The organism is Gelidibacter gilvus (assembly GCF_004115975.1).
GTDB classification, from domain to species: domain Bacteria; phylum Bacteroidota; class Bacteroidia; order Flavobacteriales; family Flavobacteriaceae; genus Gelidibacter; species Gelidibacter gilvus.
In genome coordinates, this window is the sequence record NZ_SDDZ01000009.1 from 1 (window position 1) to 115,343 (window position 115,343).

101 protein-coding genes and 2 pseudogenes (1 of these 103 running past the window's edge) are annotated in these 115,343 nt (G+C 36.6%); 51 read left to right on the plus strand and 52 right to left on the minus strand.

Features of this window, described 5'->3' with window-relative positions; all coding sequences use genetic code 11:
• Positions 1-927 precede the first annotated feature (927 nt).
• A complete protein-coding gene (locus ESZ48_RS13685; RefSeq protein WP_129018071.1) occupies positions 928-1,605 on the plus strand; it encodes a metal-dependent hydrolase in 678 nt (225 codons plus the stop codon).
• 3 nt (positions 1,606-1,608) lie between these two features.
• On the opposite strand, the gene ESZ48_RS13690 is transcribed toward ESZ48_RS13685, so the two are convergent.
• Both ESZ48_RS13690 and ESZ48_RS13695 read right to left on the minus strand, forming a co-directional pair.
• Entirely contained in the window at positions 1,609-2,400 is a 792-nt protein-coding gene (locus ESZ48_RS13690) for an SDR family oxidoreductase (RefSeq protein ID WP_129018072.1), read from the minus strand.
• 96 nt (positions 2,401-2,496) lie between these two features.
• On the minus strand, positions 2,497-3,474 hold the full coding sequence (locus ESZ48_RS13695; RefSeq protein ID WP_223266457.1) for a sterol desaturase family protein: 978 nt from the start codon (positions 3,472-3,474) through the stop codon (positions 2,497-2,499).
• Positions 3,475-3,614: 140 nt separating this feature from the next.
• Between ESZ48_RS13695 and ESZ48_RS13700 the strand changes: the two genes are divergently transcribed.
• From ESZ48_RS13700 to ESZ48_RS13715, 4 genes are all read left to right on the plus strand, one after another.
• Positions 3,615-4,649: an o-succinylbenzoate synthase gene (locus ESZ48_RS13700; protein WP_190246266.1), complete on the plus strand. Its 1,035-nt coding sequence runs from the start codon at positions 3,615-3,617 to the stop codon at positions 4,647-4,649.
• A gap of 6 nt (positions 4,650-4,655) precedes the next feature.
• Complete coding sequence (locus ESZ48_RS13705) at positions 4,656-5,642, plus strand: CPBP family intramembrane glutamic endopeptidase (protein ID WP_129018073.1); 987 nt, start codon at positions 4,656-4,658, stop codon at positions 5,640-5,642.
• Positions 5,643-5,734: 92 nt separating this feature from the next.
• On the plus strand, positions 5,735-6,805 hold the full coding sequence (locus ESZ48_RS13710) for an AMP-binding protein (RefSeq protein WP_129018074.1): 1,071 nt from the start codon (positions 5,735-5,737) through the stop codon (positions 6,803-6,805).
• An 81-nt stretch (positions 6,806-6,886) separates the two neighbouring features.
• Positions 6,887-8,971, plus strand: coding sequence for a vWA domain-containing protein (locus ESZ48_RS13715; RefSeq protein WP_129018075.1), 2,085 nt, complete (start codon positions 6,887-6,889; stop codon positions 8,969-8,971).
• A gap of 24 nt (positions 8,972-8,995) precedes the next feature.
• Here the strand turns inward: ESZ48_RS13715 and ESZ48_RS13720 are convergent, their stop codons facing one another.
• The gene (locus tag ESZ48_RS13720; protein WP_129018076.1) at positions 8,996-10,291 is read right to left on the minus strand and encodes an MFS transporter; all 1,296 of its coding nucleotides are present in this window, start codon (positions 10,289-10,291) and stop codon (positions 8,996-8,998) included.
• A complete protein-coding gene (locus tag ESZ48_RS13725; RefSeq protein WP_129018077.1) occupies positions 10,291-11,919 on the minus strand; it encodes an acyl-CoA carboxylase subunit beta in 1,629 nt (542 codons plus the stop codon). The genes ESZ48_RS13720 and ESZ48_RS13725 overlap by 1 nt, the downstream gene beginning before the upstream one ends.
• Positions 11,920-12,173: 254 nt before the next feature.
• Here ESZ48_RS13725 and ESZ48_RS13730 point away from each other — a divergent pair, with 254 nt between their 5' ends.
• Both ESZ48_RS13730 and ESZ48_RS13735 read left to right on the plus strand, forming a co-directional pair.
• Positions 12,174-12,704 (plus strand): NADPH-dependent FMN reductase, encoded by a 531-nt coding sequence (locus ESZ48_RS13730; RefSeq protein ID WP_129018078.1) that lies wholly within the window; start codon positions 12,174-12,176, stop codon positions 12,702-12,704.
• A gap of 2 nt (positions 12,705-12,706) precedes the next feature.
• Complete coding sequence (locus ESZ48_RS13735) at positions 12,707-12,991, plus strand: GNAT family N-acetyltransferase (RefSeq protein WP_129018079.1); 285 nt, start codon at positions 12,707-12,709, stop codon at positions 12,989-12,991.
• A gap of 113 nt (positions 12,992-13,104) precedes the next feature.
• Here the strand turns inward: ESZ48_RS13735 and ESZ48_RS13740 are convergent, their stop codons facing one another.
• Positions 13,105-14,283 (minus strand): MFS transporter, encoded by a 1,179-nt coding sequence (locus ESZ48_RS13740; RefSeq protein ID WP_129018080.1) that lies wholly within the window; start codon positions 14,281-14,283, stop codon positions 13,105-13,107.
• 307 nt (positions 14,284-14,590) lie between these two features.
• Here ESZ48_RS13740 and ESZ48_RS19335 point away from each other — a divergent pair, with 307 nt between their 5' ends.
• The 3 genes from ESZ48_RS19335 to ettA are packed head-to-tail and all read left to right on the plus strand — an operon-like array spanning position 14,591 to position 16,930.
• Positions 14,591-14,767 (plus strand): CAL67264 family membrane protein, encoded by a 177-nt coding sequence (locus ESZ48_RS19335; RefSeq protein WP_190246267.1) that lies wholly within the window; start codon positions 14,591-14,593, stop codon positions 14,765-14,767.
• Positions 14,768-14,792: 25 nt separating this feature from the next.
• On the plus strand, positions 14,793-15,188 hold the full coding sequence (locus ESZ48_RS13745) for a four helix bundle protein (protein ID WP_129018081.1): 396 nt from the start codon (positions 14,793-14,795) through the stop codon (positions 15,186-15,188).
• A gap of 50 nt (positions 15,189-15,238) precedes the next feature.
• Positions 15,239-16,930, plus strand: a complete 1,692-nt coding sequence (gene ettA, locus ESZ48_RS13750) for an energy-dependent translational throttle protein EttA (protein ID WP_129018082.1) — start codon at positions 15,239-15,241, stop codon at positions 16,928-16,930.
• Between the two features lie 235 nt (positions 16,931-17,165).
• Here the strand turns inward: ettA and ESZ48_RS13755 are convergent, their stop codons facing one another.
• A complete protein-coding gene (locus tag ESZ48_RS13755; protein ID WP_129018083.1) occupies positions 17,166-17,399 on the minus strand; it encodes a hypothetical protein in 234 nt (77 codons plus the stop codon).
• A gap of 124 nt (positions 17,400-17,523) precedes the next feature.
• The gene (locus tag ESZ48_RS13760) at positions 17,524-18,309 is read right to left on the minus strand and encodes an MBL fold metallo-hydrolase (RefSeq protein ID WP_129018084.1); all 786 of its coding nucleotides are present in this window, start codon (positions 18,307-18,309) and stop codon (positions 17,524-17,526) included.
• Positions 18,310-18,483: 174 nt separating this feature from the next.
• On the opposite strand from ESZ48_RS13760, the gene ESZ48_RS13765 reads away from it, so the two are divergent.
• The 8 genes from ESZ48_RS13765 (at position 18,484) to ESZ48_RS13800 (ending at position 29,105) form a co-directional block, all read left to right on the plus strand.
• The gene (locus tag ESZ48_RS13765; RefSeq protein ID WP_129018085.1) at positions 18,484-19,833 is read left to right on the plus strand and encodes a coiled-coil domain-containing protein; all 1,350 of its coding nucleotides are present in this window, start codon (positions 18,484-18,486) and stop codon (positions 19,831-19,833) included.
• Positions 19,834-20,066: 233 nt separating this feature from the next.
• Positions 20,067-21,128, plus strand: a complete 1,062-nt coding sequence (locus ESZ48_RS13770; protein ID WP_129018086.1) for a hypothetical protein — start codon at positions 20,067-20,069, stop codon at positions 21,126-21,128.
• Between the two features lie 517 nt (positions 21,129-21,645).
• Complete coding sequence (locus ESZ48_RS13775; protein ID WP_129018087.1) at positions 21,646-23,604, plus strand: AAA family ATPase; 1,959 nt, start codon at positions 21,646-21,648, stop codon at positions 23,602-23,604.
• Between the two features lie 161 nt (positions 23,605-23,765).
• The gene (locus ESZ48_RS13780) at positions 23,766-24,350 is read left to right on the plus strand and encodes an NUDIX domain-containing protein (protein WP_129018088.1); all 585 of its coding nucleotides are present in this window, start codon (positions 23,766-23,768) and stop codon (positions 24,348-24,350) included.
• A 5-nt stretch (positions 24,351-24,355) separates the two neighbouring features.
• Complete coding sequence (locus ESZ48_RS13785) at positions 24,356-24,988, plus strand: hypothetical protein (RefSeq protein ID WP_129018089.1); 633 nt, start codon at positions 24,356-24,358, stop codon at positions 24,986-24,988.
• Between the two features lie 126 nt (positions 24,989-25,114).
• Positions 25,115-26,350: a DUF6638 family protein gene (locus ESZ48_RS13790; RefSeq protein WP_129018090.1), complete on the plus strand. Its 1,236-nt coding sequence runs from the start codon at positions 25,115-25,117 to the stop codon at positions 26,348-26,350.
• 416 nt (positions 26,351-26,766) lie between these two features.
• A complete protein-coding gene (locus ESZ48_RS13795; protein WP_129018091.1) occupies positions 26,767-27,291 on the plus strand; it encodes a hypothetical protein in 525 nt (174 codons plus the stop codon).
• Between the two features lie 119 nt (positions 27,292-27,410).
• Positions 27,411-29,105 (plus strand): hypothetical protein, encoded by a 1,695-nt coding sequence (locus tag ESZ48_RS13800; RefSeq protein WP_129018092.1) that lies wholly within the window; start codon positions 27,411-27,413, stop codon positions 29,103-29,105.
• Positions 29,106-29,208: 103 nt separating this feature from the next.
• Here ESZ48_RS13800 and ESZ48_RS13805 read toward each other — a convergent pair whose 3' ends face one another.
• A complete protein-coding gene (locus ESZ48_RS13805; RefSeq protein WP_129018093.1) occupies positions 29,209-29,499 on the minus strand; it encodes a hypothetical protein in 291 nt (96 codons plus the stop codon).
• On the minus strand, positions 29,486-30,520 hold the full coding sequence (locus ESZ48_RS13810) for a formimidoylglutamase (RefSeq protein WP_129018094.1): 1,035 nt from the start codon (positions 30,518-30,520) through the stop codon (positions 29,486-29,488). The genes ESZ48_RS13805 and ESZ48_RS13810 overlap by 14 nt, the downstream gene beginning before the upstream one ends.
• A 116-nt stretch (positions 30,521-30,636) precedes the next feature.
• On the opposite strand from ESZ48_RS13810, the gene ESZ48_RS13815 reads away from it, so the two are divergent.
• Positions 30,637-31,521, plus strand: coding sequence for a chromosome partitioning protein ParA (locus ESZ48_RS13815; protein ID WP_129018095.1), 885 nt, complete (start codon positions 30,637-30,639; stop codon positions 31,519-31,521).
• A 107-nt stretch (positions 31,522-31,628) separates the two neighbouring features.
• Here ESZ48_RS13815 and hutI read toward each other — a convergent pair whose 3' ends face one another.
• Positions 31,629-32,867, minus strand: coding sequence for an imidazolonepropionase (gene hutI, locus ESZ48_RS13820; protein WP_129018096.1), 1,239 nt, complete (start codon positions 32,865-32,867; stop codon positions 31,629-31,631).
• A gap of 127 nt (positions 32,868-32,994) precedes the next feature.
• On the minus strand, positions 32,995-34,392 hold the full coding sequence (gene fumC / locus ESZ48_RS13825; protein ID WP_129018097.1) for a class II fumarate hydratase: 1,398 nt from the start codon (positions 34,390-34,392) through the stop codon (positions 32,995-32,997).
• Between the two features lie 267 nt (positions 34,393-34,659).
• Between fumC and ESZ48_RS13830 the strand changes: the two genes are divergently transcribed.
• A complete protein-coding gene (locus ESZ48_RS13830; protein WP_129018098.1) occupies positions 34,660-34,854 on the plus strand; it encodes a hypothetical protein in 195 nt (64 codons plus the stop codon).
• A 375-nt stretch (positions 34,855-35,229) separates the two neighbouring features.
• On the opposite strand, the gene ESZ48_RS13835 is transcribed toward ESZ48_RS13830, so the two are convergent.
• The 5 genes from ESZ48_RS13835 to prfB all read right to left on the minus strand — a co-directional run bounded on the left by ESZ48_RS13835 (position 35,230) and on the right by prfB (position 40,588).
• A complete protein-coding gene (locus ESZ48_RS13835) occupies positions 35,230-37,749 on the minus strand; it encodes a TonB-dependent receptor domain-containing protein (RefSeq protein ID WP_129018099.1) in 2,520 nt (839 codons plus the stop codon).
• A 4-nt stretch (positions 37,750-37,753) separates the two neighbouring features.
• On the minus strand, positions 37,754-38,173 hold the full coding sequence (locus ESZ48_RS13840) for a hypothetical protein (protein ID WP_129018100.1): 420 nt from the start codon (positions 38,171-38,173) through the stop codon (positions 37,754-37,756).
• Between the two features lie 81 nt (positions 38,174-38,254).
• Entirely contained in the window at positions 38,255-38,596 is a 342-nt protein-coding gene (gene arsC, locus ESZ48_RS13845; protein WP_129018101.1) for an arsenate reductase (glutaredoxin), read from the minus strand.
• Positions 38,597-38,676: 80 nt separating this feature from the next.
• Entirely contained in the window at positions 38,677-39,294 is a 618-nt protein-coding gene (locus ESZ48_RS13850) for an HAD family hydrolase (RefSeq protein ID WP_129018102.1), read from the minus strand.
• Between the two features lie 183 nt (positions 39,295-39,477).
• Positions 39,478-40,588, minus strand: a protein-coding gene (prfB, locus tag ESZ48_RS13855) for a peptide chain release factor 2 (RefSeq protein WP_129018103.1) whose coding sequence is annotated in 2 segments (ribosomal slippage) — positions 39,478-40,524 and positions 40,526-40,588 — 1,110 coding nt in all. Because the reading frame shifts where the segments join, the coding sequence is not laid out codon by codon here.
• A 111-nt stretch (positions 40,589-40,699) separates the two neighbouring features.
• Between prfB and ESZ48_RS13860 the strand changes: the two genes are divergently transcribed.
• Together ESZ48_RS13860 and ESZ48_RS13865 are read left to right on the plus strand one after the other, a co-directional pair.
• Positions 40,700-43,114 (plus strand): zinc-dependent metalloprotease, encoded by a 2,415-nt coding sequence (locus ESZ48_RS13860; RefSeq protein WP_129018104.1) that lies wholly within the window; start codon positions 40,700-40,702, stop codon positions 43,112-43,114.
• Between the two features lie 5 nt (positions 43,115-43,119).
• On the plus strand, positions 43,120-44,148 hold the full coding sequence (locus ESZ48_RS13865) for a threonine aldolase family protein (RefSeq protein ID WP_129018105.1): 1,029 nt from the start codon (positions 43,120-43,122) through the stop codon (positions 44,146-44,148).
• A 100-nt stretch (positions 44,149-44,248) separates the two neighbouring features.
• Here ESZ48_RS13865 and ESZ48_RS13870 read toward each other — a convergent pair whose 3' ends face one another.
• Positions 44,249-44,572: a YbaB/EbfC family nucleoid-associated protein gene (locus ESZ48_RS13870; protein ID WP_129018106.1), complete on the minus strand. Its 324-nt coding sequence runs from the start codon at positions 44,570-44,572 to the stop codon at positions 44,249-44,251.
• Positions 44,573-44,759: 187 nt separating this feature from the next.
• Here ESZ48_RS13870 and ESZ48_RS13875 point away from each other — a divergent pair, with 187 nt between their 5' ends.
• The 3 genes from ESZ48_RS13875 (at position 44,760) to ESZ48_RS13885 (ending at position 49,418) form a co-directional block, all read left to right on the plus strand.
• Complete coding sequence (locus ESZ48_RS13875) at positions 44,760-46,820, plus strand: S9 family peptidase (protein ID WP_129018107.1); 2,061 nt, start codon at positions 44,760-44,762, stop codon at positions 46,818-46,820.
• A gap of 72 nt (positions 46,821-46,892) precedes the next feature.
• Positions 46,893-47,933 carry a PLP-dependent cysteine synthase family protein gene (locus tag ESZ48_RS13880; protein ID WP_129018108.1) on the plus strand — a complete coding sequence of 347 codons (1,041 nt, stop codon included), beginning with the start codon at positions 46,893-46,895 and terminating at the stop codon, positions 47,931-47,933.
• Between the two features lie 225 nt (positions 47,934-48,158).
• A complete protein-coding gene (locus ESZ48_RS13885; RefSeq protein ID WP_129018109.1) occupies positions 48,159-49,418 on the plus strand; it encodes an aminotransferase class I/II-fold pyridoxal phosphate-dependent enzyme in 1,260 nt (419 codons plus the stop codon).
• Positions 49,419-49,842: 424 nt separating this feature from the next.
• Here ESZ48_RS13885 and ESZ48_RS13890 read toward each other — a convergent pair whose 3' ends face one another.
• Positions 49,843-50,964, minus strand: coding sequence for a GTP cyclohydrolase (locus tag ESZ48_RS13890; protein WP_129018110.1), 1,122 nt, complete (start codon positions 50,962-50,964; stop codon positions 49,843-49,845).
• Between the two features lie 9 nt (positions 50,965-50,973).
• Positions 50,974-51,954: a transporter gene (locus ESZ48_RS13895; protein ID WP_129018111.1), complete on the minus strand. Its 981-nt coding sequence runs from the start codon at positions 51,952-51,954 to the stop codon at positions 50,974-50,976.
• Positions 51,955-52,166: 212 nt separating this feature from the next.
• On the opposite strand from ESZ48_RS13895, the gene ESZ48_RS13900 reads away from it, so the two are divergent.
• The 4 genes from ESZ48_RS13900 to ESZ48_RS13915 all read left to right on the plus strand — a co-directional run bounded on the left by ESZ48_RS13900 (position 52,167) and on the right by ESZ48_RS13915 (position 57,863).
• Positions 52,167-52,436: a DUF4834 family protein gene (locus ESZ48_RS13900; RefSeq protein WP_317127993.1), complete on the plus strand. Its 270-nt coding sequence runs from the start codon at positions 52,167-52,169 to the stop codon at positions 52,434-52,436.
• Between the two features lie 30 nt (positions 52,437-52,466).
• Complete coding sequence (locus tag ESZ48_RS13905; protein WP_129018113.1) at positions 52,467-54,911, plus strand: YfhO family protein; 2,445 nt, start codon at positions 52,467-52,469, stop codon at positions 54,909-54,911.
• A gap of 169 nt (positions 54,912-55,080) precedes the next feature.
• Positions 55,081-56,358, plus strand: a complete 1,278-nt coding sequence (locus ESZ48_RS13910; protein ID WP_129018114.1) for a glycosyltransferase family protein — start codon at positions 55,081-55,083, stop codon at positions 56,356-56,358.
• A 47-nt stretch (positions 56,359-56,405) separates the two neighbouring features.
• Positions 56,406-57,863 (plus strand): polysaccharide biosynthesis C-terminal domain-containing protein, encoded by a 1,458-nt coding sequence (locus ESZ48_RS13915; protein WP_129018115.1) that lies wholly within the window; start codon positions 56,406-56,408, stop codon positions 57,861-57,863.
• Between the two features lie 198 nt (positions 57,864-58,061).
• Here the strand turns inward: ESZ48_RS13915 and ESZ48_RS13920 are convergent, their stop codons facing one another.
• Positions 58,062-59,342, minus strand: a complete 1,281-nt coding sequence (locus ESZ48_RS13920) for a hypothetical protein (RefSeq protein WP_129018116.1) — start codon at positions 59,340-59,342, stop codon at positions 58,062-58,064.
• Positions 59,343-59,651: 309 nt separating this feature from the next.
• On the opposite strand from ESZ48_RS13920, the gene ESZ48_RS13925 reads away from it, so the two are divergent.
• Complete coding sequence (locus tag ESZ48_RS13925) at positions 59,652-60,653, plus strand: sterol desaturase family protein (RefSeq protein ID WP_129018117.1); 1,002 nt, start codon at positions 59,652-59,654, stop codon at positions 60,651-60,653.
• 26 nt (positions 60,654-60,679) lie between these two features.
• Here the strand turns inward: ESZ48_RS13925 and ESZ48_RS13930 are convergent, their stop codons facing one another.
• Positions 60,680-61,366: a hypothetical protein gene (locus ESZ48_RS13930; RefSeq protein ID WP_129018118.1), complete on the minus strand. Its 687-nt coding sequence runs from the start codon at positions 61,364-61,366 to the stop codon at positions 60,680-60,682.
• Positions 61,367-61,616: 250 nt separating this feature from the next.
• On the opposite strand from ESZ48_RS13930, the gene ESZ48_RS13935 reads away from it, so the two are divergent.
• Complete coding sequence (locus ESZ48_RS13935; RefSeq protein WP_129018119.1) at positions 61,617-62,678, plus strand: DUF3667 domain-containing protein; 1,062 nt, start codon at positions 61,617-61,619, stop codon at positions 62,676-62,678.
• A gap of 387 nt (positions 62,679-63,065) precedes the next feature.
• On the opposite strand, the gene uvrA is transcribed toward ESZ48_RS13935, so the two are convergent.
• Positions 63,066-65,849, minus strand: a complete 2,784-nt coding sequence (gene uvrA, locus ESZ48_RS13940) for an excinuclease ABC subunit UvrA (RefSeq protein ID WP_129018120.1) — start codon at positions 65,847-65,849, stop codon at positions 63,066-63,068.
• 227 nt (positions 65,850-66,076) lie between these two features.
• Between uvrA and ESZ48_RS13945 the strand changes: the two genes are divergently transcribed.
• Both ESZ48_RS13945 and ESZ48_RS19340 read left to right on the plus strand, forming a co-directional pair.
• The gene (locus ESZ48_RS13945) at positions 66,077-66,661 is read left to right on the plus strand and encodes an RNA polymerase sigma factor (protein WP_129018121.1); all 585 of its coding nucleotides are present in this window, start codon (positions 66,077-66,079) and stop codon (positions 66,659-66,661) included.
• Between the two features lie 72 nt (positions 66,662-66,733).
• Positions 66,734-66,877, plus strand: coding sequence for a hypothetical protein (locus ESZ48_RS19340; RefSeq protein ID WP_190246268.1), 144 nt, complete (start codon positions 66,734-66,736; stop codon positions 66,875-66,877).
• A gap of 202 nt (positions 66,878-67,079) precedes the next feature.
• On the opposite strand, the gene ESZ48_RS13950 is transcribed toward ESZ48_RS19340, so the two are convergent.
• The gene (locus tag ESZ48_RS13950; protein WP_129018122.1) at positions 67,080-67,736 is read right to left on the minus strand and encodes an endonuclease III domain-containing protein; all 657 of its coding nucleotides are present in this window, start codon (positions 67,734-67,736) and stop codon (positions 67,080-67,082) included.
• A gap of 37 nt (positions 67,737-67,773) precedes the next feature.
• On the opposite strand from ESZ48_RS13950, the gene bcp reads away from it, so the two are divergent.
• Positions 67,774-68,226, plus strand: coding sequence for a thioredoxin-dependent thiol peroxidase (gene bcp / locus ESZ48_RS13955; protein ID WP_129018123.1), 453 nt, complete (start codon positions 67,774-67,776; stop codon positions 68,224-68,226).
• Between the two features lie 57 nt (positions 68,227-68,283).
• Here bcp and ESZ48_RS13960 read toward each other — a convergent pair whose 3' ends face one another.
• Positions 68,284-69,738, minus strand: coding sequence for a TonB-dependent receptor (locus ESZ48_RS13960; RefSeq protein WP_129018124.1), 1,455 nt, complete (start codon positions 69,736-69,738; stop codon positions 68,284-68,286).
• A 90-nt stretch (positions 69,739-69,828) separates the two neighbouring features.
• On the opposite strand from ESZ48_RS13960, the gene ESZ48_RS13965 reads away from it, so the two are divergent.
• Positions 69,829-70,590: an MBL fold metallo-hydrolase gene (locus ESZ48_RS13965; RefSeq protein ID WP_129018125.1), complete on the plus strand. Its 762-nt coding sequence runs from the start codon at positions 69,829-69,831 to the stop codon at positions 70,588-70,590.
• A 5-nt stretch (positions 70,591-70,595) separates the two neighbouring features.
• Entirely contained in the window at positions 70,596-70,796 is a 201-nt protein-coding gene (locus ESZ48_RS19345) for a hypothetical protein (RefSeq protein WP_190246269.1), read from the plus strand.
• Positions 70,797-71,253: 457 nt separating this feature from the next.
• Here the strand turns inward: ESZ48_RS19345 and ESZ48_RS13975 are convergent, their stop codons facing one another.
• The 12 genes and pseudogenes from ESZ48_RS13975 to ESZ48_RS14030 all read right to left on the minus strand — a co-directional run.
• Positions 71,254-71,910, minus strand: coding sequence for an alpha/beta hydrolase (locus ESZ48_RS13975; protein WP_129018126.1), 657 nt, complete (start codon positions 71,908-71,910; stop codon positions 71,254-71,256).
• A 2-nt stretch (positions 71,911-71,912) separates the two neighbouring features.
• Positions 71,913-72,239 (minus strand): DUF4870 domain-containing protein, encoded by a 327-nt coding sequence (locus ESZ48_RS13980; RefSeq protein ID WP_129018127.1) that lies wholly within the window; start codon positions 72,237-72,239, stop codon positions 71,913-71,915.
• Between the two features lies 1 nt (position 72,240).
• Positions 72,241-73,494 carry a dihydroorotase gene (locus ESZ48_RS13985; RefSeq protein ID WP_129018128.1) on the minus strand — a complete coding sequence of 418 codons (1,254 nt, stop codon included), beginning with the start codon at positions 73,492-73,494 and terminating at the stop codon, positions 72,241-72,243.
• Positions 73,491-75,419 (minus strand): BatA domain-containing protein, encoded by a 1,929-nt coding sequence (locus tag ESZ48_RS13990; RefSeq protein WP_129018129.1) that lies wholly within the window; start codon positions 75,417-75,419, stop codon positions 73,491-73,493. Before ESZ48_RS13990 ends, ESZ48_RS13985 begins: the two co-directional genes overlap by 4 nt.
• A 105-nt stretch (positions 75,420-75,524) precedes the next feature.
• On the minus strand, positions 75,525-76,532 hold the full coding sequence (locus ESZ48_RS13995; RefSeq protein ID WP_129018130.1) for a glycosyltransferase family 2 protein: 1,008 nt from the start codon (positions 76,530-76,532) through the stop codon (positions 75,525-75,527).
• Positions 76,533-76,747: 215 nt separating this feature from the next.
• Complete coding sequence (locus ESZ48_RS14000; protein ID WP_129018131.1) at positions 76,748-78,232, minus strand: S10 family peptidase; 1,485 nt, start codon at positions 78,230-78,232, stop codon at positions 76,748-76,750.
• A gap of 211 nt (positions 78,233-78,443) precedes the next feature.
• A complete protein-coding gene (locus tag ESZ48_RS14005) occupies positions 78,444-79,634 on the minus strand; it encodes a sensor histidine kinase (protein ID WP_129018132.1) in 1,191 nt (396 codons plus the stop codon).
• Positions 79,635-79,676: 42 nt separating this feature from the next.
• Positions 79,677-79,946: pseudogene (locus ESZ48_RS14010) on the minus strand (DUF2400 family protein); the annotation flags it as partial.
• A gap of 74 nt (positions 79,947-80,020) precedes the next feature.
• Positions 80,021-80,968, minus strand: a complete 948-nt coding sequence (locus ESZ48_RS14015; RefSeq protein ID WP_129018133.1) for a hypothetical protein — start codon at positions 80,966-80,968, stop codon at positions 80,021-80,023.
• A 289-nt stretch (positions 80,969-81,257) separates the two neighbouring features.
• Complete coding sequence (locus ESZ48_RS14020) at positions 81,258-82,778, minus strand: hypothetical protein (RefSeq protein ID WP_129018134.1); 1,521 nt, start codon at positions 82,776-82,778, stop codon at positions 81,258-81,260.
• A 143-nt stretch (positions 82,779-82,921) separates the two neighbouring features.
• Complete coding sequence (locus tag ESZ48_RS14025) at positions 82,922-83,701, minus strand: TIGR02757 family protein (protein WP_223266458.1); 780 nt, start codon at positions 83,699-83,701, stop codon at positions 82,922-82,924.
• A 332-nt stretch (positions 83,702-84,033) separates the two neighbouring features.
• Positions 84,034-84,546 (minus strand): annotated as a pseudogene (locus ESZ48_RS14030) (DUF2400 family protein); the annotation flags it as partial.
• Between the two features lie 198 nt (positions 84,547-84,744).
• Here ESZ48_RS14030 and ESZ48_RS19350 point away from each other — a divergent pair.
• Positions 84,745-84,888, plus strand: a complete 144-nt coding sequence (locus ESZ48_RS19350; RefSeq protein WP_190246270.1) for a hypothetical protein — start codon at positions 84,745-84,747, stop codon at positions 84,886-84,888.
• Complete coding sequence (locus ESZ48_RS19355; protein ID WP_190246271.1) at positions 84,875-85,048, plus strand: hypothetical protein; 174 nt, start codon at positions 84,875-84,877, stop codon at positions 85,046-85,048. Before ESZ48_RS19350 ends, ESZ48_RS19355 begins: the two co-directional genes overlap by 14 nt.
• Before the next feature lie 5 nt (positions 85,049-85,053).
• On the opposite strand, the gene ESZ48_RS14035 is transcribed toward ESZ48_RS19355, so the two are convergent.
• Complete coding sequence (locus ESZ48_RS14035) at positions 85,054-85,713, minus strand: ABC transporter ATP-binding protein (protein ID WP_129018136.1); 660 nt, start codon at positions 85,711-85,713, stop codon at positions 85,054-85,056.
• A gap of 214 nt (positions 85,714-85,927) precedes the next feature.
• On the opposite strand from ESZ48_RS14035, the gene folE reads away from it, so the two are divergent.
• On the plus strand, positions 85,928-86,524 hold the full coding sequence (gene folE, locus ESZ48_RS14040; RefSeq protein WP_129018137.1) for a GTP cyclohydrolase I FolE: 597 nt from the start codon (positions 85,928-85,930) through the stop codon (positions 86,522-86,524).
• 51 nt (positions 86,525-86,575) lie between these two features.
• Positions 86,576-86,848: a hypothetical protein gene (locus ESZ48_RS14045; RefSeq protein WP_129018138.1), complete on the plus strand. Its 273-nt coding sequence runs from the start codon at positions 86,576-86,578 to the stop codon at positions 86,846-86,848.
• Positions 86,849-86,888: 40 nt separating this feature from the next.
• Here ESZ48_RS14045 and ESZ48_RS14050 read toward each other — a convergent pair whose 3' ends face one another.
• The 8 genes from ESZ48_RS14050 to ESZ48_RS14085 all read right to left on the minus strand — a co-directional run bounded on the left by ESZ48_RS14050 (position 86,889) and on the right by ESZ48_RS14085 (position 94,568).
• Complete coding sequence (locus ESZ48_RS14050) at positions 86,889-89,099, minus strand: TonB-dependent receptor (protein WP_129018139.1); 2,211 nt, start codon at positions 89,097-89,099, stop codon at positions 86,889-86,891.
• A 56-nt stretch (positions 89,100-89,155) separates the two neighbouring features.
• Entirely contained in the window at positions 89,156-89,494 is a 339-nt protein-coding gene (locus tag ESZ48_RS14055; RefSeq protein ID WP_129018140.1) for a hypothetical protein, read from the minus strand.
• A complete protein-coding gene (locus ESZ48_RS14060) occupies positions 89,491-89,988 on the minus strand; it encodes a DUF6787 family protein (RefSeq protein ID WP_129018141.1) in 498 nt (165 codons plus the stop codon). Before ESZ48_RS14060 ends, ESZ48_RS14055 begins: the two co-directional genes overlap by 4 nt.
• A gap of 37 nt (positions 89,989-90,025) precedes the next feature.
• Positions 90,026-90,457, minus strand: coding sequence for a DUF6146 family protein (locus tag ESZ48_RS14065; protein WP_129018142.1), 432 nt, complete (start codon positions 90,455-90,457; stop codon positions 90,026-90,028).
• Positions 90,458-90,582: 125 nt separating this feature from the next.
• Positions 90,583-91,224: a DUF937 domain-containing protein gene (locus tag ESZ48_RS14070; RefSeq protein ID WP_129018143.1), complete on the minus strand. Its 642-nt coding sequence runs from the start codon at positions 91,222-91,224 to the stop codon at positions 90,583-90,585.
• 92 nt (positions 91,225-91,316) lie between these two features.
• The gene (locus ESZ48_RS14075) at positions 91,317-92,279 is read right to left on the minus strand and encodes a D-2-hydroxyacid dehydrogenase (RefSeq protein WP_129018144.1); all 963 of its coding nucleotides are present in this window, start codon (positions 92,277-92,279) and stop codon (positions 91,317-91,319) included.
• A gap of 90 nt (positions 92,280-92,369) precedes the next feature.
• A complete protein-coding gene (serC, locus tag ESZ48_RS14080; protein WP_129018145.1) occupies positions 92,370-93,434 on the minus strand; it encodes a 3-phosphoserine/phosphohydroxythreonine transaminase in 1,065 nt (354 codons plus the stop codon).
• A 75-nt stretch (positions 93,435-93,509) separates the two neighbouring features.
• Positions 93,510-94,568, minus strand: coding sequence for an acyl-CoA reductase (locus tag ESZ48_RS14085; protein ID WP_129018146.1), 1,059 nt, complete (start codon positions 94,566-94,568; stop codon positions 93,510-93,512).
• Between the two features lie 184 nt (positions 94,569-94,752).
• Between ESZ48_RS14085 and ESZ48_RS14090 the strand changes: the two genes are divergently transcribed.
• The 6 genes from ESZ48_RS14090 (at position 94,753) to ESZ48_RS14110 (ending at position 101,891) form a co-directional block, all read left to right on the plus strand.
• On the plus strand, positions 94,753-95,106 hold the full coding sequence (locus ESZ48_RS14090) for a 4Fe-4S dicluster domain-containing protein (protein ID WP_129018147.1): 354 nt from the start codon (positions 94,753-94,755) through the stop codon (positions 95,104-95,106).
• Positions 95,107-95,261: 155 nt separating this feature from the next.
• Positions 95,262-96,356: a redox-regulated ATPase YchF gene (ychF, locus tag ESZ48_RS14095; RefSeq protein ID WP_129018148.1), complete on the plus strand. Its 1,095-nt coding sequence runs from the start codon at positions 95,262-95,264 to the stop codon at positions 96,354-96,356.
• A gap of 224 nt (positions 96,357-96,580) precedes the next feature.
• Entirely contained in the window at positions 96,581-96,730 is a 150-nt protein-coding gene (locus ESZ48_RS19360; RefSeq protein ID WP_190246272.1) for a hypothetical protein, read from the plus strand.
• Positions 96,731-96,879: 149 nt separating this feature from the next.
• On the plus strand, positions 96,880-98,745 hold the full coding sequence (locus ESZ48_RS14100; RefSeq protein WP_129018149.1) for a DNA topoisomerase IV subunit B: 1,866 nt from the start codon (positions 96,880-96,882) through the stop codon (positions 98,743-98,745).
• Positions 98,735-99,217, plus strand: a complete 483-nt coding sequence (locus ESZ48_RS14105) for a hypothetical protein (RefSeq protein WP_129018150.1) — start codon at positions 98,735-98,737, stop codon at positions 99,215-99,217. The genes ESZ48_RS14100 and ESZ48_RS14105 overlap by 11 nt, the downstream gene beginning before the upstream one ends.
• A gap of 10 nt (positions 99,218-99,227) precedes the next feature.
• The gene (locus ESZ48_RS14110) at positions 99,228-101,891 is read left to right on the plus strand and encodes a DNA gyrase/topoisomerase IV subunit A (protein ID WP_129018151.1); all 2,664 of its coding nucleotides are present in this window, start codon (positions 99,228-99,230) and stop codon (positions 101,889-101,891) included.
• Positions 101,892-102,747: 856 nt separating this feature from the next.
• On the opposite strand, the gene ESZ48_RS14115 is transcribed toward ESZ48_RS14110, so the two are convergent.
• Together ESZ48_RS14115 and ESZ48_RS14120 are read right to left on the minus strand one after the other, a co-directional pair.
• A complete protein-coding gene (locus ESZ48_RS14115; protein ID WP_129018152.1) occupies positions 102,748-103,134 on the minus strand; it encodes a hypothetical protein in 387 nt (128 codons plus the stop codon).
• A 95-nt stretch (positions 103,135-103,229) separates the two neighbouring features.
• Positions 103,230-103,604 carry a helix-turn-helix domain-containing protein gene (locus ESZ48_RS14120; RefSeq protein WP_129018153.1) on the minus strand — a complete coding sequence of 125 codons (375 nt, stop codon included), beginning with the start codon at positions 103,602-103,604 and terminating at the stop codon, positions 103,230-103,232.
• 248 nt (positions 103,605-103,852) lie between these two features.
• On the opposite strand from ESZ48_RS14120, the gene ESZ48_RS14125 reads away from it, so the two are divergent.
• The 3 genes from ESZ48_RS14125 to ESZ48_RS14135 all read left to right on the plus strand — a co-directional run bounded on the left by ESZ48_RS14125 (position 103,853) and on the right by ESZ48_RS14135 (position 106,227).
• Positions 103,853-105,064: a M14 family zinc carboxypeptidase gene (locus tag ESZ48_RS14125; RefSeq protein WP_223266459.1), complete on the plus strand. Its 1,212-nt coding sequence runs from the start codon at positions 103,853-103,855 to the stop codon at positions 105,062-105,064.
• A 73-nt stretch (positions 105,065-105,137) separates the two neighbouring features.
• On the plus strand, positions 105,138-105,617 hold the full coding sequence (locus ESZ48_RS14130) for an Lrp/AsnC family transcriptional regulator (RefSeq protein ID WP_129018194.1): 480 nt from the start codon (positions 105,138-105,140) through the stop codon (positions 105,615-105,617).
• Positions 105,618-105,711: 94 nt separating this feature from the next.
• Positions 105,712-106,227 carry a DinB family protein gene (locus ESZ48_RS14135; protein ID WP_129018154.1) on the plus strand — a complete coding sequence of 172 codons (516 nt, stop codon included), beginning with the start codon at positions 105,712-105,714 and terminating at the stop codon, positions 106,225-106,227.
• Here the strand turns inward: ESZ48_RS14135 and aroB are convergent.
• Positions 106,222-107,289: a 3-dehydroquinate synthase gene (aroB, locus tag ESZ48_RS14140; protein WP_129018155.1), complete on the minus strand. Its 1,068-nt coding sequence runs from the start codon at positions 107,287-107,289 to the stop codon at positions 106,222-106,224. The genes ESZ48_RS14135 and aroB overlap by 6 nt on opposite strands.
• 97 nt (positions 107,290-107,386) lie before the next feature.
• On the opposite strand from aroB, the gene ESZ48_RS14145 reads away from it, so the two are divergent.
• On the plus strand, positions 107,387-108,556 hold the full coding sequence (locus ESZ48_RS14145; RefSeq protein WP_129018195.1) for a proline dehydrogenase family protein: 1,170 nt from the start codon (positions 107,387-107,389) through the stop codon (positions 108,554-108,556).
• Between the two features lie 52 nt (positions 108,557-108,608).
• Here ESZ48_RS14145 and ESZ48_RS14150 read toward each other — a convergent pair whose 3' ends face one another.
• Genes ESZ48_RS14150 through ESZ48_RS14165 form a run of 4 tightly spaced genes read right to left on the minus strand, consistent with a single transcriptional unit; the run spans position 108,609 to position 114,809 of the window.
• Positions 108,609-110,972, minus strand: a complete 2,364-nt coding sequence (locus ESZ48_RS14150) for a GumC family protein (RefSeq protein WP_129018156.1) — start codon at positions 110,970-110,972, stop codon at positions 108,609-108,611.
• 22 nt (positions 110,973-110,994) lie between these two features.
• A complete protein-coding gene (locus ESZ48_RS14155) occupies positions 110,995-111,768 on the minus strand; it encodes a polysaccharide biosynthesis/export family protein (RefSeq protein ID WP_129018157.1) in 774 nt (257 codons plus the stop codon).
• Positions 111,769-111,801: 33 nt separating this feature from the next.
• Complete coding sequence (locus ESZ48_RS14160) at positions 111,802-113,688, minus strand: polysaccharide biosynthesis protein (protein ID WP_129018158.1); 1,887 nt, start codon at positions 113,686-113,688, stop codon at positions 111,802-111,804.
• Positions 113,685-114,809: a DegT/DnrJ/EryC1/StrS family aminotransferase gene (locus ESZ48_RS14165; RefSeq protein ID WP_129018159.1), complete on the minus strand. Its 1,125-nt coding sequence runs from the start codon at positions 114,807-114,809 to the stop codon at positions 113,685-113,687. The genes ESZ48_RS14160 and ESZ48_RS14165 overlap by 4 nt, the downstream gene beginning before the upstream one ends.
• Positions 114,810-115,134: 325 nt before the next feature.
• Between ESZ48_RS14165 and ESZ48_RS14170 the strand changes: the two genes are divergently transcribed.
• Positions 115,135-115,343 carry the start of an ATP-grasp domain-containing protein gene (locus ESZ48_RS14170; RefSeq protein ID WP_129018160.1) on the plus strand. The gene runs 763 nt beyond the window's last position, so 209 of the gene's 972 nt are visible here — the first part of the coding sequence; the start codon lies at positions 115,135-115,137; its stop codon lies beyond the right edge, outside the window.

Here is a 115,343-nt window from a genome sequence, read left to right on the forward strand (position 1 = left end):
TCTGCACCCTATTTTGAAAAGCATGAAATGCGCATTCAAAATAGCTGGTTGAACTAACCCCGCTTTTTAGCGGGGTCTCAAGCTTATAGATGCAATATCTCTGCACCCTATTTTGAAAAGCATGAAATGCGCATTCAAAATAGCTGGTTGAACTAACCCCGCTTTTTAGCGGGATCTCAAGCTTATAGATGCAATATCTCTGCACCCTATTTTGAAAAGCATGAAATGCGCATTCAAAATAGCTGGTTGAACTAACCCCGCTTTTTAGCGGGGTCTCAAGCTTATAGATGCAATATTTCTGCACCCTATTTTGTAAAGCATGAAATGCGCATTCAAAATAGCTGGTCGAACTAACCCCGCTTTTTGGCGGGGTCTCAAACTTATAGATGCAATTTCTCTGCACCCTATTTTGTAAAGCATGAAATGCGCATTCAAAATAGCTGGTTGAACTAACCCCGCTTTTTAGCGGGGTCTCAAGCTTATAGACGCCATATTTTTGCACCCTATTTTGAAAACCATGAAATGCGCATTCAAAATAGCTGGTTGAACTAACCCCGCTTTTTGGCGGGGTCTCAAACTTATAGATGCCATATCTCTGCACCCTATTTTGATAAGCATGAAATGCGCATTCAAAATAGTTGGTTGAATTAACCCCGCCGAAAGACACGGTCTCAGGGTGGAATGTCGAGTTTAGTTCGAATACATCCGATATTTTAATTCCATGTTATAACCCTGAAACTACGCAATCAAAGCTTGCTGTTCCCCTATATTTTTAAAAGTCAACTTTCAAATCTCATCCAAGGTACATCGTCCCCATCCAATCCTCGTAAAAATCCTACTTTTTTATCACCCTCAAAGGCAGTCGTTCATAAATATTTTGAATATATTTAAGTCGTTAAAAAATTAATTCAACAAATTTCAAAAATCATGAAAATCACATATTACGGTCACTCGAGTTTAGGAATTGAAGTCAATGATGTCAATATTTTAGTGGATCCTTTTATTTCAGCCAATGAAAAGGCGTCCCACATTGATATCAATACTTTAAAGGCCGATTATATTCTTTTAACCCACGCACATCAAGATCACGTTTTAGATGTTGAAGTTATAGCCAAGCGCACTAATGCCATGATTGTGTCCAACTTTGAAATTGCCAGTCATTTTGAGGCAATGGGTTTAGAAGTGCATCCAATGAACCATGGCGGCTCGTGGGATTTTGAATTTGGCACGGTCAAATATGTTGTTGCTATTCATACCTCGTCATTTGCAGATGGCACTTATGGTGGGCAACCAGGAGGTTTTGTCATTGAAGGCGAACGAAAAAATATTTACATTGCTGGAGATACGGCACTGACCATGGATATGAAACTTATTCCGATGCGCCTTAAGCTAGATCTGGCGATTCTTCCAATAGGCGATAACTTTACCATGGGTGTTGATGACGCTATCATTGCCAGCGACTTTATCCAATGTGATAAAATTATGGGCTACCATTATGATACGTTTGGCTATATCGAAATTGATCATGAAGAAGCCAAGCGCAAATTTTTTGATAAGAACAAGGATTTGATGTTGTTGGAGATTGGGGAGGGGATTGAGTTGTGATTATCACCTCACCTCACTCCTCAACAAATACCAATGCAAAAACTTTGGTACAAAGCGTTTCAAATAAACTCCTAAAACTTCTGTTTTGCCAATATAAACCTCAAACTTTTCTTTTTCAATCGCTTTGAGCATCCGTTTTGCAAAGGCATCAACGTTCAGTCCATTTTGAGTGGATTCATCTTGGTGTTTTTGTTGGCTGCCATCTCCGGTCAGGGCGTTTTTGGCGACATCGGTATTGACAAAGCCTGGACAAATCATGGTCACTTTGATGTGGTCTTTGTCATGTTCCAATCTTAAAGTATCGAAAAAACCGTGCAGGGCATGCTTAGCACCACAATATCCGGATCGAAGCGGACTGCTGAATTTGCCCATGACACTTGATACGGTTACAAATTGCCCAGATTTGCGTTCCACAAAATGCGGCAATAGGGCTTTTGTAAGCGCCACCGTACCCAAATAATCAATGTCCATGAGTTTTTTGTACACCTCAATATTGGTGTCAATCACCAAAGATCGCTGACTGATACCACCATTATTGATAAGAATATCAATGGTACCAAAACATTGAATAGCTTCTAGGGCAATGGGTCCCATCTGATTATAATCCACTAAGTCAAATGCCAACACTGCAACACGCTCTGGGTTTTTACATTGCGCTTTGACTGCTTCAAGCGCATCCTTTCGTCTTGATGATAGAATCAATTGGCAATTGTATTGTGATAGTTCTAAGGCTAACGCTTTTCCGATGCCACTTGAGGCGCCAGTAATCCAGATTGTTTTGTTGTTGAAATTCATTTATGATGAAATTGAAGTTGACACATCTACTGTGTTCAGTGTGACAAGTTGATAAAAGCTAGTGAATTTAAATTACTACCAACTACTGACTAACGGCTACCGACTGTCTACTGCCGACCCGCTCGAACGTGCTTTTTCTAGCTCCACTTCATTGAGGCGAGTTGTATGGGCAGGCTGAGTACTGCCAACTGATTCCTCCCATTCCTTACGTAAATCATCACTCAATTTTCCTGTGCCATCATGTTTCCATCCGGGAGGTTTGACAATATATTTTGCGCGATCAAAGACCGATTTTTTCCCAGAGAACACGTCCTTGCCCATAGCTATCCATTCATGAAAGGCGACTTTTAAAGGATTGTGGGTGTTGATATTGCTGACCAAACCATAAATCACTTTTTCATCTTTGAGCTCTGGCTGGAACGTGCCAAATAACTTATCCCAAATAATAAAAATTCCTGCATGGTTTCTATCCAAATATAATGGATTACTCCCATGGTGCACACGGTGATGTGACGGGGTGTTCATCACGCTCTCAAACCATTTGGGCATTTTGTCGATAGCTTCCGTATGGATCCAGAATTGATACAGCAAACTTACAGACATCTGCAATAAAATCATTCCGGGATGAAATCCAACCAAGGGCAACCATAACCAGAAAATAAAGGTGTAGAATCCACCAGACCAAGTTTGTCGTAAAGCAGTGCTCAAATTATAATGTTCTGAAGAATGGTGAACCACGTGAGACGCCCAAAACAATCGGTTTTCATGAGAAATGCGATGGAACCAATAATACGAAAAATCATCGGCAAATAGCAAGAGCACAAAACTCCACCACGCAAAGGGTATGGTGAAAATTCTGAAGTTTTCATAGATCACCATAAAAACCAATAAGACTGCAGCTTTGCTGAAGAATCCCAAAAAGACATTGCCAAATCCCATGGCAATAGAGGTAAAGGCATCTTTGGTTTCGTAAGATTTTTTGTTTTCCTTGATGCTGACATATAGTTCTAATAACATCGAAATGACGAAAAACGGTATGGCGTAAAGAATAATATTTGGAAACTCAGGCATCATTATTAAGGTGTTATACGATTTTAGATTTTTTATGGATTGTTATGTCCAGCACATAGCGTTCGAAACATATACTATCGAGAAGTAAGTCCTTTTTTCATTTCTTAAAAATACAAAATTATTTGACTATTTTTGAACCTATTATGATAGCAACCTACCAAAAACATACACTCAATTTTAAACAGGCCAGCGGAACTTCGCGAGGCGTCCTAAAAACGAAGGATACTTGGTTCATTATCATTGCATCTGAAGGTAAAAAAGGTGTTGGCGAATGCGGCATGTTTAGGGGCTTGTCTGTTGATGACCGGCCGGATTTTGAGCAAAAACTGCAATGGGCTTGTCAAAACATTCATCTTGGTTTGGATATCCTGCTCAGTGAGCTTGTCGAACTGCCCAGCATCCAATTTGGACTGGAAATGGCATTTCTTGATTTAGAAAACAAGACCGCTTTTGAATTGTTTCCTTCTAGATTCACAAAAGGGGAGGATACGATTCCAATCAACGGATTGATCTGGATGGGATCGGAAGCTTTTATGAGAGAGCAGATCACATCGAAAATTGAAGAGGGTTTCACCTGTATCAAGCTTAAAATCGGTGCCATCGATTTTCAAACTGAACTGGATTTGCTTAAATCCATAAGATCCCATTTTTCTGCAGCAGATATTGAATTGCGTGTGGATGCCAACGGGGCATTTTCGCCTGACGAAGCTTTGGAGAAACTAAAGCGCCTATCTGACTACCAGTTGCATTCTATAGAACAACCCATCAAACAAGGGCAAGTGGAGGAGATGGCGAGACTTTGCGAAACCACACCGCTTGATATTGCTTTGGATGAAGAATTAATTGGCGTTTTTGATGTTGCAGATAAGTATGATTTACTACAAACAATAAAACCACAGTACATCATTTTAAAACCTACGTTGGTAGGCGGATTTCAGGGCGGTAATTCGTGGATTAAAGCAGCTAATGACGGTAAAATAGACTATTGGATTACGAGTGCCTTAGAGAGTAATGTTGGGTTGAATGCGATTGCGCAATGGACCTACACTTTACAAAACGATCGCCCTCAAGGTCTTGGAACTGGAGGGTTGTTTACCAATAATATTGACAGTCCGTTAGAAGTGAAAAATGGTAATTTGCAGTATAATAATAAAACAAATTGGAATTTTAATTTATAAGTTGATATGTATATAGCTCAAGCGTTTAAAGGTTTACATGAGTGGTGGCGTTATGTGGTAGGTTTGATTATTGCCATAATAGGGGTGTTTGTTTTTTCTATTCCGCATGGTATTGGTATCATGTTTAAAACGATGCAAGGTGGCACTATTGATCCATCAAAAATGAATGATGCCGCTTATCTTATGCAGCTTTTTGAGCCCAATGTCAATTTGGTGTTTATTCTATTGCCGTTTGTTGGTGGTTTTTTGTTTTTGCTAGGTGCTGTGAAGTGGTTGCATAAACAGTCCTTTCTCTCATTGACTACCGCACGTCCAAAAATTGATTGGAAACGGTTTTGGATCATCTTCTTCTTCTGGGGTATTTTATCTTCCAGCATGATTTTAGGAGGTTATTATATGTCGCCAGAAGACTATGTGTTCAATTTCAACTTACAGCCTTTTTTGATCCTTTGTGTCATTGCCATTCTTTTGGTACCCTTACAAACCAGTTTTGAAGAGTATTTATTTAGAGGTTACTTGATGCAAGGTATTGGGGTTGTTACAGGATACAAATGGATTCCTTTGGTAATTACATCAGTAGTCTTTGGGTTGATGCATATCGCCAATCCAGAGGTGGACAAATTAGGGCCAATTATCATGGTGTATTATATTGGTACCGGATTGTTTTTAGGAATCATGACCTTGATGGATGAAGGTTTGGAGCTGTCCTTGGGCTTTCACGCAGCCAATAATTTGTTTACAGCCTTATTGGTCACTGCCGATTGGACCGCCTTTCAGACCCATTCTATTTTAAAGGATATGTCAGATCCGCAAGCGGCAGAGTTTATGGATGTTTTCATGCCCGTTTTTGTGATATTTCCAATTATTCTGTTTATACTTTCAAAACTCTACAACTGGACGGATTGGAAAGGAAAACTGTTCGGAAAAGTCATTGCACCGCCAAAAGAAGATGACGGAATATTGCAAGAGATCAATGAGATTGGGACTGAATAATTTTTTATATTTTTTCCAGGTTAGCCGATCTGATTTCACCTGAAATCAATACCTTCGTTAACGTAAATAATTAGTATTAAAAAGCTTATAAAATGACGCCTACATTTGATAAAATCCATTTAAAATTTAAATTAAATGCTAATAAATATACTTCTGAAGAACTTAAGGAAGTGGCTTACAGCTTAGTTAAGGAAGGTGCGCCATATGAAAAAGTTATGGGCGATTTCCTAATGGATTGGTTGGATTCCAAAGATTATATCAATGTGCGGACATCGGGTTCTACAGGAAAGCCGAAATTGATGAAAGTGAGCAAGCAGGCCATGGTCAATTCGTCCATTGCAACAGGTAACTATTTTAAAATGGTACCAGGGCAAACCGCATTATTGTGCTTGCCTACTCATTATATTGCCGGGAAAATGATGTTGGTACGAGCGATGATTCTCGGATTGGAACTCGACTTTGTAGATCCTACTACCCAACCTGTTTTTGACTATGGTAAGACCTACGATTTCTGCGCCATGATTCCTATACAATTGAAAAATACGGTAAAATACATTTATAATATTAAGACCTTGATTATTGGAGGCGCTGCCATTTCAAAACCTTTGGAGGCATCCATTCAAGGCTTGAAAACTAAAATCTATGCTACTTACGGAATGACTGAAACGGTGAGTCACGTTGCGGTAAGACGGATGAATGGGAAGCAGAAAATGACCTATTTCAAGGTGTTTCCAAAAGTAACAATTTCTCAGGATGACAGAGGTTGTTTAATTATTAACGCTCCTAAAGTAGCGTCAGAGCCGTTAATTACAAATGATGTGGTGAAATTGCACTCAGCTACAGAGTTTGAGTTGATCGGTCGTATTGATAATATGGTCAATTCAGGGGGAGTTAAATTGTTTCCTGAACAAATTGAAGCCAAACTTGCGGAGCAGATTAAAGAGCGCTTTTTTATAGCTTCTGAACCGGATGCAGATTTGGGCGAAAAACTGATTCTTATTTTAGAAAGTGAAACAAACACTTTAAAAGCTTCAACATTTAAAGGGTTAGATAAATTAGAAATTCCGAAAGAAATCTATTCGGTTCCTAAGTTTAAAGAAACCGCAACGGGTAAAATTCAACGTAAGGAAACGCTTAAATTGCTAAAAAAGGACGTTCACTAAACAAAACGTCCACTTCACTCATTTCTGATTTTATAAGATGGTTTTAGAGTATAGTTTTACTGTAAACTAAAATCAATTATTATGAAATCAGTCTTACAGTTCGTTTTTGTATTATTTATCTCAATACAATTACAAGCACAGCAAAAAACGATTACCGGACTAGTGAGTTCATCTTCTGATGGACTGCCATTGCCAGGAGCCAGTGTCATTATCAAAGGCACCACAACAGGAACTCAAACCGATTTTGATGGTAAATATACCATTATGGCGAGCGTGGGTGACATCCTTCAATTCAGTTATGTTGGTTTCAAGACCCAAGAATTAAAGCTTAGAAAAGAAACGATTCTTAATGTTACTTTAGAAGTAGACAGCTCTTCCTTGGAGGAAGTAGTGGTTGTGGGTTATGGCACTACAGGTTCAATTAGACGTGAACAGTCGTCATCTCTCACTAAAAGAAAGAATGGACAGGTAGCTCAAACTTTTTCAGGAAGGGTTGCTGGGGTCAATGTAGGAGAGCGTCCCAATGGTGTTTATCGTATTCGGGGCAATGCATCGGTCATCGAGAATAGCAGTCCTATATATGTTGTTGATGGCATCGCTATTACTTCACAAGAAAATATTGATGCCATAAATCCCAAAGACATCAAAACTACAACTATTCTAAAAGATCATGAATCAACGGCCATTTATGGCGCAAGGGCTGCAAACGGTGTCATTCTAATCAATACGAAGAAGGGTAACTATAAACCACATCACCCTGAAATTGTAAACGAAGATTCTTATGCCGAAATCGTTGAAAACCAATTTGAACGTGTGTCACTTTCGCCCTTGTCGACGTTTTCAATTGATGTGGACAAAGCGTCCTATAGCAATATTAGAAGGATGATCAATAACGGACAGAAAATTCCTTCGGATGCCGTAAGGATTGAGGAAATGATCAATTATTTCAACTATAACTACCCACAGCCCACAGATCAACATCCTTTTTCGATCTATACAGAGGTTGCCAAAACCCCTTGGAATGTAGCTACTAAAATTGTAAAAATAGGTCTCCAGGGTAAAACCTATAAAAACGAAGAATTACCAGCATCCAATTTGACTTTTTTGATTGATGTGTCTGGATCTATGAATAGTGCGAATAAGCTTCCGTTACTGAAATCGGCATTTAAACTGTTGGTCAATCAGTTAAGAGAAAAAGATAAAATAGCGATTGTGGTTTATGCCGGAGCGGCTGGGATGGTGTTGCCTCCAACTTCTGGTGCACATAAAGAGAAAATCATCAATGCTTTGGACAACTTAAGTGCAGGCGGATCAACAGCTGGAGGTGCGGGAATTGAATTGGCTTACAAGATTGCTCAGGAGAATTTTATTAAAAATGGAAACAATCGTGTGATTCTTGCTACTGACGGCGACTTTAATGTTGGGGCATCCAGTGATAAGGACATGGAGAAACTGATAGAGGAGAAGCGTGAAAGCGGTGTGTTTTTATCGGTGTTAGGATTTGGTTTTGGAAACTATAAAGATTCAAAATTAGAAACATTAGCCAATAAGGGGAACGGAAACCATGCTTATATTGATACGATGCAAGAGGCACAAAAGACTTTTGGTAAAGAATTTGGTGGCACGTTATACACCATCGCCAAAGATGTGAAAATCCAAATTGAGTTTAATCCTAACAAAGTCCAAGCCTACCGTTTGATAGGTTATGAAAACAGATTGTTGGCGGATGAAGATTTTATTGATGACACTAAAGATGCAGGCGAATTGGGAAGTGGGCATACGGTTACCGCGCTTTATGAAGTTATTCCTACGGCTGTGGAAAGTGATTATTTAAAAGACGTGGATGAATTGAAATATACGAAGCCAACAGTAACGACTACTTATTCTGATGAATTGTTTACGGTAAAATTTAGATATAAAAAACCCGATGGCAATAAGAGTATCGAAATGGTACACGTTCAAAAGGATGAAATATCTGAACCTTCAGAAGATCTCAAATTCGCCTCTTCAGTGGCGATGCTGGGGATGCAACTCAGGGAGTCGAAATTTGATAATAAATCAACTCTAAAGGATGTTGTAGAAATGGCAAAACAAGGCAGAGGAAATGATGCTAACGGCTACAGATCAGAATTTATCAGATTGGTGGAATCTTATCAAAGTTTATAAGAAATGTGAAGGAAAAGGAGCGGCTTATAGTCGCTCTTTTTTATTAATTATTATGTTTTTTTTTGTTATTATCGAGAACGCCAACGCCGCGCAGAAACCTACCAACGAAAAAATAGCCATCACTGCAAAAACGTGCTGATGCCCTAATTCTCCAGGAGAGTTATCTAAGAGCACACCTATCATCGGTCCTGCAAAAATATCTGGGGTATATCCAACTACTGAGATGAATCCAACTGCAGTTCCCGTAATTGCCAAAGGTAATTTGGCTTCCTCCATGATTGCAAAATAGAGCACTCGTGTGGCATATACACCTATGGCCATAAAAATCACCGATATGATAAATAAGTAAATAGTGTTGTCGGAAATCATTCCTGAAGCAAAAAACAAACTGCTGAGCATCATGATAAGAAAACCAATTATTATCCACAAGGAAGCGCGGGTTCTATCGGCTAGAAGTCCGATGGCAATTCCCGTTACAGGCCGAATATAAAGTAAGTACGTGCCAATCTTTGCTGATCCAATATCGTCATAACCTAAAACGTCTTTGGCGTACAAACTAAAAATATCAGTGGTTTTATAACCCACGTAAGCACACATAATGATGAGCATCATCAGCCAAACTGTTGGGTATTTTAAAACCGATTTAAAATTTTCAAGCGTATATATTTTTTTCTGATTTTCAAACGTTTCAATGTTAGCAGATAAGGGCTTAAGAAAGTAATACACCAGAATTCCAATCAACATGATCATTGTGGACGATGCCCATATAACATATTTAAAGGCTTCTTGATGGTCCAATAGTGATGCTTTGGAAACATCCATTGTGATCATATATGAAAACACCATTACGCCAAGAGATCCAAAACTTGCGGCAACAAGCCCTCTCCCGCCGTCTAAGAATCCGAAGGCAAGACCCTGCCTATCTTGTCCGCCCCAAACCCTGGTAGCTTTGATCATGGGTGCCCAAAACAAAAAAATAGTGGTAAATCCGTAATATCCAAAAAGCAGTCTCATGGCAAAATAGGAGGGAAAGGTGGCCATATAAAAACCACCGATGGCGGTCATAAAAAGTGCAACTGCCATTAATGTTCTGGGCGCGTATTTATCTGCTAATGAGCCACCAAAAAAATACGATATAAATGCGACTACTCCATAAACCGAGAAGCAACTGCCCAATTCCAAATTGTTGATGTTAAAAACCTCTAAAAAAGTAGGTCTAAAGATGCGTGCCAACACAAATGGAAGCACAAAAACGGCTTCACCAGCAAAAATTAATAAGAGAATGATAAAAAGGGGTCGTTTGGATTTTGAGATATCCATTACACCTGCAAAATGCCCATATTAAATTTCTTTTCAATAGGTGAATGATTGGCCGCCTCAATACCCATACTGATCCAAGTTCGTGTATCCAACGGATCAATAATGGCGTCAGTCCAGATTCTTGCCGCAGCATAGTAAGGTGATACTTGCGCATCATAGCGGTCTTTGATCTTTTTGAAAAGTTCGTCTTCCTGTTCTTTTGTAATGGTTTTACCTTTCTTTTTCAGCGAAGCCGTTTCAATTTGTAGCAATACTTTTGCGGCACTATTACCACTCATGACTGCCAATTCTGCACTTGGCCATGCAACAATCAATCGAGGATCATAGGCTTTTCCACACATGGCATAATTTCCAGCGCCGTAACTGTTCCCAATAACAATGGTGAATTTTGGGACTACAGAATTGCTTACTGCATTGACCATTTTTGCACCATCTTTAATAATGCCGCTATGTTCACTTTTACTGCCTACCATAAATCCGGTGACATCCTGTAAAAATACCAACGGAATTTTCTTCTGATTGCAATTGGCAATAAAACGGGTGGCTTTATCGGCTGAATCGTTATAAATTACACCGCCAAACTGCATTTCTCCAGATTTAGTTTTCACTAATTGACGCTGATTTGCCACAATCCCAACTGCCCAACCATCGATTCGCGCATAAGCTGTAATGATGGTTTTTCCGTAACCTGCCTTGTATTCGTCAAATTCAGAATCATCTACCAAACGTTTGATAATCTCATACATATCATATTGATCGGTACGACTTCTAGGAATAATACCGTAGATATCTTCAGGGTTTTCCTTAGGTTTTATAGGTTTTGCGCGATTGAATCCGGCCTTGTCATAATCGCCAATTTTATCAATAATATTTTTAATGGTGTCCAAAGCATCTTTGTCATCTTTGGCTTTATAATCGGTGACGCCAGAAATCTCGCAATGGGTTGTGGCACCTCCTAAAGTTTCGTTATCAATAGTTTCGCCAATGGCCGCTTTTACCAAATAACTGCCAGCAAGAAAAATACTTCCTGTTTTATCCACAATTAAGGCTTCATCGCTCATGATTGGTAAATAAGCACCACCTGCCACGCAACTTCCCATTACTGCCGAAATTTGGGTAATGCCCATGCTGCTCATAATGGCGTTATTTCTAAAGATGCGACCAAAGTGTTCCTTATCTGGAAAAATTTCGTCTTGCATGGGTAGATATACGCCAGCAGAATCCACTAAGTAAATTATTGGCAATCGGTTTTCAATGGCGATTTCTTGGGCTCTTAAATTCTTTTTTGCAGTGATTGGAAACCAGGCTCCAGCTTTTACTGTGGCATCATTGGCAACCACCAAGCATTGTTTTCCTTTGACATAACCTATTTTTATCACCACACCTCCTGAAGGACATCCGCCATGTTCTTCATACATGTCTTCCCCAGCAAACGCTGCAATTTCAATGGATTTAGCTTTCGGATCCAACAGATAATTGATGCGCTCACGAGCGGTCATTTTACCTTTCTCATGTTGTTTGTCGATGCTTTTTTGACCGCCGCCCAATTTTACCTTGGCAAGACGTTGGCGTAAAGAAGAGAGTAGAAGTTTATTGTGATCTTCGTTTTTGTTAAAGTTAAGGTCCATTGCAGTTTTTTAATTTGATGTAAAAATACAAACTTTAAAACTCTTACAAAAGCGGGAAATTATTCAAAATCAAAAAACCAAAGAAATGAGTTTTTAGAAAAAAGTTTCGGTAAAATGGCATTTTTTATTTCGTAGATTTGGAATCTATCATTTGAAAGCAGATAGACATGACCCGAAGTTTATGTCTGAAAATATCAGAATTACAAGGGACAAAAGGAATAAACAATAAGAATAATTAATAATCACAACACTATATGACGAAAATTTTAGCATTTGCGGGTAGTAATAGTAAAGACTCGATTAACAAACAACTCGCCATTTATGCTTCAGGACTAATTGAAGATGCGCAAGTGACCGTTTTAGATTTGAATGATTTTGAATTGCCTATTTTCAGTAAACATTACGAAAAAGACCATGGTGTTCCTGAAAACGCCTTGTCATTTTTGAATTATATAAAAAAATCCGATGGCATAGTGTTGTCATTAGCTGAAAATAATGCCGCCTACTCTGCAGTGTTTAAAAATTTATTTGACTGGATGTCCAGAGCAGAAGCTAAATTGTTTTTTGGTAAACCCATGTTGCTTATGGCAACCTCTGATGGGAAAAGGGGAGCAATTTCTGTTTTGACTATGGCTAAAGAACGTTTTCCACGTCATGATGCCCAAATAGTAGCAGATTTTTCATTGCCATCATTTGAAGCCAATTTTGCAAACGGTAAAATAACAAACCCTGATTTAGATAACGAGCTTAAACGCAAAGTAGAACTCTTAAAAAAACATCTTTAATTTTGGAAATTCAACACTCAGATAACGGAAAAGAAGGTTCATTTTTTATCAAAATAGATGGACAAAAAGAAGCAGAAATGACTTATTATTATAAGGATGAAAGCACTATTGATATTGACCATACTGAAATATCGAAAACTTTACAAGGAAAAGGCATTGGCTATGAGTTGATTGAGGAGGCGGTCAGGTTTATGAGAAACAAAAACTTAAAAGCGGTGACTTCCTGTTCCTTTGCGAAAGCAATTTTCGAGAAGAAGCAAGCAGAATATCAGGACGTTATTAAATAACAAACTCCATAATAGTTGATTATGTTCTCAAGTATCACCTTTATTTTAGCAAACTGGCATGTTTAAAAGTCTTATAACTTGAGTCAAGATGTCACATTTAATCACCTAAATTTTTACAAAACAACGTTGTTGTGCTCTTTTTTTGACTGACGATTCTTTAAAATAAATATTGAAAACGCAATAAGAATTCCCGTTGCGGCCATCGCTGCACCTACCCAATCGGCAGAAGTGTAGCCATAGCCCATGGCAATAGGTAAGCCTGCAAAGTAAGCGCCTGACGCATTTCCAATATTAAATGCACTTTGATTAAGCGAGGATCCTAAGGTTTCTGATCCTTTTGATGAACGGATGATGAGCAATTGAATAGGCGTAGAAATTGCAAAGGATACCAATCCGATAATGAAAGTCATTACCAAAATCATCGTTTTATCTGAAGATAATAACGCGTTTAGTGAAAGACAAATGACCATCAAGGTGAGAACAATAGTAACGGTGTTTAAGGGTGCGAATTTCTCAGTCAGTTTTGCGCCTACAAAATTCCCTATGAACATGCCTAAACCAGCGAGTACCATAGCAAATGCAACCACGTTTTCTGAATGTCCGGCAACTTCAGTAATTGACGGGGAAATATAGCTGTACCAAGCAAAAAATCCGCCAGTACCAATAGTCGTCAATAAGATGATAAGCCACAATTCAACACGTTTGAAGATTCGAAATTCCTTTAAAATATTACTTTCTGAAGATTTTTCAAGAGCGGGCATCCAAAACTTAACGCTTAAAACAGCAATTACGCCAACAACACCAACCATTAAAAAAGAAAGGCTCCAATCAAAACTTTTGCCCAAATAAGTTCCCAACGGAACTCCTAACAGATTGGCGACGGTCAATCCGCTAAACATAATGGCAATCCCTTGGGCCTCTTTTCCTTTTTTAGACAATTTGCTGGCTACTACAGCGCCGATTCCAAAAAAGGCACCGTGTGGTAAACCTGATAGAAAACGTAAAACCATAAAGGAATTGTAGTCCGTAGCAAATGCTGATAGCGTATTAAACGCAGTAAACCATAACATGAGCACAAACAACACTTTGTTTGCGGGCCATTTGCTACCAAAACCTGTCAATATTGGTGCGCCAACCACTACGCCAAGGGCATAAGCCGAAATAAAATGTCCTGCCTCGGGAATAGTGATGTCAAATGCATGGGCAACATCTGGTAAAATACCCATGATTACAAATTCGGTCAATCCAATGCCGAAACCACCAATGGCTAATGACAACAAGGCTTTATTCATTAATATAACTCTTTTAGTAAAAAATAATTTGCGAAATTAAGAGTTAGGCTCCAACTAGACGTAGAAATTATGATAATAAAAAGTTAATTGATAACTTGTGAACGGAATATTAAGGTCTTGAATAACTTAAAATTCAAAGAATTTTCCAAAGGAACATCAATCAAGGCATTGCAAAAAAGGAGGCAAATTACAGGTGGTATCAGCCCATCCTGTTTTTTAGAATCCTTTTAAAAATCCACTTTGACAGCGGTTTTTATGTTAAAATAATCGATATTTGCAATTCCCTTAAAAACGAAAATTTATGGCAATGAATAAAAACACTGTGTTGGCTTGGGCCACAACAATTATGATTATCGTTGGATTGGCATTGATTGCCCTTGGTGCATTCCGATATGATGATGTAGCTGGCTACGGATTTGCAGCTGTAGGTATTGGCTTCTTCGCCATCGCCTGGGTTTTCAACGCGCTTAAAGGACGCGTATAGAATTTATGGTTTGTTGTTCATGGTTATGGCGAGAATAGATAGATTTGAAGATTTAGAAGTATGGCAACGCGCCAGAGAAATTTGCCAATATGTTGAACAACTTTTCCAAACAACTCCAATTTCCAAGAATTTCAGGCTACGGGACCAAATGGAGGGCAGCTCAGGCTCAATTATGGACAATATTGCTGAAGGATTCGATAGGGATGGATCAAGAGAATTTCATAATTTTTTAAGTTATTCGAAAGGATCCGCAAGCGAACTTAAATCGCAGGCGTATCGTGCACCTGATAAAGGATACATTAATCAGGAACAGTTTAACCAACTTTCTGAAATGTGCGACATTGAAAAAAATAAGCTTGGAGCTTTTATGCATTATCTGCGAAATTCCGAATTTAAAGGACAAAAATTCAAAAAAGATTGATTTTTTTAAACCACAAACCACAAACCACAAACCACAAACTATAAATTAAAATGAGCGACGATAAAAAAGTAATCTTTTCGATGCGAGGTCTTACCAAGACTTTTAAAGGTGCAGATACACCAGTGTTGAAAAACATTCATTTGAGCTTCTTTTATGGAGCCAAAATTGGGATTTTAGGACTTAACGGTTCAGGGAAATCCACACTATTAAAAATTATTGCCGGATTGGATAAAAACTATCAAGGCGATGTCACTTTTCTTCAGGACTATTCCGTAGGATTTCTGGAGCAAGAGCCGCAATTGGATGACAGTAAAACCGTCATGGAAGTGGTTCGCGAAGGTGCTGCGGAAACGGTTGCCATCCTTGATGAATATAATAAGATCAACGACATGTTTGGTTTGGAAGAAGTCTATTCTGATCCAGACAAAATGGAAAAATTGATGAACCGTCAAGCGGAACTTCAAGATAAAATAGACGCGTCCAATGCTTGGGAGCTCGACACAAAATTGGAAATTGCCATGGATGCTTTAAGAACTCCTGATGGCGATAAGAAAATTGGCGTGCTTTCCGGTGGAGAGCGTCGTCGTGTGGCTTTATGCCGTCTTTTGTTACAAGAGCCTGATGTGTTGTTATTAGATGAGCCTACCAACCACTTGGATGCGGAATCTGTACATTGGTTAGAGCATCATCTGTCTCAATATAAAGGAACCATTATAGCAGTGACCCACGATAGGTATTTCTTGGATAACGTTGCCGGTTGGATTTTAGAGCTCGATAGAGGTGAAGGTATTCCTTGGAAAGGAAACTATTCGTCTTGGTTGGAACAGAAGTCGACACGCATGGCACAAGAGAGTAAAACGGCATCCAAACGTCAAAAGACTTTGGAGCGCGAGTTGGAATGGGTCCGTCAAGGTGCAAAGGGACGTCAAACCAAACAAAAAGCACGTTTGAACAATTACGACAAACTGATGAGTCAAGATCAAAAGCAGCTTGACGAGAAATTGGAGATCTACATTCCAAACGGACCACGCTTAGGAACAAATGTGATTGAAGCGATTGGTGTCAGTAAAGGTTATGAAGATAAATTACTTTATGAAGATCTGAATTTTAATTTGCCTCAAGCAGGAATTGTTGGGGTCATTGGTCCGAATGGTGCAGGAAAAACCACCATTTTCAGGATGATTATGGGTGAAGAAACTCCTGATAAAGGCGAATTTATAGTTGGGGAAACTGCTAAATTGGCTTATGTTGATCAAAAACACGCAAATATAGATCCTGAGAAATCCATTTGGCAAAATTTCAGCGATGAGCAGGAATTGGTCATGATGGGCGGAAGACAAGTCAACTCAAGAGCCTACCTAAGCCGATTTAACTTCTCGGGTAGTGAACAGAATAAAAAAGTGAAACTCCTTTCTGGTGGTGAACGTAACCGTTTGCACTTGGCGATGACGCTAAGAGAAGAAGGTAACGTTTTACTTTTAGATGAGCCAACCAACGACTTAGATGTCAATACATTGAGGGCATTGGAAGAAGGTCTTGAAAATTTCGCAGGCTGTGCGGTAGTGATTAGTCACGACAGATGGTTTTTGGACAGAATATGTACCCATATCCTGGCGTTTGAAGGGAACTCTCAAGTGTATTTCTTTGAAGGCAGCTTTAGTGAATATGAAGAAAATAAGAAGAAACGTCTTGGTGGCGACTTGACGCCAAAACGACTTAAGTATAAAAAATTAGTTCGTTAATAATCCCCAATAAAAAATGCCGCTCAAGGAGCGGCATTTTTTAATTCAGTGAAAAAAGATTATTTGTTTTTATCAATTGATTTTAATTTTGCATTAAGCTTATATACCTTATAAATATTCAAACCTAGTAAAATTAACAACGTAACAACCGCTATTGATAAAATGCTGACCATTCTATTCAGATCTTGAGTGCTTGTTAATAAACTAATGAAATACACCATAATTTCTGAATTATTTAGTTATTATCATATAAATGCCCGTCCGTAAAATCCTTATAACTCTCATCAACTTCTGCTTTAAAAGCATCGCTGTCGATTAATCGCTTATTCTCAGCCTTTAGTTTATACATTTTGACAACCGCAATCGCAATAAAAAACAAGAATACTCCCGCAGTTATAAGTAAAACTATGGTGAGTTGCTCTGTGCTTACTACAGCTAAGTGGGAAATTTTAAATAAGATAGGTGGCATAATTTCAAATTATTAGATTTGGTTGGTTGCTCAAATATACACTTTTATTTAATCCGTAACTATGTCATACTAAAAAAGTTATGAAAATATTGATTTTTAATAAAAATATTTATCCGATAAAGTGTTATTTATACCAGTTTAATTGCATGACTTCGATGTTTGGATGATCCTTATTTATAATGGATTTAAACTTAGCAATATCACTCATCCCATCAGTTCCCCTATAGTGATACGGATATACTTTTTTTGGCTGAAACTCCAATACCGCACTTGCGGCACTTTCCACCGTCATTGTATAAGGCAAGTTCATACAAACAAAAGCGATATCAATATTTTTTAGATTTCGCATTTCAGGAATGTCTTCCGTATCTCCGGAAATATAAATTCTTTGGTCATTCCACGTTAATACATATCCGTTACCTCTACCTTTTTCATGATATTTCAAGGCTTCAGGTCTTAAATTGTACATTGGGATGGCTTCAATGGAAAAGATGCCAAAATCCTTTATATCACCATTGTTCATCACGATAATTTCTTTTGCTTTCAATTCTGGTAACTTTTCTTTCACAGCTTTTGGCACAATGAGCGTCGTAGAATCCAGAACCATACGTTCTAAAGTAGATAGGTCTAAGTGATCGCCATGAATATCTGTGATCAAAATATAATCTGGTTTTTCCTGACCAGAAAATGCTTCAAGACCTCCAACTGGATCCACATAAACAACCTGGTCTTTATGTGCCAAGATCATTGTAGCATGCTCTATCGGAATAATTTTAATTTCTTCAGGCTTTGTAGTCTCATACAGCTCGTTTGCCGATTCTGATGCCATTTCTACAACTTTTTCCGTGCTGTTTTTACAGTTAAACAATAGCACTATAAATAGTGATGTTATAAGACTTGCGTGTTTCATCTTTTTAATTTTAGTCTCTTAAAGATAGAGATTTTAAAACTTATTTGTAAGGTCTGTAACAATTATGTAATAATTAGTACATATAATTTAAAGAGTAATAATTTTGATACTGATATTTTTTAACGAAATTGCTACTCACAAATTATTTTTTGAACACACTTAATACAAAACTATATGTCTGATGATTTTGATTTATTAGAAACCAATTCTAACGAGAAAACAGGTAAAGTGGATGTCAATTGGGGTAAAGCCATTGATACCATGAAATCTAAGTTAGCCCAGGAAGACGATCCGCAGTCTCGTCAAAAAATTCTGAACGCCACGCTTGACGATGTCGTTCACATGGCAGAAAAAGATCGGACAACACTCTTGGACGCCATTAAGGACCTTACCGATTATCAGGACGAAGTAGGAATTATCTTTGAAAAATTCTCCTCTCTCAATCCTGACGAGCAACGTGTCATAGACGATGCCCAAAAAGCATTGGAACGCGCTCGTATTGAATTGGAAGATGCACGTAATAAACCTGATACCTGGTGGAACAATCTCTGGGGACGCAAAAGCAAGATCAAACAAGAGGAGCAGGAGTTTAAGGAAGCAGAAAAAGTTAGGGCAGGTGCTGACAATAAAGCAAAAGCCCTGTTCCAAGAGCGTATTGAAAGCGCCGATGTTCAAACTCTATTGGGTGAATTATCCTATAAAAGTCAGGCTGCAGTATCCCGTTTAAAAAACAGGGAAGTTGAAATTAAAGAGGTGGAAGACAAACTTCAAATTGCTATTGTTGAAGCTACTAAAAATCACACCCGCGCTTTAGAGAAGAAAAAAGAAGTAGAGGGAAAGCTCGATGATAATTACGCATTATTAAGACAGGCACGTCAGGAATTGGACGAAATTGTGGACAAGCAATCTGCTGATTATGCGCAAACTGTAGGTAAAGTAACCACTCTGGAGCAAAAAATTGAAGAGCTGGAAGGTCTCAAAAATGCTTACACTACGTTGGCGGCAAGTAAAGATAGTTTTGTGCATAAACACAATCTCACCATTAAAGTATTGACGTCCTTAAGAAGTAATTTACAAACGCATCGTGCTAAATTAAAGAGCGATACAGAAGAGCGTCTAAAATATTATGACGGGTATGTCGTGGCACTTAAAGCGCGAACAGATCAGGAGTTTGCAGCTATTTTAGAACATTTGGGTGTCAAAACCGACGAGCATATTGGAGAAACTTTAGCCTCAATGCATACTGCAAGTGCTAAAGCACGTCAAGAGATGATGGAAAACATTCCAGTACATGAGAAGGTAATGCAAGGTGTTTACAGCAGTTATGCAGAAGCTTTACAGGAAATCCGTACCAAAGATGCCGATATTCAAAAGAATTTTGCCGAGCGTTATGGCATTGACATGAAGGAAATCTTTGAAGATTACTATAAAGCAGATGCTACTGCGCCTTCAGGAAATGACGATGCAGAAAAACCTGCCGCAACACCAAAACGAGAAACCAATAGCGACGATTTATTGTCTTAATAAATTCCCACGAAAGTGGGAACCTTTAAGTTCAGCGTAGCTAATCTCATGAAACAAAAGATTGGTTTTTTGTTCATGGCGTTCCCACGCGAAAAAGCGTGGTCAGGTTTTCCGCTGTATCTTTTTTCTGAAAAAGAAAAAAGGATGCCGCTGCAACCCTTAACGCGTGTTTAGGCAATAGCTACATTTGGAATCATTCATAATTTTTCATTATTAATTTTTAATTATAATAAGTGTCCATTAATCACATCGTAACACCATTAGATTCTGCATATCTCGACTCCAAGGATCAGTATGTATTTTATCATAAAATGGTCGATTTTGCGCTAAAAGAATTAATTGTGAGTGCACAACGTGACAACTTGTGTACCCATCAGGAACTCATTTTTTTTAAACAATATGCTGATTTGCTATTGTATTCTATTGAAGCCATGCGTGTCAAGTATATGTATGATGAAGAGGAAAATATGAAAGTCGATTTGACCGAATCTGGTTTTCCAAACTATTTGGAATTCCGTTATTTGTTCAATGATTTGTCATTAAAGGAAAACTATGTCAACAAGCTCAAAGATGTGAGTGAGTTGCAGGAAGAATTTTTAGATACTTTGCTCCGAAAGAAAGAAGCCATTAAAAAAAGCAGATTGTTTCAAGCAGCTTCCATTGTCTATTATACTTCCGTTGAGCAAAAATTTATTTTCAACCGGTTTGTACAAGGAAAAATCATCAAAGCCCCCGAAAACTCAGCCGCCGAATTTATGACCAGTTGGAGCTTTTTTGACGTGGGTTGCAACCGACCTTTTGTTTGCTATATGTATTTTGATTTTGAAGGTACCAATATAGAAACCATAAAAACTCAAATTTACGAAGTGTTAAAAAACACCGCCGATAGAGAAATGAACTTGGATGTTATGGCTTATGGTATTGATAGGAAATTAAAGGATATCAAACCAAAACACATTAAACGCATTGATTTAGGTCCTTTTCACAATGTATTTGCGAAAGATGAAAACCAAATCACTCATGCTATTTTAAAAAATATTGCAGATAAAGTGGTGCCCTTAGAAAGCTACGCACTGTCCTTAAGCATTGACGAAGTGTTTTCAGGCAGCGAATTTAGTGAAGGTGGCTATTTCTCAAAACAAATTTTACAGAAATGGAAGGAACCCATTCATCAAAGTTTTGTATTGGCGCCACATCGCATCATTCAGTTATTATACAGCAAAACACCGGAAATAATGAATAGCTTGGCAAAACCTCCGATTCAGATTGCGGATTTGAAAATAAGTAAAGTGTGAAATAGAACCAAGACCGCTGCGCTGATAGAATCAAGAATCAAGACTTTAAATAGTGAAGAATTAGAAGTTTTTTAAATAAACGAAAAAATATTCCTTCCCTTTTTAAGGGAAGGTGGATTAAATTCCCGAAAAGGAATTTAAGACGGAAGGGTTTAAATATTAACCTGTTTAATTTCGAATGTGAAGACAAGTAAAGTTTAAGGAAAGAACCAAGACCGCTGCGCTCAAAAGAATCAAGAATCAGGACTTTTAATTGTTAAGCATTAAAAGTTTTTTAAATAAAGGATAAAAATTCCTTCCCTATTTAAGGGAAGGTGGATTAAATTCCCGTAGAGGAATTTAAGACGGAAGGGTTCTAATCAACCAACTCGTCTTCATCCCTTATCTCGGGATGAATCCACTCCACCTTTGAAAGGAGGAGAATTTATGGAGATTATAAAATTTAAATAGTCGTGCACCCGCCTGAACGGACGGGCAGTTTCGTGGCTAATTCAATACATAAATCATAAATCAACCAATGCAACAAAACTCAACTTTCCCAATAAAGCAAAACGACCTCGATATGCTTCGCGATGAAGCAGCGTCGTATCTTAAAAGCATCCAATGGGAGCAAGGGCAACGTGCCAAAAACAAAGATAAGGACGCCAAGGACGATTCCATTCTCCTCTATCTTTCCAGAGCCAATAATGGTTCTAATATTGCAGAAACCACATCGGTTTCCAAAACGATTTTAGATCTTAAAAAACGCCTGTTACCAGATTCCATCGCCATCCCTATATTGCTTAACCAAACTTTATATGCCGTTCAGGAAGGTTTGACATTAGGCATCTGGATCAAGGATAGTTATTATAATGCTTCAGGATTATCCAGTTTAAATGAGCGCAAATCTTCATTGGATGGCATGGGGAAACGAGAGTATGAAAGCAAAATGCATACTGCAACAGCATTTATGTTGTTTTCTGCCGCCTATAATATTTTACACAATCTAAAACCCTATGCTTCTGATGATTTAAGCGTCATGAAACAAAAATTTGCTGGCATTCCTGAAGTTTCTTTTTTATCGCCGTTAAAAGGTGTTGCCTGTACTTTATTCTATTATGACAAATATTTAGGACATCCTGATATAATCAAAAGTGATAAGGATGTAGCCGATTTTACTGTGGTTTTCTTTGAAGCCCTTATTGATGAAATCCAAATGCGAAAAGCCACCTTGGAGCATCAGGAAACCATTTTGGACAGGACTTATAAACTTGAGCATTCCGAATTTGCAATCTCGGGATGGAACAATGTTTTCGCTGGTGCTGCCCAAAGTGTCGAATTCAACAAAATTAGGTTCGAGCAGATTGTCGGAAACAAAGACGCCAAACATTTTGCACGACGATTAACCGAACGCATGTTGAGTTACGATTTTACCGCAAAAAAGAATCCGTTTCAGGAATTGGGCGGATTTATGCCAGTATTTATGGGCTACGGCATTCCTGGAACAGGAAAAAGTATGCTCATTGCAGCTATCGCCACAAAATTAAAGGAACATTGCGACCATTTGGAGATTCCGTTTCTATTCCATCCAATGCCTGATACTTTGATTTCAACATTTCAAGGTGGTTCTGCCGAAAAAATGGTGGAATGGATGAAACCCATGCAAGACCCCTCAAAATTGATTTTCGCACCAATTGATGATGCTGAAAACAACTTGCAAGAACGAACTGCCCAAGGCGTTTCCGCTGGTGTTAAAGAGGTTATTGGGGTGTTTTTAAGATATACGGAAGGTGCTTATGCCGTAAATTATGGTAATAGTTCCATAGGATTGTTCACTAATTTACCAGAGATGCTGGATAAAGCAGTGATTTCTCGTGTACAAGGTCGATTTAAAATTGATGGTGCAAGAACAGAACATGACTTTTTGGATCAAGATCATTTATGGTGGCGCAAGTTGGAGAAAACGATGCCGGATTTCATAAATATGAAAGATCCAAACCATTATAACTATCTTCAAGATCAAGGCTTAGCGAAAAACATGGGGGAGATTTTGAGCGCAGTTGATAAGCCATCAGAAGAACGCGTACATGCCGTTTATGATCGGGTGGAAAATCAGTTTCAAACCAATGAACATCAATTTTACGCCAATTTATATAAGGAAATTCAAAAGGTTTTCCTGTTCTTTTCGTCAAGAGATGTCAGGAATATCCAATCGGCGATATCCTTGCGTTTAACCGACTTTGATTTAGAAACCTCATGGTTTGATAATCCCGAAATTTATTTTAAACAGACTTATGAGACCAAATTTAACATGCTTCAGGAATTGATGCGCGCCAATATGAAAGGACTTAATTTTTCTGAAATAAGACGTCAGGAAGTGGTGCGTTATTTGGATAATGTCGCCACCATCGCTGACACCGATTTTAAACGGCAAGTCGATGCAAGAGTCAACCAACTTAACATAGAGTTGCAAGCACGAAAAATGTTTGAAAAGTAGAGAATAGAGAATAGAGTAGAGAAAATAGACTAAAGAATAATTTTAACTTAGAAATGAGCCTGCCCGTCCGCTTGCCCGAAACTTTTGTAGAGGCGGACAGCATTTGCAGAGGCGGGAAACAAGAAACAAGAAACAAGAAACCAGAAACAAGAAAAATAACAATGCCAAAAAACATAAAAAATATCGCCATTAAAACACTTTCCAAAGCCTGGGCTATTTTATTGGAGATCAATTATGATTATCAGTTTAAGGATGGCACGTGGAAACGCGTTTCGAGAGAAAGTTATGATCGCGGACATGGCACGGGAATTTTATTATATAATGTTGAAAAGAGCACTATTATTTTGACCAAACAATTCAGGATGCCAATTTATCATACTAATAAAGATGAAGCAATGTCCATTGAAGTCTGCGCTGGAGCCATAGATTATAACGATTTGCCAGAATCTACCATAATTAGAGAAGTGGAAGAGGAAGTTGGATATAAGGTTAAAGACGTTAAAAAGGTAATGGAAACATATATGTCACCTGGCGCCTTAACCGAAAAAATGTATTTGTTTGTTGCGCGTTATTCAGAGGATATGAAAGTAAGTGAAGGCGGAGGATTGGCAACTGAACACGAAGAGATTGAAGTGATGGAAATACCTTTTTCAAAAGCCTTGAAAATGATGTCATCGGGAGAAATTCAGGACGCCAAAACCATTATTTTATTGCAGTATGCGCAAATTCATAACATTTTTAAATAATTGTCATGATGACAGAAGGAGAAATAATAACTGAAAGTAACACCAATAAAGTTCTTGCACTGCAGGATTACCTTTCAATTGGGTACATCTTTTTATTGATACTTGGTATTTTCCATGAAACGATTTATTATAAGTTTTTAGGAGTTAATATTTTGGATTACTCCTCTATTTTGGATGTTTTGATTAGCCCAATCTCAGTGATTTTCGGAAACTTAGTTTTAGGATTTACAGTGGTAGTGGCAGTATTTCTTGCTTATGGGTACTTAAAAGTAATGCCCAGATATTACGGTTGGTTAGGAACTAAAAAGCGTTATCAACAAGGCAAAAACAAACAGAGATTAGAAAAAGCAATCGCAAGGCTTAAAAGTCAAAACGGTGCCCTTATGTTCATATGTTTCTTTGTGTTTTCTTTGTTTATTGGGTTAGCAATCGGAAGTGGAAACAAAACAAATGATAGAATTCAGAATGACGATTTTAAACTGACACATCTTATACTTTTTAAAGATGGTGAACAACAAGAAATAAAAATGCTGGGCAAAAATAGCCTGTACGTATTTTATGTGATAAAAGGAAAAGATGAAGTTTCGATTGCACCTATTGATGGAAATATAAAGTTGATAAAAAAGTTGAAAGAATAAACCAGCTGTCCGAATGGCAGTGAATAAAAATAATTCTTTTTAAGAAACAAGAAACAAGAAACAAGAAACAAGAAACAAGAAACAAGAAACAAGAAATAGAGATTCTCACTTTCGTGGGAAGTAAACATGGAAAAACTAAAAGCAGCTCAATTATTTAGAAACGATCTCATCCCAATCAGTGGGAAATTGGTAGAGCGGTATAATCAGTGCCTTAAAATTTTAGGGTTAACGGAAACTGCGCTCACAAGTTTTTCAATCGATGGTTTGGGTTGGAGCCCTGAAATTGCTGAAGAGAAAAAGGAAATTCATTATCTGAATAATGGTGAATCCAATCCAAATGCCATTATCATTACACCGTTGCAAAAAGGAAAACCTGTCTATATGCCATTTCACACCTTTGACAGAGAGATGATGCAACTGATTTTCAAGACGCATGGTGATATCATTGCTGACATTACCAGAGATTGTGCGATTTGTGTAGATTTTGACCAATATATTGATGCCTTTTATGAGCCCTTGGACGTTTTGAAATACAAGGATATTTCCATTAGCTTTAAACTGATCAACAATCTTGATAAAGTGCAAAAACAGCAGTTTCAGTTGATCGACACGTTTAAACAAGGACATAATTTTATCGATGAAAATCTGCACCAACGATTATTGGATTCAGCAAAAACTTATGGCGATTTAAGACACAGAAATTTAGAGCTTCAAGAACTTTATTTTTCAACGGATTCCTTTTACACAAAAGCCTTTGGAGGTGTGTATGTCTTGCGCGATTTTATTACTCCAATTGTGGTGTTTGAAGATGAAAAATGGCATAAGGAAGCCATTAAAGACACTTCTCATGATGTGTTGATTTACCACATTTCACAACCTGAGTTATTGGATAAATTGCGAGACCATTTGATTATTGAATATGATTTGGATGAAGTAGTTAAGACCGCGCGTTATGATCGGATCAAAAAATTCATGTTTTCCCAGTTTCTAAAGAACACACAGCATTCTATAAAAGATATTTTGGATGATAAAGTATTGTTCAAAGGATATTTGAACAAATTGCCCATTGAAGAACGTAAAAAGGTGATGAGTGTTGAATTGTACCTTGAAAAAATGGAAGTCAGCAATCAATACAAATTGGCAGATATAGTCGATGTGAAACTTTTTGAAGCTTTGCAACAGCCACATTCATCTCTAAATGCAAAACATCAAGATTTGATATGGAAATTGCTGGTAAATATTTCGTCTTTAGATGTGTTATTTTTGTATTGGTACGACAAAGAACAGTTTTATAACAATTATAAAGAGTGGGATGATTCGTTGAAAGATTGGGTGATTGCGACGATTCGTAACAATATATAAGTTTTTTAGACTAATTTTAAGGGAGGTGAATAGTTCCAAGTTTTCTTTACATGTTAATTGCGTTTGTCGAACTGAATTTGGATTAAATCAGAGAGAAAGCCTTTTAGAAGAAGAATAGGTCAACCACCTCGTCTTCATCCCGTTTTCTCGGAATGAATCCACTCCTCCTTTCAAGGAGGAGAAGTTTTGATTTTTCTTAAGTCATGAGTTTTGAGAAATTTTGAGATAAAGATTATTAAAAAAATTCCTTCCCTTGAAAGGGAAGGTGGATTTAGGCTCAGTAAAGAGCCTAAAGACGGAAGGGTTTATTCGTAATTATATCAGAACAATCGAAATAGATATCAACGAACTCTTCTTCGCTTTGAAAGAATAATACTTCTCCTTTGGAAGGAGTTTAATTTATAAAAACCAAAAAAATGACTTTAGAGATCATCGTTTTCATCGGCTCAATTTTATTCGGAATTCTTCTTTATTGGAGAGAATCTACAGGTAACGGAATGTATCGTTTTTTTAATAAAATGATGTATTCCAAAAAACTTCAAATGTCGCCAAACGACCCTACAGGATTTCTGTATCAGCAAAAATTTATTTTGCGTTTGGTATTTATTGCCATGATTTTTCTGGTTGGGATTTTAATCGCCCGCTTCTTGATTCCGATTGATATTGCAACAATCTCCGTGTTTGCCTCAAGTATTGTCGGGACACTTTTGGGAACTTATATCGGAGGATTTATTTTAAAATCCGAAAAAGTCATTGATGAGCATAGTGACTCTTTAGAAGAAAAGTTTGATCATGCCATTGAGCAAAGCAAAGATTTTGTCAAGGATATTACGTCTAGAGAACCAAAAGTGGTTGAAGAAGCCAAAAAAGAAATTGAAGAAGAAACACAACCACCTAAAAAGAGTGCAAGAGAGCGGTTGAAGGATAAAGGGTTGATGTAAATTAGATTTACGATTTTTGATTAACGATTTTAGATTGATGATATGATTACACTTCATTTACTCTTAACAACACAAAACAAAACATACAACACACAACAGACAACAAACAACATACAACCATGATAAAGAACTATTGGAATAGAGGACGTAGACAAAAAACCATCACCATTATCAGTGTCTTGGTTTTAATAATCTTATTGTTTTTCCTTCGGGATGATTACCAACCTTTTCTATTATTCATTAGAAAATACATTTTTGTAATTCTTTTGATAGGTTTAGTGTTGTTTTTTGGACTGCGAACTTTTAGAAACGCTGTAGGTGTCGGGCGCCGTTTAGGAATTTTGTTACTCTTGACTCTGTTTTTTGGATTGCTTTATTTTGTTGGATGGCACTTTAAAATGTATGATTATATGAAAACGTATAATGTTTTCAATCATTTGAATAGAGTTGAAATCAACGAATTGCCATTGACACAAAACGAACGCATTCAACCTTTACGCAATATTTTCTCTATGGCAAATGAGTCGGTTGGTGAAACAAAAGATGTGTCTTTGCCTCATTTGGTTAGGGTAGATGGTGAAAATAAATGGACTATGGCTATCCAACCTTCGGAGAAATATACCATGCAGCAAATTAGCGAGAATACTGAAGAGATTTTCTCTGTTTCCAGCACGTCACCATTTCCGAGGTTTTCTAATGAAAATCGTATTCCTGTGACTTTTTCAATAGGTGAATCCTTAAAATTTAGTCGAAATACCTACAATGCCGTAGTACAGCGATTCAATATTTTTCAGTTGTTTACCATGGAGCCTGGAGATACGTTTTATATGAAAAACGATTCTGGGAATTGGGTAGAAGTGGTCAGTTTAATCAAATGGAAAGGTTTCTTTTTCCCCTATCCAACTTTTGGAGGTGTGATGGTCATTGACAGTGGGAAACACAATTTCAATGATTATTTGGAGCGCGTCTTGATTGGAAAGGGCACGTACATCAGTCCAGAAGAAATGAAAAACCATCCATTTTTGACCAAACAAAATACTTTATCAGAAAATGTATCGCGCTTGCAAGCAGAATCCTTAAAGTTTTTGGGAGGTTTTACAGATCCTCTACCATGGAAAATGGAGACTGCCGTTAAAATTCCGGATATGCCGGATGATCAAAATGAACAGCCTTTTGTAACGGATTTTAATTTTGATGACGTGGATGCCAAAGCTTATAGTGGTTTGTACCATTGGTTTGGGTTGGAACCTATTGGAGAGGAACGCACAAGTTTGACCTACAGTGTTTTTGTTCCGGCAGATGGCACAGATAAACTTTATTATTATGATCATGCCGCCAAAAAACAAGGTTATGCGGGCGTATCTGCCATGCCATTGAAGATTATTGAATCGCGCAAGGAATATGACTGGTCGGTTAATAAACCAGTTGAATTTAGACCTTATATTAAAGATATAGCAGGACGCAGGCGGATGTTTTTCTTGGGAACAGTATCCGCTGTAAAAGCCGATTCACAAAAGTTTGACGGTTCAGCAACTCCAGATTTGGCTTTGATAGATAGTGAATATCGCAATGTAATTTGGATTGATGTCAAACATCCAAGTCAATGGGACAAAACAGTGTACGATGAATTAAACGAAGCTTGGAGAGCGAGTGAGGGTATTGGCTACTTTTATGACGAAATCACAGATCCATCAGACGTAGATATAAAAAGAGTGATAGATTCCATCCAGTCAATTCCTAAAGTCAATGCCAATGCTGATGAAATTGAAAAACTGCAACGGGCGATAGATTCTTTAAAGTCGGTGGGGAATTAATGTATTCCGAATTCTATACGAATTAGGTATTTGCTTAAAAAAAATTAAACTAGAGAGGATATAAATTCTCAGTAATACCTGTCAAAACGAATAGATTTAAGCTCTAAACCAGTGTGGTATATCCGATCATCACTGCGGTCAATAATGAAAAGAGCAAAGTTAACATGGCTAAAGATCTGCTCGCATTTCTTTTCATTATAAACCTAAAAATAACAATCAAAGGAATAAAGGCGCCCATGATAAATATTGGGATCGTAATCCATTCCATAACAGCTTTGAAAGAGTTTTTGCCCGATTCGTCAAACATTAGGTTCATGAACAATAGGAACAGTAATACTGCGATGCTGCCTATAAATAACCATAAGTCGATTCGATATTGTTTATTTTGTTTCATAGATTGATTGATTTGCCCTCATAAAATCGGTGATTAAATAGGTAATGAGCTTGCCAACAATAGTTTCTGTTTCCGCTGTTGGTGCGGCTTCACAAATATGCAAATAAGCAGCATTGGGTTGTTTTCCGAAATAGGTCACAAATGCCCTAGCTTTTTTGATACTGAATCCGCTTGGTGTCATGGCGCTGCTTGGAATATATTTAATGGCATCACAATCGACTTCTACCCCAAAAGGTTTACCAGCAACATGTTTGGCTGCCCGTGCTAATTCGGCCTTAAACTTTTTATCCTTTCTAATAGTTAAAGCTTCAAAGGTGTTGAATTGTAGTGCTTTAAATCGGTCTAAGGTTTTAAAAATATGGTCTGAAGTATAGTTTTCATGCAATCCAAAAATGAAATAATTTTTCAAAAATCCTTCTACATAGGCATAGCTAAAGCCATTGCCACTATGGCGGCCTTCCTCTCGTCTAAAATCAGAATGAGCATCAAAATTAACAGCATTGATGGGCTTTTTGAAAGCTAATGAGGTGCCCTTTAAATTACCATAGGCATTGTTATGGCCGCCACCAATAATAATGGGTTTTTTTCCGGAGCGCACAATTTGATATACTAGATCAGTGACATGTTTATCGATTTTTTCAGTAAGTTTTCTGGCTTTTTCAATGTGTTTTTTATCGGCAGCATCATATTGGTCAATCTTTCCCATCTCTTTAGAGAAGTCTAAATACCCAAGGATGAGTACTTTATTTGCATTTGTAAAGCCATTGCTCTGAATGTTTAACAAAACCTTTAGAGTGGCATCCCATGCCTTGGCGGCGCCTCGATGTCCGTAGTTTGCAAATACACCAACATCTTCAGGGATTCCGAATATAACGTAGTCAACATCCAAAGGTGTTAAGGATTCGTATATATGGGAAGCATTGGAAAGTAATTGAATGTGTTCTCCAAATTTGGATTCATTAGCTCTTATTTTAAGAAGAGTTTCTAAATCGTTTTTATTAAATAGAACAAGTTTTTCCATTTTTGGGATTTTAATTTTACATTTGATGTATTAAAATTACATTTTTTATTTTTTCCAATAATCAAAAATAACAAAACCAGTGTTAATTTAAGTATCAATAACTAAAAACAAAACTTATGGAAAGTACAAACAGTAACAAAAATACCGGATTAAAGATTGCCTTAGGTATCTTATTAGCCTTGTTTATCGGCACAGGCTTTTATACCTCAAAATTGTACAATGATAAAAAGATAAATGAAGCTCAATTAACCAAAGAAAAGCAATTGGTTATGAGTGATTTAAGTAATATGGCAAAGCAGTATGATATTGCCATTGGAGAAAACAAAATAGCGAATGAAGACTTAACGGAAGCTAGAAATAGAATTCAAGGATTAATGGATTCTTTGAAAATATCTCAAAACAGTGTCAATAGTTTAATGAGCTTCAGAAAGAAATATTTGTCATTACAAGAGGAAATGAATGTTCTTTTAACTGAAAACGATAAACTTAAGATTCAAAACGCTTTATTGGCTACCTCTTTAGATAGTACGAATGTAAGATTGGCAGAGCGTACCATGTTTACAGACTCATTATTGGTTCAAAATACAGAATTGGCAACAGTGGTTGAAAATGCTGCGGTATTGCAAACTGTAGGTTTAAAAGCTTTTGGTGTGATAGAGAGAAGTTCAGGAAAACTGATCCCAACCGAAAGAGCGCGTCGTAGTGATAAAATTAGACTGTGTTATACGGTTGCAAAAAACACTTTAGTTGGTGCAGGTGATAAAGAGTTGTATGTGCAGGTCTTGGATCCAAGTGATAATGTATTGGGTGCCAATGAGCAAATTCAATTTGGTGAAACGGTATTGAACTATAGTTTAGTGAGTAAATTCAACTATGAAAACAGAAACCTGAATATCTGTGAGTTTGTTGCTCCAAAAGGTGAGTTTTCAAAAGGCCGTTATATAGTAAATATTTTCAACAAGAAAGAGTTGGTGTCAACTACAGAATTCACTTTAGAATAGTCAGAAGCTATTTATATAAACAGAAACCCGAAAGTCATGTGATTTTCGGGTTTTTTTATGTTTTCATATGATGGGATATGCGGATATTAGCGTGTTATTCGCGACAGTTAATCCAAGACTTTTCCACTAATGATAACCGTGTCTATAAGATTGTCGCCAAAAGCGTACGGCAGGTTATTATAACTTTCTATTTCTTTGGTGATGATTAAATTTGCTTTTTTCCCTCTACAGATGCTTCCGTACTGGTTTGAAATGCCCATGGCATAAGCGCCATTTATAGTGGCGGCATTAATGGCTTCTTCTGGCGTCATTCTTAATTTGATGCAGGCTGTACTCACCACAAAGTTCATGTTACCACTTGGTGTGGATCCTGGATTATAATCTGTAGCTAATGCCAATGGCAATCCGGCATCCATAATTTGACGTGCGGGTGAATATGGGATACTTAGAAAATAGGAACAGGAGGGAAGGGCTACAGGCATTGTAATGCTGTTTTTTAGGGCTTCTATGTCTTCTGTTCTCATTTCTTCAAGATGGTCTACAGATAGGGCTTTATGCCTCACAGCGAGGGCTACACCGCCAAAGGCATTGAATTGGTTGACATGAATCTTGGGAATTAGACCAAATGCTTTCCCAGAGGTCAAAATACGATCTGTATCTTCCAAATCGAAATATCCTTTTTCACAAAACACATCGATATAGTCCGCAAGTTTAGATTTGGCGACTTCCGGGATCATTTCAGAAACCACAAGATCTACAAAACCTTTTTTATTGTCCTTAAATTCTTTCGGGACTGCGTGTGCGGCAAGTAAGGTCGTTTTAATCGTGGCCAAGGACTCCTTTTTCAATCGTTTAATAACCCGGAGCATTTTCAATTCGGCTTCCACCGTCAAGCCATAGCCCGATTTTATTTCTACCGCTCCAGTGCCCAATTGCATCACGCGGTTCAATCGTTTTAAAGATTGTTGATAAAGATCCTCTTCTGAAGTGTTCTGAAGTACTTCAGCAGAATTTAAGATTCCACCGCCACGTTCGGCAATTTCTTCATAAATTAAACCATTGATTCGATCTACAAATTCTTGAGATCGGTCTCCAGCATAAACAATATGGGTATGGGAATCACACCAGGCAGGAAGCACCATTTTTCCTTTGGCATCAATGACTTCTTCTGCATGATAATCAATATAATCTGACATAGGACCATATTCAACAATCGTGTCATGTTCTATAATGAGATAAGCATTCTTGATGGTAGGAAGAATTTTCATATCGGCGCCCTTGACTATGGTCACGTTGTGTTCTCTAACTTGAATCAGTTCCTTGATGTTGATAATGAGTATGGACATAATGGTGTATTAATAAAAATTAGCTGCGGAATACGCATAAAAAAAAGCAAGTTATTAAAAATAAACTTGCTTTTTTATAAAATTATGAAGGCTTTAAATCTTTAAATAAAACCTTGATCAAAACCGATTATTTAAGCCCTCCGACCATTTCTTCTGGTTTCACCCAATCGTCGTACTCTTCGGCAGTGACATATCCTAAATTGATAGCTTCTTCTTTCAGGGTCGTACCATTTTTATGTGCTGTGTTAGCAATTTCAGCCGCTTTATAATAACCTATTTTTGTATTTAAAGCAGTGACCAACATCAAAGAGTTATTCAATAAGTGCTTAATTACATCCAAGTTGGGTTCAATACCCTGTGCACAATGCTCATCAAAACTCTTACAAGCATCACCTAATAATTGAGCGGACTGCAATAGGTTTGCCGCCATCATAGGTTTAAAAACGTTCAATTCGTAGTGGCCTTGGGTTCCGCCAACAGTGACGGCAACATCATTTCCAATAACTTGGGCACAAACCATAGTTAAGGCTTCGCATTGAGTTGGATTCACTTTTCCAGGCATGATTGAGCTTCCTGGCTCATTGGCCGGAATGATGATTTCTCCAATCCCACTTCTTGGACCAGACGCCATCATACGGATGTCATTGGCTATTTTATTTAAACTCACGGCCAATTGTTTTAAGGCACCATGCGTTTCTACCAAAGCATCATGTGCAGCGAGGGCCTCAAATTTGTTGGGAGCGGTAATGAAAGGTAAGTCTGTAAACTTGGCGATGAACTCTGCAACCCGTTTACTATAACCTTTAGGTGTGTTCAAACCCGTACCCACTGCGGTTCCACCAAGAGCCAATTCACTTAAATGTGGTAAAGTATTCTCTAAAGCTTTTAGGCCATAATCCAATTGTGCTACATAGCCCGAAATTTCTTGTCCGAGCGTGATTGGCGTTGCATCCATTAGATGGGTCCTCCCAATTTTCACCACATTTTTATAATCATTAGCTTTTTTATGTAGTGTGTTACGAAGCTGTATGACACCACGAATAGTATTTTCAACTACTTTTTTGTAAATAGCAATATGCATTCCGGTAGGGAACGTGTCGTTTGAAGACTGTGATTTGTTGACATCATCATTCGCACTAATAACCGGATCACCTTCACCAATTTTTTTGCCAGCTAATTGCTGTGCTCTATTGGCAATCACTTCATTGACGTTCATATTACTTTGTGTGCCAGAACCGGTTTGCCAAATGACCAAAGGAAATTGGTCATCGTGCTTGCCTTCCAGGATTTCGTCACAGACTTGAGCAATCATATCACGTTTTTCAATGGGTAAAACGCCCAATTCGCAATTTGTAAAAGCCGCTGCTTTTTTAAGATAGGCAAAACCATAAATAATTTCCAGAGGCATCGATGCGGCTGCTCCAATTTTAAAATTATTTCGGGAACGCTCTGTTTGTGCGCCCCAAAGTTTATCGGCAGGTACTTTAACCTCGCCCATAGTGTCTTTTTCAATTCTGTATTCCATAATATCTGATGATTGGTTACTCCACAAAGTTAGCCTTTTTGAAGAGAATTTGTTAATGGTTTTATATTTTAATTCCTAAAGACAAAGGTAACAGCGAAGTGGAAAATACCACCTTACTTTTAGACAGAAAAAGAAGGACAGAAAAATAGAACTATCATCTTGAACGTCATGAAGTCTTTAAAACTCTGTTAATAAATCATAAAATAGGTATTGTATAAACTAAACGTTTCTCCTATATTTGCTATAATTATTAAAACAACTTGCAACATGTTTACATTTGACCAGTATTTAGGATTTTTGGCGTTTATGACGATATTGACCATGGGTTTTTGGTTAATGATTTTTTTAATGACTTTTGTGATTCCATATTGGGTCTTTGGAGCTTCAATGGAGCGCTTTAAAGAGATGCAGGCTGAACGTAAAGCGAAAAAAGAAGGTACTACATTAGATGACCTAAAATAGTTGATATTAAATATAGTCCAATTCTAAATAGTCCATAGAGATTATTAAAGGATCAAATTTATACCTAAAGCTGAGCAATGATATAGTTGCTCAGCTTTTTTGATTGGTACTGTTTCCGATTGATGTAGTATGGGCATTTGTATTGTGGCAACATCGGGTTGGATAAGAGTGGACGTATTCGTGTATAGGATCTTCGATGCGTTTTTTTATTTGCATTGCTATTTACTACATGCCAAGAACTTTTGATGTTTAAATTACACTAAGGTTTTAGTGTATCGTTATTTCATGACGGGACATTAAAACAAAAAAAGCGGTTTCAAATTTGAAACCGCTTTTTTTGTTACCTGATTCAAGCTTCACGCTTGGAACCGGAGTCTATCCTTCAAAATCGAAGTCGCCGCCATCGCCACCATTGCCGCGCTCCATGTTTCTTTGTTGTTTCTTTTGTTGGTTGAAACGGTATGTGAAAGATACATTATAGCTACGTGGTCTCCATTGGTACTCTGAAGCACTGTTATAATCAGGAGTGAAGGATTCCATAGCTCTTTTTCGGGTATTGAATAAATCACTTACGTTAAATGCAATTGAGGCACGATCATCAAATACATCCTTACTAAAAGCCATGTCCGTAGAGAACATACCTTCACGTTTGTTTTGGGCGTCTTCACTTGGCCCCATATAAAATATTCGTGTTTGCCAATCAACATTTCCAGGTAAGGTGTATTTGTTGTTCAAACGGAAAAACCAACTTAAGTTTTCTGCACCGTAATCTACCTCTTTATAAATACCTTCTGTTTTAGATTGATATAAGTTGAAATTACCATTCACGTTCCAGTCTTTGGAAGCTCGGTAGGATAAAGTAAACTCAAAACCAAATCTGTCATTTGTCGCTAAATTAATAGGCGTTCTTCTTATGACAGGAATCACGCTTTCATATTGCGATGTGACATCATTAAAATTTGGATCATTTTCATTAATAGTAAAGTTGATATCTCTAATATAGAAATCACCTGTAGCTTCACTGATGAAATTAAAAACGTCCGTTGCTCTCTCATAATAAATGGAAGAGTTTAATGTAAACTTATTAATTTTCTTAATAAATCCTAAGTCCACTTTATTTGAGTAGCTCGGATCGATATCTGGATTTCCTTGAAACACACTTGTTGGGCTGCTTCGTGATGGAAACGGATTGATAAATCGAGAATAAGGTCTTCTAATACGACGGTTATACCCAAGTTGTAAACTTTGGTTTTCATCTAACTCATAGCCTAAGTTGACTGTAGGAAACAAATCAGCATAATCCTTTTTTTGCAAATCGCTGGTAGTCTGTTGATCGATGGTGATGCGGGCACTTTCCATACGTAAGCCTAGTAAATATGAAAACTTGTTGTTGATCTTACTTCCAAATTGGGTGTAAACGGCATTGATATAATCTCTGTAAATCAAATTGTTGCTAACATTTGTGTCCAATTCAAAATTATCATCTTCGTAATACTCCAAGCTATAATCGGTATCCATTTCATTGAAATTACCACGGTAACCCAATTCAAACTGACTGTTATTTCCTAAAGGATGTACGTAATCGGCTTGCAATAGAATTTTGTCTTGGTTTTGAAGAGTTTGAACACGCTCTATGGTCGCCCCATCTTGAGAAATTAAAGACTTGTTGTCTTCATCACTTGTTTCATATTGAAAATCAAAAGTCAATTTATGTTGGCTATCGTCATTAAATTGCTTGTTGAAATTCACGGAGTATTGTACGGTTTTATCATCTCTAACTTGTGGATCGAAGCGTTCAGAAACTGAAGTCAGATTCTTATTAAAGTCGTACTCTCTACTAAAATTCGTTGAATTGTTGTCACTGTTGCTATTTCTATAAACCAAAGCTGTTGTTAAAGAAGCTGTATTATTAATATACCACTCCACACCAAGGTTGGTGGAAATGCTATTGCTTTCTCTATTGGATTCACTTACTTCGTTTAAAAATGTATCGGGTCTATCTTCAATGACATTTCCATTTTCATCACGCTTAATGTTGAAGAATTGGGTATCTGTAAATGAATTTCCAGGAGATTCTCTATAGGTATATCCCGTAGTGTTGAAAAAATTGAAATCACCAGTTCTGTAGTTGATGTTTCCAGAAAGACCAGCAGTTGCAGGATAACCGGCATTTGCGGTAACAGCTCCATTTAGGCCTTGAAGTTTACTTCTTCGTAAAATAATATTCAAAATCCCCGCAGTACCCTCGGCATCATATCTTGCAGATGGAGAAGTGATGACTTCAACACGTTCAATAGACTCGGCTGGTAACTGACGCAAAGCATCTGTTGAGTTCAATCCGACCAATCCAGAAGGTTTACCGTTGATTAAGATGGTAACGTTCTCATTTCCTCTTAAAGCGACATTACCTTCAACATCCACAGAAACGGAAGGAATATTGTCCAAAACATCACTTACGGTCCCACCTCTAACAGTCAGGTCTTGACCAACAGTATATATTTTTTTGTCTAATTTTATTTCGACGCTGGTTCGCTCCGCAATAATGGAAACTTCCCCTAACGCTTGTGCGTCAATGGCGATGCCTAAAACACCTAAATCAGTATTTTGGACCAAGGTTCTATTGGGAATTGTTTTAGTTCCGTAAGAAATGTATTCTACAGAAATATCATAGGTGCCTCTTGGCACTTTAATATCAAACTTTCCATCTTCACCAGTGATACCACCTGTAACAATTCTGTTTTCTTTTTTGCTGAAAAAAGCGATCGTTGCATACTCAAGAGGCTGATTAACATCTTTGTCCATAACAATACCTGTTATGGAAACTTCTTCTTGAGCGGAAATAAGGTTTGAAGTTAATAAAAAAAGTAGGGTAAATACGTAGGGAATTAGTTTCATTAGTTTAATTGTTTTTTTTAGTTTTTGTCTTTTGTAATTTTTTTATTTCTGCTTTGTTATCGTCTAGAAATCTTTGAATGGACGCGATGGTATCTTCCGTATAGAGTTCTTTAACGTCTGAGAAATGTGAAATTTTTAATTGATCAACCATCGATTTTTTTTCGTATTCTTGATATATTTCAGAATAAATGATCTGATTTCGTTTTTTATAGAAATCATCAACTTTCTGCTTAATGATTTCTCCTTCAAAATCGTCCACATTTAGCAACTTTACAAAAGTATCCACACGATCTCTATAGTCATCCATTTGTTTTTGCATGTACTTTTCTCTTTCCTTCTCCATGGCATCTTTAGTTTGCGCATAGGAAGTTGTGATGCTTAAAAAAAGCATTACAAGAGATAGTCTAATTGTTTTTGCAACCATAATAAGGGTGGTTTAATTATTAAGAGTGCAAAAATAGAACTTGGTTTAATGAGGTTTGGTTAAAGTTGTGTTAAAGAAACCCTATAGAATTTTGAGGATTTTTTGTGGTGGACGCCCAATAACAGCTTTGTTCCCGTTAATAACAATTGGACGCTCAATTAGCTTTGGGTGTTTTGCCATGGCAGCAATAAGCTCATCATCAGTTAAGTCAGAATTTTTAAAATTTTCCTTCCAGATGGCCTCATTAGTTCTTACAAGTTCAATAGGTTGGATTTTTAAGAGTGTAATGAGTTCTTTAAGTTTTTCGATACTCAGCAATTGGTCCATATACTTAATAACTTCGTAATCGGCTTTGCTAGTTTCAAGAATATCCAATGCCTCCCTAGATTTGCTGCATCGTGGATTGTGATAGATTAAAATCATATGTACTAGTGGTTTTTAAAAGAATTTGCAAAGGTACATCTATCCTCAGCATCAACCAACAAGCTCGTATGAGGTAATTCTCAGAGATTAATGCCAAAAGCAATTAATTCCTCTTCTAGTTGTTTTGGATTTTTAAAATGAATGGTGTTGATATCCATCTCTTTGGCCGCCATGATGTTTCGAAGATTATCATCTATGAAAAGAGAACGTTCTGCTTCAATATTAAAACGGTCCAAAGTCAATTGGTAAATGTCTTTAAAAGGTTTTCGAGTTTTCTCTTCCCCGGAGACAAGAATGCCTTCAAACCAATGTAAAAAATCAAAGGTTTGAAGCGCAATAGGAAAGGTCTCATGGCTCCAATTGGTAAGAGCCACCACTTGAAATTGTTTGCTGTCCATCAATTTTTTTAAGATTTGAACGGTACCATCAATAGCGCCACCTAGCATTTCTTCCCATCTTCCATAAAACATTCGGATCAATTCTTCATGCTCAGGGAAAAGTGCAATACGTTCTTCGGTTGCTTTTTCAAGTGGATAGCCGGCATCTTGGTTTTCATTCCAGTCGTGCGTACAGACATGGTCAAAGAACCATTGCATTTTTTCTCTATCGCCATCAAAAGCATCGAGATATACGTATTCTGGGTTCCAGTCGATAAGAACGCCTCCAAGGTCGAAGATTATGGTGTCTATTTTTTTCATATCATTTCCCACAAAAGTGGCAATCTCTTGTTTAATTTTGTCTAACGCTTTGGTAAATGCAACCCGTCATCACTTTGCTACGAGCGGGCAAGCGGACGGGCAGTCAGTGCCCAATTTTTAGTTTTCAGTACTCAGTTTTCAGCTTCAATTTCAATTTCAACTTCAACTTCAATCTCTCTACATCTAAAGTTCATTAGGATTCTCATCCTTTTGGCCCATCAACATCAAATATGCTTTTAGAAATTCTTCAATTTCACCATCCATGACATCGTCAACATTTCCAGTCTCGTGTCCTGTTCTAACATCTTTCACCAACTTATAAGGATGCATGACATAATTTCGAATTTGGCTTCCCCATTCGATTTTCATTTTACCAGCTTCAATATCTTCTCGTTGCGCCAATTGTTTTTGAAGTTCAATTTCATACAACTGCGATTTAAGCATTTGCATGGCTCTTGATCTATTGTCGTGTTGCGATCGGGTTTCTGAACATGAAATTTGAATACCTGTTGGCTTATGGACCAACTGCACCTTAGTTTCCACCTTGTTAACGTTTTGACCTCCAGCACCACCGGAGCGTGCTGTGGTAATTTCTATATCTGCCGGATTAATATCAATCTCTATGGTGTCATCCACAAGTGGATACACGTAAACCGAGGCGAAACTAGTATGACGTTTGGCATTACTGTCAAAAGGAGAGATGCGCACCAATCGGTGGACGCCATTTTCACCCTTCAACCAACCAAAGGCAAAATTGCCATCAATTTCTAAAGTCACTGTTTTTATACCAGCTACATCACCTTCTTGAAAGTTGAGTTCTTTTACTTTAAATCCGTTGTTTTCAGCATACATCAGGTACATGCGCATGAGCATACTTGCCCAGTCACAGGATTCGGTACCACCGGCACCGGAAGTGATTTGAAGAACTGCGCTCAAACTGTCACCTTCTTCCGAAAGCATGTTTTTGAACTCTAATTTTTCAATATGATCGATGGTTTTCTTAAGATGCGCTTCCAATTCTGCAGCCGAAATTTCTTCCGCTTTATAGAATTCATAAAACACTTCCAATTCTTCAACTAGTGTTTTGGCAATTTTATAATCGGCAACCCAATGTTTTTTTTCGCGTAATGATTGCATTACAAGCTCGGCGGCTTTGGAATCATTCCAGAAATTCGGGTCGAAGGTCTGTACTTCTTCGTTTGTTATCTCAATAGTTTTGGCATCTATGTCAAAGATACCTCCTCAACGCACCAAGGCGTTCTACAAGACCTTTAACTTGATCGGATGGAGTCATTTTTAGTGTTAATTTTGCGCAAAGATATCATTAAAACTAAGCAGAATTAAAGAAATAATGCGATAATTTTTTTAAGTTAATTTGTGTAGTTTTATGGGCTAATTAGCCATTATGAAAAAACATCTTCTTTATCTCATTTTAGTTTTAAGTGCAAGTCCTTCATTTTCACAGGTTTTGAAGGATAAGAAAGTAGAAGCTTATAAAGGTCTTTTTAATTTTTATTACGAAGAAAAACAGGATAAGATCTATTTGGAAGTCGATAAAATAGATCGCGAATTTCTTTATGTAAATAGCCTGGCAAGTGGAGTTGGTTCCAATGACATCGGATTAGATAGAGGTCAATTGGGTGATACTCGCATTGTGAAGTTTGTTAAGGCGGGTAATAAATTATTACTGGTGCAGCCTAATCAGAATTTCCGTGCCATTACGGATAATGCGCCTGAAAAGAAGAGCATTGAGCAAGCATTTGCACAATCCGTGTTGTTCGGATTTAAAATAGAAGAAGCTGTCGAGGGAAAATATATCATCGATTTGACGCCATTTTTGATGGAAGATGCCCATGGCGTTGCCAAAAGATTGAAAGCTCAGGACGAAGGGACTTACAAGGTTGATCTCTCTAAAAGTGCACTTTCTTTAGAGCGCACGAAAGCGTTCCCAAAAAATGTAGAATTTGAAGTCTTATTGACTTTTGAAGGTGATGCAAAAGGTCGAAACATTAGAAGTGTCACTCCAACATCATCTTTGTTAACTGTGATCCAACACCATTCGTTTATAGAGTTGCCAGATGATAATTATAAACCGCGCCAATTTGATCCGCGTAGCGGTGCGATTTCGATTTCCTTTATGGATTACGCCACTCCAATTGAAGAAAACATCGTCAAACGATTTGCCATTAGACACCGATTGGAAAAGAAAAATCCCGAATTGGCGATGAGTGAAGCCAAAAGACCAATCATTTATTATCTTGATCCCGGAACACCAGAACCTGTGCGATCTGCATTGTTGGAAGGTGCCCGTTGGTGGAACGATGCCTATGAAGCCATTGGATATAAAGATGCTTTTCAGGTAAAAATGTTACCTGAAGATGCTGATCCCATGGATTGCCGCTATAATGTGATCCAATGGGTGCATCGATCTACACGAGGTTGGAGTTATGGCGCTTCTGTAGTCGATCCAAGAACAGGAGAAATTATTAAAGGTCATGTGAGTTTAGGGAGTTTGCGCATCCGTCAGGATTTTTTGATTGCCCAAGCTTTATTGAATCGGCCTTTTGCAGAGTCTGACAACAATAATGAGCCTATGTTAAAAATGGCGCTGGCCAGAATGCGTCAGTTGGGTGCCCATGAAGTTGGCCATACACTTGGATTTGCGCACAACTTTGCCGCAAGTAGCAACAACGATGCCTCAGTTATGGATTATCCCCATCCTAAAATCACCTTGGATAATGGAATTATAAGTTTGGAAAACGCTTATACCGACGGCATTGGTGTATGGGATAAAGTAACCGTTGCGTATAGTTATTCTCAATATGATAAAAACAGCGATGAAAAAGCAGCGCTAAATGATATTTTAAAGAACGCTCAAGATGAAGGTCTTCGATTTATTTCAGATTCAGACGCCCGTGCCCCAGGAGGCGCGCATGCTTATGCCCATCTATGGGACAATGGTAAAAGTGCATCCCAAGAACTTGAACGCGTTTTGAAAGTTCGAGAACAGGCTATTTCAAATTTTTCCAAAGATAATATCAGAAACCATGAGCCTTATTCTCTTTTGGAAGATGTATTTGTTCCACTTTATTTTTTCCACAGATATCAGACTGAAGCCACTTCCAAACTAGTTGGCGGATTAAACTATAGCTATGCACTTAAAAACGATGGTCAATTAATAACCGAAGTGTTGGAGGCAAAGATTCAAAAGGAGGCATTAAAAGCCTTGATGTCTTCCATTTCGGCAGAAACCTTAGCCATCCCAAAGGAAAAATTAACATTGTTTCCGCCGCGAGCATTTGGTTATAGTAAGACGCGCGAGTCGTTCTCAGGGAAAACAGGAGTCGCGTTTGACGCTCTGAGTGCTGCCTCGACCGCCAGTGATATGGCTTTGGAATTTTTACTAAACCCGCAACGCGCCAACAGGTTGGTACAGCAAAAAAGTTTGGATGATAATCAATTGGGATTTGAGGAAGTGCTTAATGACCTCATCGCAAATTCTTTTGGTAAAAGTCATAAGGATCCATATCTCTTCGAAATTCAGCAATCTATTAATGTCAGTGTCTTAAAGTATATTATGAACCTTGCCGTCTCTGACGCTGCTTATTTTCAGGTTCAAGCCAAGGCAAATGAAGCCCTTGCAGAAATATATTTAAGCTTATATGATAAAAAGAAAAGTTTGAAACCTTATGCGTCACAATTTGGACGCATGATTTCAGAATTTCGGGAGCATCCTGAGAAATTCAAATTGGAGCCAGCACCGCGTATTCCTGACGGTTCACCGATAGGAACAGACGACTGCAATTACATTTTAAATTAACAAACATGATTATAGATTTAAGAAGCGATACCGTTACCAAGCCAACCCAAGGCATGTTGGAAGCGATGATGAGTGCAAAAGTGGGTGATGATGTCTATAAAGAAGATCCAACCGTCAATAAGCTGGAAGAGCGACTTGCAGATATGTTCGGTAAATCGAAAGCCCTATTTTTTCCCACGGGAACTATGGCCAACCAAACCGCCTTAAAATTACATACCAATCCTGGGGATCAGGTTATTTGCGATTCTAACGCCCATATTTATCATTACGAAGGGGGCGGTGCCTCTTTTAATAGTGGGATTTCTTGCAAATTATTGGAAGGAACTCGAGGCATGTTCACTGCAGCCCAAGTGATAGAAGCAATCAATCCACCTGACTTTTACCATAGTCCACTAACCGCTTTGGTAGAAGTTGAAAATACCGCTAATAGGGGTGGAGGTTCTTGTTGGGATTTTGAAGAGCTTAAGAAGATAAGAACGGTCTGTAATGACCACGAATTAGGATACCATTTAGATGGCGCGCGAATCTGGAATGCCTTGGTAGCAAAACCAGAAACGGCACGAGATTACGGTCAGATTTTTGATACTATTTCGGTGTGTTTGAGTAAGGGTCTGGGGTGTCCTGTGGGATCTGTGTTGATAGGTGACGAAGGTATTATGCAAAACGCATTGCGCATCCGAAAGATTCTGGGAGGTGGGATGCGACAGGTAGGGTATATGGCTGCTGCTGGACTTTATGCTTTGGATCACCATATGGAGCGACTCCCTGAAGATCATAGAAAAGCTAAAGAAATCGGACAGTTATTGTCGGGATTGGAGTTTATCAACAAAGTAGAACCTGTTGAAACCAATATCATCATCTTTGAATTGGTGGATAAAAAAAATGACACGAAATTTCTAAAACTACTGTCAGATAAAAATATACGGTTGAGCAGCATGGGGAGTGGCAAACTTCGTATTGTGACGCATTTGGATTATACGGATGATATGCATGATCTGTTTTTGAATGAACTGCAAGCTTTGAAACTTAAATGAGGTTAAATCTGGACAAAATTTCAATCAGTTAGAGGGCAGTCGAGAATATAGGAAGATTATATGACCATACGACTGCTCTCTATCTGATGAGATCATAAAGTTATTTGAACATATCCAATCCTGGAATATTCGGCATGCCATCTTTTGCTACTGCAGCCAATTCAGCTTCGTTTACGCGAGTGGCTTTTTCAATAGCCTTATTCATCGTCAGGATTAAATAATCTTCAAGCATTTCTTTGTCTTGTAACAATTCATCATCGATAGCTATAGATTTTATCGTCCTGTTGGCGGTTAAGGTCACTTTTAATTTGCCATCACTACTTTGTTCATCCACTAAAACATGGTTTAAACGGTCTTTGGTTTCTTCAACTTTTTTCTGGGTTTCTTTGAGTTTATTCATCATGCCCATCATATCTCCAAACATATTCTTCAGTTTTTAAATTGTGGTACAAAGTTAAAAAAAGATTTAGACAGCCCCGAAGTCTCGGGGTCAATAATTTTCACAAATACTTTTTAATCTGTTTTTAAATATTTGCCATCCTTCTTTTTAGTTTCTCTTTGTCCTCTCTTCTTTAAAATAGTACTTTTGCAATCCGTTTAAAAAGAAATTTATGACACAAAATATTCAGCCTCCAAAAGCAAAACAAATATCCAAAACCTTAATAGCCCATGATGACGAGCGTCAAGATGATTATTTTTGGCTAAATGAACGAGAAAATGAAGAAGTTATCGATTATCTCAACGCTGAGAACGAATACTATGATGCCGTCACCGCCAAATATAAGGATTTTGAAAAGTCACTGTTTGAAGAAATGAAGGCCAGAATTAAGGAAGACGATGAGTCGGTTCCATATAAATATAATGGCTATTGGTATATTGTGAAATATGAAACAGGAAAAGATTATCCCATTTATATCCGGAAGAAAGATACTTTAGAGCATCCTGAGGAATTGCTGTTTGATTGTAATGTGATGGCTGAAGGTCATGCTTATTTTAAGTTGGTAGGCTTAAGTGTGAGTCCTGATAATACCATGATTGCATATGGAACGGATACCGTTGGAAGACGTAATTATACCCTGCAAATCAAGAGCTTGGTCACTGACGAAGTCTTTTTTGATGCCATTGAAAACACTACAGGCTCTGCAACCTGGGCAAACGATAATAAAACGTTGTTTTACACGGTTAAAGACGAAAAAACACTGCGTTCAGATAAAGTTTTCAAGCATAAATTAGGGAGTTCCGCTGTGGAGGATACGCTTGTTTTTCATGAAGAAGACGATACATTTGGTGTGGCTATTTATAAATCGAAGTCAAAAAAATATTTGATAATTGCTTGCTACAGTACCTTGACCAATGAATATTATACCTTAAATGCCAATACACCAGATGCCGAGTTTAAGGTTTTTCAAGAGCGCATTAGAGGTTTGGAATACAGTGTATCTCATTATGGCGATCAGTTCTATATCGTGACCAATGTCGATGATGCCGTCAATTTTAAACTAATGAAAACGCCGGAGAATGAAACCGGATTAAATCATTGGACAGAAGTTATTCCGCATAGAGTAGAGGTGTTGCTTGAAGGAATAGATATTTTTAAGGATTTTCTGGTGATTAGTGAACGTTCAAATGGTCTGAATCATATTCGCATCAAAAGTTGGGATGGCACTGAAGATTACTATCTCCCCTTTGATGATGAAACTTACACAGCATACACCTCCACCAACGTCGAATTTGACACTGTTATTCTAAGATATGGCTATAATTCCATGACTACGCCTTCATCAAGCATCGACTTTAATATGGTCACCAAGGAAAAAACCATTTTAAAGGAACAGGAGGTTTTGGATCCTAATTTTGATAAGAACAATTATGCTTCCAAGCGTGTTTGGGCGACTGCAGTAGATGGTACGAAAGTGCCTATTTCCATGGTTTATAAAAAAGGCATCAAAAAAGACGGCAAGAATCCAGTGTTGTTATATGCCTATGGTTCTTACGGACTTACTATAGATCCCTATTTTTCGAGCATTCGCTTAAGCTTATTGGACCGAGGTTTTGTTTACGCCATTGCTCATGTAAGAGGAGGAGAGTATTTAGGACGTATGTGGTATGAAGACGGAAAATTACTTCAGAAGAAAAACACCTTCACAGATTTTATTGCCTGTTCCAAATTCTTAATTTCTGAAAATTACACATCTTCTGAACATTTGTATGCTTTGGGAGGAAGTGCAGGAGGATTATTGATTGGTGCCGTTATAAACGAAGCGCCAGAACTTTATAAAGGGGTTATTGCTGCCGTTCCGTTTGTGGATGTAGTGACCACAATGTTGGATGATTCAATCCCGTTGACCACAGGAGAATATGATGAATGGGGAAATCCTAATGATAAAGCCTATTATGATTATATAAAATCTTATTCGCCTTATGACAATGTGAAAAAGCAGGATTATCCACATATTTTAGTAACCACTGGCTTGCATGATTCCCAAGTTCAATACTGGGAGCCTGCCAAATGGGTAGCCAAGTTAAGAATGTTTAAAACCGGCCACAATAAATTGCTTTTAAAAACAAATATGAAAGCAGGTCATGGTGGGGCTTCTGGACGTTTTGAAGCCTTAAAAGAAGACGCTGAAGAGTATGCTTTTTTATTAGATTTAGAGAATATTAATGCCTAATTCGAAAAAAAACCGTATTTTTGCAAGGTTTTAGATTACATTTTTCTAAATTGTAATTGGTAAATAGCATTTATGAAGAAAAATATTCAGGTATTTGATAACGTATTGCAGCTCATAGGTAATACCCCTCTTATCAAATTAAACAGAATGACAGCCGACTATGATGGTGAATTTTATGCCAAAGTTGAGGCTTTCAATCCAGGTCATTCTTCAAAGGACCGCATTGCACTGCACATTATAGAAGAAGCGGAAAGACAAGGGATCTTGACGCCAGGAGACACAGTAATTGAGACTACCTCTGGAAATACTGGTTTTAGTATTGCCATGGTGAGCATCATCAAGGGGTACAAATGTATTCTTGCGGTAAGCTCAAAATCATCAGCAGATAAAATTGACATGTTGAAATCGATGGGAGCACAAGTTTATGTGTGTCCTGCGCATGTTAGTGCTGACGACCCGAGATCTTATTACGAAGTTGCCAAGCGATTACACGAAGAGACCAAAGGATCTGTCTATATCAATCAGTATTTCAATCAACTAAATATTGATGCACATTACAACAGTACAGGTCCGGAAATTTGGAAACAAACAGAAGGACACATTACGCATCTGATTGCTTGTAGTGGTACTGGAGGAACGATTTCTGGAACTGCAAAATACTTAAAAGAGCAAAACCCAAAAATAAAAATCATAGGTGTAGATGCTTATGGTTCTGTCCTGAAAAAATATCACGAAACCCGCGAGTTTGACCATGATGAAATTTATCCATACAGAATTGAAGGTTTAGGAAAGAATTTAATTCCTACAGCCACCGATTTTGATATTATTGATGAATTTGTCAAGGTTACCGATGAAGAAAGTGCTCATACAGCCCGTCAAATTTCCCGAACTGAAGGTTTGTTTGTTGGATATACCAGTGGCGCAGTGATGCAAGCTGTAAAACAACTGAATGAAGCCGGAGAATTTAAAACTGGAGATAATGTGGTAGTGATCTTTCCTGATCATGGATCGCGTTACATGAGTAAAATCTATAGTGATAAATGGATGGAAGAGCAAGGCTTTTTTGACAGTAAAACAGTCTCTACATTAGAAACTATTCAATATATTAAATAAACCAAATACATATACAATCCTATAACCCGATACGTTGTTGTAGGATTTTTTGTTGATGAAAATCTTATAAACAGTGGTTTATAACTTAATTATGGTATGAAAAGATATTTGGTTAATTTTGTCCAAACTAATTAAGCTAATCGAAGATGATGACGTCATTGCTCCTAAACCAATGTAAATATTAATGGAGAATGGCAGCGTATGTCCTAATAACACTAACATTACATGAAAGACTTATTTGATAAAATTTACAGAGATAAAGGTCCATTAGGCAAATGGGCTTCTCAAGCTGAAGGCTATTTTGTATTTCCAAAATTGGAAGGCCAAATCTCTAATCGTATGAAATTCCGAGGTAAGGATGTTATCACCTGGAGTATCAATGATTATTTAGGGTTGGCTAACCATCCTGAAGTGCGAAAAACAGATGCGCAAGCAGCAGCCGATTATGGTTCAGCATATCCAATGGGAGCACGAATGATGTCTGGACATACTGAACTCCATGAGGTTTTACAGACCGAATTAGCAGAGTTTGTAAATAAGGAAGCAGCTTATCTTTTAAATTTCGGATATCAAGGTATGGTTTCAACCATTGATGCCTTAGTATCTAAAGATGATATTATTGTTTATGATGTGGATGCGCACGCTTGTATTATTGATGGCGTACGTCTGCATATGGGAAAACGTTTTACCTATAAGCATAATGATATTGAAAGTTTAGAAAAGAACTTGGAGCGTGCTACCAAAATGGCAGAACAAACAGGCGGTGGTATTTTAGTCATTTCAGAAGGTGTTTTTGGAATGCGCGGAGAACAAGGCCGTTTGAAAGAAATTGTAGCACTTAAAGAAAAATATAACTTCCGCTTTTTGGTTGACGATGCCCACGGTTTTGGAACACTTGGTAAAACAGGAGCCGGAGCAGGTGAGGAGCAAGGTGTCCAAGACGGTATTGATGTCTACTTTGCAACTTTTGCGAAGTCCTTGGCAAGTACTGGAGCATTCATTGCTGCTGATCAGGAAATTATCGATTATTTAAAATATAATTTGCGTTCGCAAATGTTTGCTAAATCACTACAAATGCAATTGGTGGTTGGTGCACGTAAACGTTTGGAAATGTTGAAAACCATGCCGGAAATGAAGGAGAAGCTTTGGGAAAACACCACTGCTTTACAATCCGGACTTAAGTCGCGCGGGTTTGATATTGGTACCACACAAAGTTGTGTTACCCCAGTATACTTAAAAGGAAGTATCCCTGAAGCGATGGCTTTGGTAAAGGATTTAAGAGAAAATCATGGAATTTTCTGTTCTATTGTGGTGTATCCTGTAATCCCTAAAGGATTGATCTTACTAAGAATGATTCCAACAGCAACGCATGACATTAATGACATCAATGAAACGTTGGATGCATTTGATGCCATTAGAACCCGTTTGGAAAATGGAACCTACAAAAGATTGTCGGCAACTGTTGCTGCCGCGATGGGGGAGTAAAATCCCCTAAATCCCCGAAGGGGACTTTAGATTTGTGCATATAAAAAACATATAAAGACAAAAATCCCAATTAAACGATTGGGATTTTTGGTTTTATATGATCAGGTAAAGTTTAGTTTTATTGCATAACCGCAATAATCCTAAAAACATGAGATTGCTTATTTAAAATCCGAATTAGCCTTGCCCCGTCTCTAACGAGGGGTTTATTCTCAAATTAATTAATCATTCGAGATTTTTTGCTCCCTTTAGGGTGGGGTAAACAAAAAATCGGCATTGTATTTTCAATTTTTTAATTCTTATGACTAAGAACTGATATGCAATTTAGTTTTTTAGTCGGTGCAAAAACATCTCCATAATTGAAAAACTCTTAATAGAACTCTGCTTTAAAGCTTTTGTAATTTGTGTTTCCAAATTTGGAATTTGATTAATGAATATCTTTTCTCACCGTTTTTCTCCGCTTATAAACTTCTGGTTTAAAATGTTTCCAAATTTGATGAATAGCTAGATTATCTTCCAGTTCTGGAGTTCTGATACAGTTTTGAATCCCTTTTTCGGTGAATTCATTATAGTATTCATTAAAAATAACCGCAGTAACGCCTTTATTTTGATATTCCGGAAGAATGCCTATCAAATAGAAAACAACCTCTTTACTGTGCTTCTTAGCATGTAAAATATGTCTAAAACCAAAAGGGAATAATTTGCCTTTTGTTTTCTGTAATGCTTTCGCAAAAGAAGGCATTACAATGGCAAAAGCCACTAATCTGTCATTTTTATCAATGACAAATTTGATGTATTCCGGATTGACAAAACTGATGAATTTCTTTTTAAAATATTCCTTTTGAATATCAGTGATAGCAACAAAAGACGACAAAGAGGCGTAAGATTGATTAAAAAGATCGAACATCTTATCAACATAAGGCATTACTTCTTCAGTTTTAGTAAATTTTAATGCTCTGAGCTCATAGCGCTTTTTGATCAGTTCTTGCGCTTTTAAAAAAAACTCTGTTTTTACATTGGAAAAAGGGAAACGACTTTCAGAATATAGTTTCTCGTCCGTATATCCTAATTCTTTGAAATGATCCACATAATAAGGATAGTTGTACCACGTGATCATACTTCCTAAATATTGATATCCTTCCGTCAGGAGTCCTACTTTGTCAAGGTTTGAGAAGCCTACCGGTCCTTCAACATAATCGAGGTCGTTAGCTTTTCCAATCTCATGTACTTTTTCCAATAAAGCTTTCGTAACTTCAATATCGTCAATGACGTCAAACCAACCAAAGCGCATTTTCTTTTGATTTTGCTGATTGACTTCAAGCCAATTTATAATAGCCGCAACCCGTCCAACAATCTCGTTGTTTTTATAGGCCAAAAAAAACGTCGCCTCAGCATCATTAAAAATGGGATTCTTCTTTTTGTTGAAAGTTTCCATTTCCTGTTTGATAATTGGAGGCACCCAATTATTGGAGTCTTTATAAAGTTCAAAAGGAAATTTTACAAATGCCTTTAAATCTTTTGGTGAGCTTACTTGTTTAATTGTAATCATAAAGCGGTCTTATAGGTTGCCCTTTTTATTTTTCTTTGAGTCGCTTTCTTTGTCATTTTGAATTTTTCGTTCCTGACGTCTCAATTCATCTTTGGCAGAATTGCCATTGTCAATCTCTTTGTCCTGATGAAAATCCAAGCGGTAGGACATTCCAAAATTCACTCCAAAAACAGAGGGCGTATCTTTAGTGTTAAAGGTAAAGGCGGTATCCAGTTGAAAGTTCTTACTCCAAAGATAAGCGCCTCCAAATCGAAATAAGTTATCGGCATAAAAATCACTTTTAATGCCTTGGGTTTCTCCAAAAATAACCCATTGCGGGTTGAATGAATGGGTTACGGTTAAAATATATTGAAAATCAGATTGGTCAGTACCAATTCTATCTTTAATCAAATTAATGACAAACACCCAACCTCCCGAAAAATTATTTTGAGAAATCACGGCAATCTTTGGACTAAAACCTTCAATTCCAGGAGCAGTATAAGGGTTGTCCTTCGAATCAAAATTAGCGCCAGCATAAACAGCAACAGCAGGAATCAAGGATTTCCATTTGAACTTTTGGTTGGCTTTCCAACTGTATAAATTTGGTTTTTCTTCAGCAGCATGTCTATATGGATCATATATCATGTATTTTGCTCCCACCGTAAGGTTTTTAAAATTGGCCCTTTTGTCGTCCATTGGAATACTGGAGGCGTATAGTGTTTTGGTGTCGTTTTGATAAGTGCCTTGGACATTGATTTCAAGTTCTTCAAAAATTAAACCGTATCGCGCTGCAAAATCGACTCCAAAACCCGAAACCTTATATTCCAATGGGGTATGTTCTTCCTTCACAAAATACGGACCAGCTTCAAATTGAATAACGTTTGGACCAACAGCAAAAGCACTTTGTGAAACTCCAGGTCTATTGGAGTTGATGACCTCTGTATATTGACCAAAAGTGAAATTGGCAATGCTGAAAAATAAAAATACTATTGAGAATTTGATAGGTTTCATTTTCTAATCTATTAGCCTCAAAACTACATATTTTTTTTGATTTTGAATTGATTTTAATCGATTGATAAAATTGGATTTTAGAGGTCTGAATAAGTGTTCTTTTCAATTAAACCGCCTAAAACAGTGATATTTTATATAATTTTTAAGTATTAATAGCCGTTTTTAAATGCGAAGAATTGTATTTTTGGTGAAAATTTAGATTCATCATGCAAATGGCGTCCTTTACTGGTTTTTTGAGAACCATTTTGATTATTTTATTGGTGTATTATGGTGTAAAGATTCTTATGAGACTTTTTGCTCCATATTTTGTCCGCTATATGTCAAATAAAATGCAAGAACGTTTTGGAGGTCAATTCCAACAGCAACAACCGGATAGAAATCGTCCCAAAGACGGCGAAACGGTTATCGATAAAATGCCAGAACAACGTCAATCTTCTGATAAAAAAGTAGGCGAATACATAGATTACGAAGAAATTGACTAATTTCCCCGAACTAATCAACCTCAATACTTCATGGCTTTGTCAGTAAGAAAGTTCCTTCCACATCTTTTAATTATTATTGGTTTTATTGCACTTTCACTCGCTTATTTTAGTCCAGTGTTGAGTGGGAAACAGATTTTTCAGAGCGATATCATGCAATATATCGGGATGTCTAAGCAACAAACCGATTTTAGGGTTGAAACTGGAGATGAGACCTATTGGACAAATAGTGCTTTTGGAGGCATGCCAACCTATCAGCTGGGCGCATTATATCCGCACAATTACATCAAAAAATTAGACTCTGCGTTGCGTTTCTTACCCAGACCGGCAGATTATCTCTTCCTTTATTTTATCGGATTTTACATTCTGCTCTTAACGCTTAAAGTGGATTATAAACTGGCAGCTTTAGGTGCATTAGCTTTCGGATTTTCTACTTATCTCATTATTATTCTGGGCGTTGGGCATAATAGTAAAGCGCATGCCATTGCCTATATGCCGTTGGTGCTGAGTGGTATTCTACTTGTTTTTCAAAATAAATACATCACCGGGTTTTTATTGACTACCGTCGCTATGGCACTTGAGTTGAGTGCCAACCATTATCAAATGACTTATTATTTAATGTTATTGGTCTTGATCTTGGGAGGGGTTTATCTTTTTGATGCTTATAAAAAGAAAATACTTCCGCACTTTTTTAAATCGGTGGGCATTATGGTGTTTGCCGTGATTTTAGCTATCGGATTAAATGCCACAAACATCATGGCAACCCAAGAATATGTGAAGGAAAGTACGCGTGGGAAGAGCGAATTGACGATCAATCCTGATGGGACTCCAAAAACGATGTCTACAGGGTTAGATAAAGAGTACATTACTGAATATAGTTATGGATTTTTAGAAACTTTTAACCTCTTCATTCCACGACTTTTAGGCGGTGGGAATGGTGAAGATGTGGGGAAGGATTCTGAGATGTATAAGTTCTATACGGGTATTGGTGCTAGTCCTATAGAAGCCATGAGGGAAGTGAAGCACACACCTACCTATTGGGGAAATCAACCTATTGTTGAAGCTCCAGCTTACGTTGGCGCTGTAGTTTTGTTCTTGTTTGTCTTTGCACTTTTTATGGTCAAAGGCCGTCTAAAATGGTGGTTAGTGGGTGGCGTGATCATGTCCTTATTGTTATCTTACGGAAAGAATTTAGGGTTTTTAACCGATTTCTTTATTCAATATGTGCCCATGTATAACAAGTTCAGGGCAGTGACTTCCATTCAGGTGATTTTGGAGCTATGTATTCCAATTTTGGCAATTTTCGGTTTGGTGCGATTGTTCAATGATTTTGAAAAGGATGATCAGAAATTAAAAGCCTTAAAGTTTGCTGCTGGAATTACAGGAGGGGTGGCTATCTTGTTTTTGTTATTGAAAGGGTCTCTCGATTTTGTAGGGATGAATGACGGGTACTACCGACAAGTATATGGTGAATATGGACAAAGTTTTATAGATGCTCTTAAAGCAGATAGAAAGTCAATGTTTACATATGATACCTTTCGGACATTGATTCTTGTTTTACTTTCGGCTGGTGGCATTTGGTTGTTCCTGCGGAAAAAACTCTCCCAAAATGCCCTTATTGTTGTCTTTGCAGTATTGATACTTTTTGATTTGGTAAATGTGGATAGACGCTATGTCAACAACGAAAATTTTGTGTCATCACATCAGGTAAGCAAACCTTATCAAGCTAATGCTGCCGATTTAGAAATTATGAAGGACAATGGACACTTTAGAGTATTTGATGTGGCTTCGAGTGCTGCTAGAGCATCTTATTTCCATAATTCATTGAACGGCTATCACGCAGCAAAACTTGGGCGATATAATGAACTTTTTGATTTTTATATTGCGAAGAACAATATGAATGTATTGAATATGCTCAATACCAAATATATAATCGCCGATGATGACAAGGGGAATGTTTTTCCTTATGAAAATGCAGATGCCAATGGGAACGCTTGGTTCATTTCCGAAATAGAAAAAGTCAATTCAGCCAATGAGGAAATGCTGGCTTTGGATAGTTTGGACACTAAAATTAAAGCGGTAACAACACAGGAATTGCGGTCATCGAATTATAAACTAGATTCATCGTCAACTATTTCATTGTTAGAGTATCAGCCTAATTACTTAAAGTATAACTCTAATAATAATTTTGATGGATTTGCAGTGTTTTCAGAGATCTATTATGCTGATGGATGGAACGCTTATATTGATGGGAAGTTACAATCACATTATCGTGTGGATTATGTTTTGAGAGGTTTACCAATCCCGAAAGGTCAACATACCATTGAGTTTAAATTTGAACCACAAGTCGTCAAAACAGGAAGTACAATTGCGCTGGCGAGTTCTATTTTATTTGGGTTATTAATTTTGGGAGGAATTGTAATTCTGCGAAAGCAAAAAATCGAAGATTCGGCGGAGCCAAAATATGGAGTCAAGTGATCATTAACTGATAGTTTTGAAATTGATCTAAGTGCTGTCCAAAAATTTGGATACAGACGGTGAAAAACCAAATCACATAAGTCTAAAGGACAACTAGAAGTCATAGGTATTTGTACAAACATGATTTAATATAACTAAATACGATTCCTGCCTTCGCAGGATTTGCGATATGCAAAAAAAAGCACTCATCATAACCTATTATTGGCCTCCAGCAGGAGGTCCAGGAGTGCAACGTTGGTTAAAATTTGTAAAATATCTTCCCGATTACGGCATTCATCCCATCGTTTATATTCCAGAAAATCCGAGTTATCCTTTGCTTGATGAGAGTTTGATGGATGAAATTCCTGAGAATGTCACCATTCTAAAGCAGCCTATAAAGGAGCCATATAAATTTGCTGAATTTCTATCAAAAAAATCGTCTCAAACAATCAGTTCAGGCGTTATTCCGAAGAAAAAGAAACAAAGTTTGATTCAGCGACTTATGTTGTATGTGCGAGGGAATTATTTTATCCCAGATGCAAGAAAAGCTTGGGTGAATCCATCAGTGACTTATTTGTCTGAGTATATTCAAAAGGAAAATATTAAAACAGTGATTACCACGGGACCGCCCCACAGTCTACACTTAATTGGTCTGCAGTTAAAGTCTAAGCTGGAAATTCAATGGATTGCCGATTTTAGGGATCCTTGGACCACAATCGGTTACCATAAAAAATTAAAACTGAGTGAGAACGTTGCCAAAAAACATGAGCAGATGGAGAAGCAGGTGCTAACTACTGCTGATCATGTTACTGTGACGAGCGAGAATACCAAAAAAGAGTTTGAATCAAAATCAAAGCAGCCCATTACGGTAATTACAAATGGCTATGATTATCAACAACTCCTGAAAGTGACAAAAGACCTTAAATTTTCTTTGGCGCATATTGGATCTTTATTATCTGAACGTAATCCGAAAGTATTATGGAAGGTTATAGGCGAGCTTATTGATAAGTACGAAGACTTCAAACAAGAATTTGTGTTGCGGTTGATTGGTGTGGTCAGCACTGATGTCCTGAATGAAATCCAACAATACATTCCTGAAAAAAATATAGAACTCATTGGCTACGTCAATCATAAAGAAGCCTTGAAATCTCAAAGACACGCGCAATTGTTATTATTGATTGAGATTGATTCTGAAGATACCAAAGCCATCATTCCGGGGAAATTGTTTGAGTACATGGTTGCCGAAACGCCAATTATATCAGTAGGGCCACATGATTCAGATGTAGAACGTATTATAAAATCAACCAATACAGGACGCTACTTCTATTATGATGCTGAAGATGAGTTAAGAGAACATCTCCTTTCTCGTTTTAAAGACTTTAAAAATTCTGCTTTGACGTCGTTTCCTATAGGATTGCAGCAGTACAGCAGAAAAGCCCTCACAAAAAAGTTGGCAGAACTTATCTAAGCCTTGTCTTAAAGCACAAAATTCATATCTTCGAGTTTTAAACCTCTATGGGAATAGTCACCAGCCAATCTTTTAAGAACACCGTTACCACCTATCTCGGATTTGCCATAGGCGCATTGAATACCTTGTATTTATACGTATTCTTTATTTCCGATGTGCACTACGGTTTAATTTCCTTTATGCTTTCTACCGCCACCATTATGATGCCGTTAATGGCTTTTGGCGTCCACAACACCATTGTTAAGTTTTACTCAACATTTAAAACCAAAAACTCACTCAATAGCTTCCTGACCCTGATGTTGTTTTTACCGTTGGCACTCATTATACCTATTGGATTGATAGGAGTGGTAGCTTATGACAGTATCGCTAATGCATTGTCGCAAAAGAATCCAATTATTGGGGATTATGTATGGTACATTTATTTGGCTGCAATAGCAATGGCTTATTTTGAAGTATTTTTTGCGTGGTCTAAAACACAAATGCAGACCGTTTTTGGAAATTTCATGAAAGAGGTTTTTCATCGCATAGGCATTATGTTGCTCTTATTTTGTGTCTATTTTGAATGGTTTTCTGTGGATGTTTTCATTGCCAGCGTCATTGGTGTATATGGCCTAAGAATGCTGATTATGATGTTTTATGCCTTTAGTATTCGTTTACCAGTCTTTAAGTTTAATAGAATTGACCGATTGGGTTCTATTTTAAAATACTCTTTCCTGATTATTATTGCAGGTTCCATCGCGACAGTTATTTTGGATATCGACAGTTTTATGTTAGGCATGTATATTCCTATTGAAGAAGTAGCCTATTATGGGGTGGCCATATATATTGCAACGGTAATTGTGGTGCCTTCAAGAGCGATGCAGCAAATACTGCAACCCTTGACAGCAAAATATCTTAATGAGAAGAATAAGGTGGCTCTAGAAGATTTATATGTGAGAAGCTCGCAGACCTTATTTATTATTGGTGGTCTTATATTCTTGTTGATCGTATTGAATATCAATTCCCTTTATGAAACAATTCCGTCCCAATTCAGTGGCGGACTCATTGTAGTTTTTTTGATAAGTATGGCGAAGCTTTATGATTGTTTGATGGGCTGCAACAACGTGGTTTTATTTAATAGTGATTATTATAGGATAGTCTTACTTTTTGGGGTGATTCTCACGATTCTTACCATAGGTTTGAATATGATTTTTATTCCGATGTATGGCATCAACGGCTCTGCTTTTGCAACTTTTATAGCAGTCGCCATATATAACACCATAAAAGTTTACTTTGTAAAACGTAAGTTTGATATGATGCCCTTTACGGTCGATACAGGAAAAGTCGTCCTTTTAATAATTGCGATTGTAGGTCTGTTTTATTTTTGGGAGTTTCCATTTCATCCTTTGGTAAATATTGCTTTAAAGTCGGCATTAATAACGTTGTTGTATGTTGTCTTTATATTTAAGATGAAGGTTTCGGAGGATATCAGTGCGATGATACGAAAATATTTGAGAGTGAAGTAGAAGTTTGGCGTATCAATCTTCAGTTGATCATCTACTTGTTTATTGAATATTGGTTTCGCCTAAGCCAAGAATTCTTGTCTATACTTCAAATGAGATGATCAAGTCTAACTTTGGATGGATATAAAAAGAAAATCCCACAAGGTGCTTTGAGGCATACTCCTGCAGGACTTTCCACTAACCAACCAAAAAATCTATATTTTAATTTCCTCTACTTTGTGTAGATCTTGATCTTGATGGCGAAGTTTGTCTTTTCGCTTCAGTGTTTGTACTATTGCTACTTTGAGCAGCACGTGTGTTACTACTTCTGTTTCGCTCTCCATTATATGTACGAGTTTGGGCAGCATTTGGTTTTCCTTGAACCGAACTTTTATTTACATTGGTAGCTCTGTTTGTTCTAGAAGGTGCTGATTTTACAGCTTCATTTCTAGTGGGAGTACTAACCTTTCGAGTACTTTCCTGTACAGTTCCAGTAGTGCTACGCGTTCTAACATTTCTGTCATTATTATTTCTATCAGCACTCCTTGGCGTGTTGCTAGTTGCTGTAGGTTTATTATTTCTTGTAGTTTGGACAGAACGTTCTGTTGTGTTTTGTCTCACGCCTCTTTCAGAAGCATTCCTAGTATTGCTTTGAGAAATATTGCGATTGGTTCTTGAAGCCTCGTTGTTTCTAGAAGCATTTGTAGTTCGTGTGGTATTGCCAACAGTGTTTGAGTTGGATCTTGAACTTGCAGCAGCGCTTCTACGCGGTGCGGCTTCCTGGCGGTAACGATCACTAACTCCCGAGTTGGTTGCAACCGTATTCCTTCTGCCAGAACTCAAAGAACTTACAGGACGTGGCGTATATCTTACTGGTTCTCTATAGTTATTGGCGTAAGGCCTGTAATAGGGATGTCTAACCGGAGTATAATATTGTCTATACGGTCTCGCATATACCACGCGATAGTGGACCGCTGGAACTGTGTAATAATAATGCCATGGTCTTTGCACATATACGCGATTATAAACGTTGATATAGCCCGTATAATGTGTGAATCTGTGGTGATGGTCATAATACACATGTAAACTTCCAACACGACTCACACGTCCGTAATTGTTATAATGAATATTTACATGACCCGCTTGGGTGATACGTCCGTAATAATCATAATAAATAGGCGTGTTTTCTATTTGGATGATGGCCCCATAATCATCATACTGTACATAGGGTCCATAATCATAACCCGTATTAAAACTGAAAGAGACATTAGGGGTATTGATTGAAATATTGCCTTTAGGACCGTAGTTTGGTGCATAAAAATCAAATTGCCCATCAGGAAATACAGAAAACTCAATACCACCTTCGGTGAAAATAAAGGAATTGCCGTATCCTTGAGAATATCCATTATTGTATGAATTATTCTTAGCGATGTTGGTGGTTTTTGCGTTTACTGATGTCCCAATAAGGAACACTGCAGTAAAAAGTAGAGCTAATTTTTTCATGAGTGTTTGTTTTTTGTTCAACATGTCTTGTAGAATACAAACAATGTGCCAAGATTCGTTAGTTGGTATTAGTGTGCTGGCAATGAGTTTATTGCTTTTTTTGTTGTATTGTATGGTGGGCAAGATTCAATAACGATTTTTGAGGAGTATGAGTAACATAGGCTTTTGAAAAACCTTAAATGAGAAGTCGTCGGTATTGAAATAGTTCTTAATTTAATCAAAAGGCATTGTCAAAGACTAAATTTATTACCTATCTTTTCCAACTCAACAAGAAGTCTTAATAATTTTTGGCTTTTTTTAAATATTTATATGGATTTCACTAATCCCCTTGTATATGGGGTACCCTTCTTTTTAGGCCTTATTTTATTGGAACTTACCTACAGCAAAGCACATGATCATAAAGATCTTTACAACTGGCGAGACTTATTTTCGAGTCTCGGAATGGGAGTGGGGTCAGCAGTCATTGCGCCCCTTGTTAAAACAGTAACGGTCATCCTTCTTTTTAGTTTAGTATATGATATTTTTAATCCACTGGTTGATGGTGTACGCACTAACATCATGGGTTACGAATCTTTCGGATATGCTTGGTATGTTTGGATCCTTTGTATGTTAGCCGATGATTTTTCATATTATTGGTTTCACCGTCAAAATCATATGGTCAGATTCTTTTGGGCAGCCCATATTGTCCATCACTCATCCGATAATTTTAATCTAGGCACTGCTGTTAGGAATGGTTGGTTTACTATTTTTTATAAGCCTTTATTTTATGTTTGGATTGTAGCGATTGGTTTTCCACCAGAAATGTTAGTAGTATGTTTAGGGATTGAAGCCCTATGGCAATTTCAGTTGCACACTGTGTTTATTCCAAAGTTAGGGGTTGTGGATAAAGTTTTAAATACCCATACCATGCATCAGGTGCATCATGCTTGTAATCTTGAATATATGGATAAAAATCATGGGGGAATCTTAAATGTTTTTGATAGAATCTTTGGAACATGGAAAGAGCTTGATGAGGACGTCGATATCACTTATGGCGTTACAAGTCCGCCGGAATCTTATAATATATGGGTGATTTTGACCCATGAATATTCTGACATTTGGAAAGACATGAAAAAATCCAAAAATCTCAAACACAAGTTTATGTATGTTTTTGGACCTCCTGGGTGGAGTCATGATGGCAGCACACAGACTGTAAAACAGATGCGGAAGGAAATAGCCTTGGAAAAACTTCAAGCATCAAAACAAAACATCCCAAAGCCTTTGGGGAAAGAACTTCGGGATGGTGTCTATACTTCAGGAATCGAAGTATAGGTTCAACTAATAAAATATCAAAAAATTTATCTTTTAACTTTCTTCTGTTTTTTAACTTTACCACCCTTCTTGTAATAGTAGTAATCATCCTGTGTGCTGTAATAGGAATAAACGGGACTCGCTTGGGCGGTGGTGTAATAAGTTTCATAACGGTTATTAGTATTTGCTCTATTCACGACGCCCTGCGTACTTACAATTTCGTCCCAGCGATTGTACCTTACATGAAGGTCACCAACTTGGCTTAATTTTCCAGATCTATCATAATTCATATATACTGACCCTAAACGTTTGACTTTTCCCGCACGATCATAATTGACAAATACGTTTCCAACACGTGTCACTTTTCCGTTATGATCATGCTGGATGATTACGCCTTGATCACTTGTTGCTCGGTAGTAGCTATGTGAGTTTTTTGTAGCACCTTGTATACCTTTTACTGAGCTCCGTCTTAAGCTTATGTTGTCTTTGTAATAAGTAGGGTTATGAGCTTTAGATGACATATTTAAGTTGGAATTAAAGTCAAAACTTCCGTCAGGGAAAATTAAAAACTCAACGCCGTGCTCAATGAACATTATTGGCTCAACATACCGATAGCTTGCTATATTTTTAAAACCTTCACCTTGAGGTTCAACATTGGTTTTTGCTTCCAATGTTGCTGCTGTTGATGCTAATCCTATGACTACCATCGTACTGAAAAGTAATTGTTTTTTCATAATTTAAGGATTTTAATGTTTTGCCTACTCATTAGCTTTTTGGCCTACGCTATACGATTGGAGCTTTTCAATTTACGTGCCAAAAATGCTATCATATTGTTAGTTAAATGGTTGTATTTATTAGAGAAAATGTAAAACTGAAAAACAACTAGAAATTAAAAAAAGACATTTACAGCTAAGAACTGAAGTTATCTTGTGCTCAACCAAAAAATATTTTTGTTACATTTATGGGCTTTAATCAGATGCCTCTATGTCAAGATCATTAAAGGAATGCAATAATTGTATCCAACAATTTGAGAGCCATTTTCCGCATTGTCCTTATTGTGGTCAGAAAGCGGGTGATCAATTGACCTTGAATGTTCTTTTCAACAATACCATTAGTAATTATTTTTCCGTTGATGCTCGTTTTTTTAAGAGTTTCATTCCCTTAATGATCAAGCCAGGACATCTTCCCAAACAGTTTATCTCAGGCAGAAGATTGATGTATTTGCATCCCGCCCAGATGTACCTTTTTGTTTCAATAGTTTTTTTCTTTTTATTTTCCTTTGTCAGTCGCAAACAAGTAGAAGGCTTTGACAGTGCAATAAAAAAGGATATTGAACAAAGTCACAGTTTTAGAGATTCCATAAAAAAAGCGGCAGAGGTTAAAAAAATGAATGAATACGTTTATGAACCGAAAAGTGAGTCAGAAAGTCCAATCATCATAAATAATAAGTTTATTGATTCTGTGACCAAGGATAAACCGAATAAATCCAATGAAATTTTTAATACTCCCTTTAACGAAATGGAGATAGATTCGATGATTGTTGCCGGTGCTTCAGATGAGGAAATTTATAGGAAGTTGGGCATGAAGGCTGATGATGGGTATTTCACCAAGCGCATGTATAAACAAATTCTAAAATTCTTTAAAACTAAAAGTGGAGGGTCGATTTTACAAGCTTTCCTTGATAGTATTCCTCTTGCGATGTTTATTCTCTTGCCAATTTTTGCTTTTATTTTAAAACTATTTTATTTTAGAAAAGGACGATTTGTGCATCATCTGGTTTTTAGCTTTTACTTTTTTGCTTTTCTATTTAGTGTATTTAGCTTGTTGGTTATTGCCAATTTGATTTGGAAGAATTTTCCTGGGTGGATTATGACTTTAACCATGTTTTCAACCTTTTTCTATTTGTTTCTTGGTGTCAAACAACTTTATGGAGGAAGTTATATAAGAAGTTTTATAAAGAGTAGCGCAATCAGTTTTTTGTTTTTGTCACTCGTGTTGCCATTTGCATTATTTATTATGGGGTTAATGGCGTTTTTGTTTTATTAGTGAAACCCAAAATCTAAAAGCGAAGCGCATTAGGTTTTGCTGGTTGAACTAAACCCGCATTTTTGCGGGATCTATACCCAAAATCTAAAAGCGAAGCGCATTAGGTTTTGCTGGTTGAACTAATCCCGCATTTTTGCGGGATCTATACCCAAAACCTAAAAGCGAAAAGCGCATTAGGTTTTGCTGGTTGAACTAATCCCGCATTTTTGCGGGATCTATACCCAAAACCTAAAAGCGAAAAGCGCATTAGGTTTTGCTGGTTGAACTAAACCCGCATTTTTGCGGGATCTATACCCCTGTCTGCCGACAGGCAGGCAAAACCTAAAAGCGAAGCATGTTAGTTTTGATGTTTTAAACTACTCCCAACTTCCGACTGAGTACTGCCAACTAAAGCTTCTCCTTCAAATATTTCCCCGTCACTGAGTTCTTATTCTTCACCAATTCCTCAGGTGTTCCTGCAGCAACTAATTTTCCGCCTCTATCGCCACCTTCTGGACCTAAGTCAATAATATAATCTGCGCATTTAATCAGTTCAAGATTATGTTCAATAACAATTATCGAGTGTCCTTGCTCTATCAATGCCTGAAAGGATTTCAAGAGTTTTTTAATGTCGTGAAAGTGTAATCCTGTAGTAGGCTCATCAAAAATAAATAAGGCATTGTCACTTCTTGAACCTTTTCCTAAAAAAGTCGCCAATTTAATACGTTGAGCTTCACCACCAGAAAGGGTAGAAGAGCTTTGTCCTAAAGTCACATAGCCCAAACCAACATCTTGTAAAGGCTGTAGTTTACTCTGTATTTTTAATTCATTGTGTTTTTCAAAGAAGGCAATCGCATCATCAATGGTCATTGTAAGAATGTCGTCAATGTTTTTGTCTTCAAAAGTGACTTCCAATACTTCTTTTTTGAAGCGTTTCCCGTTACACGTTTCGCAAGTTAAATGGACATCTGCCATAAACTGCATTTCAATGGTCACTTCGCCATCGCCTTTACAAGTCTCACAACGGCCGCCATCGACATTAAAACTGAAATGTTTGGCTTGGTAATTCCGTATTTTGCTTAACTTTTGATTGGCATAAAGTGCTCTGATTTCGTCATAAGCCTTCACATAGGTTACGGGATTGGAACGTGACGAACGTCCAATAGGATTTTGATCGACAAACTCTATGTGCTTTACGTTTCTAAAATTTCCTTTCAATTCAGTAAACTGACCTGCTTTATCGCCAAACCCCGTCAAATGTTTTTGAATGGCTGGATACAGGATATCCTTGACCAAAGTACTTTTACCACTTCCGGAAACACCTGTAATGACCGTCAACATTTCCAAAGGAAAAGTCACGTCAATGTTCTGTAAATTATGTTCTCTGGCACCAATAATATCGATATGATATTTTGACGTGCGACGTTTCTTGGGGACGTCAATTTTAAGTTTTCCGTTGAGATATTGTGCCGTTAGAGAATTAGATTTCAGAATATCTTCATAAGTACCGGCAGCTACAACTTCGCCACCAAGAGTACCAGCTTCCGGACCAATATCGATAATTTCATCGGCGGCCTGCATAATATCTTCATCGTGTTCAACTACAATAACGGTATTGCCTAAATCGCGTAAAGCCTTAAGTACTACAATGAGTTTTTCAGTGTCTTTAGGATGGAGTCCAATGCTTGGCTCATCCAAAATATACATAGAACCCACTAAACTACTGCCCAATGAGGTTGCTAAATTGATACGTTGACTTTCGCCACCGGATAGAGTATTTGATTTCCTGTTGAGTGTCAAATAATCAAGACCAACATTCGACAAAAATGACAGTCTATTGGAAATCTCCTTTAGTAATCGGTTGGCGATAGTGGTGTCATAGTCGTTCAATTCTAATTGATCGAAAAACACGGCTAAATTATCTAAAGGCATGGTCACCAAATCGGTGATGGTCACGTCGCTAATTTTCACATAATTGGCCTCAGGACGCAAACGTTTTCCGTGACATACACTGCATTTGGTTTTTCCTCTATAACGCGAGAGCATCACTCGATTCTGAATTTTATAGGCTTTTGATTCCAATTCGGTGAAAAAACTGTTCAGGCCTTCAAAATACTTGTTGCCATCCCAAATTAATTGCTTCTGTGCATCGGTAAGTTGAAAATAGGGCTTGTGAATAGGAAAATCAAATTTATGCGAGTTATTGACCAGTTGATCGCGGAACCAGCTCATACTTTCTCCTCTCCAAGGAAAAATAGCGTTTTCATAAACAGAAAGTGCCGTATTTGGAATGACCAATTCTTCATCAATCCCGATGACATCGCCATAGCCTTCACATTTAGGACAAGCGCCATAAGGATTATTAAAGCTGAACAAATGCACGTTGGGTTCCAAAAAAGTCATCCCATCCATTTCAAATTTATTATTAAAAGCAGTCTGTTTATGATCAGAAAGTGATTCAATAATAGTGGTGCCTTTTCCTTCAAAAAACGCAGTTTCAATAGCATCGGCGAGCCTATTGTAAAAATCCTCTTCGTGTTTGATAACTATTCTGTCCACCACCAGAAAAATATCTTTTTTGAGATCTTTTTCGAGTGCATCTTCAATTCTAAATACCTCATTTTTATACTGAACCCTAGCATAGCCCTGTTGTTGAAGCACTTTAAGTTTGTCATCCATCGTTCGGCCTTCTTCTAAAATAATAGGAGCGAGGAGGAGCAATCTTTCGCCGTCTTCATAAGATTTTATCAGATTTAGAACATCTGCCGTTGTATGTTTTTTGACCAAATTTCCTGAAATAGGCGAGTAGGTTTTTCCAATTCTTGCAAACAATAATTTTAAATAATCATAAATCTCGGTAGTGGTCCCTACGGTAGATCGTGGATTAGTGGAGTTTACCTTTTGCTCAATAGCAATGGCTGGCGCAATCCCTTTTATATAATCTACTTTTGGCTTGTTGAGCCTTCCTAAAAACTGACGTGCATAACTAGATAGACTTTCAACATAGCGTCTTTGACCTTCTGCATATAATGTGTCAAATGCAAGACTAGACTTGCCCGAACCTGATAATCCAGTAATGACCACCAATTTGTTACGCGGAATTACCACATCCATGTTTTTGAGATTGTGGAGGTTAGCGCCTTTTATGATAATATTTTGTTTTGGATTTACTTCGGAAAGATTGAGCTTCATAGTCATTTTTGCATATAAGAATGCAAAGATACTACATCTAAATCGGTCATGAAAAAAAGTTATTGTCCAATAAAATGTTAAAGTTTCAGTAGATTTTTTGCATTTTAGGAATGATTGTTGTTATATTTGACCTCAAACTTCTAAAACAGAGTCGCCTATATCATAATATTACTTTATAAAGATTAACCCCAAGCTCGGAATTTTTTCCAAGCATTAAAGTAATAACAATGAAACACGAACTTATCACAGACGCTGTTTTAGTGAGCAATTATATTAAAGGAGACGAAAGTGCTCTTTCTGAATTGATCACTAAGCACAAACAAAAAATCTATAGTTTTATCTATTCTAAAGTTTACGATAGAGATATTACTGAAGATATTTTTCAAGACACTTTTATTAAGGTTATACGTACCCTCCGATTAGGAAAATACAACGAAGAAGGTAAGTTTTTACCTTGGGTGATGCGTATTGCACATAACTTGGTCATTGATCATTTTAGAAAAAACAACCGCATGCCAAAGTTCTCCAACACTGGAGAGTTCAGTATTTTTTCAGTCCTTAGTGATTCGACTTTAGATGCTGAAAAAGGCATGATTAAAGAGCAGATAGAATCTGACTTAAGACGCTTAATTGAGGAATTACCAGAAGAGCAGAAAGCTGTTTTGGTCATGCGCATGTACAACGACATGAGTTTTAAGGAAATATCAGATAAAACAGGTGTGAGCATTAATACAGCCTTGGGGAGAATGCGTTACGCTTTGATTAATTTAAGAAAAGTGATTGAACAGAAAAATATAATCTTAACCAATTAAGAACTATAGGATATAATAAATCAAGTTTTGCTCCGTTAATAGGGATATAGTCTAATAAAAACTCCTAAAAAAATGGCAAAACTTTACTCTAAATGTCCCCAAAAAAATGGCAGCTTTAATCCAAAAGAAGAAACAATCAATTTCTTATTGAATTATTCTAAGGCATTAAATGTCATTCAAGGCGAGAAATGGCAGTTCGAAACACTTTTGAACTAAGATTTAAAAAGTCCCGAGATTTAGATTCTCGGGACTTTTAAATTCCTGCGAAAGGCAGGAAACCTTTAGGCTCAGCGAATGAATTCCTGCGGAAGGCAGGAATCTATTTTAGGTTCAGCGAATGAATTCCTGCGAAGGCAGGAATCTATTTTAGGTTCAGTGAAGCTAATTCCATTATTATGAGCCCTGCCTAAATTTCACTTCATCCTTTCTTTTTGTAGTAATCTTTCAGCACACTCGCTCTCCCGATAGTTTTCGTGATAATATCCTTTTCTAAATCCCAACCTCTTGCAGGGGAATACTCGCGTCCGTAGAAAATCATTTGTAAATGTAAATTGTTCCAAGTTTCAATTGGAAAAAGACGTTTCGCATCTCTTTCCGTTTGTACTACGTTTTTGCCGGTGGTAAAATTCCAACGGTACATCAATCTGTGAATGTGCGTATCTACTGGAAACGCCGGAATGCCAAAAGCCTGAGAAAGTACTACTGCGGCAGTTTTGTGACCAACTGCTGGCAACTCCTCCAAATCTTCATAGGTCTGCGGCACCTCTCCGTCGTGCTTGTCAATTAAGATGTGTGATAATCCATGAATTCCTTTACTTTTCATTGGAGATAAACCTACGGGTCTGATAATGTCCCGGATTTCTTCCACCGAGAGTTTGATCATGTCATACGGGTTATCAGCTTTTGCAAAAAGAAGTGGCGTAATTTGATTGACGCGCACATCAGTGCATTGGGCGGACATTAAAACAGCAATTAAAAGTGTGTAAGGATCTTTATGGTCTAAAGGTACTGGAAGTGTTGGATACAGTTGGTTTAACGTATTTATAACAAAATCCACCTTCTCTTGTTTGGTCATAAGTTGTATTTTTACAAATATCAAATTAAAAACAGTTATGACCAAATTAAAAGCAGGAGACAAGGCTCCAGATTTTTCAGCACAGGACGAACAAGGAAATACCATTTCTTTGTCAGATTATAAAGGTAAAAAACTAGTGATTTTCTTTTATCCTAAAGCGAGTACGCCAACATGTACTACAGAAGCATGTAACCTCAGGGATAATTACAAGGATTTGCAAAATAAGGGTTATGAAATATTGGGTGTTAGCGCCGACAGTGCCAAAAGACAGTCAAATTTTAAAAATAAATATAATTTTCCATATCCTTTGTTGGCAGATGAAGACAAAGAAGTCATTAAGGCCTTTGGTGTTTGGGGTGAAAAGAAGTTTATGGGACGCACGTTTGACGGAATTCATCGCGTGACCTTTGTTATTGATGAAAACGGAATTATTGAAAAAGTGATTGATAAAGTGAAAGCCAAGATTCACACAGAGCAAATTCTGGAATAGTTTCTCAAGAATACATCATAAAAAAAGACCTTAGCATTTTAAACTAAGGTCTTTTTTTTATTGATCTCTATAAACTTCCTCTGCTTCATATCCAAAGAGGCTCTTTTCTTTTATGATTTTTGAAACTCCAGGGGGCAGCATCGCTTCCCAACCCTCATCGCCATCAGAAATGGATTTAAGTACTGATCTGGAAAAAATGGAGAGGATGTTCGGATCATAATCGGTAATATCGACGACTTTCCCATTGTATTTAAAGAATTTATACAATTCCTTCATTCGTGGATGGACTTTTAAATTCTCGCTAGTGCTTAATTCGCCGTCTTCATTTTCCATAGGATAAAGATAAACACGTAAATCCTTAAAGAATAGTTTTCCAAAGGCTTCCAAAATACCACCACTTAAATGACGGTAATATTTTTCGTCAAAAATGTCCACTAAATTGTTGACACCCATGGACAATCCCATTCTGTTCTTAGAATATTGGGAGAAATACTCTACTAATTTGTAATATTCCTGGAAGTTGGAAATCAAAACCGTATGGCCTAAAGAACAAAGCAACTCAGCTCTGTCCATAAAATCCTGTTCGTCAATTTCCCCTTCTGCTCTTAAATTTGAAAGTGTAATCTCAAAAACAACTTGGGTATTGTTAATGTCTACTTTGTTTTCCTTAATAAACATGTCATAAGATTTCTGAAACATGTCTATGTTTACCTTGGTTACGGGTCTAAAACTACCGCGTAATGCCAAAATATTCTTTTTGTATAAAATTCTAGCAGGCAGTACGTTATTGCCATCAGGGGCAAACATGACCGCATCGGTCATATTGTTTTTAACAAGTTGCAAGCTCATCAATCGGTTGTCCACATCTTTAAATACAGGGCCTGAGAAGTTGATGGTGTCAATTTCAATTTGATCCTTATCTAGATGATCGTATAAATAGCGCAAGATTTTTTTAGGCTCATTGTATTTATAATAGGCACCATATATGAGGTTGGTACCTAAAATACCTAAGGTTTCTTGCTGTAGGCGCGCATCATTTTCTCTAAAGCGAAAATGTAAAAGAATTTCATTATAAGCTGTATGGTGTGGTTCAATTTGATATTTGATACCTACCCAGCCATGGCCCTTATATTTTTTCGCAAAATCAATCGTGGCCACCGTATTGGCAAAAGAAAAGAACATTTTATTAGGATGCTTGTCTCTTGAAAGGCGTTCTTCAATTAATTGGATTTCATGATTTAACATTTTTCTCAACCGCTCTTCTGTCACGTAGCGCCCATCTTCTTCAACACCATAAATGGCATCACTAAAATCTTTGTCATAAGCAGACATAGCCTTAGCAATGGTGCCAGATCCGCCGCCAGCTCTAAAAAACTGACGTACAGTTTCTTGACCTGCGCCAATTTCAGCAAAGGTTCCGTAAATGTTCTCATTAAGATTGATACGAAGCGCTTTGTTTTTAAGCGATGGAATCTCTTCAAATTCTTTATCGCCCTTTAAGGTTATCTCCATACTGTAGATTGAGTTTTATAAGCTACAAAGGTATCAAATTGCTATCTTAAACAAAATAATAAACTTACTTTTGTTGTAAACAAAGCACCTTTGAGAGTTATATTTTTAGGAACAGGTACATCCCAAGGAATTCCGGTTATAGGGAGCACTCATCCTGTATGTTTAAGCGAGAATCCAAAAGACAAACGTCTGCGTGTTTCTGTGTTGATAGAATGGAACACAAATACCTATGTTATCGATTGCGGCCCCGATTTTAGACAACAGATGCTTAATGCTAAATGTACCAAGTTGGATGGTGTTGTTTTTACCCATGAACATGCTGATCATACCGCAGGTTTAGATGATATTAGACCGTTTTATTTCAAGCAGGGTGATGTTCCCATTTATGCCCATAAAAGAGTTTTAAAAGCACTTAAGGAGCGGTTTGCTTATATATTTGAAACCCAAAACAAGTATGCTGGGGCACCAGGAGTGATGCCTATTAAAATTAAAAATGAACCGTTCCGATTGGGCAACTTAAATGTGGTGCCTATCAATGGGATGCATTACAAACTCCAGGTTTTTGGCTTCAGATTTAATGATTTCGCTTATTTAACCGATATGAAAACAATCGAAGATGAAGAGCTAGAGAAATTAAAGGGCGTTAAGGTGCTTGTGGTGAATGCCTTGAGGGAGGAAGAACATATCTCTCATTTTAATCTGAGTGAAGCTCTAGAAATTATAAAAAAAGTACAGCCAGAACGTGCGTATTTGACGCATATCAGTCATATGCTTGGTTTTCACGACGAAGTTGAAAAGAAACTTCCCGAAAACGTTTTCTTGGCTTATGATAACTTACAAATTAACCTATAAAATTTATGAAAGGTAAAATCTTTATGTACATGTTCGTTTTTGCATTGTTGTTGATTGTTTTCCAATATGTGAACTCTAAGAATATATTTGAAACGTATCAAGAGAAAATGACAAAACTGATAGCAAAAGAGCAAGTGCTCAAAGATTCTATTAATCATTTAAACAAGGAACTGAAAGCGCTCAAAAGTGAGCTTCCTCAAGAGTAGAGTTTTTGGAATGCTGAATTTGCCTGCGCGGCGCACCATTGGAGAAAGAAGTGGAAGAGGGAATTGAAGTTGAAATTGAAGTTGAAATTGAAGTTGAAATTGAAATTGAAGTTGCCGCCCAGTACTAACGAAACTGAAACTGAAAACTGTAACTGCGACCGTAGACTGAGATTATTTTACCGGAGATGCGCAGATTTTCGCAGAACTACATGAAAAAGTTTAGTGCTCCAAAACTGCAACTGAAAACTGTGGCTGCGACCGAAAACTGAGATTTTATTCCTGTTGATGGCGCAGATTTTCGCAAAACTACTTGAAAATGTTATTGCTCCGAAACTGCAACTGAAAATTCCGACCGCGACTGAAAACTGAAATTATTTTCCCCCACAATACTCAGATTTCGCAAACTTGATGTCTACTGCAGATTTCGAACCTTAAATTCTGAATCTAGACCTTTGAACTAATTTTCCAAACGCTTATTCAACCAGCTCCTTAATTCATAGAAGTTTTCAGGTGCTACGCCATGACCCACAGGGAATTCTTTATACGTGTTTTTAATTGACAATGCATTTAAAAATTGCGGTACTTTTCGTGCCCATTCTACTGGAATAACTTGATCTACGTTACCATGAGAGCAATAAAAAGCCAAACGCGAATAGTCTTTAGTTTCTATATCATCAGGAAGCATTTCAGGGCTGATATAGCCGCTTAATGCAATCACGTTTCTTATTTTCTCAGGATAGGTGAGCGCTACAGCATAACTCAAAATTGTGCCTTGACTAAAACCTAAAAGCGTGAGGTTGTCTTTATTGATGGGATAGGTCGCTTTCACTTCGTCAATGAAAGTAGCGATCAAATCTCTCGATTTCAGAGCTTGTTCATTGTCGTTCCACTTGTTCATTTCGGCATCAAAATTAATCGCATACCAAGCATTTCCGTAGGGCTGCATAGGGTACGGCGCTCTTGCGGATATGATAAACAATTCTTCAGGTAATTCAGACGCGAAACTAAAAAGATCATTTTCATCACTTCCATACCCATGGAACATGATGAGGGCAGGTGCGTTTTCCTTTAAAGTTGAAAGTCTTGTGATATGGTGTAAAGAGAGTTTGGACATTATTAATTGACATTTTTAAACCATTCTTGGAATTTTTCACCAAGAACGGGAATGAGTTTATATTCTTCTTTTATGGCATAATAAATAGCAAATAACCAGCATGCAAACGAGATGATCCAAAAAGCAGTTCCCAAAAGACTATTGACATATTGTTCTACTAAATTTGAAAAAATCAACATGATCATCAAGCCAAACATCTGTCTAATGTGGAATAGTGTAAAGGGATTTCGTTTTTCCAAATTCATGATAATGGCTATAATGAGACCTACGAAGGTTAAATAACTGATAATGGCCAATGTTTTGCCTTCTTTAATAACCGAATCTTTCATCCTAATTTAAAACCATTTGATTGTTTGAGTAAACACCGTAAACCTTGCCTTTTAATTCATAATTTTCAAAGATGGCATTTTTTGATGTAGAAAGGATCATTCCCTTATTGAATTGATAATTTTCATTAGGATTGAACAAGGTTAATTTCGCTTTAGCGCCAATGGCTATAGGCATTAGATCGATCCCAAAACGTTCTCTTCCTTTGGTTAGTAAATCGATGGTCTTCTTCATGGTGAAAACCTTATGCAGAGCACCAAAAGCCGTTTCTAAACCTATTGTGCCGTACATGGCATAATCAAATTCTATTTTTTTATGTTCAATATCAATCGGATTGTGATCACTGGTTACCATATCGATAGTGCCATCTTTAAGGCCATCAATAAGCGCATCGCAATCTGATTGGGTTCTTAAAGGAGGCATGACTTTAAATCGCGTGTCAAAGGTTTTTAGCTCATCATCTGTCAAAATCAAATTATGAATGGCGACACTACAGCTCACATCCAATTTCTTGGATTTTGCATTTCTGATCAATTCTACAGATTTAGCAGAAGAAATTGTCGGAATATGCAATTTTCCTCCAGTATATTCCAACAAAAATAAATCCCGTACAATCTGTAGTTCTTCGGCCAATGTTGGATTTCCTTTTAAACCCAATGAAGTGCTCATGATATTTTCATTCATGACGCCAAGACCAGAAATTTTAGATTCCTGTGGAAATGAGTAAATCAATCCTCCAAAATTACTGGCGTATTGTAAGGCCAGTTTCATCAAGTTCGGATTTCTAATAGGTTTTTGGTAATCAGAATAGGCGATAGCTCCTGCGTTTTTCATATCGAATAGTTCCGCTAAATCTTCACCCTCACTGTTTTTTGTCAAGGCGCCAATCGGATATAAATTCACAGGATTACCTTGGGCTTTTCCTTTCAAAAAAGATATATCGGCATAACTGTCAATCACAGGATTGGTGTTGGAGTTGACGGCCACATCTGTAAAACCTGAACGGGCTGCTGTTTCAAGTCCGTTTGCGATGGTTTCTCGTTCTTCATAACCTGGTTCTCCAAAACTCACACTACTATCAAACCATCCTTGGGAAACATGAAGGTTGTCAAGGTTTATTTCCTTCACTTTAGAAGGGTTTTTTATCTGTTCTGAGATTTGGGAGATGATGCCTTTTTCTATAAGGATATCACAAGTTTGGTTATGGAAATCGCTTTTTGGGTCTACTATGGTGGCAGATTTTATCAGTACGTTCATTTAAGGAATTTTAAGATGAGCATTTCAATAATTAAAAAAGCTATTGCAAAAATAACAAACCATTTCCATAGCTCATTAACATTTGTAGTACTTTTTATATCGTCAATAGCAGAAGCTACAGAACTGTTTTTTACACTATTTGTGACCTGGGAGAGGTTCATATAGTTGAGTTGGCTTTCTTTTCTATCGTAATTATAACTCAGATTTCGTACCACATTATCTTTGTTTTTGACCTCGAAAGTGCCTGCCGTATTAGGATATTCGTCTGTAGTTAATTGAACTTTATGACTGAAAGTCTGTTGCATGGGTACAATAGAGGCATCGGCATTATCCAATCTTAAAATTTCATCCTGGAGTAAGCTGGTGTTGATGTCAATGGTATTTGAAATGCCAATGGTATAATACAATCGGGGTAATTTTAAACTTTGTTTGCCAATATTATAAAGTACAGGAACGATCAACGGCGAGTTTTTAAAATTGGAATTGCTGTCATCCAAGCTTGCAGCAAAAGCAAACACATTATTCGATTGGGTCAAAAATGGTGTGTTGTCTTCAAAACTCAAGATGCTCGCGACCGACGAACTGGATAAACTATAAAACGAATTGACCTTAGGATATTGAAAATTATCCACTTTTTTATCGAAGACATTCGCTAAAAGTGGATGGGAAAAATTGATTTTAGTGATGCGTTTCTCTGTCGAAATTTTAGAAGAGAAGTTTGGTAATAACAAAGAATTAAATAGCTGATTGTAAGTGCTCAGTTCTAATTCATCTGAAGGGATGGTTAATATGGTTCCGCCATCATCTGAAAAAGAATTTAAAGAAGTAATTAAAGCATTTGGAATATTTTTCAACTCATTGAGAACAATCAAATTCTGATCAATGATACTGTTGAAGTTGAGTTCATTAAAGTTAACGACCGTTAAATCAAATTCATCGTCAGTATATAGCTTTCTTAAAAATTCGGCATTGGCTTCATTGATGACCAATACCTTTATACGTTCCTTTTCATCTAAATTAAAATATAATACGTTGTCATAATGCAAGTTGGAATCTTCAATCGTAATCTTTCCTTTAAAAGCTTTATTGTTGGGAATTGTGAAAATTGTTTCGGATTTATTATCAATAGTGACTGCGCTCTTAGCAATAAGTTGATTGTCTTCAAATAATGACACAGGTAAGGTTTCAATAGGTTGATTCCCTTGGTTGCTCAAAAGGACCGTCAACTCTAAGGTTTCCACAACATTTTTGGAAATATAGAGTGAATCAATACTGACATTATTAATTTTTTTTGGTTGTAGCTGTACCAACCTATAATCCACAAGACTGTCGGCTTTAAGACTTAAAGCATCGTTTTTTTGTTGAAAATCAGAAATCAGGATGAAGTTTTTAATACTGCCTTTATCTTTAGAGAATGCTTTTTTTCCTTTTAAAATCACGGCATCATAATCCAGTTGATTAGAAGAATAAAAGAGTTGTATCAAATCGTTTTTTATTGCCTTGATACTGGTATTATAAAAGTTGAGATCATTGGTGAAAAGGCTCAGCATTTCATTTTCATCTACGTGCTCTATTAAATCTTGCACTGCAGCATTTAATAAAGTGCCATTATCACCTTTAGCCTGCATGCTGAAAGAGTTGTCCAAATAAATGACTGTTTCATTCTTGGTAGTGAAGCTATTTTTATTGGCTTGATAGGGTTGGGCAAATGCGAGGATTATAGATGCCAAGAGCAATAATCGAGTCAATAAAGTTAACCATTTCTTGATTTGTGAACTTTTACGCGTTTGTAAAGTGATGTTTTTAAGGAACTGAACGTTGGTAAAAGCAACCTTTTCAAAGCGTCGTAGTTGAAATAAATGAACAATTATAGGAATAATGAGCAGCAGTAAGGCATATAAGATTTCGGGATTTTTAAACTGCATTCCTTTTGTGGTTTTGGAGATCTAACAAGCGGGTCAAATATAGAAAATACGTGGTGATTTGCGCCTTCGGATTTTGAGAAATTTAACGTTAATAACTTGAGATTGCTAACAAAAGAAGAAATAATCCTTGGCTTTCATTAAATAAAGGTTTTCTAAATCCGTAGTAATCCAACTTTGTGATTTTTTGTTGGCCACGGTAACGATGACCTGCGGTTGGTGCAACTGATTTATGGTAGAATCAGCTCGTAATTTTACATTATAGATATGTTTCCCAATTTTCTTAGGATTATTACAAATCCAGATAAACGGTACTTTGTTTTTCTTTAATAATTTAGCGCAAAACTTGCCCTTGAAACCTGCACCCCAAAGTACTAATGGGCGTCGAATATCGTAATCAATTTCTAAAAAATAATGTAGTTTTAATTTCAGGAAATGATTGGTTGCATAATGATCATGCGTTCTTGAAGTCCGATTCTGGTAATCTCTCCAATAATGGAGCAGGTTGTTGGATGGAATACATTTTAGGCCGTTTTGGTAGAACCGAAATGCCAAATCATAATCTTCAGGATAAACATCTCTTTCAAAAGCACCACAGGTTATTAAATCCTCACGCGATACCATCCAGCAGGGGGATGGAATAACACATTCCTTGTAGATTTCTGTGTAATTTGTTCCTGATTTGGTTAGTCCATTGAGCCATTTTTCATAGTTTTGATACCCTTCTCCAAGAGCACCTTCACAAAAATAGCTGACCAATCCTAAAGCGACATGTCCATTGCCGTGAGTTTTTAAATCGCGAAGCATTACTTCCAGTTTATTGGGTGACATAAGATCATCGCTGTCCATTCGGGTAATGTAATGGCCCGAACTCTTTTTAAATGCCAATTTTAAGGCATCAATAATCCCATTTCCGTTTGTCTTTAGTAATTTTATGCGATGGTCTGCTTGAGCGAAGGAAGCTAGCAGATTATAACCTTCATCTGTCGAATGGTCATCAACAATTATCAACTCCCAATGGGAATAGGTTTGGTTTAGGATAGATTCCAGATAGGGGGATAAAAAAGCCGAACTATTTTTAAAAGGCGTAAGAATGCTGATTAAAGACTGTTGCATCCCGCGAAAATACGATTTCTATTTAACGGGAAGTTTAATGAAACTAATAGTTTGGGATTTTGATTTTTTATCAGCAGGATTAACCTTCATTTATGTTTTACTTTTAACTGATAAAATGGTGCTTAGTTAATTATTGTCCACAATTGAATCGATGAAGGAATTTATGGGCTAGAAATAAAAAAACCTGATAAAATCAATTATCAGGTTTTTTGAAATTAATATTTTGCGGCTTCACCGCTTTTAGGCGTGGATTCTATAATAAACTGCCTTATATCTTCGGTAGCTTTCTTGAGGTCTTCCTTTCTTAAATACATCATATGGCCACTTCTGTAGCCTTTAAAAGAAACGCGATCTTTCATTCTGCCACTCGGATCCATTTGACCAACAGTATATTTGGCAGCAAAATAAGTCGTTGCACCATCATAATAACCTGATTGAACCAAAACTTTCAAATAAGGGTTTTGGGCCATGGCTTGACGCAAGTCATCTCTTGTGCTGTCGTATTGTCGATCCCAAGGGTGCACATTACCAAACATATTGTATTTGATGTCTGTTTTAAACTTCAGTTCTTCACGGATGTAGTAATTGATAGCAGGAGTAAAGGAATGTAGCCATGAGGTTAATTCTGCATTATAATCGGGAGAGTTTCCAGCAGTCATTTTATCGATTCCTAAATACCTCGAATCCAATCTACCTATGGTATAGCCCTTATCACGTATGAGTTCTTTCCAGAAAAAATTTGTAGGAACATTTAAATTATGATCAATAATTGAAGATTTACTTAATCCAGAATAGAGACTCATTTTTTCTGCCACTTGGTTTCTTTCTGCGTCAGAAATAAAACCTCCTTTTGCAATGGCTGGCATGACATGGTCTATGGTATATGCTTCTACTTCTGGTAATATTTCCAATAAATCCTTTTGTTGAAGCGCAGGAGAAAGTGCTTTTTGATACCATGCAGTTGCAGTGAAATATGGTAAATTCAGTGCAGAATAAATCGGTTGATCGGTAGAATATATTTTATAATCGGCTGGAGATACTAAAATAACACCATTTAAATACATCCATTGGTTGTTTTGTAACTCTTTTGATAATCCCATAACTCTCGGGCCACCATAACTCTCGCCAATTAAATATTTAGGAGATTCCCATCGGTTTTTTCTGGAAACAAACGTATTCATCCATTCCGCTAAATATTTGATATCGGCGTTGATCCCAAAAAATGTTTTTCTATCTGGCAATTTTCCGTCCTTATCCTCAACCATTCTGGAGTACCCCGTATTTACAGGATCAATAAAAACAATATCTGCCACATCTAAAATAGAATGCGGGTTGGCTTTCACGCCATAAGGCTGTACAGGATAGCCTTCATCGTCTATATTCAAAATCACAGGACCTGTATAGGCAATGTGCATCCAAGCCGATGCAGAACCTGGGCCACCGTTAAAAGAAAAAACAATAGGGCGTTTTTCTTTCTCGCTATTACTTTTTTTGTAATAGGTATAAAACAATGTGGCAATGGGTTCGCCTTTGGCATTCCAGACAGGTTGTGTTCCGGCTATTGCTTGGTAAGAAAGGCTTTTACCATTTATGACAATGGAGTGGTTGGTCACAGCCATTGTGTCTAATGGAATTTTTTTGACTTGCGAAAAGAGCAAGCTCACAGAAAATGTGGCAATTAGTAAAAAGTAGTTTTTCATAAAGTTAGAATTTTAAAGCCTTAAAGATAAAAGGATTTATCGGAAGCTATTTTCAAAATATGTTAAAATAGGATAAACATTGCAATGTGCAACTGTTGGAAAAAGGGTGTGTTTTTCTCTTTTCAAGTCAATGTCCATACAAATGAAGATTCTAGCAATAGGAAATACTGTTATTAAACGTCGTAATTAATTAAAGTGTGGACTTTAAACCCTACTTCGCAATTGTAAATGTGAAAACGCTCCCGACGCCAACTTCAGACGTAACACCAATATCACCACCCAGTTTATTGACCAGATTTTTTATTGTGCTCAGCCCAATGCCTGTGCTACGCTTTATGTTTTCATGAGGGATAATGGCAAACAAATTAAAAATCAGATCCTGTTTTTCCTTTTCAATCCCTATTCCGTTATCTGAGATTGAAAATTTGTGGTATTTGGGTTCTTCCACATAAGCAATCTCTATTAAACGTTTTTCTGAAACATTATATTTAAGAGCATTGTCCACCAAATTGATCAGGATCTGTGTCAAAGCCGCTTTGTTTATGTTTTTTATAGCATCCTGTCCAGAATAAGAAAGTTTATCATCCTTAGACAGCAACAAGTGGCTTATTTTTTCAGATATAACAGAAAGTTGGATGTCTTCTCTTTCTTCCTTGAGAAGTTCATCAGCTTTATAATGCAACAAGATTCCATCAATATAATCTTTAAGAATCAAAGCGGAATCCTCTAAATAATTAAGATATTCCAATGAGGAATCAGAATGTTTGCCCTCAAGATCATCTTTTAAAAGATGGGTCAATGAAATGATATTGGCCAAAGGCGATTTTAAATCATGCGACACATGGCTGGCAAATTTCTTTAATTGGATATTATGCAAAGTCAGTTCGTCTTTAGCAGTTTGTAATTTTAAATTCTGTCTTCTTAATTCCAAGGAATTGACCACTTGCTTTCCTAAAGTGATGAGTGCATTTTTTTGTGAATCTGTTAATATTCTAGGTTTATGGTCAAAAACACATAACGTGCCTAAAGCATAACCTTCCGGATTTACCAAAGGAACGCCGGCATAGAAAATCGCATTGGCACCTTCTATAAGTGGGTTATCTGTAAAACGCTCATCCAATCGCGCATCTTGGATAATGAAGATTGGTCCATCTCCCAAAATGGCGTGACCGCAAAAAGAAATGTCTCTTGGAGATTCTCTAAACGGAACACCGTGGTGCGATTTAAAAAAATTACGTTCCTTGTCTAGCATCGTAATTAATGAAACAGGAGCGTCGCATATTGTAGCCACAAGGCTTGTTATGTTGTCATAATCTTGCTCCGGGAGCGTATCGAGCAGTTGGTATTCTGATAAAATATCTAATCGCTGGCGTTCGTTGGTAGGTAATTTGGGACTTTGCATGATAGTGTTTTAGTTTTGTTGGTAAATAATTGTAGGTAAAATCTATAATTTTGAGAACCCTTCAAAGACGCCCAGGCCAAAAAGGGCAAAATCGTATTTTACAGGATCGTTTTTGTCCAAAGTTCTCAAAGCCTTGTCAAGTTCATCTAAGGCTTTTGCATCATTTTATTTTCTTTTTAATATTCCTAAAGATCGCGCCACATTCCCTGAATGCACGTCTAACGGGCATGAGAGTTGGGCAGGAGAGAGGGTTTTCCAAACTCCAAAGTCGACACCGTTATTGTCGTCTCTGACCATCCACCTTAAAAACATATAAAATAGTATAATTAATACGGCATAATAAAAATAAAAACGACTCTAATTTAAAAGAATATAAAGTACAATCCTTATTCGGTGTTATCTCTGAACGCATCTAATTCATCTTGTGACATACCTTCAAAATAGTCATCATTAATTATTTCCCAATCTCCAGGTCTATCGTAATCACTTTCATCTCTGTTTGTGGGATTATAACTAAATCTCCTATATGCACTATTTGCTCGATACCATTGAACTGGGGATTCTAAATTAATTGCTTTACAAATTTTGTCTAATGTGTTAAAGGATAATTCTTCAGCAAGAGGGATATTCCTTAAATTCAATTCTTCTTTAACCCAATTTCTCTCATGGCTACCATCCGAATGCTCGCTCAGGCTTTTTCCGTACATAAGAAATAATTCAATAGTCCTAAGTTCTTTATTTGAGGCTTTACCCCACATACTATCTGGACATTCTTTATTTCTTATGTAATCCCAAAAATGCTCAATATCTACCTTATCATTAAATTTCTCATAGTGTGATACAATAAATTTATATTTAGTTAATTTACCATGTGTCATACTACTCAATTTATCTTTTGGATTAAATCTAGGAGTTAATTTATACTTTTCTTTATATTTAATAATAATATCATCTACGGAATCTTGAGTTACTTCTAAGCTAAACGTTTCAATAAAGAAATCTCTTGCAGAATAGTAGTCTTCAAAAGAAGTTAATGAAGGTAATTCTCTTTCTGCAACTAACTCGTTTATCGTTTTCCTCATCTCGTAATGTGGTATATTCATAGGGTTCAAATAATTCTTAATAAAGAAATCTGACTTATTGTAGAATATTTCTAAAAGCCTTGTTTCTGAAGTGTTTAATGAACTGAAAATATAGTCGAAAAAATAATCTATACGAGGACTTTCTATACCATGTAGATTATACTCATAATTTGCAATTGCATCTTCAGTAATAAAATGTTGATGAAGGTGTTTACCTTCTTTAGTTATGGTATGAATATGTTTTTCTTTCATTTGATTCTATTAGCTTATTTAAAATTAATCAAACTTTATCAATTCACTCTTTTTAATATCAATAAGGTCCAGCTTGCCCCATGATGTGTGACCAATCTTTGTACTAGGTTCTTCGGATTTAAGCTCATCTACCAGTTTATTAAAGTATGCTTTATTAGGATGGTTGTCAAAAAAATGCTGTATCTCTTCTGGAATATAAAAATCATTGGTTTCTTATAGCCCTTTTTTTCATTGGTGATTTTGTTGTTGACTTTAATAGTTATTCTACTTATAGATTTTATTAAATGGGTTAGGTTTTAAAAAATCTGGTGGCATTTTTATTATTACTTTTAAACATTTTCCTAAAGAATTTTGTAATTTTTGTGATGATATTTTTACTTTCTTCCTCCATTGGATAAATATATAATTGAAACCACCCATTTACTCTTTTGATGGTGACCTCAATCGTATCTAATGTCCATTTTCTACCTTCCCACTCATAATCATTCATCTCACCAGTTTTATAACGTTCTTTACCGTTATCGTCTACACCAAAGTGATTAACGAACATCTTTAAAACATTTTCAATCTCCTTATATGCGATATAATATATTCTAGACGGATGTTCTTTTGTCAATAGGTAGAATGTTCCATTTGATGACGATGTACAGATTCTAACTTTATTGAAAAAGTTAAAAAAATAGTGGTTAGAAAACCCTACAAAACTGAAAGGTTCTCCTTTTTCATCGTACTCGTTTCCGAATTTATAATAACCTTTTCCTTTTTTTATGACATCAATTAGGTTTGAAAGGTGTTCATCAAAACTATGGATATCTAAAAAATCATTGTAGTATTCAGTGAACTCATCTGGAGTCATTACACATGTCTCTACACCAAATTTCTTATAGATTGCTTTAGACTTATCTATATTTTTTTTATCACTGGTTATATAAAAATCACATCTTGAGGCAAATGCAGAATGAAAAGCGTCATCTGTAGTGTTTCTAAATGTTTGTTTATTCTTATTATCAACTTTAACTTTATCTTGTTTATACCCATGCATATCGAGCAAAATGTATTCATTTGATAACTCATTAAACCAATCAGGAGTATTTTTAGAGCTAACCAAATCGCTATTTGTTTCAAATGGATTTGTGCCTAATTTTTGGTATGCATCGCCTATAACATCATAAGGATTTTTACCCTGACTAAAATGACTACTATTTACACCAATTTTCTGAACTGCTTCTCGAAGACCTTTATAATCTTCAGTATCATTTAATCTGTTGTACATGTTCCCAAAGGTTTTAAACCAACCTTCAAAGGTTAAATTGTCTTTTAAATCAGGAAACATTTTTTCCATTTCCTTGGTAATTTCAGGGTTTTTAAAAGCTTCTTTAAATGTATTGTCTAACGGAATTGATTTCAATAGCCCTTTAAGTAAAGTTATAAGTGGTGCTATAACCTCATCGTCATCGTCAATATCAAAAGGAGCAAATAATTTGTCAATACTGAAATCCCTAAATAAATCTTGAGAATCAATTCTTTCTTCATACAATTCAATTGGATTCATAAACCCTAATTGAATATTGCCTTTTCCATCATTGAAAAAACAATTATTATCTGTAATAGAAGTAATATATTCTAAATCCTTCTGAATTCGCTCTTTCTGCACCTCGCTTTCAGAATGACTAGCAAAGATATCTCCAATATGAGATGTCGAATAAGGGACTAAAAATTTTTCTTTAAATTCTAAAATGGATTTAAGTTCTTGGAGATTTCCTTGTTTGATAGAAGATATAATATTCCAATCTAAATAAACTTTAATCATTCTAATGTTTTGATATTATTGGTTGAACCATGATTTTTCCTAAATTAGCAGAAAATTCAAAAGTAAAAGAATTTAAATCTAAAAAATTTTGACTAGATTGAATGAAGGACAGATTCAAAATCGAAAAAAATTAATTTATAATTTTAAAATTTCTCATTCACTCCTAAACTGAATAATGCAAAATCGTATTTCACTGGGTCATTTGGGTCTAAACGTCTTAACTCTCTGTCAAGCTCGGTTAAAGCTTTAGCATCGTTTTGGTTACGTTTTAACAAACCCAACTTTCTGGCAACATTACCAGAATGTACATCTAACGGACAAGATAAAACCGAAGGTGAAATAGAATTCCAAATGCCAAAATCAACACCAGCGTTATCAGTGCGTATTAACCACCTCAACATCATATTTAGTCTTTTGCATGCTGAACCTTTATTTGGGTCACCTATGTGCTTTTGTGTTCTTTTTAGGTGGTCTAACGAAAAGAATACTTTTTTGAATTTATGTATAGCTGGTTGAATGCTAGTTTGGTTATGGTTATTTACAAAGATGGTTTCCATACCACCATGGTGCAAATAAATATTTTTCAAAGCTTTAATAAAATATATAAAGTCTTCAGAATTGAATGTTCGGTGAACAAATCCATGTAGTTTACTGAGGTTAGATTCTGTATGATTCATTACAAAATCGTATGGTGAGTTACCTAGTAACTGCATCATTTTATCTGCGTTCGTAATAATCATTTTACGATTGCCCCAAGCGATGGTTGCAGTTAAAAATGATGAAATCTCAATGTCTTCCTTTAACTGGTAGCGATGAGGTATTTGTATAGGGTCGCTCTCGATAAATATCGGGTTATTGTATTCTTTTACCTTGGAGTCTAAGAATTCTTTTAGTACGGAATTATTCAAAATTGTGAATTTCATTATTATATTTAAAAGTATCAATTTAATAACAAGTAACCATAGATGAGTAAAAGAAAAGGGTCTTCCTCCGAAGAATCAGGGATTATGGGTTGCCTAATAATTCCTATTATTTCTATAGCAGCTATATTTTTATTCTATATTATAATAATTTACTTTGGTTCCTCATTGTTAGGCAATATTCTTGAGTTATTCCCGTGGTATATTTGGATTATAATTGGTATTTCTCTTTTATACCTTTTTCATGAATGGGCAAATAGAAGATGATATATTTACGAAGATTACAAAAGGTTTATTATTGATATATTATATTAATCTGCCGTATATATTGAACTAATCAACATATTGATGCGTTTGGCTGCTGAATTTTTTAAAGGATCACTCACATGTTTTTGGGTTCGTGGCAGATGTTCAATCTCAAAGAAATCCTTTTTAAATTGGTGAATGGCGTTTTGGGTCGAAAAATTTTCTGAATGTTTAGAAAAAACAGCTTCCAGTCCGCAATGGTTTTTATAAATATGGTTTAAGCTCTTTATAAATTGAATAAAGTCGTCTTCGTTGAAGGTTCTATGGACAAAGGGCCGTAGTTTTTCCAAGTCATCTGTGGTGTGGTTTTTCACAAAATCAAAAGGAGAATGATCCAAAAGTACCATCATCTTATTAGCGTTGGTGATGATGCTTTTCCGGTTTCCCCAAGAAATGGTTGCTGTTAAAAATCCTGCAATTTCAATGTCTTTCTTTATGGAGAATTGGTGTGGAATTTGGATTGGATCACTTTCAATAAATCGTGGGTGGTTATACTCTGCGACTTTGGCGTCTAAAAATTCTTTCAGCTCTTGTTTTTTCAATGGTGATATGTTATAACTTGTATTACGTGTGATTACTCAGCAATTTCCCTGCCACATCCTTATTAAAGAAGAATCAATTTTTTGTAGGCCACTTCTCAATTTAACGCTATCCAATTTATTTTAAACTCATAACAAATTTCTATTTTAAGAGTCATTTTAATTGGGTAAATTAGACCATCTCATTAAAATTAGATACACATGAAATCTATTATAAAATTTGGTTTAAAATCTGCAATTGCACTTTTTGCCATTGGCATTGGGACCAAACTGGGCAAGGATGCCATAAATGATTTAAAACAATTTCAAATCGACCGTAAAAACACAAAAGATGGAAAATACTGATGATATTCTTGACTCAACCTTAAATGTTGTTAGCAACTCAATAACAAATTTTGACAACGTTTTGGGTCATGTTCCCCTTTATAAAAGTGGCCATAATATTGGTGCTGCCATTAGTAAGTTAATTGATTCAATTGTTGATGTTATTCCGGATTTTAGGTAAATCAATTAAACGATTTTTCCATCCACCATCACCAATTTCCGATCGGCCATATCTGCCAACTCTTCGTTGTGGGTTACAATCACGAAGGTTTGACCAAATTCATCTCGTAATTTAAAGAAGAGATTGTGCAGGTTTTCTGCGCTTTCACTATCTAAATTACCTGAAGGTTCATCGGCAAAAATCAGTTCAGGGTTGTTGATCAATGCTCTTGCAACTGCTACACGTTGTTGTTCTCCACCTGACAATTCATTAGGTTTATGATGGTATCTATGGTTTAATCCTAAAAAGTCCAATAGCTCTTTAGCTCGTTTTTCAGCTTCTTGTTTGGAAGTATTTTTTATAAAGGCAGGAAGGCATACATTTTCCAATGCCGTAAACTCTGGCAGTAATTGATGAAATTGGAAGATGAAACCAATATGCTCATTTCTAAACTTTGCGAGGTGTTTATCCGTTAAACTGATAATATCAACATCATTGATATGAAGTGTGCTTTGTTCTTTGGATGACGCTCTATCCAAAGTGCCCAAAATATGTAGCAAAGTGGTTTTTCCTGCTCCTGAGGCACCTACGATGGATACAATTTCTCCTTTTTGAATGTTAAGATCGACACCTTTAAGAACGTGCAGATCACCGTAATATTTATGGATATTGGTTGCTTTTATCATAGACAAATAATTGCAAGCAAGTTAGCATATTGTTTGCTTTTGCACAATTATGAATAGAAATTATTCTGGAAGGAATTCGGATTTGGAAATATAAGTAAGCGATCTTTTGGCGATGAAATCATGGTGGCATCATCTTATCAAAAGTTATTACGGATTTAAAGATTTTAATTTTCACTTAAATCCTTTACTTTTAACATAACATAAATTAGAAACAATGGCATACCAGCATTTTGAAGAGTATAATCTTAAGGTTACAGAAGATGTTAAAGAAAGATACAAAAGCATTATTGAAGATCTTGGTGAAGATGTCACCAGAGAAGGGCTTTTGAAAACCCCAGAACGTGCCTCAAAGGCGATGCAGTTTTTGACCCAAGGCTATAATCAGGACGCTGCGGAGATTTTAAAAAGTGCTATGTTTAAGGAGTCTTACAACGAAATGGTCATTGTCAAGGACATTGAAGTGTATTCCCTTTGTGAACATCACATTCTTCCTTTTTTCGGAAAAGCGCATATTGCTTATATCCCGAATGGACAGATTGTCGGGTTGAGTAAATTGCCGAGAATTGTGGATGTGTTTGCAAGACGCTTACAAGTTCAGGAACGTTTAACTCAACAAATTTTGGACTGTATTAATGACACACTCGAGCCTCAGGGCGTTGCCGTTGTTATTGAAGCTTCACATATGTGTATGATGATGCGTGGGGTTCAAAAACAAAACTCCGTAACCACGACTTCAGGGTTTAGAGGTCAATTTGAAAAAATTGAAACACGTAATGAGTTTTTAAAACTGATCAGTAATAAATTCTCTTGAGTGTTTTTGGTATATTTTTTGTTATAAATAAATTGAATTAATATTTATACGATGACATTAGATAATCTAAGCAAAAATAAAAAACTCGTTCTAGGGATCATTTTGGATTTCATTGGAATGATAACTTTTATTGATATTATTTGGGCGCCCATATCTGCGCTGTTGATGACAAAGATGTATGCGGGAAGAAAGGGTAAAGTTGCTGGTATATTTTCATTTATTGAAGAAATTCTACCAGGCTTTGACATTATTCCCTCCTTTACCATTATGTGGTTTTACACCTATGTGTTCAGTAAAAAGCCTAAAGTTATAGAAGTGAGATAAAAAAAAATCCCTTTCAGCGTTTGAAAGGGATTTTTCATTTTTATAAAGTGTAGGTCAGACCTATGCTGATATTCCTTCCTATATTATAGATGCCATCCGATTTTAAGCGGGACAAATGATTGATATAGGTTTTATCTGTCAAATTACTTCCTGAAACTCTGATGTTCAGATTATTTTTAAAGAGAAGGACAGTGCCTCCAAAACCTGCACCTAAAAGGTTGTACCCATCTGTAGGCGTTTCAAAACCACTGACGTTAGATTGTTTGAAATAGGAATTCAATCTGATAAAACCATATAATTTTTGAACCGATTTCGTGTCGAATTCCACTCTAAGTGTATTGGTTAGAGAGTTGGCAGGGATAAGCGGTAAATAGCTGTCATTTTTTTGCTTTCCAGTGACCGTTTCAAAACTACTTTCAAGGTGCAACCAATCTAAAGGATGCGGATGCAGATGCAATCCAATTTCTCCGCCGTACAAGTTGGCATCTGCCTGTAAATAATTATAAACAGGTGTGTTTTCAATAAACTCTCCGTTTGGTGAAATAAAAATATAATTGTTCACCTTATTATAGAAGGCATTGGCGAAAACTTCAATATGCTCACTTTTATATTCCAAAGCTAGATCTGCTTGAAAATTTTGTTCGTTTTTCAAGTTTTCATTCCCAATCTCATAACGGTTGGTACCTTCATGCGTACCATCGGAAGTAAGTTCAGCCAAGTTTGGAGCGCGATATCCTGAGGCAAAATTAATCCGTGAGGTAATTTTTTCAAAAAACTTAGTTTTATAGCCAAGAGCGCCGTTAAAGCTAGAGAAATCTTTGTTTAAGCCGGAAATTACATCAATTGTACGGTGATCAAAACGTGCACCGATTTGTATATCAGAATTTTCAAAATGGATATGTGATGTGGCAAGAACTCCAAAATCGTTGGTGGTAGCATCTGGAATTAATTGCTCTTCGCCGTAATTATTATTACTTTGAGTCATTCCTTGTACGCCCACGATAGTTTCAAATCTACCAAGGGTTGGCAAATTATACTTCACATCATAGTTGAAAGTCTTTAATTTCATGTGTAGCGCAGCTTCTAAATGATCGTGATCATCATCCATGTCACCTTCATCATTATCATGATGGTGGTCTTCAAATTCTTTTCTGTCGTTATAGAGCAAGCCTAAGCTGATGTCAAAACTGGAGTTTTTAAGAAACACAGTCGATTTTGAACTTAGCACATGATTGGTCACTTCTTGGAAAGGTAAAAACGGCGTTTTGTTTGTGTTTTGTTCTCCGAGTTCCCCTGGAATTCCAAGTTTCGAATTGTTGATATTATAGCGGAGTTCCGTTTTGAAACCTGATTTCTGATATCCTAAACCAGTTTTGAAGTCCTGTTCCCTGAATCGGCTGTTGGTCACTCTGTAGTCCGCAGTGTTATAATCTGCATGTTCGGCAAGACTTCCTCTAAATAAAAATTTAAAATTTTCTCCAGAAGCTTTGTAACCTGCATCCGTATTAAATCCTTTTGTGCTGCTAAAATAATTGTAGCTGGCGTCTGCTTTATCGGTATTAGCTTGTGCGAATCTTTCTGGGTTTAGATAAAGGACACCACCAAGGGCGTCACTTCCATAGAGTAGGGACGCAGGACCTTTTATAACTTCCACGCTTTCAATTCCTGCATCACTTAAGCCGAGCCCATGCTCATCACCAAATTGCTGATTTTCCAATCTCACACCTTGTGTGTACACTAAAACCCGATTGGAACTTAAGCCTCTAATGACAGGTTTGCCTATGCTGACGCCTGTGGTGATACTTTCTACACCGGCAATTGTCGTAATGCCGTCGGCTAATGTTACAGCGCCTTTTGCTTTTAAATTGGCAACTGTTTCACGTTCGACCTTCATCACGTTTTCACTTTGTAATTTATGAAACGGTGTTGAAATGATGATTTCCTCCATTTCAATTGCTGAAGGTATCAACGTAAGATGTAATTGTTCTGTTGATGGAAAGGTTATGTTTTGTGAAAATGTCTCATAGCCCATTATGGAAACCACAATTGGAAAGGTACCATTTGGAATGTTTGAGAGTGTAAAATTCCCATCAAAATCAGTTGTTGCACCTTTTTCGAGTTGCGGAATATAGATGTTTGCGAATATTAAAGGTTCTGTCGTGTTTTTATCAACCACGCTGCCTTTTAAATTGTTTTGGGCGTAAATAGATGGAATTGCCAATAAAAGCAATACTGTGAAAATATGTTTCATAGGGGATGTTTAGATTAATTTAATACGAATGCATTCTGAATTGATTTCAGAAGAAATTAGATTAAATTAATCATCGGTGGACCCCGGCGTGTAAAGTGCAGACTTTGGTATTCACTAAGAAAGCTATATTCTTTGGTGTTGAAAATATTGACTTCAGGATAGACCTTTAAAGCGGCAATATTCTCAGGTATGGTAAATGGTGTATTGATTTTAAACTTATAAAACTCACAATCAACATCCAAAGTATGGAAATGCGTATCAGATTCACCATAACACACTTCGTGTTGGTGGTTCTCATAAACGTGCATAAATTTAACAACAGAAGGCAACAGAAAGGTCAATACCAAAATGAGGGTCAACCCTTTGAATATGATATGTTGTCTTAGACACCTCATTGACTTAAGAGTTTCTTGAATCCTAACCTGCTCAACATTTTCTTTTCAAACTCCCAGAAAAACTTGAACTGACCAAATAGCCATCCAAAGAAGACGAGCATTATTTGATAAAAAACAAGACCTACAATAATGTATAAAATCCAGTAAACAGTGGTGTTTAAGTTGTCTTTTGTAATCCCGATGAGTGCCATGATGGGTTTTCCTATAAAAACTGATGATGATCCGGTTATAGAAAAAACTATAAATACCCGAATCATTTCCCACCGATGCTCTAAGATCCATTTATGTTCGAGTTTTTTAAATGAAAATAAAGTCAGTCTTAAAAGCAAAGAGAATAAAACGACAGATGTTATTAACACCAAAAACAAATTAATGTTTCCAACAATTACATCTGCTAATCTGTAGGAACAATACCCTAAAATAAGAACACCCAGAACTGGAAAAAGTAACTGCCAGTTATGTTGTATTTGCCAATTTTTCTTGAAATTTTCCATCGTATTTTTTTGCGATGCGAAGATACTTCAAATTCCTTTAAATCCTAGGGGCAAAAGTCCCTAATCTCTGTTTGTAGGTTAATTGAAAGTAAATGAAGTAATTGTACAATTTGTAATTGACTTCATAGCCATAATCGATATAGGGCTGATAATCAATTTGAAGCTCGTAGAGGTTACTATCATAACGCATCGGTTGCAATACACGCTGGTTCCACTCTGTAACATATTGTCTGTTTCGGGCTTCCATGTATTCCTGTGAATAGAATCCTTCCGGTTTTGCGGTAGAGGCAAGCCAAAAATTAAATCCTGGTTCGATAATAAGAATTTCATATTCCAGGGAATCATTTGCAATCCTGACCGTGTCTTGTTCTTTGTTATTTACTCTTGAAGCCATCGTCGTAGATGGTTTAGAAGTATTGCACGAGACCATGAATAGTCCCACAAACAGAAGGGTGGCAATTGTTTTCATAACAGTTTATTTGTTCTATAAGTTACAAAAATCATACCCAATAATTACGAAGTTGAATGGTTTTAACAAAAAAGTCGCGCTTTTAAAAGCACGACTTTTTCAAATGATATATAGTATTCTACAATTTAATTTTTTCCTCCAAACAGACCTCCGATAATTCCTCCAAGTCCGCCTTTATTTTTGTTTCCACCCATAACCATTCCGGCAACGTCATCCATGATGCTGCCATCATTATTGGCATCTAGAATGGATTCAAGAAAACTTTGATCGCCCTTAGGAGAATTTCCTTTTAAAAGACCGCCCAACATCCCTTCAAGCCCACTTGGACTATTAACATTTTGTTGTTTGGCTTGATTGCCTAACATCCCCATTAAAATTGGCGCCGCAACTTTTAAGATTTGAGCAACAGAACTGGCATCCATTCCTGACTTGGCACCAATCGCTTTTTCTACGTTACTTTGTTTATTACCGAGCACATGTCCTAAGATTTTACTGCCATCATTCATCACGTTGTCATCAACACCGCCGCCAAACAAACCGCTAAGATTGTTTAAAATGCTTCCATCATGTTGACCGTTTAATGCGCTAAGTAAACCTTGGGCGCCTTCAGGAGAAGATGCATTTCGTTGCATGGCTGCCATTAACACGGGCATTGCCATAGATAAAACCTCATGTGTTTTGTTTTGTGGTTGATTAGTTTGCTCAGATACGCCACTCACAATTGACTTACCAATATCGCTATTTAATAGATCTAAAATTCCAGACATAATTATATGATTTTAAAATTGAAAGGTTAAATTACAAAAAATGCTTGCAATACACTGTATGGCAAGCATTTTTAACAAGAAATGTTAATAACTTATACGTTTTCTGTCTTTAATATACTGACGATTTGTGACGCCAATTCTGTTCCAATTCTATCTTGGGCTTCGTTGGTAGCGGCACCAATATGTGGTGTTAATGACATTTTTCCATTCATGAGCACTTTAATTGCCGGGGTTGGTTCACTTTCAAAAGTGTCCAGTCCTGCAAAAGCAACTTTTCCACTGTCGATAGCTTTAACAAGCGCCACTTCATCAATGACACCTCCACGCGCAGCATTTACAATACCTACACCATCTTTCATTTGTGCAAATTGTTTATCTCCAATCACATATTCACCTTGTGCCGGAACGTGCAAGGTAATAAAATCTGAATGCTTAAGGATGTCTTTCATTGGTTGGGTCTCAATTTCAACGTTGATAAACTGTCCGTTGTAAAATTCAACTTTAATCGTTGCTTTTCCAACAAACTTATCACTTGCAATTACCTTCATTCCTACACCGAGAGCAATCTTGGCAACTTCGCGTCCAATACGTCCAAAACCAACAATCCCTAGAGTTTTACCTCTTAATTCCGTGCCTTGTGCATAATTCTTTTTAAGCGCGTTGAATTTTGAATCACCATCTAAAGGCATGTTCCTATTGGCATCATATAAAAATCTTACGCCGCCAAATAAATGCGCAAATACCAATTCTGCTACAGACTGTGAGGAGGCTGCCGGAGTATTGATAACATGTAGGTTTTTGCTTCGTGCATAGTCTACATCAATATTATCCATACCTACGCCACCACGGCCTATAATCTTAAGGTTTGGACATGCGTCAATAAGGTCTTTTCTAACTGTGGTAGCACTTCTGACCAATAGAACATCAATGTTTTTGTCATTGATAAAATTGATCAATTGTTCTTGGGCTACTGTAGTCGTGATCACTTCAAATCCTTCTACATTCAATGCGTCAATTCCACTTTGTGAAATTCCGTCGTTTGCTAATACTTTCATGAAAATTTATTTTTTTAGTCCCACCAAAATGGGAAGCTTTTTTGTTATTTAATTTTAAAGTTTAATCAGCCTGCCAACTGAAGACTTCTTTTACGCTTTCGTTTCCAATTCACTCATCACTTCCACAAGTGCCTTTACGCTATCCAAAGGTAAGGCATTATACATGGAAGCTCTATAGCCTCCAACGCTTCTGTGTCCGTTCAATCCGCTAATTCCCGCTTCTTTTAACATGGTTTCAAAAGTGTCTTTCAAATCGTCGTTGACCAAATTAAAAGTGGCATTCATATAAGAGCGATCTTCCTTAACTGCGTAACCCTTAAATAACGGATTGAGGTCTACTTCAGAATAGAGAACGCGAGCTTTCATTTCATTCACTTTCTCAATTGCTTTTATGCCACCTAAATTTTTAAGCCATTCCAAGGTTAGCATAGAAGTATAAACGGCAAAAACAGGAGGTGTATTGAACATGCTGCTTTTCGCAATTTGAACTTTGTAGTCCATAATGGAAGGAATTTTTCGAGATACTTTACCCAAAATATCTTCTTTAACCACCACTAAGGTAGTTCCCGCTGGGCCCATGTTTTTTTGCGCACCAGCATAAATGAGATCAAATTTAGAAAAATCCAATTGGCGTGAAAAAATGTCACTGCTCATATCACATACCATTGGAATTGGTGAATTAGGGAACTGTTTTATCTGGGTTCCAAAAATAGTATTGTTGGATGTACAATGGAAGTAATCATAATTATCAGGAATTGTATATCCTTTAGGGATGTAATTGTATCCAGCATCTTTTGAAGAGGCAACTTCATAAATATCATCATAGATCTTGGCTTCTGCAATAGCATTTTCGCTCCAAGTTCCTGTATTTAAATATCCAGCGCGTTTTTCCAATAAATTTAGGGCAACCATCATAAATTGCGTGCTCGCACCACCTTGCAAGAATAAGGCTTTGTAACCCTTTCCTTCAAGACCCAACAATTCCAAAGCTAGAGCTCTGGCATTTTCCATAACATCTACAAAGTGTTTGCTCCTATGCGAAATCTCCAATAAGGAAAGTCCTATACCATTTAATTCAACAACAGCCTCGGAAGCTTTTTTAAGAACCTCTTGAGGTAAAATTGAAGGTCCAGCGCTAAAATTGTGTATTTTCATTGTTTTTGGTTTTTGAAAGATACAAAGGTGCTAAATTCAAAGGGAATTGAGGGTAAGAAAATGATAATTTATCAACTATATTTTTAACAAAAACGCAATAGTATCAACATTGTCGGCATAGTCCCACAAATGTGGATGTTGGGTCTGTCCAAAAGCCACCGAATCCGCTGTAACTCCCTTAGAAACTACACATTGAATCTTGTCTTTGTTAGCCTCAAGTAGTGATTTAAGCTCGTCTCTATCGTTATAGTATTCATAAAATAGCGTTGCAATGGGAGAACCATAACTGGCATCTTCCTTGATCATTAAAAAGCCGTTTTCCAACAAATCAAATTCGCTCATCAAATAAACAGCTTTATTATAATCATAATTATTGGCATATTTATTTTGATGTATGATAGGATGCCATTCATAAACGCCATTAAAGAAGGCTCCAAATTCATAATCTTTGGGTACAAATAGCTTGGAAACGTTCCTACAGCCTAAACCATAGTACCTGAAAATATCCTCTGATAATGCTTTGAGTTCTTCATCGGTCTCTTCACCGGTCAATACGGCTACAGAGTTTCTATTCTTTCTGATAATAGACGCTTTTCCTTTGAAATAATGCTCAAAATATCGTGCAGTATTATCACTTCCTGTGGCTATTACCGCATCAAACTCAGATAGTTTTTCTTCGGTAAATGTAATTCTACCTTTAAACCCAGGTTCTAAATGCTCTAAATATTTAGCTAAATAGGGCAGAAGATGCTTGTCATTTGAAGATTGTTTTACAATAACTTCATGACCTGTAATAAGCACCGATAAGAAATCGTGGAAACCTACCAAAGGGATGTTTCCTGCCATGATAATGGCTACTTTTTTAGAAGAAATATTATTAAAGTCATACTTATCAAGCCATTGCTCAATATTGTTCTTTCTCAATGACTTAGACCATCCGCTTAAAGAGAATGAAATGTTCTCTTTAGTAAACCAACCATTGTGCTCGTGCGCCAATTTAATTTGATGTTTAAAACCGTCAAAAAATAAGATGTTGGTACTGATATTCTCATTTATTTTAAAGCCTTCTGTTGAAAATTGTTCGATAAATTCTCCCAGTTTTACGAAAGCGTTAATTCTTTGCTGTAAATCCATTCTGTATTTGGTTATGAATAGTTTTGGCGTTATTTTTGCATCGCAAAGTTAGAAAAATGAAATGAACGAGATTTGTTTAAGTCACAACTTTTTCTAAATGGTTTTAAAAATCAATAAAATCAGTTTAAAACCTCTAAAATCTCATCACTTTTTCTATAGTTAATATTTTAATGTAAAAGACGCTATGGCAATTATAATAACAGATGAATGTATTAATTGCGGTGCTTGTGAGCCTGAGTGCCCAAATACTGCAATATACGAAGGTGCCGACGATTGGAGATATAAAGATGGAACCAGTTTAAACGGTAAAGTGGTGCTTCCTAATGGGGCGGAAGTAGATGCTGATGAATCCCAAGAACCTATTAGCGATGAAATTTACTATATAGTTCCAGATAAATGTACGGAGTGTAAAGGGTTTCATGAAGAGCCACAATGTGCGGCTGTATGCCCAGTAGATTGTTGTGTTCCGGACGATGAACATATGGAAACCGAAGAACAACTTTTGTCAAAACAACGTTTTATGCATCCGGAAGGATAATAAATACGGTAATAATATTAGTAAAAAATCTCAAGTATAGCTTGGGATTTTTTTATGCAAATAATTCAGATAATTAACTAAATTTGCAGTCGCAAAAAATTGCGATTTTATTTAATGAGATTCCCACCGTTGTGGGAACGAAAATAAGTTTTTCAATGAAAGCCGGAATTGTAGGATTACCAAACGTAGGGAAATCGACCCTTTTTAACTGTTTATCTAACGCTAAAGCGCAAAGTGCCAACTTTCCGTTTTGCACTATTGAGCCAAATATAGGGATTGTTAATATTCCAGATCCACGTTTAGAGCGTTTGGAGGCCTTGGTGAAACCTGTGCGTGTGCAACCTGCAACCGTAGAGATAGTAGATATTGCGGGCTTGGTAAAAGGCGCCAGTAAAGGTGAAGGTTTGGGGAACCAATTCTTGGCAAATATTAGAGAAACAGATGCCATTCTTCATGTATTGCGTTGTTTTGACAATGATAATATTGTGCATGTTGATGGTAGTGTCAATCCTATTAGAGATAAGGAGACCATTGACATGGAGCTCCAGTTGAAGGATTTGGAAACTGTTGACAAGAAACTGGAAAAGGTAAAACGTGCCGCAAAAACGGGCAATAAAGAAGCGCAGAAGGAAGAAGCTGTTTTAGTTAAAATAAAATCAGCCTTAGAAGCAGGAGTTTCAGTACGAGCTTTGGAGTTTGCCAAAGATGATTACGACGAATTTGTCAGTCCTGCACAATTTATTACAGATAAACCGGTCATGTATGTGTGTAACGTAGATGAAGAATCTGCTGTTACTGGAAATGCTTACGTAGAAAGAGTCAGGGAAGCGGTTAAAGACGAAAATGCTGAAATATTAGTGTTGGCGGTCGGTACAGAAGCAGATATTACTGAATTGGATAGTTATGAAGAGCGCCAAATGTTTTTGCAGGACATCGGTCTTGATGAGCCAGGCTCTTCAAAGTTGATCAGATCAGCATACAAACTTTTAAAACAGCAGACGTATTTCACAGCTGGTGTTAAGGAAGTGCGCGCTTGGACAATTGATGTCGGTGCCACTGCACCACAAGCAGCAGGTGTAATTCACACCGACTTCGAAAAAGGGTTTATTAGGGCAGAAGTTATTGCCTTTGAGGATTTCTCAGATTTAGGTAGTGAAGCAAAAGCCAAAGAAGCCGGAAAAATGCGTGTAGAAGGAAAGAATTATGTCGTTAAGGATGGTGATATCATGCATTTCTTGTTTAATGTGTAGGAAAATCGTAGGTTAATTTTTTGAAACAAAATTGTTGTTGCCATTGGGTAGATTCGATATTAGGAGTTTATTTAAGTGGCAACAATGCTCTTTTCTTTGATTTTTTTGAAGGATTTTTATCAAGACGAACTTTAATGATCAGCATTCGTCGTATCTGCATTAAGAATAATTTCTTTTATCACCAATTTTATCCTTATCTTTCAATCGGATAAAATTGAAATCATATGAAAATTATATTATGGCTGGCTGTAGCAATCATCTTCTTTGTGGTGCTTTTCTACGTTTTTAAATTCGTGTTTATAACCTCTTTAATTATTGCAGTGGCAATTCTTATCGTCCCTATTTTATATTTCACATTTAAGAGTAAAAGCTAAAATAATACGTCGAAACGGATTCTTCATACTTCATAGTTCAATCTTCCGTCTCAATTTTTAAAAACTTTGTTAATTACTTTAGTATCTTGTGTTCTTTAGTTTTATAACGAAATATTATATTAGCAACCTATCTAAACTTTCATCCTTTTATGTCTCAAGAAACTGCCTATACCGAAGATAATATACGTTCGCTCGATTGGAAAGAGCACATTCGTATGCGTCCAGGTATGTATATTGGTAAACTTGGTGATGGCTCGTCACCTGATGATGGTATCTATATTCTTCTAAAAGAAGTTTTGGATAATTCCATTGACGAGTATGTGATGGGTGCGGGCAAGACCATTGAAATCTCCATTCAGGGAAATAAGGTGATCGTACGCGATTACGGTCGTGGGATTCCATTAGGTAAAGTGGTGGACGTGGTTTCGAAAATGAATACTGGAGGTAAGTACGATTCCAAAGCGTTTAAAAAATCAGTCGGACTTAACGGGGTTGGTACAAAGGCGGTGAATGCCCTGTCCAATTTTTTCCGTGTAGAATCTACTCGTGATAATAAATCCGCTTCCGCAGAATTTTCGCAAGGAAACCTCACCAACCATGAATTATTGGATGATACCTCAAGAAGAAAAGGTACAAAAGTGTCTTTTATTCCAGATGAAGCCATCTTTAAAAACTACAAGTATCGCAACGAATACGTTGAAAAAATGCTCAAAAACTATGTGTATTTGAACACAGGGTTGACCATTGTTTTTAACGGTGAAAAATATTTTAGTGAGAACGGTCTCAAGGATTTATTGGAAGAAAATATCAACGAATCTGATATGGCTTACCCAATCATCCACCTTAAAGGCGATGACATCGAAATTGCTTTAACTCACTCTAAAACACAGTATAGCGAAGAATACCATTCTTTTGTGAATGGACAGAATACGACACAAGGAGGAACGCACTTAGCGGCTTACCGTGAAGCTTTGGTTAGAACCATAAGAGAGTTTTACGGTAAGAATTTTGACCCTTCAGACGTACGGAAATCTGTGGTTACTGCAGTCGCCATAAAAGTTATGGAACCAGTTTTTGAAAGTCAAACCAAAACCAAGTTAGGTTCGACAGACATGGGGGGCAACTTGCCATCGGTAAGAACGTTTATCAACGACTTTGTTAAAACTCAATTAGATAACTTTCTTCACAAAAACCCAGAGACTGCTGATAAGATTCAGCGAAAAATCCTTCAGGCAGAACGTGAGCGCAAAGAATTGTCAGGGATCCGAAAACTTGCAAAAGACAGGGCGAAAAAGTCCAATTTACACAATAAAAAGTTGCGTGATTGTCGCGTGCATTTTGGAGATATAAAAAATGATCGGTATTTAGAGTCTACCTTGTTTATAACGGAGGGTGATTCTGCATCGGGAAGTATTACCAAATCAAGGGATGTGAATACCCAAGCTGTGTTCAGTTTAAGAGGTAAGCCTTTGAATTCCTACGGCATGAGCAAGAAGATTGTTTATGAAAATGAGGAATTCAATCTATTGCAAGCGGCATTGAATATTGAGGAATCTATTGAGGATTTACGCTACAACAACATCGTTATTGCTACAGATGCTGATGTGGATGGCATGCATATTCGTTTGTTGTTGATTACCTTCTTTTTACAGTTCTTTCCAGAATTGATCAAGGAAGGTCATTTGTATATTTTGCAAACGCCTTTGTTCAGGGTTAGGAATAAAAAGGAAACGATCTATTGTTATTCTGAGCAAGAACGTCGAGATGCTATCGAAAAATTAAAACCAAAACCAGAAATTACCCGATTTAAAGGTCTTGGTGAAATCTCACCTGACGAATTCGTCAATTTTATTGGAGAAAGTATTCGGTTGGATCCTGTTATGCTTGATAAAGATATGTCCATTGATGCGCTACTTGAGTTTTATATGGGCAAAAACACTCCGGATAGACAAGAATTTATTATTGATAATCTTAAGGTAGAATTAGATATAGTGGAGGAGATTCATGAGAACTAATAATTCTAAGGTTAAAAATATCATTATATCAGTCTATTTTATACTGATTGTGTTTGCCATCTTTCTGGCAACGGTCTTTAGTGCATTCAGCCACCTGACATCAAATCCATTATTGACTTTTCTTCTAATCTTGGGTGGATTCCTGATTTTGTTTTTTTCCGTGCATGCCATTTCAAAGTATTTTGAATACGATAGTGATGGTATAAAAGTGATCCTTATAAATAAAGGACTATTGTTATCAGACTATTTTAATTATAGAGAACATCTATTGGAATTTGATAAATCACGCTTGGTGGCATTTAAATTCAAAAACCATTTTGTCTATAAAAGTCTAACCCTGTATATAAAAAATTCTCAAGGACATACCAAAAAAGAGACCTTTAATGTGACCTTGGTCAATAAGAAGAAAAGACGCTACATTAGACAATCTCTAAGTAAAATGATTAAAGAGAATATAAAACCTACTAATTAAATACATTACATTGGAAGAAGATCATATACATAATGAAGAGGAGAACATTCAGGAAAATGGCAGTAATGAAACCATTACAAGAGTTACCGGAATGTTTAAGGATTGGTTTTTAGACTACGCTTCTTATGTTATTCTTGAGCGCGCGGTTCCTGCAATTGAAGATGGCTTTAAGCCTGTTCAGCGACGCATTATGCAGTCTATGAAGGACTTGGATGATGGGCGTTATAATAAAGTAGCCAATATTGTAGGGCATACTATGCAGTACCATCCGCATGGAGATGCCAGTATTGCGGACGCGATGGTACAAATTGGACAAAAAGACCTTTTGATTGATACTCAAGGTAACTGGGGAAATATCCTGACCGGAGACAGTGCAGCAGCATCTCGTTATATTGAAGCACGTCTTTCTAAGTTTGCCACGGAGGTGGTATTCAATCCTAAAATTACGGAATGGCAAGCCTCTTATGACGGTAGGCGAAAAGAACCGATTAACCTTCCTGTCATGTTCCCTCTATTGTTGGCACAAGGAGGTGAGGGAATTGCCGTTGGACTTTCAACAAAAATATTACCACATAACTTTATTGAATTGATTGATGCGTCAATCAAACATCTTAACGGAAAGAAATTCACCATTTATCCAGATTTTCCAACCGCTGGAATTATTGATGTCACAGATTATAAAGATGGCTTGCGCGGTGGAAAAATTCGTGTTAGGGCAAAAATATCACAGTTGGACAGAAGTACTTTGGTCATTAATGAGATTCCCTTTAGTACCAATACCTCGTCGTTGATTGATTCTATTTTAAAGGCGAATGATAAAGGCAAGATTAAAATCCGAAAAATCGAGGATAATACTGCAGCTAAAGTAGAAATTTTGGTGCATTTACCTTCGGGAATTTCGCCTGACAAAACCATTGATGCGTTATATGCATTCACCAACTGCGAAGTTTCCATTTCGCCATTGGGTTGTGTGATTGAAGATAACAAACCACTTTTTGTTGGTGTTACTGAAATGTTACGCCATTCTACCGATAACACCGTTCAGCTTTTAAAACTTAATCTCGAAATAAAACTCGATGAGCTTGAAGAGCAGTGGCATTTTGCATCCTTAGAGCGAATTTTTATAGAAAACAGGATCTATCGCGATATTGAAGAAGAAGAAACCTGGGATGGTGTTATAACCGCAATTGATAAAGGACTTCAACCACACATCAAGCATTTAAAACGTTCGATTACCACTGAAGATATTGAGCGTTTAACGGAAATCCGAATTAAGCGTATTTCTAAATTTGATATTGACAAAGCACAGCAAAAAATTGATGTGCTGGAAGATCAAATAGCACAAGTAAAGCATGATTTAGCGCATTTGGTGGATTACGCCATTGCTTATTTTACCCGTCTTAAAAACGACTATGGAAAAGGAAGAGAGCGTTTAACAGAAATCCGTTTGTTTGATGATGTTGATGCAACAAAAGTAATCATCAGGAACACGAAGCTTTATGTCAATAGAGAAGAAGGTTTTATTGGTACATCTCTCAAAAGAGATGAATATGTCTGCGACTGTAGTGATATAGATGATATTATCGTGTTTACAAGAGATGGTAAAATGATGGTCACTAAGGTGGATGCCAAAACATTTGTTGGGAAAGATATCATCAATGTAGAAGTATTTAATAGGAAAGACAAACGCACCATTTATAATATGATTTATCGCGATGGCGCGAAAGGTCCATCGTATGTTAAACGATTTTCTGTTTTAGGTGTCACTCGAGATCGTGACTATGATTTAACCAATGGTAGCAAAGGCTCTATGGTTTGGTATTTCTCATCCAATCCAAATGGCGAAGCAGAAGTGATCACCATCTATCTCAGACAGGCAGGAAGTGTTAAAAAGCTGAAATGGGATCTTGATTTTGCGGATATCCTTATCAAAGGACGAAATTCCAAAGGAAACCGAGTAACCAAATATGCCATCAGGAAGATTGAGCTTAAAGAGAAAGGGATTTCTACTTTAAAACCTCGCAAGATATGGTTTGATGATACTGTCCAGCGCTTGAATGTGGATGGAAGAGGCGAGTTGCTTGGTGAGTTTAGAGGTGAAGATCGATTGTTGGTCATCAATCAATCGGGAGTTTTAAAAACTATTTTGCCAGAATTGACCACACGCTTTGATAGTGATATGATTGTTTTGGAGAAATGGATTCCGAAAAAACCAATTTCTGCCATTTATTTTGACGGCGACAAAGAGCGTTATTACGTGAAGCGTTTCCTCATAGAACATGAAGGTAGAGAAGAATTGTTTATATCTGATCACCCAAAATCGCAATTGGAAATCATTTCAACCGATTGGAAGCCTATGGTTGAGGTGGAGTTTACAAAAGAACGTGGCAAAGATAGAAAAGACAATTTAGAAATCAATCTGGAAGAGTTCATCAGTATCAAAGGCATTACAGCTTTGGGGAATCAATTGACAAGAGATAAAGTAAACCAGATCAGTTTATTGGAACCATTACCTTACGAAGCTCCGGAAGAAGTGCCCGCTGAAGAGATTGAGGTTGTTGATTTAGAGAATATTTCAGAAGATAAGGCATCTAAAACTTCCGATTCTAATTCAGATGACGATTCTAATGAGGACGATCATTTGGAAGAGAATGGACAGGGGAAGTTGTTTTAATCTCCATTCGTGCTGATATACTTTTAAATGTGATTGGTAAGAAGGTTTACAGACTGACAAATGTAGAATTGTACGACGTTATCATTAATGGTTCTGAATAATTTGCTGTTGAGGAACTGCGTTTAGAGCTGGATTCCAGAAAATTTACTTTAAAGCAACTCGCGAAGATTGAAGTCGATTATCTCCACTATAAGGAAATTCAACAAAAACGTAGTGATCAATCTTTGACCACACAGGAATATTTGATGTTATTTATTTTCCCTTTTTTCACTCCAAAACCCAGATGGCGAGATGACCACTTTTCACAATCTGAATTAGAACGTTATGAAATGTACGGATTCACCAAAAAATATCAACAAGCAGTAAGGCCAAACGATTTGGAATGTTGTTTTGGTTTTTATTGTTAATTGTGTGTTCTGTAATATTTCCTTTCTTCAGTAATTGATTTCTGTATTCCAATTCATTTCAAAGATTTATATGGAACTGCTAAAGATTAACTTATCGTACCTCTTAAAATATTAAAAATATTCCTTCTGATTTTTATACCTAAACTCCGATATATGCATTATAATTTATAGGTCTGACTCTTAAATCACGAGCAGTATGGTTGCTTTAAGGCTTTATTTCTAAAATAATAGCACCATTTTGAGAAGAGTGAAAGCTTCGCTAATTTGGAGAATGTTTTAATTTATAAAAATTGATATGCTGTTGTTGTGTGCCCTATTGCATAACATACATATCATTAAAGGTGAATTATTAATCGCAATAAAAGTATTGTCAGATTTTGAAATTATACCTAAAAGAACGATTCATACAATAATAAAATCTCAATTGTCAACAAGAGAGATATAGGCTGTTATTCTATTCTTGTTGCAGAGCCTTGTTCGACGTGTTTTTGTTGGCTACCATGCTGAATTGCCAAACTGTACTCAAAGGTGTAGGAGTCTTCAGAAGTGGTTAAAATCTTCATGTGGATGGCCTTTTCCTCACTCATGTTCTTCGGATTGATATGCTTCATGATGAATTCACAATCGTTGATCCATCTTATTGAGGCTGTATCGATTTTGTTTTCATAATAGTCGATGTTCAGATCTTCAGTTCTCACAAACCGACCAATTTTTTCAACGCCATCAGTTGTATACTTAAATTCAAACGTACCTGTCTTAAAATCTTTGCATTCACGCTCCTTATTGTAGCAGCTAGATAATAAGAGTAAGAAAACAAAAGCTATTGGAAATTTCATGATTTTCAAATTTGCAAACAAAACTACTCAAAAGAAAGTTATTTCATATCTAAAAATTCGAAAGTTGACAAGCTATCCAGAATAACGGATAGGAATCAATTTTTCACAAATTCCTTAAAAGTTCCATCCGTATAGAAAATGACAATCTTTTCAATGCTTTTATCTTTTGTGTCACTAGGAGAATTTGCTGGGCGTAGTGGAGTGTCTGCAATCTGATTTTTTTCTGAAGTAATATTTTTGGGCCTGGACGGAAATTCGCCTTTCCCATTTAACAGCCAATAAAGTTCAACTTCAGGATAGGAGGCTAAGACTTTGAGGACAAAATCTAAACTAGGTTTGTTCCGTCCTGATAGAATATGTGAAATACTCGAGCGCTGAACACCTATGATATCGGAGAAGGAAGACGCCGATTCAGCGTAGTGATCGATGACTTTCTGTAGCCGCTTTGCGAAATCATCACTGTTGATCATTGTGAACTCGTCTTTAAGTTTTGTTGAGTTACAAATGTAACGAATACTCTCTCTTAAAGCTAATTATTTATTTAATATTGGAGTTTTAGATTAAAGCTCAATTTCATATAATACATCATAATAACTTGATTATTAATTCGTTAACTCGCGTATTGAAGAGTTATACAATTTTGATCATTTTCTTAAAAACCGCACTACATCATTTGAGAAAGCTTGTATATCATTGTAAACAAAACTCAATCATTTTGATGTTTACAAATGTAAATTATCAATTGTTTACATTTGTAGCACAATTATTCAGCATGACTATAGAGCACTTAAGAAACGAATATGAACAGTACCATGAGGCATCTCTTTTTGGTCGTTATATTAATTCGGATCATATCAAAAATCTGATTGAAAAGCATAGTAATAATTTTGACGTATCGGTTCTTGGGAAGTCGGTTTTAGAAGAAGAAATTCACTTCATAAAAGTTGGGTCCGGACGAAAGAAGATTTTGATGTGGTCTCAAATGCATGGGAACGAAAGCACAACCACTAAAGCGGTGTTTGATCTTTTGAATGTTCTTGCCGAATCTAAAAATGACACTATGAAGAGTCTTTTGGGTAAATGCACTATCGGAATCATTCCCATGCTGAATCCTGACGGCTCACGAGCTTATAGTCGTTTAAATGCAAATCAGGTGGATTTGAATAGGGATGCACAGAATTTATCACAGCCAGAGAGTAGGATCCTAAGGCATTGCTTTGAGGAGTTTAAGCCGGACTTTTGCTTTAACCTTCATGGTCAGCGCACTATTTTTAGTGCTGGCGCGACCAGTAAGCCTGCAACGGTTTCTTTTTTGTCGCCAGCTCAGGATGTGATGTGCTCGGTTACTAATACACGAAAAATGGCTATGGATGTCATTGTTAAAATGAATCAGAATTTACAAAGGCAGATTCCCGGTCAAGTTGGTATTTATGATGATGCTTTTAATATCAATTGTGTTGGGGACACTTTTCAGGCTTTAAATGTGCCAACAATTCTATTTGAAGCTGGGCATTATCATGATGATTATGATAGGGAGAAAGTAAGAGAGCTGATTTTTCAATCCCTATGGGTTGGAATGGCAGAAATTATTTTTGGAGATCCGCAAGGCTCTAAGGAAAACGCGTATTTTGAAATCCCTCAAAACGATAAGTTGTTTTATGACATTATTATTCGAAAGGTGAAATTGGAAAGAGGAGATGTTCATCAAATTTTGGATATAGCTGTTCAATATGAAGAGAAACTCCAGCAAAATCAGATCGTTTTCATACCAAAAATTGAAAAGATCTCTGATCTAAGTGGTTTTTTTGGTCACAGAGAGATTGATGCCCATAAACAATTGGTGTTTGTCGAAGATAATAAAGTATTAAATGAGGGTCTCGCAATCGATTTCGTATTGATTAATGGTAAGAAACACACACTATTTGTTTAAAAAAGAAGCTTTTGATGTATTATCTTCAACATATTTCTACTATTTTTGTAAAAAATTTAATATTTTACAACAAATGGGAAAGTTCAAATTAGATGAAATCGATCATCAAATTTTAGACATGTTAATTGATAATACGCGAATTCCATTTACGGATATTGCTAAAAAATTAGTGATTTCGGCAGGAACGGTTCATGTGCGTGTCAAAAAAATGGAAGAAGCTGGTATTATTCAAGGATCATCATTGACCTTAGATTATAAAAAGCTAGGGTATTCTTTTATTGCTTATGTGGGTGTTTTTTTAAATAATACTTCTCAAACAAAATTTGTTTTAGAACGTATCAGTGAAATTCCTTTTGTTACGGTAGCTCATATTACCACCGGTAAATTCAATATTTTTTGTAAGGTGCGTGCTAAAAACACATCGCATGCAAAAGATATTATTTTTATGTTAGATGATATTGAGGGTATTTACAGAACTGAAACAATGATTTCATTGGAAGAAAGTATAAATGATAAGAAGCGTTTAATGCATTCTATTTTTAACGAATTATAATCTCATTGCTAGATATAAACTAGTAATAAATCAATACCCTTTGTTGAGCACTCAATGAAGGGTGTTTTGATTGAGGTCATTCATATACTGTTTTATGACGAAAAGAGATATAGGTTCAGATGAATATAATAGTTATTATCAGCCTTATATAGATAAAACTGGTGATGGTAACGTATTTGATAGTTTAAGAAATAATTCTGAAATAATAATTCAATTTTTTAAAACTATTAAGAAAGAAAAGCTGGACTATCGTTACGCTGAAGACAAATGGACTATTAGGGAGATTCTCCTGCATTTGATAGATACAGAACGTGTGTTTGCGTATCGCGCCATGTGCATTGCGAGAAAAGACATGACCGAATTACCTGGTTTTGATCAAGATGCCTTTGTTGTGCACAGTCAGGCCAATGAAAGGAGTGTTGAAAGTCTTTTGTCAGAATACCGGAATGTTAGAATGGCTACTGTTTCTTTATTTGATAGTTTTGACCTTAAAAGTTTAGAACAAATAGGTGTTGCCAATGGTAGTGATCTTTCTGTTAGAGCCATTGTGTTTATCATTATTGGTCATGAAAACCATCATCTTGAAGTTATAAAGGAGCGCTATTTATAATCTGTAGAATTCAAAAGCTTTTATAAGTAGTTCATTTTCCACCAAGCAATCAATTTTTGGTGCTCCAATTTCTTTCAGTAGCACAAAATTGATATTGCCATGCTCATTCTTTTTGTCATATTTTAAAAGATCGATGATGGCGTTATGGTCAGAGGCTTCAATAGTCACTTTTTTGAAGATTTTCAGGAAGGTCTCTTTTATAATCTCCAAATCATTTTTTGGGAAACCCAATAATTCAGATGAGATGTAGGTTTCCATAATCATTCCAACGGCAATAGCTTCCCCATGGAGCAATTCCTTCCTGTCTGATGCACTCAAAAAATAAGACTCGATGGCATGACCTAAAGTGTGTCCAAAATTAAGAGTCTTACGAAGACCATGCTCATTTGGATCTTCAGTTACAATGGTGTTTTTTATTTCAACAGATTGATGAATCAAGATGTCTAAATCGTCTAAGGTTAAGTTATTAAGATCCAAAAATTCATTCCAATATGATGGGTCGTAAATAAGGCCATGCTTTAACATTTCGGCTAATCCACTTTTTAAATGATTTTGAGGAAGTGTATCTAGAAAACTTGTATCCACAATAACCATATCGCCTGAAGAAATAACACCGACTTGATTTTTAAGAGCACCCAGATCAATACCTGTTTTCCCTCCCACAGAAGCGTCAACCATTGCCAAAAGTGAGGTAGGAACGTTAATATATTTTAAGCCACGCTTGAAAGTACAGGCTACAAATCCGCCTAAATCAGTAACAACGCCTCCACCAACATTAATAATGAGACTTTTTCTGTCTGCTCCCAGCTCAGATAACGCATTCCATACACCTACACAGGTGTCTATGTTTTTATGAGCTTCACCGGCTTCAATTTCTATGATTTCACATTCCAGATCTGTTTCTAATTTCGACATGAAATGTGGTAAGCAATGGGTGTGTGTGTTGGTGTCAACAATGATAAATAATTTTGAAAAACGATTGTTCTTTAGGTAGTTATTTAGTTCTCTATATCCTGTTGCATTAAAATGAACAGCATAAGTATCGGTCGTAATTGAGGTCATTCTTTTTGTAGCTTTAATAATGGATGAAAATAAGCAGTTTTTAATTAATTAATCAAGAATGAATAATTAAATTTGCGTTTATTTTTACATAATGGCAATATCTAAAATTTTTGAAAATACAGAAGTCGCTTTTAGTCTTAAAAGTGATTCAGAACTTGATCGCGCTTATTTCTTGTTCAAGATGATTTCCAATGAACCTTTGGTGAGAATCGGTACTGCGGTGACGAATTTTGCATTAAAGGCCCATTTACCAGTAGAAGGTTTGATAAGGGCGACGGTTTTTGACCATTTTTGTGGTGGCGTCAATGAAGAGGATTGCTTACCCGTTATAGACAGGATGTATACTAAAGGGGTAAGTTCTGTGCTGGATTATTCAGTTGAGGGCCAAGAAGTCGAATCCCATTTTGATGCTGCCATGGAAAAGACCTTGAAGATCATCAATTTTGCCGACGAGAAAAAGTCTATGCCAATTGCTGTTTTTAAGCCTACTGGGTTTGGAAGATTTCATTTGTTTCAAAAGAAAGGCGAGGGAAAACCATTTACCCCTCAAGAGCAAGAAGAGTGGGATCGTGTGGTCGCCCGTTTTGATAAAGTATGCAAATTGGCCAAAGAAAAAGATGTAGAAATACTGATTGATAGTGAGCAAAGCTGGATGCAGGATGCTGCGGACGATTTATGTGAAGCCATGATGCGCAAGTATAATACAGGAATTCCAATTGTTTATAACACCTTACAGTTGTACAGATGGGACCGATTGGATTATCTTAAAGCACTTCATGAGCGGGGTCAGAAAGATGGCTTTACAATAGGGGCAAAAATTGTACGCGGCGCTTATATGGAGAAAGAGCGAGAAAGAGCTGATGACAAAGGTTATGATTCTCCGATTTGTGCCACAAAGGAAGCAACTGATTTAAATTTTGATGAAACCTTGGATTATATTCTTAAAAATCTAAGTACCATTTCATTATTTATAGGTACTCATAATGAGCAAAGTTGCTATTTGGCTATGCAAATCATGACAGATTTAAAAATTGATAAAAGCGACAATCGCGTATGGTTTGGTCAGCTTTATGGTATGAGTGACCACATTAGTTTCAACTTGGCTGCAGACGGCTATAATGTAGCTAAATACGTTCCGTTTGGACCCGTAAAGGATGTGATGCCGTATTTAATAAGAAGGGCAGAGGAGAACACTTCGGTTGCAGGACAGACGAGTAGGGAATTGATGCTTCTGAAAACTGAACGAAAGCGAAGAAAGTTATTATAAAAAAACTCCGATGTTAATTAGCATCGGAGTTTTTTTATTTATGATTTTTAAATTAAGTAAACTGATACCACTTTTTCTTGTTTTCAGGATTATCTCCATATCCGTATCCGTATCCGTAACCTTTTTTATCAAAGTTAGTTCCGTTTAACAACAGATTCATTTTTGGGAGTCTATGATCTTCATACAGCGGCTTGGCCACCGCAACTAAATGTCGCTTATCAATATTATCCGCGCTGACGACATAAATAAACATATCTGCATACTTGGCGATCAGTAATGTATCGCTTACTAATCCAACAGCTGAGGCGTCTACAATAATATAATCATATTTCTCATCAAAATAGCTGAATAATTCTGCAACCCTGTCATTTATTAAAAGTTCTGATGGGTTAGGAGGGATTGTCCCTGCTGCTATCACATCTAAAAAATTATTATTCTTTAGTTTGGTTACAATTTGATCCGGTGCAATAGATTTATCCGCAAGAAAGTCAGATAATCCAATTTGGGATGACGGTCTCTCGTTCAAGTACTGCATCACTTTTGGCACACGAATATCCATCTCAATCAATAAAACTGATTTCTCAGAAAATGAAATGGATGAAGCCAAGTTGGTGCTTGTATGTGATTTGCCTTCCTGCGCCCTGGTTGATGTAATAAAAATTTTCTTGGCACGTGTATTATGATCTTTTAATAGAAAATCTATATTAGATCTTAAGATCCTGAAAGATTCAGCTTTTGGTGAATAGTCGACTTTATCTATGAGGCGCGTTTTCTTACTGGTTTGTGGAATATCTCCAATATAAGGAATCTTGAGTGTGCTCAGTAAATCTTCTTTATCGTAGATCTTCGTATCTAGCATGTCTTTAAGAAAAACAAAACCAATTGGAATGGCAAATCCGAACAATAATGCTCCCAAATAGGTGAGCATCTTATTAGGAGCAACAGGACTAAAATCAGTGTAGGCGGCATCGATAACTTTAGCATTTGGTGTAAACATTCCTAAACTAATTGCTGACTCTTCTCTCTTCTCCAATAAAAACATGTACAGTGATTCTTTGATGCCCTGTTGGCGCTCAATATCTCTCAATTGTCTTTGCTTGGTAGGTGCGGTATAAAGTTGCCCGCGGATCCTAGCATCTTCTCGATTCAGACTATTAAGTGTTATTTGACTGGTTCTCTTCATACTTTCCAAAGAGCTTCCAAGATTTTGCTTTAATGCATCAATTTGATTATTTAAATTGATGACTACTGGATTTTTTTCACTCGAATTTTTCAATATTTTATCACGTTGGGCAACCAATTCATTATGACTTCTGGTGACTTGTGCAATATTTGGATCGTCAATGCCTATATTCGATGGTAAAAGATCAGAGCGTTTATTGTTTTCTTTTAATTCGTCTTGTAAATAATCAATTAACTGAATTGTATTCGCAGTGGAACTAATCTGAAATTCATTCTGTTTCTCACTTTCTAAATAAATATTGGCTTGAGACCCTAATGCAGTTAAATTATTTCGCTTTTGTATCTGTTCTGCGCTGAAATCTACTTCTTCTAATTCTTTAAAGACCAATTCAAGACGATTGTTTATAAAGTCAGAAGTCACCTTTATAACTTCTTCTTTATCCAAAATAACATCATTATTGTATTGCCTAATGATTTCGTTTAAGATATCAACTGCACGACTTGCAATATTATCGTTAAGCCACAATTTAATTACAGTGGACTCTTTTTCAACCGTGGTTGCTATTAAATTTTGATATTTATTTACAAGAGTCGAGATAGGACTAATTGTGATTTTTAAATTACTTCCTATTTGAGGTTGGTACTTATTAATATTTGGCACAATGACCATATCGCCAAATCCTGTTTTTATACGATCTCCAAAGGAAAAGAGTTGACCATCCGTATCATCACGGTCTAAAATAGATTTCCCGTCATCTTTAAACACTAAAAATTCAGATTGGGATTTTATCTTAATATACATTGTAGTATCCACCTGATGAATAATTGAATCATTAGCGAAAAAATTAAGCTTTATTGGTGGATTATCATATAACTCCTGTTCTTTAATTTTACCCTGATGATAGTATCCTATATTGAGATCAAGTTTTCTTACAACATTGGAGATAATAGATCTAGAAGTTATGACTTCAATCTCATCGTTTATTTTACTGTTGCCATCTGAAAATAAACTCCCTTTACTCATTTCAGATATACTTGGTAGTTTTTGTGACTGCTTATCGTCTTTTATCTTAATAGTTGCAGAAGCCTGATATTGATAGGTGGTATATCGTAGATAAGCGAAGGCAATACCTAAGGCTAAAATCACGAAAAATAGAATTAACTTCCATCTTGAAAGATAGAGATCTACTGTTTTCCTAATTTCATGAGTTGAATTCGTATTTTTGGATTCCATATTAATTATTATAAATCTAATATTATTTTATTAAGAACACTGCGATTATTGTGGTCAACGTACCGATTGCGGAAATTAGGACAGAATTGTTTTGATTATAACTTGATGATCTAATTTTGGCTTTATTCGGTTCTACAACAATCACATCATTCTGCTGTAAATAATATAATGGGGAACTAATGGCATTAACGGAGGTCAGATCTATTTTTGCAAATTTCTTTTTCCCGTCTACTTCCCGAATCAATAAAACATTCTGGCGTTTGCCATAAATTGTCAAATCTTTTGCCATACCAAGTGCTTCCGGAAGTGAGATGCGCTCATCCTGAATTGTGTAGGTTCCAGGATTTCCAACCTCTCCTATAATGGTCACAGTAAAGTTTACCAATCTAATATTAATAATAGGATCTTTAGCGTATTCACTTATTTTTTCTTTTAACATTTCCGTCAGTTCAATTCGTGTCATTCCCGCAATATGGAGTGTACCTAAAACAGGAAATTCAATATTTCCATTGTAATCTATTAAATAAGTTTGCTGTCTTGAGCCTCCTGATACATTTACAAGATCTTCACTTGCAGAAATAAGCGCTAGGTTAAAGGGTTGCGCTGCAATTGGATCAGCAGCAGAGACGTTTATTGTCAAAATATCATCTGGTTTGTAAATTAACTGTTCTGGAGATGAATCTATGTACCCTGCACTTAAAGGTTCATCTTGAAAATAAACTAGATCTTTAGGTGTTGCACAAGAGGTAGCCAAGGCAATGGATAGGACTAAAATTATAATAAAAGGTGTTTTCATGAATATAGTTTAAAAGATTCGAAATATTGAGGATTATTTTTTAATATCTAAAACTTCGTATGTAGAATTATTAGAGATATATTCTGGGATCAATAGCTTAATATAAGATACTATCTCCAAGGGTTGTGTTATAGAGTTCACACCACAAAGCTTATTAATTTGTCGTTCGACATGATCGATATCTACATATCTAGATTTAGCAATCATTATTTTTTCATGGTATGTTCTTGTAGTATTTTCGCCGTCTGCCAGAAGTTCTTCGTAAATTTTTTCGCCAGGTCGTAATCCTGTAATTTTAATTTCTACATCCTCTGGATAACGTAATCCCGAAAGGATAATCATGTTTTTAGCAAGGTCAAAAATTTTAATAGGTACTCCCATGTCGAATACAAAAATCTCTCCGCCATTACCCATTGCTGCAGCTTCGATAACCAGTTGACATGCTTCCGGTATTGTCATGAAATAACGAGTGATATCCTTATGTGTCACTGTTAACGGTCCACCTTTTTCAATTTGTTTTTTAAATAATGGAATTACTGACCCATTTGATCCTAGAACATTCCCAAACCGAGTAGTAATAAATTTAGTATGTCCTTTACCTTTGAGGCATGTTACATATAACTCAGCCATGCGCTTGGTTGCTCCCATAACATTTGTGGGATTCACCGCTTTATCGGTTGAGATCAACACAAACTTATCAACCCCATGCTTAACGGCCATATCCGCAACATTTTTAGTTCCACCAATATTTACACTTACTGCTTCAAAGGGATTGTTTTCCATTAATGGAACATGTTTATAAGCAGCAGCATGGAAAATTAATTTTGGTTTATATTCGTTAATTATTTGTTCTATTCTAGTTCTGTTCCGGATATCCGCAACAATACATTCAATGTTTTTTAGACCTTTTTGTCTGAATTCTTGTTGGAGATCATAAAGTGCAGACTCCGAATTATCCACAAGTATTAGCTTTTTATAATTATAGAAACTTACTTTTCTACATATTTCACTTCCTATTGATCCCGCAGCACCTGTAATTAAAATAACTCTGTTATCATATTCATCTGTAGGATTAATGATAGAGATTGGATCCCTTCCGAGTAAATCCTCAATTTTAACATCCTTAATTTGTCCAATGCTTAAATCGCCCTCTATCCAATTTTGGACCGGTGGAACAATTTTTACATGTAACCCTAAATCAAACAGATAGCCTGTGATTTGGAGCAATCTTGTTGGGTCAATATTTTGTATGGATACGATAATTTCTTCGATATGATGCTTTAAAACAAATTCAGAGGTAATCCGATCCAAATTGTAGACGGGCAACAGGTTTATTTTTTTCCCAACCTTGCTTTCATTATCGTCAATAAAACCTATTACAATGTAACTGTTCTGGGGGTCATTGCTAATAGCATCATAAGTAATCATCCCTGAATTTCCAGCACCGAAGATCAGGATGTTTTTAGTGGCGGTAAAATCGTTATTTATCGCATTGTAAAGCGATTTTATTGAGAGTTTAAAACCTATGATGAGCAGGATGTTTAGGAGTAAATGGATGTAAATTATTGAGCCAGGAATATCAAATATATAACTGTAATTGTATTGACGGCTAAAATAAGTAGAGATTATCAAAAGTGTAGCCAAAATATTTACACCAATGATGATATTTATGATGTCCTTATAACCAGTAAAGCGAACGACCCCTTTATGCGATCTTACCGATAAAAAGCTAATCAAAGCAGCTAGAGCGACATACGGAATTTGGGCGATCATTAAATTAAGATCAAAATCAATTATAAAATTAAATCGGATAAAATAGGCCAGAAATAAGCTCACAATGACAATACAGATATCTAAAAAAAGCACCAACCATTTGGATGCATATTTGTTGGATATTTTATGTAAAAACTTGTACATCATGCATTAAAATATGTTTTAATTGTACTCAATACTCTATCACGTTCATCATCATTTAAATTTGATCCACTAGGCAAACAAAGGCCTCTTTCAAACAGTTCGTCTGAAACACCATTTAAATATCGTGGTGCTTCCTTAAATATCGGTTGTTGATGCATTGGCTTCCACAATGGTCGAGACTCAATATTTTCCTTTTCGAGCATGAGTCTTAAGCCTTCTCTAATTGTCATGGACTCCAATAGTATACAGGACAACCATCGATTTGAAAAATGACCATTAGGTTCTTGTAAAAATACAATATTATTAATGTCCTTTAACGAATTTAAATAAAACTCGTGATTAGAGCGACGGTTTGAGACATGGCTATCCAGAATAGTCATTTGACCGCGACCTATTCCTGCTATTATATTTGACATTCTATAGTTATATCCTATGTGGGAATGTAAATAATGTGGTGCATCATCTCGCGCTTGCGTAGCTAGAAAAACGGCTTTTTCCTTGAGAGATTTGGTTTTTGTTACCAGTGCCCCGCCTCCCGAAGTAGTAATAATTTTATTGCCATTAAAAGATAAGATAGACAAATCACCAAATGTTCCACATTTTTGCCCTTTATACTCACTTCCTAAGGACTCTGCGCTATCCTCAATTATAGGAATGTCGTATTTTAAACCAACATTATTAATTTCATCCACTTTATAAGGCATACCATATAAGTGAACAGCAATAATGGCTTTGGGCTTTTTGCCCCTTGCAATTCTGTCTTTAATTGCTGTTTCCAGTTGGATTGGGCACATATTCCAAGTCTCACGTTCACTATCCACAAAAATAGGAGTTGCTCCTTGGTACACTATAGGATTTGCTGAAGCTGAAAAGGTTTTACTTTGACAAATAACTTCATCTCCATAACCTACGCCAAGCAATATTAGACTCAAATGCAGGGCAGAGGTTCCCGAAGCCAATGCTGCCACGTGACGGTCTTCCTCCAAATATGTTTTAAGGTCAAGTTCAAAACCATTGACGTTAGGCCCTAAAGGAGCAACCCAGTTAGATTCAAAAGCTTGATTAATGTAAGGTAATTCTTTTCCGCTCATGTGCGGTGAGGACAGCCAAATTTTCGGTTTCATAAGCAAAAATTGTTGAGTAATTTAAAATTACTATTCAATTCCATGTCAATACAGGGATCTGGGACACGATCTAAATATTGGTTAAATATGCAATATTCTGACCAAACGGAGACAATTTAAACGATTAAAAGTAGATATTTACGATGTTAAAGGAATAGAGAACATAATACAGTGTTAGTTCTTACTATAATAAAATGGTGTCTTAGTCCATTGATATGTCTTAATTATAAGTTTTATGGCGTTATTATGTCTAAATTTGTATTATCTACATTATATTTATCATCTCAAACAAAATATGTAAAAAGTAGTTTTCTAAATCGGACATATGAACATTTTAATAACTTCAGCAGGACGTAGAGTTTCTCTTGTAAGATCGTTTCAAAAGGAATTAAAAGCTTTTGACCCGATGGGAAAAGTGTTTACTACAGATTCGAGTCCAATATTGTCAGCCGCCTGTCAAGTTGCGGATAATTATTTCAAGGCACCAAGACTCGATGAACCTGATTATATAGATGTTTTAATAGATTTATGTAA

Coding starts and splice junctions, on each gene's coding strand:
- ESZ48_RS13685 (WP_129018071.1), top strand. CDS start 928: ATGAAAATCACATATTACGGTCACTCGAGTTTAGGAATTGAAGTCAAT.
- ESZ48_RS13690 (WP_129018072.1), bottom strand. CDS start 2,400: ATGAATTTCAACAACAAAACAATCTGGATTACTGGCGCCTCAAGTGGC.
- ESZ48_RS13695 (WP_223266457.1), bottom strand. CDS start 3,474: ATGATGCCTGAGTTTCCAAATATTATTCTTTACGCCATACCGTTTTTC.
- ESZ48_RS13700 (WP_190246266.1), top strand. CDS start 3,615: ATGATAGCAACCTACCAAAAACATACACTCAATTTTAAACAGGCCAGC.
- ESZ48_RS13705 (WP_129018073.1), top strand. CDS start 4,656: ATGTATATAGCTCAAGCGTTTAAAGGTTTACATGAGTGGTGGCGTTAT.
- ESZ48_RS13710 (WP_129018074.1), top strand. CDS start 5,735: ATGACGCCTACATTTGATAAAATCCATTTAAAATTTAAATTAAATGCT.
- ESZ48_RS13715 (WP_129018075.1), top strand. CDS start 6,887: ATGAAATCAGTCTTACAGTTCGTTTTTGTATTATTTATCTCAATACAA.
- ESZ48_RS13720 (WP_129018076.1), bottom strand. CDS start 10,291: ATGGATATCTCAAAATCCAAACGACCCCTTTTTATCATTCTCTTATTA.
- ESZ48_RS13725 (WP_129018077.1), bottom strand. CDS start 11,919: ATGGACCTTAACTTTAACAAAAACGAAGATCACAATAAACTTCTACTC.
- ESZ48_RS13730 (WP_129018078.1), top strand. CDS start 12,174: ATGACGAAAATTTTAGCATTTGCGGGTAGTAATAGTAAAGACTCGATT.
- ESZ48_RS13740 (WP_129018080.1), bottom strand. CDS start 14,283: ATGAATAAAGCCTTGTTGTCATTAGCCATTGGTGGTTTCGGCATTGGA.
- ESZ48_RS19335 (WP_190246267.1), top strand. CDS start 14,591: ATGAATAAAAACACTGTGTTGGCTTGGGCCACAACAATTATGATTATC.
- ESZ48_RS13745 (WP_129018081.1), top strand. CDS start 14,793: ATGGCGAGAATAGATAGATTTGAAGATTTAGAAGTATGGCAACGCGCC.
- ettA (WP_129018082.1), top strand. CDS start 15,239: ATGAGCGACGATAAAAAAGTAATCTTTTCGATGCGAGGTCTTACCAAG.
- ESZ48_RS13755 (WP_129018083.1), bottom strand. CDS start 17,399: ATGCCACCTATCTTATTTAAAATTTCCCACTTAGCTGTAGTAAGCACA.
- ESZ48_RS13760 (WP_129018084.1), bottom strand. CDS start 18,309: ATGAAACACGCAAGTCTTATAACATCACTATTTATAGTGCTATTGTTT.
- ESZ48_RS13765 (WP_129018085.1), top strand. CDS start 18,484: ATGTCTGATGATTTTGATTTATTAGAAACCAATTCTAACGAGAAAACA.
- ESZ48_RS13775 (WP_129018087.1), top strand. CDS start 21,646: ATGCAACAAAACTCAACTTTCCCAATAAAGCAAAACGACCTCGATATG.
- ESZ48_RS13780 (WP_129018088.1), top strand. CDS start 23,766: ATGCCAAAAAACATAAAAAATATCGCCATTAAAACACTTTCCAAAGCC.
- ESZ48_RS13785 (WP_129018089.1), top strand. CDS start 24,356: ATGATGACAGAAGGAGAAATAATAACTGAAAGTAACACCAATAAAGTT.
- ESZ48_RS13790 (WP_129018090.1), top strand. CDS start 25,115: ATGGAAAAACTAAAAGCAGCTCAATTATTTAGAAACGATCTCATCCCA.
- ESZ48_RS13795 (WP_129018091.1), top strand. CDS start 26,767: ATGACTTTAGAGATCATCGTTTTCATCGGCTCAATTTTATTCGGAATT.
- ESZ48_RS13800 (WP_129018092.1), top strand. CDS start 27,411: ATGATAAAGAACTATTGGAATAGAGGACGTAGACAAAAAACCATCACC.
- ESZ48_RS13805 (WP_129018093.1), bottom strand. CDS start 29,499: ATGAAACAAAATAAACAATATCGAATCGACTTATGGTTATTTATAGGC.
- ESZ48_RS13810 (WP_129018094.1), bottom strand. CDS start 30,520: ATGGAAAAACTTGTTCTATTTAATAAAAACGATTTAGAAACTCTTCTT.
- ESZ48_RS13815 (WP_129018095.1), top strand. CDS start 30,637: ATGGAAAGTACAAACAGTAACAAAAATACCGGATTAAAGATTGCCTTA.
- hutI (WP_129018096.1), bottom strand. CDS start 32,867: ATGTCCATACTCATTATCAACATCAAGGAACTGATTCAAGTTAGAGAA.
- fumC (WP_129018097.1), bottom strand. CDS start 34,392: ATGGAATACAGAATTGAAAAAGACACTATGGGCGAGGTTAAAGTACCT.
- ESZ48_RS13830 (WP_129018098.1), top strand. CDS start 34,660: ATGTTTACATTTGACCAGTATTTAGGATTTTTGGCGTTTATGACGATA.
- ESZ48_RS13835 (WP_129018099.1), bottom strand. CDS start 37,749: ATGAAACTAATTCCCTACGTATTTACCCTACTTTTTTTATTAACTTCA.
- ESZ48_RS13840 (WP_129018100.1), bottom strand. CDS start 38,173: ATGGTTGCAAAAACAATTAGACTATCTCTTGTAATGCTTTTTTTAAGC.
- arsC (WP_129018101.1), bottom strand. CDS start 38,596: ATGATTTTAATCTATCACAATCCACGATGCAGCAAATCTAGGGAGGCA.
- ESZ48_RS13850 (WP_129018102.1), bottom strand. CDS start 39,294: ATGAAAAAAATAGACACCATAATCTTCGACCTTGGAGGCGTTCTTATC.
- ESZ48_RS13860 (WP_129018104.1), top strand. CDS start 40,700: ATGAAAAAACATCTTCTTTATCTCATTTTAGTTTTAAGTGCAAGTCCT.
- ESZ48_RS13865 (WP_129018105.1), top strand. CDS start 43,120: ATGATTATAGATTTAAGAAGCGATACCGTTACCAAGCCAACCCAAGGC.
- ESZ48_RS13870 (WP_129018106.1), bottom strand. CDS start 44,572: ATGTTTGGAGATATGATGGGCATGATGAATAAACTCAAAGAAACCCAG.
- ESZ48_RS13875 (WP_129018107.1), top strand. CDS start 44,760: ATGACACAAAATATTCAGCCTCCAAAAGCAAAACAAATATCCAAAACC.
- ESZ48_RS13880 (WP_129018108.1), top strand. CDS start 46,893: ATGAAGAAAAATATTCAGGTATTTGATAACGTATTGCAGCTCATAGGT.
- ESZ48_RS13885 (WP_129018109.1), top strand. CDS start 48,159: ATGAAAGACTTATTTGATAAAATTTACAGAGATAAAGGTCCATTAGGC.
- ESZ48_RS13890 (WP_129018110.1), bottom strand. CDS start 50,964: ATGATTACAATTAAACAAGTAAGCTCACCAAAAGATTTAAAGGCATTT.
- ESZ48_RS13895 (WP_129018111.1), bottom strand. CDS start 51,954: ATGAAACCTATCAAATTCTCAATAGTATTTTTATTTTTCAGCATTGCC.
- ESZ48_RS13900 (WP_317127993.1), top strand. CDS start 52,167: ATGGCGTCCTTTACTGGTTTTTTGAGAACCATTTTGATTATTTTATTG.
- ESZ48_RS13905 (WP_129018113.1), top strand. CDS start 52,467: ATGGCTTTGTCAGTAAGAAAGTTCCTTCCACATCTTTTAATTATTATT.
- ESZ48_RS13910 (WP_129018114.1), top strand. CDS start 55,081: ATGCAAAAAAAAGCACTCATCATAACCTATTATTGGCCTCCAGCAGGA.
- ESZ48_RS13915 (WP_129018115.1), top strand. CDS start 56,406: ATGGGAATAGTCACCAGCCAATCTTTTAAGAACACCGTTACCACCTAT.
- ESZ48_RS13920 (WP_129018116.1), bottom strand. CDS start 59,342: ATGAAAAAATTAGCTCTACTTTTTACTGCAGTGTTCCTTATTGGGACA.
- ESZ48_RS13925 (WP_129018117.1), top strand. CDS start 59,652: ATGGATTTCACTAATCCCCTTGTATATGGGGTACCCTTCTTTTTAGGC.
- ESZ48_RS13930 (WP_129018118.1), bottom strand. CDS start 61,366: ATGAAAAAACAATTACTTTTCAGTACGATGGTAGTCATAGGATTAGCA.
- ESZ48_RS13935 (WP_129018119.1), top strand. CDS start 61,617: ATGTCAAGATCATTAAAGGAATGCAATAATTGTATCCAACAATTTGAG.
- uvrA (WP_129018120.1), bottom strand. CDS start 65,849: ATGAAGCTCAATCTTTCCGAAGTAAATCCAAAACAAAATATTATCATA.
- ESZ48_RS13945 (WP_129018121.1), top strand. CDS start 66,077: ATGAAACACGAACTTATCACAGACGCTGTTTTAGTGAGCAATTATATT.
- ESZ48_RS19340 (WP_190246268.1), top strand. CDS start 66,734: ATGGCAAAACTTTACTCTAAATGTCCCCAAAAAAATGGCAGCTTTAAT.
- ESZ48_RS13950 (WP_129018122.1), bottom strand. CDS start 67,736: ATGACCAAACAAGAGAAGGTGGATTTTGTTATAAATACGTTAAACCAA.
- bcp (WP_129018123.1), top strand. CDS start 67,774: ATGACCAAATTAAAAGCAGGAGACAAGGCTCCAGATTTTTCAGCACAG.
- ESZ48_RS13960 (WP_129018124.1), bottom strand. CDS start 69,738: ATGGAGATAACCTTAAAGGGCGATAAAGAATTTGAAGAGATTCCATCG.
- ESZ48_RS19345 (WP_190246269.1), top strand. CDS start 70,596: ATGAAAGGTAAAATCTTTATGTACATGTTCGTTTTTGCATTGTTGTTG.
- ESZ48_RS13975 (WP_129018126.1), bottom strand. CDS start 71,910: ATGTCCAAACTCTCTTTACACCATATCACAAGACTTTCAACTTTAAAG.
- ESZ48_RS13980 (WP_129018127.1), bottom strand. CDS start 72,239: ATGAAAGATTCGGTTATTAAAGAAGGCAAAACATTGGCCATTATCAGT.
- ESZ48_RS13985 (WP_129018128.1), bottom strand. CDS start 73,494: ATGAACGTACTGATAAAATCTGCCACCATAGTAGACCCAAAAAGCGAT.
- ESZ48_RS13990 (WP_129018129.1), bottom strand. CDS start 75,419: ATGCAGTTTAAAAATCCCGAAATCTTATATGCCTTACTGCTGCTCATT.
- ESZ48_RS13995 (WP_129018130.1), bottom strand. CDS start 76,532: ATGCAACAGTCTTTAATCAGCATTCTTACGCCTTTTAAAAATAGTTCG.
- ESZ48_RS14000 (WP_129018131.1), bottom strand. CDS start 78,232: ATGAAAAACTACTTTTTACTAATTGCCACATTTTCTGTGAGCTTGCTC.
- ESZ48_RS14005 (WP_129018132.1), bottom strand. CDS start 79,634: ATGCAAAGTCCCAAATTACCTACCAACGAACGCCAGCGATTAGATATT.
- ESZ48_RS14015 (WP_129018133.1), bottom strand. CDS start 80,968: ATGAAAGAAAAACATATTCATACCATAACTAAAGAAGGTAAACACCTT.
- ESZ48_RS14020 (WP_129018134.1), bottom strand. CDS start 82,778: ATGATTAAAGTTTATTTAGATTGGAATATTATATCTTCTATCAAACAA.
- ESZ48_RS14025 (WP_223266458.1), bottom strand. CDS start 83,701: ATGAAATTCACAATTTTGAATAATTCCGTACTAAAAGAATTCTTAGAC.
- ESZ48_RS19350 (WP_190246270.1), top strand. CDS start 84,745: ATGAAATCTATTATAAAATTTGGTTTAAAATCTGCAATTGCACTTTTT.
- ESZ48_RS19355 (WP_190246271.1), top strand. CDS start 84,875: ATGGAAAATACTGATGATATTCTTGACTCAACCTTAAATGTTGTTAGC.
- ESZ48_RS14035 (WP_129018136.1), bottom strand. CDS start 85,713: ATGATAAAAGCAACCAATATCCATAAATATTACGGTGATCTGCACGTT.
- folE (WP_129018137.1), top strand. CDS start 85,928: ATGGCATACCAGCATTTTGAAGAGTATAATCTTAAGGTTACAGAAGAT.
- ESZ48_RS14045 (WP_129018138.1), top strand. CDS start 86,576: ATGACATTAGATAATCTAAGCAAAAATAAAAAACTCGTTCTAGGGATC.
- ESZ48_RS14050 (WP_129018139.1), bottom strand. CDS start 89,099: ATGAAACATATTTTCACAGTATTGCTTTTATTGGCAATTCCATCTATT.
- ESZ48_RS14055 (WP_129018140.1), bottom strand. CDS start 89,494: ATGAGGTGTCTAAGACAACATATCATATTCAAAGGGTTGACCCTCATT.
- ESZ48_RS14060 (WP_129018141.1), bottom strand. CDS start 89,988: ATGGAAAATTTCAAGAAAAATTGGCAAATACAACATAACTGGCAGTTA.
- ESZ48_RS14065 (WP_129018142.1), bottom strand. CDS start 90,457: ATGAAAACAATTGCCACCCTTCTGTTTGTGGGACTATTCATGGTCTCG.
- ESZ48_RS14070 (WP_129018143.1), bottom strand. CDS start 91,224: ATGTCTGGAATTTTAGATCTATTAAATAGCGATATTGGTAAGTCAATT.
- ESZ48_RS14075 (WP_129018144.1), bottom strand. CDS start 92,279: ATGAAAGTATTAGCAAACGACGGAATTTCACAAAGTGGAATTGACGCA.
- serC (WP_129018145.1), bottom strand. CDS start 93,434: ATGAAAATACACAATTTTAGCGCTGGACCTTCAATTTTACCTCAAGAG.
- ESZ48_RS14085 (WP_129018146.1), bottom strand. CDS start 94,568: ATGGATTTACAGCAAAGAATTAACGCTTTCGTAAAACTGGGAGAATTT.
- ESZ48_RS14090 (WP_129018147.1), top strand. CDS start 94,753: ATGGCAATTATAATAACAGATGAATGTATTAATTGCGGTGCTTGTGAG.
- ychF (WP_129018148.1), top strand. CDS start 95,262: ATGAAAGCCGGAATTGTAGGATTACCAAACGTAGGGAAATCGACCCTT.
- ESZ48_RS19360 (WP_190246272.1), top strand. CDS start 96,581: ATGAAAATTATATTATGGCTGGCTGTAGCAATCATCTTCTTTGTGGTG.
- ESZ48_RS14100 (WP_129018149.1), top strand. CDS start 96,880: ATGTCTCAAGAAACTGCCTATACCGAAGATAATATACGTTCGCTCGAT.
- ESZ48_RS14105 (WP_129018150.1), top strand. CDS start 98,735: ATGAGAACTAATAATTCTAAGGTTAAAAATATCATTATATCAGTCTAT.
- ESZ48_RS14115 (WP_129018152.1), bottom strand. CDS start 103,134: ATGAAATTTCCAATAGCTTTTGTTTTCTTACTCTTATTATCTAGCTGC.
- ESZ48_RS14120 (WP_129018153.1), bottom strand. CDS start 103,604: ATGATCAACAGTGATGATTTCGCAAAGCGGCTACAGAAAGTCATCGAT.
- ESZ48_RS14125 (WP_223266459.1), top strand. CDS start 103,853: ATGTTTACAAATGTAAATTATCAATTGTTTACATTTGTAGCACAATTA.
- ESZ48_RS14130 (WP_129018194.1), top strand. CDS start 105,138: ATGGGAAAGTTCAAATTAGATGAAATCGATCATCAAATTTTAGACATG.
- ESZ48_RS14135 (WP_129018154.1), top strand. CDS start 105,712: ATGACGAAAAGAGATATAGGTTCAGATGAATATAATAGTTATTATCAG.
- aroB (WP_129018155.1), bottom strand. CDS start 107,289: ATGACCTCAATTACGACCGATACTTATGCTGTTCATTTTAATGCAACA.
- ESZ48_RS14150 (WP_129018156.1), bottom strand. CDS start 110,972: ATGGAATCCAAAAATACGAATTCAACTCATGAAATTAGGAAAACAGTA.
- ESZ48_RS14155 (WP_129018157.1), bottom strand. CDS start 111,768: ATGAAAACACCTTTTATTATAATTTTAGTCCTATCCATTGCCTTGGCT.
- ESZ48_RS14160 (WP_129018158.1), bottom strand. CDS start 113,688: ATGATGTACAAGTTTTTACATAAAATATCCAACAAATATGCATCCAAA.
- ESZ48_RS14165 (WP_129018159.1), bottom strand. CDS start 114,809: ATGAAACCGAAAATTTGGCTGTCCTCACCGCACATGAGCGGAAAAGAA.